General features: G+C 56.7%; 114 protein-coding genes, 3 tRNA genes and 1 other RNA gene (1 of these 118 cut by a window edge). 50 read left to right on the top strand and 68 right to left on the bottom strand.

What is annotated here, in order from left to right:
* On the top strand, positions 1 to 646 hold the 3' portion of the coding sequence (mnmA, locus tag AC2FJC_RS13990) for a tRNA 2-thiouridine(34) synthase MnmA (RefSeq protein ID WP_496739960.1). Its footprint begins 500 nt before the window's first position; the window shows 646 of its 1,146 coding nt (coding positions 501-1,146); its start codon lies off the left edge, out of view; it ends in the stop codon at positions 644 to 646.
* Between the two features lie 10 nt (positions 647 to 656).
* Here mnmA and AC2FJC_RS13985 read toward each other — a convergent pair whose 3' ends face one another.
* The 18 genes from AC2FJC_RS13985 to AC2FJC_RS13900 form a co-directional block, all read right to left on the bottom strand.
* On the bottom strand, positions 657 to 1,232 hold the full coding sequence (locus AC2FJC_RS13985; RefSeq protein ID WP_496739959.1) for a hypothetical protein: 576 nt from the start codon (positions 1,230 to 1,232) through the stop codon (positions 657 to 659).
* On the bottom strand, positions 1,225 to 2,391 hold the full coding sequence (gene lpxB / locus AC2FJC_RS13980) for a lipid-A-disaccharide synthase (RefSeq protein WP_496739958.1): 1,167 nt from the start codon (positions 2,389 to 2,391) through the stop codon (positions 1,225 to 1,227). The genes AC2FJC_RS13985 and lpxB overlap by 8 nt, the downstream gene beginning before the upstream one ends.
* On the bottom strand, positions 2,391 to 3,185 hold the full coding sequence (locus tag AC2FJC_RS13975) for an LpxI family protein (RefSeq protein WP_496739957.1): 795 nt from the start codon (positions 3,183 to 3,185) through the stop codon (positions 2,391 to 2,393). Before AC2FJC_RS13975 ends, lpxB begins: the two co-directional genes overlap by 1 nt.
* A gap of 3 nt (positions 3,186 to 3,188) precedes the next feature.
* Complete coding sequence (gene lpxA, locus AC2FJC_RS13970; RefSeq protein ID WP_496739956.1) at positions 3,189 to 3,974, bottom strand: acyl-ACP--UDP-N-acetylglucosamine O-acyltransferase; 786 nt, start codon at positions 3,972 to 3,974, stop codon at positions 3,189 to 3,191.
* Positions 3,971 to 4,444: a 3-hydroxyacyl-ACP dehydratase FabZ gene (fabZ, locus tag AC2FJC_RS13965; protein WP_472723733.1), complete on the bottom strand. Its 474-nt coding sequence runs from the start codon at positions 4,442 to 4,444 to the stop codon at positions 3,971 to 3,973. The genes lpxA and fabZ overlap by 4 nt, the downstream gene beginning before the upstream one ends.
* 72 nt (positions 4,445 to 4,516) lie before the next feature.
* On the bottom strand, positions 4,517 to 5,101 hold the full coding sequence (locus AC2FJC_RS13960; RefSeq protein ID WP_496739955.1) for an OmpH/Skp family outer membrane protein: 585 nt from the start codon (positions 5,099 to 5,101) through the stop codon (positions 4,517 to 4,519).
* Between the two features lie 7 nt (positions 5,102 to 5,108).
* On the bottom strand, positions 5,109 to 7,469 hold the full coding sequence (gene bamA / locus AC2FJC_RS13955; protein WP_496739954.1) for an outer membrane protein assembly factor BamA: 2,361 nt from the start codon (positions 7,467 to 7,469) through the stop codon (positions 5,109 to 5,111).
* Between the two features lie 123 nt (positions 7,470 to 7,592).
* Positions 7,593 to 7,721 carry a hypothetical protein gene (locus tag AC2FJC_RS13950; RefSeq protein ID WP_282151161.1) on the bottom strand — a complete coding sequence of 43 codons (129 nt, stop codon included), beginning with the start codon at positions 7,719 to 7,721 and terminating at the stop codon, positions 7,593 to 7,595.
* Positions 7,722 to 7,811: 90 nt separating this feature from the next.
* Positions 7,812 to 9,164: an RIP metalloprotease RseP gene (gene rseP / locus AC2FJC_RS13945; protein WP_496739953.1), complete on the bottom strand. Its 1,353-nt coding sequence runs from the start codon at positions 9,162 to 9,164 to the stop codon at positions 7,812 to 7,814.
* Positions 9,165 to 9,168: 4 nt separating this feature from the next.
* Complete coding sequence (gene dxr, locus AC2FJC_RS13940; RefSeq protein ID WP_496739952.1) at positions 9,169 to 10,341, bottom strand: 1-deoxy-D-xylulose-5-phosphate reductoisomerase; 1,173 nt, start codon at positions 10,339 to 10,341, stop codon at positions 9,169 to 9,171.
* On the bottom strand, positions 10,341 to 11,123 hold the full coding sequence (locus tag AC2FJC_RS13935) for a phosphatidate cytidylyltransferase (RefSeq protein ID WP_496722747.1): 783 nt from the start codon (positions 11,121 to 11,123) through the stop codon (positions 10,341 to 10,343). The genes dxr and AC2FJC_RS13935 overlap by 1 nt, the downstream gene beginning before the upstream one ends.
* Entirely contained in the window at positions 11,120 to 11,851 is a 732-nt protein-coding gene (gene uppS / locus AC2FJC_RS13930; RefSeq protein WP_496722744.1) for a polyprenyl diphosphate synthase, read from the bottom strand. The genes AC2FJC_RS13935 and uppS overlap by 4 nt, the downstream gene beginning before the upstream one ends.
* 8 nt (positions 11,852 to 11,859) lie before the next feature.
* Complete coding sequence (gene frr / locus AC2FJC_RS13925) at positions 11,860 to 12,423, bottom strand: ribosome recycling factor (protein WP_496722742.1); 564 nt, start codon at positions 12,421 to 12,423, stop codon at positions 11,860 to 11,862.
* Positions 12,424 to 12,608: 185 nt separating this feature from the next.
* Positions 12,609 to 13,604, bottom strand: a complete 996-nt coding sequence (acuI, locus tag AC2FJC_RS13920; RefSeq protein ID WP_496739951.1) for an acryloyl-CoA reductase — start codon at positions 13,602 to 13,604, stop codon at positions 12,609 to 12,611.
* Positions 13,605 to 13,661: 57 nt separating this feature from the next.
* Positions 13,662 to 14,765 (bottom strand): dimethylsulfoniopropionate demethylase, encoded by a 1,104-nt coding sequence (locus AC2FJC_RS13915; protein WP_496739950.1) that lies wholly within the window; start codon positions 14,763 to 14,765, stop codon positions 13,662 to 13,664.
* Positions 14,766 to 15,272 carry a DinB family protein gene (locus AC2FJC_RS13910; protein ID WP_282118484.1) on the bottom strand — a complete coding sequence of 169 codons (507 nt, stop codon included), beginning with the start codon at positions 15,270 to 15,272 and terminating at the stop codon, positions 14,766 to 14,768.
* Complete coding sequence (locus AC2FJC_RS13905) at positions 15,272 to 15,976, bottom strand: DUF1326 domain-containing protein (protein WP_058271563.1); 705 nt, start codon at positions 15,974 to 15,976, stop codon at positions 15,272 to 15,274. Before AC2FJC_RS13905 ends, AC2FJC_RS13910 begins: the two co-directional genes overlap by 1 nt.
* A gap of 4 nt (positions 15,977 to 15,980) precedes the next feature.
* Positions 15,981 to 16,772, bottom strand: a complete 792-nt coding sequence (locus tag AC2FJC_RS13900) for a DUF2182 domain-containing protein (protein WP_496739949.1) — start codon at positions 16,770 to 16,772, stop codon at positions 15,981 to 15,983.
* Between the two features lie 86 nt (positions 16,773 to 16,858).
* Here AC2FJC_RS13900 and AC2FJC_RS13895 point away from each other — a divergent pair, with 86 nt between their 5' ends.
* The 7 genes from AC2FJC_RS13895 (at position 16,859) to AC2FJC_RS13865 (ending at position 21,606) form a co-directional block, all read left to right on the top strand.
* Complete coding sequence (locus AC2FJC_RS13895; protein WP_496739948.1) at positions 16,859 to 17,590, top strand: FadR/GntR family transcriptional regulator; 732 nt, start codon at positions 16,859 to 16,861, stop codon at positions 17,588 to 17,590.
* A gap of 10 nt (positions 17,591 to 17,600) precedes the next feature.
* Positions 17,601 to 17,963: a DUF4345 family protein gene (locus tag AC2FJC_RS13890; protein ID WP_496739947.1), complete on the top strand. Its 363-nt coding sequence runs from the start codon at positions 17,601 to 17,603 to the stop codon at positions 17,961 to 17,963.
* 36 nt (positions 17,964 to 17,999) lie between these two features.
* Positions 18,000 to 18,345: a transfer-messenger RNA gene (ssrA, locus tag AC2FJC_RS13885) on the top strand.
* A 99-nt stretch (positions 18,346 to 18,444) separates the two neighbouring features.
* Positions 18,445 to 18,876: an ester cyclase gene (locus tag AC2FJC_RS13880; protein WP_496739946.1), complete on the top strand. Its 432-nt coding sequence runs from the start codon at positions 18,445 to 18,447 to the stop codon at positions 18,874 to 18,876.
* 126 nt (positions 18,877 to 19,002) lie between these two features.
* The gene (locus AC2FJC_RS13875) at positions 19,003 to 19,818 is read left to right on the top strand and encodes a chromate resistance protein ChrB domain-containing protein (protein ID WP_496739945.1); all 816 of its coding nucleotides are present in this window, start codon (positions 19,003 to 19,005) and stop codon (positions 19,816 to 19,818) included.
* Positions 19,815 to 21,068 (top strand): chromate efflux transporter, encoded by a 1,254-nt coding sequence (gene chrA / locus AC2FJC_RS13870; RefSeq protein WP_496739944.1) that lies wholly within the window; start codon positions 19,815 to 19,817, stop codon positions 21,066 to 21,068. Before AC2FJC_RS13875 ends, chrA begins: the two co-directional genes overlap by 4 nt.
* A 76-nt stretch (positions 21,069 to 21,144) precedes the next feature.
* Positions 21,145 to 21,606, top strand: coding sequence for an SspB family protein (locus tag AC2FJC_RS13865; RefSeq protein ID WP_496739943.1), 462 nt, complete (start codon positions 21,145 to 21,147; stop codon positions 21,604 to 21,606).
* Positions 21,607 to 21,639: 33 nt separating this feature from the next.
* Here AC2FJC_RS13865 and AC2FJC_RS13860 read toward each other — a convergent pair whose 3' ends face one another.
* Positions 21,640 to 22,203: a hypothetical protein gene (locus tag AC2FJC_RS13860; RefSeq protein WP_496739942.1), complete on the bottom strand. Its 564-nt coding sequence runs from the start codon at positions 22,201 to 22,203 to the stop codon at positions 21,640 to 21,642.
* Positions 22,204 to 22,410: 207 nt separating this feature from the next.
* On the opposite strand from AC2FJC_RS13860, the gene fumC reads away from it, so the two are divergent.
* The 5 genes from fumC to AC2FJC_RS13835 all read left to right on the top strand — a co-directional run bounded on the left by fumC (position 22,411) and on the right by AC2FJC_RS13835 (position 25,378).
* Positions 22,411 to 23,802, top strand: coding sequence for a class II fumarate hydratase (gene fumC / locus AC2FJC_RS13855; protein WP_109311562.1), 1,392 nt, complete (start codon positions 22,411 to 22,413; stop codon positions 23,800 to 23,802).
* A complete protein-coding gene (gene aroQ / locus AC2FJC_RS13850; RefSeq protein ID WP_496739941.1) occupies positions 23,799 to 24,323 on the top strand; it encodes a gamma subclass chorismate mutase AroQ in 525 nt (174 codons plus the stop codon). Before fumC ends, aroQ begins: the two co-directional genes overlap by 4 nt.
* The gene (locus AC2FJC_RS13845; RefSeq protein ID WP_496739940.1) at positions 24,320 to 24,496 is read left to right on the top strand and encodes a DUF4169 family protein; all 177 of its coding nucleotides are present in this window, start codon (positions 24,320 to 24,322) and stop codon (positions 24,494 to 24,496) included. Before aroQ ends, AC2FJC_RS13845 begins: the two co-directional genes overlap by 4 nt.
* Positions 24,493 to 24,711 carry a ribbon-helix-helix domain-containing protein gene (locus AC2FJC_RS13840; protein WP_496739939.1) on the top strand — a complete coding sequence of 73 codons (219 nt, stop codon included), beginning with the start codon at positions 24,493 to 24,495 and terminating at the stop codon, positions 24,709 to 24,711. Before AC2FJC_RS13845 ends, AC2FJC_RS13840 begins: the two co-directional genes overlap by 4 nt.
* 64 nt (positions 24,712 to 24,775) lie before the next feature.
* A complete protein-coding gene (locus AC2FJC_RS13835; protein ID WP_496739938.1) occupies positions 24,776 to 25,378 on the top strand; it encodes a DNA-3-methyladenine glycosylase I in 603 nt (200 codons plus the stop codon).
* A 3-nt stretch (positions 25,379 to 25,381) separates the two neighbouring features.
* Here the strand turns inward: AC2FJC_RS13835 and AC2FJC_RS13830 are convergent, their stop codons facing one another.
* From AC2FJC_RS13830 to AC2FJC_RS13815, 4 genes are all read right to left on the bottom strand, one after another.
* Entirely contained in the window at positions 25,382 to 26,263 is an 882-nt protein-coding gene (locus tag AC2FJC_RS13830) for a fructose bisphosphate aldolase (protein ID WP_496739937.1), read from the bottom strand.
* Positions 26,264 to 26,335: 72 nt separating this feature from the next.
* The gene (locus tag AC2FJC_RS13825; RefSeq protein WP_496739936.1) at positions 26,336 to 27,685 is read right to left on the bottom strand and encodes a cytochrome P450; all 1,350 of its coding nucleotides are present in this window, start codon (positions 27,683 to 27,685) and stop codon (positions 26,336 to 26,338) included.
* Positions 27,682 to 28,896, bottom strand: a complete 1,215-nt coding sequence (locus tag AC2FJC_RS13820; protein WP_496739935.1) for a hypothetical protein — start codon at positions 28,894 to 28,896, stop codon at positions 27,682 to 27,684. The genes AC2FJC_RS13825 and AC2FJC_RS13820 overlap by 4 nt, the downstream gene beginning before the upstream one ends.
* A 63-nt stretch (positions 28,897 to 28,959) precedes the next feature.
* Positions 28,960 to 29,712, bottom strand: coding sequence for a cytochrome c biogenesis CcdA family protein (locus AC2FJC_RS13815; protein WP_058271899.1), 753 nt, complete (start codon positions 29,710 to 29,712; stop codon positions 28,960 to 28,962).
* Between the two features lie 105 nt (positions 29,713 to 29,817).
* Between AC2FJC_RS13815 and AC2FJC_RS13810 the strand changes: the two genes are divergently transcribed.
* The gene (locus AC2FJC_RS13810) at positions 29,818 to 30,051 is read left to right on the top strand and encodes a sulfurtransferase TusA family protein (RefSeq protein WP_282151143.1); all 234 of its coding nucleotides are present in this window, start codon (positions 29,818 to 29,820) and stop codon (positions 30,049 to 30,051) included.
* A gap of 47 nt (positions 30,052 to 30,098) precedes the next feature.
* Here AC2FJC_RS13810 and AC2FJC_RS13805 read toward each other — a convergent pair whose 3' ends face one another.
* The 7 genes from AC2FJC_RS13805 to purC form a co-directional block, all read right to left on the bottom strand.
* Positions 30,099 to 32,987, bottom strand: coding sequence for an Rne/Rng family ribonuclease (locus tag AC2FJC_RS13805; RefSeq protein ID WP_496740005.1), 2,889 nt, complete (start codon positions 32,985 to 32,987; stop codon positions 30,099 to 30,101).
* 510 nt (positions 32,988 to 33,497) lie between these two features.
* Positions 33,498 to 34,832: a sigma-54-dependent transcriptional regulator gene (locus AC2FJC_RS13800; protein WP_108858689.1), complete on the bottom strand. Its 1,335-nt coding sequence runs from the start codon at positions 34,830 to 34,832 to the stop codon at positions 33,498 to 33,500.
* Between the two features lie 12 nt (positions 34,833 to 34,844).
* Positions 34,845 to 36,623 carry a sensor histidine kinase gene (locus tag AC2FJC_RS13795; RefSeq protein WP_496739934.1) on the bottom strand — a complete coding sequence of 593 codons (1,779 nt, stop codon included), beginning with the start codon at positions 36,621 to 36,623 and terminating at the stop codon, positions 34,845 to 34,847.
* A 36-nt stretch (positions 36,624 to 36,659) separates the two neighbouring features.
* A complete protein-coding gene (purQ, locus tag AC2FJC_RS13790; protein ID WP_496739933.1) occupies positions 36,660 to 37,328 on the bottom strand; it encodes a phosphoribosylformylglycinamidine synthase subunit PurQ in 669 nt (222 codons plus the stop codon).
* A 23-nt stretch (positions 37,329 to 37,351) separates the two neighbouring features.
* Positions 37,352 to 37,582 (bottom strand): phosphoribosylformylglycinamidine synthase subunit PurS, encoded by a 231-nt coding sequence (gene purS, locus AC2FJC_RS13785; protein ID WP_109311572.1) that lies wholly within the window; start codon positions 37,580 to 37,582, stop codon positions 37,352 to 37,354.
* Between the two features lie 117 nt (positions 37,583 to 37,699).
* Complete coding sequence (locus tag AC2FJC_RS13780; RefSeq protein ID WP_496722693.1) at positions 37,700 to 38,368, bottom strand: MarC family protein; 669 nt, start codon at positions 38,366 to 38,368, stop codon at positions 37,700 to 37,702.
* A gap of 138 nt (positions 38,369 to 38,506) precedes the next feature.
* Positions 38,507 to 39,262, bottom strand: coding sequence for a phosphoribosylaminoimidazolesuccinocarboxamide synthase (gene purC / locus AC2FJC_RS13775; protein WP_108858692.1), 756 nt, complete (start codon positions 39,260 to 39,262; stop codon positions 38,507 to 38,509).
* Between the two features lie 187 nt (positions 39,263 to 39,449).
* Between purC and AC2FJC_RS13770 the strand changes: the two genes are divergently transcribed.
* Both AC2FJC_RS13770 and bmt read left to right on the top strand, forming a co-directional pair.
* Positions 39,450 to 39,767, top strand: a complete 318-nt coding sequence (locus tag AC2FJC_RS13770; RefSeq protein ID WP_496739932.1) for a DUF1476 domain-containing protein — start codon at positions 39,450 to 39,452, stop codon at positions 39,765 to 39,767.
* Positions 39,768 to 39,883: 116 nt separating this feature from the next.
* Positions 39,884 to 40,900 carry a betaine--homocysteine S-methyltransferase gene (gene bmt / locus AC2FJC_RS13765; protein WP_496739931.1) on the top strand — a complete coding sequence of 339 codons (1,017 nt, stop codon included), beginning with the start codon at positions 39,884 to 39,886 and terminating at the stop codon, positions 40,898 to 40,900.
* 5 nt (positions 40,901 to 40,905) lie between these two features.
* On the opposite strand, the gene AC2FJC_RS13760 is transcribed toward bmt, so the two are convergent.
* From AC2FJC_RS13760 to AC2FJC_RS13715, 10 genes are all read right to left on the bottom strand, one after another.
* Positions 40,906 to 41,682 carry an enoyl-CoA hydratase-related protein gene (locus AC2FJC_RS13760; protein WP_282151136.1) on the bottom strand — a complete coding sequence of 259 codons (777 nt, stop codon included), beginning with the start codon at positions 41,680 to 41,682 and terminating at the stop codon, positions 40,906 to 40,908.
* 75 nt (positions 41,683 to 41,757) lie between these two features.
* Positions 41,758 to 42,213, bottom strand: a complete 456-nt coding sequence (locus AC2FJC_RS13755; protein ID WP_496739930.1) for a cytochrome c-type biogenesis protein — start codon at positions 42,211 to 42,213, stop codon at positions 41,758 to 41,760.
* Positions 42,210 to 44,174, bottom strand: a complete 1,965-nt coding sequence (locus tag AC2FJC_RS13750) for a heme lyase CcmF/NrfE family subunit (protein WP_496740004.1) — start codon at positions 44,172 to 44,174, stop codon at positions 42,210 to 42,212. The genes AC2FJC_RS13755 and AC2FJC_RS13750 overlap by 4 nt, the downstream gene beginning before the upstream one ends.
* A gap of 74 nt (positions 44,175 to 44,248) precedes the next feature.
* Entirely contained in the window at positions 44,249 to 44,827 is a 579-nt protein-coding gene (locus AC2FJC_RS13745) for a holin family protein (RefSeq protein ID WP_496739929.1), read from the bottom strand.
* Positions 44,818 to 45,429 carry a holin-associated N-acetylmuramidase gene (locus tag AC2FJC_RS13740; RefSeq protein WP_496739928.1) on the bottom strand — a complete coding sequence of 204 codons (612 nt, stop codon included), beginning with the start codon at positions 45,427 to 45,429 and terminating at the stop codon, positions 44,818 to 44,820. Before AC2FJC_RS13740 ends, AC2FJC_RS13745 begins: the two co-directional genes overlap by 10 nt.
* A 124-nt stretch (positions 45,430 to 45,553) precedes the next feature.
* The gene (gene ccmE, locus AC2FJC_RS13735; RefSeq protein ID WP_496739927.1) at positions 45,554 to 46,000 is read right to left on the bottom strand and encodes a cytochrome c maturation protein CcmE; all 447 of its coding nucleotides are present in this window, start codon (positions 45,998 to 46,000) and stop codon (positions 45,554 to 45,556) included.
* 7 nt (positions 46,001 to 46,007) lie between these two features.
* A complete protein-coding gene (gene argC, locus AC2FJC_RS13730; RefSeq protein WP_496739926.1) occupies positions 46,008 to 47,036 on the bottom strand; it encodes an N-acetyl-gamma-glutamyl-phosphate reductase in 1,029 nt (342 codons plus the stop codon).
* Between the two features lie 94 nt (positions 47,037 to 47,130).
* Complete coding sequence (murI, locus tag AC2FJC_RS13725; RefSeq protein WP_496739925.1) at positions 47,131 to 47,940, bottom strand: glutamate racemase; 810 nt, start codon at positions 47,938 to 47,940, stop codon at positions 47,131 to 47,133.
* Positions 47,941 to 47,948: 8 nt separating this feature from the next.
* Entirely contained in the window at positions 47,949 to 48,827 is an 879-nt protein-coding gene (locus AC2FJC_RS13720) for a lysophospholipid acyltransferase family protein (protein WP_496739924.1), read from the bottom strand.
* An 80-nt stretch (positions 48,828 to 48,907) separates the two neighbouring features.
* Complete coding sequence (locus AC2FJC_RS13715; RefSeq protein WP_496739923.1) at positions 48,908 to 52,327, bottom strand: indolepyruvate ferredoxin oxidoreductase family protein; 3,420 nt, start codon at positions 52,325 to 52,327, stop codon at positions 48,908 to 48,910.
* Positions 52,328 to 52,498: 171 nt separating this feature from the next.
* On the opposite strand from AC2FJC_RS13715, the gene AC2FJC_RS13710 reads away from it, so the two are divergent.
* The 6 genes from AC2FJC_RS13710 (at position 52,499) to grxD (ending at position 59,476) form a co-directional block, all read left to right on the top strand.
* Complete coding sequence (locus tag AC2FJC_RS13710) at positions 52,499 to 53,404, top strand: LysR family transcriptional regulator (protein ID WP_058271530.1); 906 nt, start codon at positions 52,499 to 52,501, stop codon at positions 53,402 to 53,404.
* 277 nt (positions 53,405 to 53,681) lie between these two features.
* Entirely contained in the window at positions 53,682 to 55,931 is a 2,250-nt protein-coding gene (locus AC2FJC_RS13705; protein ID WP_496739922.1) for a mechanosensitive ion channel family protein, read from the top strand.
* A gap of 189 nt (positions 55,932 to 56,120) precedes the next feature.
* Positions 56,121 to 58,280: a phosphoribosylformylglycinamidine synthase subunit PurL gene (gene purL / locus AC2FJC_RS13700; RefSeq protein ID WP_496739921.1), complete on the top strand. Its 2,160-nt coding sequence runs from the start codon at positions 56,121 to 56,123 to the stop codon at positions 58,278 to 58,280.
* A gap of 136 nt (positions 58,281 to 58,416) precedes the next feature.
* Positions 58,417 to 58,653 (top strand): BolA family protein, encoded by a 237-nt coding sequence (locus AC2FJC_RS13695; RefSeq protein ID WP_058277851.1) that lies wholly within the window; start codon positions 58,417 to 58,419, stop codon positions 58,651 to 58,653.
* A 183-nt stretch (positions 58,654 to 58,836) separates the two neighbouring features.
* Positions 58,837 to 59,127 carry a hypothetical protein gene (locus tag AC2FJC_RS13690; RefSeq protein ID WP_058271526.1) on the top strand — a complete coding sequence of 97 codons (291 nt, stop codon included), beginning with the start codon at positions 58,837 to 58,839 and terminating at the stop codon, positions 59,125 to 59,127.
* Positions 59,114 to 59,476, top strand: coding sequence for a Grx4 family monothiol glutaredoxin (gene grxD, locus AC2FJC_RS13685; protein WP_058271525.1), 363 nt, complete (start codon positions 59,114 to 59,116; stop codon positions 59,474 to 59,476). Before AC2FJC_RS13690 ends, grxD begins: the two co-directional genes overlap by 14 nt.
* Here the strand turns inward: grxD and AC2FJC_RS13680 are convergent, their stop codons facing one another.
* Genes AC2FJC_RS13680 through AC2FJC_RS13670 form a run of 3 tightly spaced genes read right to left on the bottom strand, consistent with a single transcriptional unit; the run spans position 59,477 to position 61,016 of the window.
* Positions 59,477 to 59,827: an MliC family protein gene (locus tag AC2FJC_RS13680; RefSeq protein ID WP_496739920.1), complete on the bottom strand. Its 351-nt coding sequence runs from the start codon at positions 59,825 to 59,827 to the stop codon at positions 59,477 to 59,479. It abuts the gene before it with no gap.
* A complete protein-coding gene (locus AC2FJC_RS13675) occupies positions 59,824 to 60,219 on the bottom strand; it encodes a cell division protein ZapA (RefSeq protein WP_496739919.1) in 396 nt (131 codons plus the stop codon). Before AC2FJC_RS13675 ends, AC2FJC_RS13680 begins: the two co-directional genes overlap by 4 nt.
* On the bottom strand, positions 60,219 to 61,016 hold the full coding sequence (locus AC2FJC_RS13670; protein WP_496739918.1) for a hypothetical protein: 798 nt from the start codon (positions 61,014 to 61,016) through the stop codon (positions 60,219 to 60,221). Before AC2FJC_RS13670 ends, AC2FJC_RS13675 begins: the two co-directional genes overlap by 1 nt.
* 234 nt (positions 61,017 to 61,250) lie before the next feature.
* On the opposite strand from AC2FJC_RS13670, the gene tkt reads away from it, so the two are divergent.
* Positions 61,251 to 63,275 carry a transketolase gene (gene tkt, locus AC2FJC_RS13665; RefSeq protein WP_496739917.1) on the top strand — a complete coding sequence of 675 codons (2,025 nt, stop codon included), beginning with the start codon at positions 61,251 to 61,253 and terminating at the stop codon, positions 63,273 to 63,275.
* Positions 63,276 to 63,326: 51 nt separating this feature from the next.
* Here tkt and AC2FJC_RS13660 read toward each other — a convergent pair whose 3' ends face one another.
* Both AC2FJC_RS13660 and AC2FJC_RS13655 read right to left on the bottom strand, forming a co-directional pair.
* Entirely contained in the window at positions 63,327 to 63,680 is a 354-nt protein-coding gene (locus AC2FJC_RS13660) for a hypothetical protein (protein WP_496739916.1), read from the bottom strand.
* A gap of 75 nt (positions 63,681 to 63,755) precedes the next feature.
* A complete protein-coding gene (locus AC2FJC_RS13655; RefSeq protein ID WP_496739915.1) occupies positions 63,756 to 64,727 on the bottom strand; it encodes a DUF808 domain-containing protein in 972 nt (323 codons plus the stop codon).
* A 181-nt stretch (positions 64,728 to 64,908) separates the two neighbouring features.
* On the opposite strand from AC2FJC_RS13655, the gene gap (AC2FJC_RS13650) reads away from it, so the two are divergent.
* The 3 genes from gap (AC2FJC_RS13650) to gap (AC2FJC_RS13640) all read left to right on the top strand — a co-directional run bounded on the left by gap (AC2FJC_RS13650) (position 64,909) and on the right by gap (AC2FJC_RS13640) (position 67,212).
* Entirely contained in the window at positions 64,909 to 65,910 is a 1,002-nt protein-coding gene (gene gap / locus AC2FJC_RS13650) for a type I glyceraldehyde-3-phosphate dehydrogenase (RefSeq protein WP_496739914.1), read from the top strand.
* A 71-nt stretch (positions 65,911 to 65,981) separates the two neighbouring features.
* Complete coding sequence (locus AC2FJC_RS13645) at positions 65,982 to 66,125, top strand: hypothetical protein (protein ID WP_282151119.1); 144 nt, start codon at positions 65,982 to 65,984, stop codon at positions 66,123 to 66,125.
* Between the two features lie 82 nt (positions 66,126 to 66,207).
* Complete coding sequence (gene gap / locus AC2FJC_RS13640; protein WP_496739913.1) at positions 66,208 to 67,212, top strand: type I glyceraldehyde-3-phosphate dehydrogenase; 1,005 nt, start codon at positions 66,208 to 66,210, stop codon at positions 67,210 to 67,212.
* Here gap (AC2FJC_RS13640) and coaD read toward each other — a convergent pair.
* From coaD to AC2FJC_RS13625, 3 genes are all read right to left on the bottom strand, one after another.
* Positions 67,204 to 67,695, bottom strand: coding sequence for a pantetheine-phosphate adenylyltransferase (gene coaD / locus AC2FJC_RS13635; protein ID WP_496739912.1), 492 nt, complete (start codon positions 67,693 to 67,695; stop codon positions 67,204 to 67,206). The genes gap (AC2FJC_RS13640) and coaD overlap by 9 nt on opposite strands.
* An 85-nt stretch (positions 67,696 to 67,780) precedes the next feature.
* Positions 67,781 to 68,218: a CBS domain-containing protein gene (locus AC2FJC_RS13630; protein WP_058271514.1), complete on the bottom strand. Its 438-nt coding sequence runs from the start codon at positions 68,216 to 68,218 to the stop codon at positions 67,781 to 67,783.
* Between the two features lie 60 nt (positions 68,219 to 68,278).
* Positions 68,279 to 69,181 (bottom strand): LysR family transcriptional regulator, encoded by a 903-nt coding sequence (locus AC2FJC_RS13625; protein WP_496739910.1) that lies wholly within the window; start codon positions 69,179 to 69,181, stop codon positions 68,279 to 68,281.
* A gap of 104 nt (positions 69,182 to 69,285) precedes the next feature.
* Between AC2FJC_RS13625 and AC2FJC_RS13620 the strand changes: the two genes are divergently transcribed.
* A complete protein-coding gene (locus AC2FJC_RS13620; RefSeq protein WP_496739909.1) occupies positions 69,286 to 70,785 on the top strand; it encodes a CoA-acylating methylmalonate-semialdehyde dehydrogenase in 1,500 nt (499 codons plus the stop codon).
* A gap of 405 nt (positions 70,786 to 71,190) precedes the next feature.
* Complete coding sequence (locus tag AC2FJC_RS13615) at positions 71,191 to 71,790, top strand: L,D-transpeptidase (RefSeq protein ID WP_496722651.1); 600 nt, start codon at positions 71,191 to 71,193, stop codon at positions 71,788 to 71,790.
* Positions 71,791 to 71,843: 53 nt separating this feature from the next.
* Here the strand turns inward: AC2FJC_RS13615 and AC2FJC_RS13610 are convergent, their stop codons facing one another.
* Together AC2FJC_RS13610 and AC2FJC_RS13605 are read right to left on the bottom strand one after the other, a co-directional pair.
* Entirely contained in the window at positions 71,844 to 72,320 is a 477-nt protein-coding gene (locus AC2FJC_RS13610; RefSeq protein WP_496722649.1) for a fasciclin domain-containing protein, read from the bottom strand.
* A gap of 71 nt (positions 72,321 to 72,391) precedes the next feature.
* Positions 72,392 to 73,243, bottom strand: a complete 852-nt coding sequence (locus AC2FJC_RS13605) for a class I SAM-dependent methyltransferase (protein ID WP_496739908.1) — start codon at positions 73,241 to 73,243, stop codon at positions 72,392 to 72,394.
* A gap of 139 nt (positions 73,244 to 73,382) precedes the next feature.
* Here AC2FJC_RS13605 and AC2FJC_RS13600 point away from each other — a divergent pair, with 139 nt between their 5' ends.
* The 5 genes from AC2FJC_RS13600 to AC2FJC_RS13580 all read left to right on the top strand — a co-directional run bounded on the left by AC2FJC_RS13600 (position 73,383) and on the right by AC2FJC_RS13580 (position 78,112).
* Positions 73,383 to 74,498 (top strand): carboxylate-amine ligase, encoded by a 1,116-nt coding sequence (locus tag AC2FJC_RS13600; protein WP_496739907.1) that lies wholly within the window; start codon positions 73,383 to 73,385, stop codon positions 74,496 to 74,498.
* Between the two features lie 117 nt (positions 74,499 to 74,615).
* Entirely contained in the window at positions 74,616 to 75,758 is a 1,143-nt protein-coding gene (locus AC2FJC_RS13595; protein WP_496739906.1) for an acyl-CoA dehydrogenase family protein, read from the top strand.
* A gap of 7 nt (positions 75,759 to 75,765) precedes the next feature.
* Positions 75,766 to 76,806: an enoyl-CoA hydratase/isomerase family protein gene (locus AC2FJC_RS13590; RefSeq protein ID WP_496739905.1), complete on the top strand. Its 1,041-nt coding sequence runs from the start codon at positions 75,766 to 75,768 to the stop codon at positions 76,804 to 76,806.
* Between the two features lie 3 nt (positions 76,807 to 76,809).
* A complete protein-coding gene (gene mmsB / locus AC2FJC_RS13585; RefSeq protein WP_496739904.1) occupies positions 76,810 to 77,682 on the top strand; it encodes a 3-hydroxyisobutyrate dehydrogenase in 873 nt (290 codons plus the stop codon).
* A gap of 97 nt (positions 77,683 to 77,779) precedes the next feature.
* Complete coding sequence (locus AC2FJC_RS13580; protein WP_282118530.1) at positions 77,780 to 78,112, top strand: hypothetical protein; 333 nt, start codon at positions 77,780 to 77,782, stop codon at positions 78,110 to 78,112.
* A gap of 9 nt (positions 78,113 to 78,121) precedes the next feature.
* Here AC2FJC_RS13580 and uvrA read toward each other — a convergent pair whose 3' ends face one another.
* From uvrA to AC2FJC_RS13565, 3 genes are all read right to left on the bottom strand, one after another.
* Entirely contained in the window at positions 78,122 to 80,980 is a 2,859-nt protein-coding gene (gene uvrA, locus AC2FJC_RS13575; protein ID WP_496739903.1) for an excinuclease ABC subunit UvrA, read from the bottom strand.
* 176 nt (positions 80,981 to 81,156) lie between these two features.
* Positions 81,157 to 81,233: transfer RNA gene (locus AC2FJC_RS13570), tRNA-Asp, on the bottom strand.
* Positions 81,234 to 81,279: 46 nt separating this feature from the next.
* Positions 81,280 to 81,356, bottom strand: a tRNA-Asp gene (locus AC2FJC_RS13565).
* Positions 81,357 to 81,567: 211 nt separating this feature from the next.
* Between AC2FJC_RS13565 and AC2FJC_RS13560 the strand changes: the two genes are divergently transcribed.
* Both AC2FJC_RS13560 and AC2FJC_RS13555 read left to right on the top strand, forming a co-directional pair.
* Positions 81,568 to 81,642: transfer RNA gene (locus AC2FJC_RS13560), tRNA-Val, on the top strand.
* A 127-nt stretch (positions 81,643 to 81,769) separates the two neighbouring features.
* Positions 81,770 to 83,356, top strand: coding sequence for an APC family permease (locus AC2FJC_RS13555; RefSeq protein ID WP_496739902.1), 1,587 nt, complete (start codon positions 81,770 to 81,772; stop codon positions 83,354 to 83,356).
* Positions 83,357 to 83,408: 52 nt separating this feature from the next.
* Here AC2FJC_RS13555 and lon read toward each other — a convergent pair whose 3' ends face one another.
* Positions 83,409 to 85,817 (bottom strand): endopeptidase La, encoded by a 2,409-nt coding sequence (lon, locus tag AC2FJC_RS13550; RefSeq protein WP_058277828.1) that lies wholly within the window; start codon positions 85,815 to 85,817, stop codon positions 83,409 to 83,411.
* Positions 85,818 to 86,329: 512 nt separating this feature from the next.
* On the opposite strand from lon, the gene AC2FJC_RS13545 reads away from it, so the two are divergent.
* A complete protein-coding gene (locus AC2FJC_RS13545; protein WP_496739901.1) occupies positions 86,330 to 87,328 on the top strand; it encodes a sugar-transfer associated ATP-grasp domain-containing protein in 999 nt (332 codons plus the stop codon).
* Between the two features lie 46 nt (positions 87,329 to 87,374).
* Here the strand turns inward: AC2FJC_RS13545 and tgt are convergent, their stop codons facing one another.
* Complete coding sequence (tgt, locus tag AC2FJC_RS13540; protein WP_496739900.1) at positions 87,375 to 88,505, bottom strand: tRNA guanosine(34) transglycosylase Tgt; 1,131 nt, start codon at positions 88,503 to 88,505, stop codon at positions 87,375 to 87,377.
* A gap of 64 nt (positions 88,506 to 88,569) precedes the next feature.
* Positions 88,570 to 89,481, bottom strand: a complete 912-nt coding sequence (locus tag AC2FJC_RS13535) for a nucleoside hydrolase (protein WP_496739899.1) — start codon at positions 89,479 to 89,481, stop codon at positions 88,570 to 88,572.
* Positions 89,482 to 89,658: 177 nt separating this feature from the next.
* Between AC2FJC_RS13535 and AC2FJC_RS13530 the strand changes: the two genes are divergently transcribed.
* From AC2FJC_RS13530 to AC2FJC_RS13520, 3 genes are all read left to right on the top strand, one after another.
* Complete coding sequence (locus tag AC2FJC_RS13530) at positions 89,659 to 90,549, top strand: SPFH domain-containing protein (RefSeq protein WP_282151106.1); 891 nt, start codon at positions 89,659 to 89,661, stop codon at positions 90,547 to 90,549.
* Positions 90,549 to 90,827, top strand: a complete 279-nt coding sequence (locus AC2FJC_RS13525; protein ID WP_113788870.1) for an NfeD family protein — start codon at positions 90,549 to 90,551, stop codon at positions 90,825 to 90,827. The genes AC2FJC_RS13530 and AC2FJC_RS13525 overlap by 1 nt, the downstream gene beginning before the upstream one ends.
* Positions 90,828 to 90,925: 98 nt before the next feature.
* A complete protein-coding gene (locus tag AC2FJC_RS13520; RefSeq protein ID WP_058271500.1) occupies positions 90,926 to 91,288 on the top strand; it encodes an SUF system Fe-S cluster assembly protein in 363 nt (120 codons plus the stop codon).
* 98 nt (positions 91,289 to 91,386) lie between these two features.
* On the opposite strand, the gene AC2FJC_RS13515 is transcribed toward AC2FJC_RS13520, so the two are convergent.
* The gene (locus AC2FJC_RS13515; protein ID WP_496739898.1) at positions 91,387 to 91,683 is read right to left on the bottom strand and encodes a hypothetical protein; all 297 of its coding nucleotides are present in this window, start codon (positions 91,681 to 91,683) and stop codon (positions 91,387 to 91,389) included.
* Positions 91,684 to 91,921: 238 nt separating this feature from the next.
* Between AC2FJC_RS13515 and AC2FJC_RS13510 the strand changes: the two genes are divergently transcribed.
* Positions 91,922 to 92,287 (top strand): HesB/IscA family protein, encoded by a 366-nt coding sequence (locus tag AC2FJC_RS13510; RefSeq protein ID WP_058271498.1) that lies wholly within the window; start codon positions 91,922 to 91,924, stop codon positions 92,285 to 92,287.
* On the opposite strand, the gene AC2FJC_RS13505 is transcribed toward AC2FJC_RS13510, so the two are convergent.
* The gene (locus AC2FJC_RS13505; RefSeq protein ID WP_496739896.1) at positions 92,284 to 93,195 is read right to left on the bottom strand and encodes an isopenicillin N synthase family dioxygenase; all 912 of its coding nucleotides are present in this window, start codon (positions 93,193 to 93,195) and stop codon (positions 92,284 to 92,286) included. The genes AC2FJC_RS13510 and AC2FJC_RS13505 overlap by 4 nt on opposite strands.
* Before the next feature lie 121 nt (positions 93,196 to 93,316).
* Between AC2FJC_RS13505 and tpiA the strand changes: the two genes are divergently transcribed.
* On the top strand, positions 93,317 to 94,066 hold the full coding sequence (gene tpiA / locus AC2FJC_RS13500) for a triose-phosphate isomerase (RefSeq protein WP_496739895.1): 750 nt from the start codon (positions 93,317 to 93,319) through the stop codon (positions 94,064 to 94,066).
* A gap of 2 nt (positions 94,067 to 94,068) precedes the next feature.
* Here tpiA and AC2FJC_RS13495 read toward each other — a convergent pair whose 3' ends face one another.
* The 6 genes from AC2FJC_RS13495 to AC2FJC_RS13470 all read right to left on the bottom strand — a co-directional run bounded on the left by AC2FJC_RS13495 (position 94,069) and on the right by AC2FJC_RS13470 (position 101,212).
* Complete coding sequence (locus AC2FJC_RS13495; RefSeq protein WP_496739894.1) at positions 94,069 to 94,380, bottom strand: DMT family transporter; 312 nt, start codon at positions 94,378 to 94,380, stop codon at positions 94,069 to 94,071.
* 330 nt (positions 94,381 to 94,710) lie between these two features.
* Positions 94,711 to 96,087, bottom strand: a complete 1,377-nt coding sequence (locus AC2FJC_RS13490) for a TRAP transporter large permease (protein WP_496739892.1) — start codon at positions 96,085 to 96,087, stop codon at positions 94,711 to 94,713.
* Positions 96,087 to 96,764, bottom strand: coding sequence for a TRAP transporter small permease (locus AC2FJC_RS13485; protein ID WP_496739891.1), 678 nt, complete (start codon positions 96,762 to 96,764; stop codon positions 96,087 to 96,089). The genes AC2FJC_RS13490 and AC2FJC_RS13485 overlap by 1 nt, the downstream gene beginning before the upstream one ends.
* Before the next feature lie 115 nt (positions 96,765 to 96,879).
* Positions 96,880 to 97,881 (bottom strand): DctP family TRAP transporter solute-binding subunit, encoded by a 1,002-nt coding sequence (locus AC2FJC_RS13480; RefSeq protein ID WP_109311602.1) that lies wholly within the window; start codon positions 97,879 to 97,881, stop codon positions 96,880 to 96,882.
* 371 nt (positions 97,882 to 98,252) lie between these two features.
* Positions 98,253 to 99,482 (bottom strand): sigma-54-dependent transcriptional regulator, encoded by a 1,230-nt coding sequence (locus AC2FJC_RS13475; protein ID WP_496739890.1) that lies wholly within the window; start codon positions 99,480 to 99,482, stop codon positions 98,253 to 98,255.
* Positions 99,479 to 101,212, bottom strand: a complete 1,734-nt coding sequence (locus tag AC2FJC_RS13470) for a sensor histidine kinase (protein ID WP_496739889.1) — start codon at positions 101,210 to 101,212, stop codon at positions 99,479 to 99,481. The genes AC2FJC_RS13475 and AC2FJC_RS13470 overlap by 4 nt, the downstream gene beginning before the upstream one ends.
* Before the next feature lie 47 nt (positions 101,213 to 101,259).
* On the opposite strand from AC2FJC_RS13470, the gene AC2FJC_RS13465 reads away from it, so the two are divergent.
* The gene (locus AC2FJC_RS13465) at positions 101,260 to 102,441 is read left to right on the top strand and encodes a cytochrome P450 (RefSeq protein ID WP_496740003.1); all 1,182 of its coding nucleotides are present in this window, start codon (positions 101,260 to 101,262) and stop codon (positions 102,439 to 102,441) included.
* Here AC2FJC_RS13465 and AC2FJC_RS13460 read toward each other — a convergent pair.
* Complete coding sequence (locus tag AC2FJC_RS13460; protein WP_058271489.1) at positions 102,438 to 102,917, bottom strand: Lrp/AsnC family transcriptional regulator; 480 nt, start codon at positions 102,915 to 102,917, stop codon at positions 102,438 to 102,440. The two genes, AC2FJC_RS13465 and AC2FJC_RS13460, sit on opposite strands and share 4 nt — an antisense overlap.
* Positions 102,918 to 103,060: 143 nt before the next feature.
* Here AC2FJC_RS13460 and cobA point away from each other — a divergent pair, with 143 nt between their 5' ends.
* From cobA to infC, 7 genes are all read left to right on the top strand, one after another.
* A complete protein-coding gene (gene cobA, locus AC2FJC_RS13455; protein ID WP_496739888.1) occupies positions 103,061 to 103,837 on the top strand; it encodes a uroporphyrinogen-III C-methyltransferase in 777 nt (258 codons plus the stop codon).
* Entirely contained in the window at positions 103,837 to 104,151 is a 315-nt protein-coding gene (locus AC2FJC_RS13450; protein ID WP_170557547.1) for a DUF2849 domain-containing protein, read from the top strand. The genes cobA and AC2FJC_RS13450 overlap by 1 nt, the downstream gene beginning before the upstream one ends.
* A gap of 68 nt (positions 104,152 to 104,219) precedes the next feature.
* Positions 104,220 to 105,884, top strand: coding sequence for a nitrite/sulfite reductase (locus tag AC2FJC_RS13445; RefSeq protein WP_496739887.1), 1,665 nt, complete (start codon positions 104,220 to 104,222; stop codon positions 105,882 to 105,884).
* Positions 105,874 to 106,635: a phosphoadenylyl-sulfate reductase gene (locus AC2FJC_RS13440; protein ID WP_496739886.1), complete on the top strand. Its 762-nt coding sequence runs from the start codon at positions 105,874 to 105,876 to the stop codon at positions 106,633 to 106,635. Before AC2FJC_RS13445 ends, AC2FJC_RS13440 begins: the two co-directional genes overlap by 11 nt.
* The gene (locus AC2FJC_RS13435; protein ID WP_496739885.1) at positions 106,632 to 107,039 is read left to right on the top strand and encodes a DUF934 domain-containing protein; all 408 of its coding nucleotides are present in this window, start codon (positions 106,632 to 106,634) and stop codon (positions 107,037 to 107,039) included. The genes AC2FJC_RS13440 and AC2FJC_RS13435 overlap by 4 nt, the downstream gene beginning before the upstream one ends.
* Before the next feature lie 107 nt (positions 107,040 to 107,146).
* Positions 107,147 to 107,980 carry a ferredoxin--NADP reductase gene (locus AC2FJC_RS13430; protein WP_496740002.1) on the top strand — a complete coding sequence of 278 codons (834 nt, stop codon included), beginning with the start codon at positions 107,147 to 107,149 and terminating at the stop codon, positions 107,978 to 107,980.
* Positions 107,981 to 108,107: 127 nt separating this feature from the next.
* The gene (gene infC, locus AC2FJC_RS13425; protein WP_496722603.1) at positions 108,108 to 108,689 is read left to right on the top strand and encodes a translation initiation factor IF-3; all 582 of its coding nucleotides are present in this window, start codon (positions 108,108 to 108,110) and stop codon (positions 108,687 to 108,689) included.
* 88 nt (positions 108,690 to 108,777) lie between these two features.
* Here the strand turns inward: infC and AC2FJC_RS13420 are convergent, their stop codons facing one another.
* Both AC2FJC_RS13420 and AC2FJC_RS13415 read right to left on the bottom strand, forming a co-directional pair.
* Positions 108,778 to 110,100, bottom strand: coding sequence for an aspartate aminotransferase family protein (locus tag AC2FJC_RS13420; RefSeq protein ID WP_496739884.1), 1,323 nt, complete (start codon positions 110,098 to 110,100; stop codon positions 108,778 to 108,780).
* Entirely contained in the window at positions 110,097 to 110,867 is a 771-nt protein-coding gene (locus tag AC2FJC_RS13415; protein ID WP_496739883.1) for a beta-keto acid cleavage family enzyme, read from the bottom strand. Before AC2FJC_RS13415 ends, AC2FJC_RS13420 begins: the two co-directional genes overlap by 4 nt.
* Positions 110,868 to 110,968: 101 nt before the next feature.
* Here AC2FJC_RS13415 and AC2FJC_RS13410 point away from each other — a divergent pair, with 101 nt between their 5' ends.
* Entirely contained in the window at positions 110,969 to 111,856 is an 888-nt protein-coding gene (locus tag AC2FJC_RS13410) for a MurR/RpiR family transcriptional regulator (protein WP_496739882.1), read from the top strand.
* 47 nt (positions 111,857 to 111,903) lie between these two features.
* Here AC2FJC_RS13410 and AC2FJC_RS13405 read toward each other — a convergent pair whose 3' ends face one another.
* Entirely contained in the window at positions 111,904 to 112,695 is a 792-nt protein-coding gene (locus tag AC2FJC_RS13405) for an FAD binding domain-containing protein (protein WP_496740001.1), read from the bottom strand.
* Positions 112,696 to 112,756 lie beyond the last annotated feature (61 nt).

The following is a 112,756-nucleotide window of genomic DNA, read 5'->3' as shown; positions in this document are numbered from 1 at the left end:
TCAATCCTATTTCCTGTTTTCCACCACGCCCGAGCAGTTGGATTTTCTGCGATTTCCTCTGGGCCACTTGCCCTCGAAGGACGCAACCCGAGAGATGGCCGCGCAATATGGTCTATCGGTGGCGGACAAGCCCGACAGTCAGGACATCTGCTTTGTGCCCGATGGCAACTATGCCAGCGTGATCGAAAAGCTGCGCCCCGGTGCGGCGGAACCAGGTGAGATCGTACATTCCGACGGTCGGGTGCTGGCGCAGCATAATGGCGTCATCCACTACACCATCGGTCAGCGCCGCGGTCTGGGTATCGGGGGGCTGAGCGAGCCTTTGTATGTGGTGAAGCTGGACGTAGACAAAAAGCAGGTTGTGGTTGGCCCGAAAGAGCTGCTGGCGACCCGGACCGTTCCGGTGCGCGAGATCAACTGGCTGGGGGATGAACCTTTTACGTCGCGCGACGAATGGCATTTGTCGGTCAAGGTGCGGTCGACCCGCCCGCCGCGTGAGGCGATTGTCCGACCTCTTTCTGAAACGACTGCCGAAGTCGAATTGCTGACACCTGAGGAAGGCATTTCGCCCGGTCAGGCCTGCGTGTTCTATTCCAATGAAAGCAGCCGCATATACGGCGGCGGCTGGATCTGGCGCGGCTACTGAGGAACCCCGATCACAAGACGTCGGTCGGGCTGTTCACCAGAATATACAGTCCGACTGCCACCATGATGTAAGGTGCAATCCTGTCAAGGCGGGCAAAACGCGGACCTAAAACCTGAGCGCGTGGTGCGCCCCAACTTGCAATCCCGATTAACGTCGCCAGTGCGCACCCGGCCCCGATCAAGGCCGTCAACCGAAACGCTGGCGTCGAATCCGCGAACAGCGGAGTCATAGCCGCAAGCGTATCAATCGATAGCGTCAAAAACAGCGCGACGACCGAGGTGATGGCCCCAGTATCGGGCAGTTGACGCCCGCCCGCCCCTTTCCGTTGTTGCCAAATGCCATAAAGGCCCAGAGACAACGGGATAATCCCAAGATAACCGACCCAATTCAGAAACCGGCTGTGATCCAGCCCGCTGGCAATCACAAGCGACAGGCTCATAATTATCATTTGCGCCGCGGCAAAGCCAAAGACGGCTCGGCGTGTCTCCATGACCATGATCAGGCCAAACAGGATGACCAGATTGTCCAGGTTAGTTGATATGGTCACGATCGCAGCGGAAAATGCGAACAGGATGTGTTCAATCATGGCGATTGGGCAGCCTGTTCAAAACCGCTCGGGCGGCCCGCAGACCCGGTGCCTCACCACCGCGCCCCAGACGGTCCATGGTCACATCCATCGCGCTGCGCTGCGCATCCGGACTGGTGGCAACGTCCGACAATGCCGTGGCAATCTTATTCGGTTCGCAATCATCCAGCAGGCATTCGGGAACCGCGCGTGTTTCAGACACCAGATTGACAAGGGTCGCCGTGTCCAGATTAACCATGCGCTTTGCGATCAGAGTAGTCAGCCAGTTCAGATTGTAGGCTATGACCATTGGCGTAGCCTGTGCCGCCAGTTCCAATGAAACTGTCCCAGACGCCGCCAACGCAAGGTCGGCCGCAGCAAAAGCGGCCCTTTTCTGCGCCTGCGCCTGGTCCGAGGGCAAGTCTCGGGGGTCAACCACGACGGGCGACCCTGGCCAGTCCTGAACATGTTCGGTGACCGCATCAACCATATGGGCCACAGCTGGCACGACAACGCGCGTGTCAGGGCGCTGTTTCACAAACTCGATTAACGCCTGACCAAAGACCGGAGCCAGTCGATCCACCTCACCCCGCCGCGAACCGGGCAAGGCCAGAACAATGGGCGCTTGGCCTAGACCGTAGGCCTCGCGAAAAGCCTGAATGTCTTGTTCGGTCGCCGCTGGTTCGCTGACCACCGGGTGCCCGACAAAGTCACATTCCATCCCCGCGCGCTGCATATAAGGCGGCTCGAACGGCAACAGCGCCAGCACATGATCGATGACCTTGGCCATCTTGTCCGCACGCCCGGGACGCCAGGCCCAGACGCTGGGGGCGACATAGTGAACCGTGCGAATAGTACCTTGCGCTTTGACCAGCTTGGCAACCCGCAATGAGAAATCGGGACTGTCGATGGTGATCAGAACATCTGGATTGTTATCCAGAACAGCCTGCGCTGTCTCAGAAATCCGACGTTTGAGGTGAAAAAACTTGGGGAGAACCTCAACCAGTCCCATAACCGACAATTCGGACATGGGAAAAAGGCTGTCCAACCCTTGTGCTTGCATCAGCGGGCCGCCAACACCCTGAAATTCAACTCCGGGTACCAGCGTGCGCAGGCCTTCCATCAAAGCCCCGCCAAGCCGGTCCCCCGAAGGTTCACCGGCGACGACGAAAACCCGCATCAGTTCGTCCGCTCGCGGACATACAAAAACAGGCCCAGTCGGTCACATTCCGCAATCACGCGGTCTTTCTCAAGCACAAGGACGCCGCCCTTTTCGATCACAATTCCCGACAGCCCCGCCGCAACCGCGCCAGACACGGTATCGGGCCCGATCGCAGGCAGATCTGCGCGAACGTCCTGATCTGGTTTCGGGGCTTTGAACAGAATGCCGCCGCCCGCATCCGGGCGCTGAGTCAGAGACTGCAACATCCATGCAGTGCCCAAAATACCCTCGATGGCCAGCGCCTGCCGTTCTGAAACCACGCAGGCCTGCCCCACATCCGCAGCACCCATCGCCCGCACGATGCCCGCGGCGCGGTCGGCATCAGCCAGATCAGCCTCGGACGGTTGCGCCTGCGTCAGACACCCGAGTTTTGGAAGAAGGTTCGGCGCGATTTCGTGGGCTGCCTTAACCTCCAGACCTGCATCCTCAAAAATGCCGATGACCGCGCGCAGCGCCGCATCATCGCCGGACATGATGGCTTGTTGCAGGATTGGGACCAAAGGCATTGTTGCAGCATCGATCCTTGCAGGATCAATGGGCGGGCGGCCTACGGCACCTGCCATGCAGATCTGGGTCACACCCCGCGCCTTGATGTCGGCGATAAAGGTTCCAACCTTCTCCAATGGAAACTCGACATCCGGGGATAAAGTATCCGGGCGGAAGCCTTCCATCGCGCAGACCACCGGGCGGTCGGACAGTTGCGCGACAACTTCACCCGGCAAAACGCCTGTTCCCGCAATCAGCGCCAGCATTGTTTATTTCCCCGGTGTAAGGAAAGACCGATCCGAATGTCCGGTCACGAAATCGACGATCCGCTGAACGTATTCACTTTCGTTATCCGTGCCGACCCGGTGCGCGCGCTCCATGAACGTACCATCGCCAGTCGACAATTCGCGGAAGGCCGCCCGCAAAGCGGCAATATCCTCACGTGAGACACCGCGCCGTTTGAGGCCGACGAGATTTAGACCATCAAGTTCGCCACGCGGCGCCTGAACCAGGCCATATGGGATCACGTCATTCGGAACCATGGTCAACGCGCCGATGATCGCGCCGCGCCCAACGCGGACCCACTGGTGCAATCCAGAGATACCACCGACAATCACGTCATCCTCAATGATGCAATGACCCGCAGCGCCGGCATGGTTCACCATGATCACCCGATTGCCGATCTGGACATCGTGGGCCACATGCACGCCCGCCATCAGCAGACAATCATCCCCAATCCGCGTGACACCGCCGCCACCATCGGTCCCGGTATTCACCGTGACATGTTCGCGAATCCGGTTGCGTTTACCGATCTCAAGGCTCGTGTTTTCACCGCCGAACTTCAGATCCTGCGGGATCTCTCCGATGACCGAAAAGTTGAAGATCACGGTCTCTTCACCAACCGAAGTATCGCCGGTCACGACAACATGAGACTTCAGCTCAACCCGATTGGCCAACTTGACTTGGTGACCCACATAGCAAAACGGACCTACGACGCAGCCTTCACCAATCTGCGCGCCGTCTTCAATGATTGCGCTTGGGTGGATGCCGCTCATGTGGTTTTTTCCATATCCCAGTCGACATAGGCCGAAAACTCGGCCTCGGCCGCGACCTCACCTTCGACTGTGGCACGACCAGCGAATTTGAAGATCTTGCCGCCTTTTTTGCCGCGAACCGTTTCGACGTGCATTTCAAGCACGTCGCCCGGGATCACTTTGCGACGGAATTTGCATTTGTCGATGTTCATAAAATAGATCAACAGCTCACTGTCGATCACATCCATGCCCACGCCCAGCATGACGCCTGCGGTTTGTGCCATCGCCTCGACAATGGTTACGCCCGGCATGATCGGGGTTCCCGGAAAATGCCCTTGGAAATGGGGCTCGTTCATGGTGACGTTTTTGATGCCAACCGCCGATTGAAAGCCCGAGATATCGACGACCTTGTCGACCAGCAGAAACGGATAGCGGTGGGGCAATATCCGCTGGATCAGCTGAATGTCTGCGCTTTTGGTTTCCGTGGTCATAGTGCAGTCGTCCCGTTGTGGATTTCTCTTTGACGCGTGGTTAGCAACACCGCGCCTCAAGGGCAAGCAAACCTATTCTTTGCTTTCGTCTTCAAGTTGGCTGCCATCGCCAATCTGTTCATTGATCCGCGCAATCGCCGTGTCCGTCACATCGGTTCGGTCCGAGCTGAGAAAGACATTGGAACGTTCGATAACGACCGACGCCCCGGATTCGCGCAACAGCTCGATCAGGATCGGTTGCACCAGAACCAGAAAGGTCTGCCTGGCTTCCTCGCTTCGGCGTGCAAGGGCGTCCAGTTTGGCGCGCTGGCCTTCACGGTGCGACTGAACCTTGTTGTCAAACGCCTCGGCCAGCGGGCGAAATTGTTCGGTTGGCAGTTCTGCGCGCTTTTCGGTCAGGTCTTTTTCTTCCTTACTCAGCTCAGCGACAATTCGTTCATTCTCGTCTGCCAGCAATGCGCCTTCGGTTTCGATCTCGCGCATGACGCGTCGACCGAATTGCGACTCGGAAAACATCCGGTCGCTGGACAGGGTCAGAACATTCGCCTGAGGAACGCCCAATTGCTGCGCCTGAGCGGTCGACACGCAGGCCAGCGCCAGAAAAACGCACAGGGCCCGAATTGGGCCCTGTGCAGTTAATTTTATCAAGTTCAGCATCTGGCGATCAGAACCGCGCCTGAACGGTCAGGTCAAAGTTCTGTTCCTTGTCGAAGTCCTCTTTCTTCAAAGCTTTCGAGAAGTTGAACCGCAGGGGGCCAAAAGGCGTTTCCCACAGAACCGACACACCGATCACGTGCCGGACGGACCCGTCCGCGCCCACGATGTCGGCACCAGCAGTGTTCACGTTGTTGATGTTGTAGACGTTACCAACATCGTAGAACACACCGCCGCGCAGACCCAGTTCTTCGGGCAGGCCAAGCGGGAAGTCTGATTCAAAGCGGGCAACCCAGTAATAGTTACCACCGATCGCATCGTCCTGACCATTCGACAAGTCACGCGGACCCAGACCCGCAGGTTCAAAGCCACGGAACGTGTTCGGACCAATCAAGAAGCGGTCGATCACGCGGCTGAAGTCGTCGCCCTGCCAATGCAGTGCACCTACTTCCATCGATGCCCGCAGAACAACTTCCTCGTTCAGGACACGTGTCTGCGCGATGCCGCGCGCTGTTGTTTTGTAGAACTCGTTGTCGCCGCCAAGACCGGCCGCATCAACGCCTACCTCAAACAAAACGCCCGCATTCGGGTTCAAACCACCGCGACGGCTATCATAGAGGTAGGATACGCCCAGCGTGCTGGATGTCCGCTTACCCTGCTCGATTTCCGAAGCGATAACGGCACCGTTCACTTCATCATCCTGCTGCGTCATCTCGCTACGGTTCCATCCATAGCGGAGACGGAGCGAAGACAATTCGCTGATTGCGTAGCTCAGCTGCGGCTCGAAGAAGACGCGCTTGGTATCGTAGCTTGCAAAGCTTGAATTCGTCGATGCCAAGCCAAGACCGAGATCGAACTGCAACCGGCGACCCAACAAATATGGTTCAGTGAAGTTAATGATGTATTGCTCGGAATCCTGCGCCGTCGAAAGGGTCAACCCAAGGTTTTGACCGCGACCCAGGAAGTTGGATTCGTTCAGGCCAATTGCAATCCCGAAACCGTCTGAAATCGAGTAGCTACCACCAAGGCTCAACGAGCCGGTGGGCTGTTCTTCGACGTCCACGTCCACAATCACCTGACTGGGCGTGGACCCTTCGCGCGGCTCAACATCTGCCACGGCAAAGAATCCGAGGGCACGGATACGTTCGGCACTCTGGCGGATTTCGCGCGGGTTGAACGGATCACCTTCGACCGTATCGAACTGGCGGCGGATCACGCGGTCAAGTGTCGTTGTGTTGCCTTCGATGTCGATACGTTCAACAAAGATCCGCGGACCTCTGGTCAGAACAAACTGAACGTCCAGCGTCAGATCACGTGGATTGCGCGTGACCCGCGGTTCGACCCGCAGGAAATCTACACCCTGTTTCAAACCCAACCGTTCCTGGCGGGCGATCGAGCTTTCGATCAGCGACGGGGAATAGGTCACACCTGGACGGATTTTTAACGCTGCTTGATATGCGGCAGGGTCCACCCCGGGAATTTCACTGACGGTCGAAATCTTACCGAACGAAAATTTTTGCCCTTCGGTGATGTTCATCACCAGAAAGAAGGCGTCACGTTCGCGGGTAAATTCGACGTTTGCGCTGTTCACACGGAAATCGACGTATCCGCGCGACAGATAAAAGTCGCGGATGACCTGTTTATCAAATTCGATTCGGTCAGCGATAAACGTGTCGCCGCGCAGGAACGTGCGCAGAATGTTGGCTTGCTTAGTCTCAAGAACTCGGCGCAAGCGGCGATCCGAATATGCCCGGTTGCCGACAAAGCTAACACGCTCGACCTCGATCGTTGTGCCCTCGGCAATTTCAAAGACAAGATCGACGCGGTTGTCGCTGCGGCGTATGATACGCGGGATGACGGTTGCGGAAACGCGGCCCTGCGCGGAATAGATTTCGGCGATCTGATCTGCATCGGCTTCAGCAAGCTGAGGCGTGAAAACCCGACGAGGCTGAGAATTGATCGCCTCAAGCAGTACGTCGTCCTTTACGCGGCGGTTGCCCTCGATGCTGATCTGGTTGATCGTCGGATATTCTTCGACCTCGATCACCAGAGTGCTTCCACGCGGCGTCAGTTCAACTGTCTCAAAAACACCACTGTCAAGCAAACGCTGAAACGCATCGTTCAACTGTCCGGCGGTCACTGTCTGACCTGGCTGAATTCCAGTCCGGGCAATGATTGTCGAACTTTCGATCCGCCTGTTACCCTCAACATCGAACGAATTGATCGTGTAGTTTTGCGCGCGCGCAACCTCCGGCAGGAAGGTAAAGCTTGCTACAAAAACAAAAGAAAAAATACGTAGCGTCTGCCACAAAATATTGTTTGCTGGCTTCTGCCCCCCGCAGGATGTGCCTGCGCCTCGCCTATCAGTCATTTTTTTCTACCCGAATTTTAGGACTTTATTGTTGAGTAGCGAGATTAAGTTTCCTTGTCAAAAGACGAAAACACAAAGCGGCCCAATGGGCCGCTGCTAATCGTGTTCAATTATTGGTAAGAATCACATGTTGGCCAAGAAGGTCCAACCGCCAATCGCCAGCGCAGTCGCACCGAAAAACAGCAAAAAGTCCCAGTTCAACATGAACAGGAAGCTAAAGCTTTGATACGATTTTCGAAGTGCCTTGGTCATTTGAGCATCTGCCACATAAATTTGAGACGAGATAAAATTATCTGCGGATTGAGGCGAAATTGCGGCTTTTGTTGGCGCGTAAGGCCATAATCAGCAAAACAGATCGTTGGTCAGGGCGAAGATCATCAAGCCGAGGATCAAGGATACCCCTACCCCCATCAAAATCTTCAGCGCTCCATCGCTTGGCGGTTTGCCAGTTACAGCTTCATAGGCATAAAACACCAGATGACCGCCGTCCAAGGCCGGGATCGGAAACAGATTCAGCAAACCGACTGCTGTAGACAGCACAGCAATAAAGAAGATGAAGCTTTGCGCACCCTGGCTGGCCATCGCCCCCGAAGTTTCGGCAATACCAATCGGGCCGGTCATGTTGCAGGTGCTGATGGCACCGGTAATCATGTGCCAGATACCTGACAGTGAGCCGTCTATAACACGCAGAGTTTGACGTGCGCCGCCCGAAATGGATTCGAGAACACCAGCCGATTCAGTCGCAGGTTCCAGCATCATGCCGCCAACGATACCAATGCGCCAATGCGTGACAAAGCCGCCTTCTGCCTGTGGTTCATCGGTGCGGCGCGGGGCAAGGGCGAATTCAAGATCGGCCCCGTCGCGCCAGACATTCAAGAGCAGAACTTTCCCGTCGGACCCTTCGACATGCTCTTTCAACTGATCGAAAGCAAAGATTGGGTCTCCGTTGACCGAAGTGATGACATCACCGCGCTGAAGGTCGATATCCATGGCCGCACTGCGCGGGCTAACCTGCTGGATCAGTGGCGGAAACAGCCAGGGGCCGGTCACATCCATGGTCTGATCATCGCGGATGACCGTATAATCCAGAACAGGTTCCACCGGCAGCGCGTCAACAAAGTCTGTCCATGCGCCCTCCTCGTCGAAATCGGGCACCGCGACGCCGCCAATGGCGACGATCTCGTCACCGTCCTGCAATTGCTGAACAGTGCCGGGCAAAGGGTGCAAGGTCCCAACTGTCAGTGGATCTTTGGTCACGCCCTGGTTCAGGAAAATCAGGCCAAACACCAGGATCGACATGATGAAATTGAAAACCGGACCTGCGGCAACCGTGGCCGACCGGGCCCAAAGAGGTGCCCCATGCATGGTGCGACGCAGATCTTCAGGGCTTTGCTCGGAAATTTCCTCCATCGCCGTTTCGTCTTTGCCGGACGCCGCGTTCGCGTCGCCCAGGAATTTGACATACCCACCAAAGGGCAGCGCGGCGATCTGCCACCGCGTGCCGCGCTTGTCGATGCGGCTCCAAAGAACCGGGCCAAACCCGACCGAGAACACCTCGGCATGAATACCGGACCAGCGTCCAACAATGTAGTGGCCGTACTCGTGCACCGCCACGATCACCGAAAGTGCGATGACAAAGGCAATGATCGTATACAGCAAATTGCCGAACTGAGGGATCAGAGAAAGTACGTCCAAAATTCTATCCTGCTCGTTGGATGACGATGTCATCGACCCACGTACGTGCCAAATGGTCCGTTTGCAGCACGTTATCAAGGGTTAAAGGGGCATCAATAAGGTCGCCTGCGGCCTCAAACCTGTCCAGAACGGTCTCGACTATGTCGGCCATCTGAAGGAAACCGATTTCACGCGCAATGAACCGATCCAACGCCCGTTCTTTGGCGGCGTTGAATACAGCACCTGACAGGCCACCGCGTTCCATCACAGCGCGTGCCAAGCGCAGCGCGGGATACCGCGCCTCATCAGGTTCACTGAACCTGAGCTGCCTCAGTTTTCCAAGATCCAGCCGTTCGACTGGCAAGTCCTTCCGATCGGGCCAGTGCAAAGCGTACCCGATGGCGTGGCGCATATCCGGGGCGCCCATATGGGCCATGACAGCGCCGTCCTGGAACCCGACCAGAGCGTGAACGATGGATTCCGGGTGCACCAGCACTTCGATCTGATCCGGAGACACGCCGAAGAATTCTTTGGTTTCAATCAACTCCAACGCTTTGTTGAACATAGACGCGCTGTCGATTGTGATCCGCTGCCCCATATCCCAGTTCGGATGGCTCGAGGCTTGCTCGACTGTTGCATGTGCCAGTTTGCTCAGTGGCCAGTCACGGAACGCGCCGCCACTTGCTGTGATGATGATACGCTCGACCGCGGCCATATCCTCGCAGACAAGCGCCTGAAAAACGGCCGAGTGTTCGCTGTCGACCGGCAAAAGCCGCGCATTGTTCGCCTTGGCAGTCTCAAGAACCAACGCACCGGCGCAGACAAGCGTTTCCTTATTGGCCAACGCCAGCGTGCCGCCCTGCCTGAGCACTTCAAGACCCGGCTCTAAACCGGCGGCGCCGACAATGGCCGACATAACCCAATCAGCAGGCCGTGCCGCAGCTTCCGTCAGCGCATTTTGACCAGCGGCCACTTCGACGCCCGAACCCGCAAGGGCCGCGCGCAGATCATCCAGCCGGTTTTCATAGGCCGTAACTGCCAAATCTGCGTTCAAACGCCGGGCATCTTCTGCCAGTTTCTTGATATTCGCCCCACCCGTCAGAGCGACGACGTCATAGGACGCGGGGTCGCGATCAATTAGATCAATCGTGTTTTGTCCAATTGATCCGGTCGCGCCGAAGATTGAGATTTTGCGCATCACATCGCTCCGGGGGAATAGAGAATCCCGGCTATCAAAACAAAAAGGGCCGCGCCCATCATGCCGTCAAAGCGATCCAGAAACCCGCCATGCCCTGGGATCAAGTTCGAGCTATCTTTGACCCCGAACTTGCGCTTTGTTGCGCTTTCGACAATGTCCCCAGCTTGACTGGCCATCGACGCAAGCACCGAAATCACCACAAACATGACGCCAAAACCAGCATTCACGGCAAAGATCGTGCCAACCACAGCTGCTGCAGCCCACCCGCCTGCAGTGCCCGACCATGTTTTCTTTGGGCTGACCTTTGGCCAGAACTTAGGGCCGCCAAAGGTTTTGCCAACAAAGTATCCCGCAACATCCGTTGCCACGACCACCGAGATCAGCCAGACCATCCAGCCGAACCCCATGTTCTCGCGGATTGAGATGAAGCCCAGACCCGACGCAGCGATCCAGAGAGCAAAGAGTGCGTAGATACCCTTGGATCGACTGATTTGCCCTGCCCCGACCAAGGCCGGTGCAAGCAGGAATGGCAACGTATAAAGCGGCGGAAGATGATAGCTGAGCACGACCGCAACACCGGTGAGAATGCCCAACTGGATCGCGATACCATTGCGGTCCGGATCAATCATCCGCACCAATTCCCAGGTCATCAAGCCGCAGGCTAATGCGATAAAGGCTTCGAACCACAGCCCGCCCAGCCACACTTCGACTGAACCGATGCACACAAGCACCGCGGCAGACAGAACACGGGCGGTTAGGTCAGACCATCGGCCCTCACTCATGCCGGAACCGCTCCGAACCGCCGGTCACGGCTTCCAAAGTTTCGACACAGCCGTTCCAACTCGGCCGAGGTGAAGTCGGGCCATAGCGTGTCGATGAATTCGTATTCCGAATAGGCTGATTGCCACAAAAGAAAGTTGGATATACGGGCTTCGCCACTGGTTCGGATCACCAAATCCGGGTCGGGAAGAACATGCGTATCCAAATACTTGGGCAGAGTTTCCTCATCCACGTCATCGGGTCGCAGGCGGCCTTCGGCCACGTCACGCGCCAGCCGTTTGGTCGCCCGGGCAACCTCATCCCGCCCGCCGTAATTCAACGCAATGGTCAAGTGCACCAGATCGTTGTGCTGGGTTGCTACCTCCAAAGTGTCCATCAGTTCGGTCAGCTTGGAATCCAGACGAACCCGATCGCCGATAAAGCGCACGCGCACACCGGCTTTGGTCAGGTTGCGAGCTTCCTTGATGATGTACCGTCGAAACAGGCTCATCAACCCGGCGACTTCAACCTGGGTCCGTTTCCAGTTTTCAGTCGAAAAAGCAAATACTGTCAGATACTTGATACCCAACCCCGGACAGGCCTCGACTACTTCCCTTACCCGCCGGGCACCGGCCTGATGCCCAAACAGCCTGGGCCGGTTGCGCGCCTGAGCCCAACGACCGTTGCCATCCATGATGATGGCGACGTGGCGTGGTCCGGTAGCGGGTGAGGGTTGCGATGTGTCAGGCATTTCGTGGATCAGACCTGCATGATCTCTGCCTGCTTGGTTTCAAGCGCGGCATCTACGTTCTTGATCATCTGGTCGGTCAGGTCCTGGACTTCGCTTTCCCAGAACTTCTGATCGTCTTCTGACATGCCGTCAGCTTTGGCTTTCTTGATCTGATCCATGCCATCGCGACGGACGTTACGGATCGAAACACGGGCGTGCTCGGCATATTGCCCGGCAACCTTACCCAGCTCGCGGCGGCGTTCTTCGTTCAATTCGGGGATTGGCAGCATGATGATTGTGCCGTTCAGCTGGGGGTTGATACCCAGACCGCTTTCGCGGATGGCTTTCTCGACCTTGCCGACAAGGCCTTTGTCCCAAACATTCACCGTCACCATGCGTGGCTCGGGGACGTTTACGGTGCCGACCTGATTGATCGGGGTCATCGACCCATAAGCGTCAACCATGACCGGTTCCAACATCGAGGCCGACGCGCGGCCCGTTCGCAACGAGGCGAACTCGGTTCTCAGGTTGCCCATCGCGCCTTCCATGCGGCGCTTCAGATCGTCGGTGTCCAGTTCAAAATCGTCAGACATGCTGCTCACTCCCCGTCTTCAGGTGCTGTTTGCATGGCTCATAGTCCATCGCAATTGGGATGTATAGCAATGATGATCTGGAATTGAGCCAATGACCAGAGGTGTTTCTGGCATTTTCGGGTTCTTTCAATGGCAACTGAACCGGCCAACATTGATGTCAGCCGGTTCGACCATGTGCATAGGAATCAGGCGTTTACATCGACAACAACTCGGCCTTTGATCTGCCCTTTTAGGATATCCACACCCAATTGAGGCAGATCACCCAGCGTCGCGGGATGAACCATTGCCTCAAGCTTGTCCATCGGCAGGTCGGTTGCGACGCGTTGCCATGCGCGAACCCGGTTGTCATAGGGCTGCATCACACTATCGATGCCCAGCAGGTTGACACCGCGCAACAGGAACGGAATGACGCTTGCGGGCAGCCCTGCCCCTCCGGCCAGACCAACGGCTGCGACTGAGGCGCCATATTTCATCTGACCCAGTACACGGGCCAACATCTCGCCCCCCACTGCGTCAATGCACCCGGCCCAGGACTCGCTTTCCAACGGGCGTTTCACGGTTTCATTGAGATCCTCGCGTGGGACAATCGTGGTGGCGCCGAGTGATTTCAGATATTCACCCGCCTCTGGTCGACCTGTCACGGCAGCCACCTCATAACCTAAATTGGCCAGAATGGCGGTCGCAACCGAACCAACACCGCCAGCGGCCCCGGTGACTAGCACTGGACCATGTCCCGGCTGCATGCCTTGATCCTCAAGTGCCATAACCGCCAACATCGCTGTGAAACCGGCCGTGCCCACTGCCATGGCCTGACGCGTGTCCAGACCTTCGGGCAAGGGAACCAGCCAGTCGGCCAGGGCGTTGGCTTTTTGGGAATATCCGCCCCAATGCGCTTCACCCACGCGCCAGCCGGTCAGAACGACCTTGTCGCCCGGCTTATAGCGATCGTCCGAGGACGCCTCGACCGTGCCGCTGTAATCAACGCCGGGCACGTGCGGATAGCTGCGCACCAGCCCGCCGCCCTTCGGCGACATACAAAGGCCGTCCTTGTAGTTCACGGTTGAATACTCAACAGCGATTGTCACTTCGCCATGAGGCAGATCCCCAACGGAAAGCTGTTTGACCGAAGCGCTTGCCAGTCCGCTGTCTTCGTCCTTATCCATTACCAACGCATTGAACATTTAACTTTCCTTTCTTTTCAATCAGTCACCAGCCAGTGCTGATCCGAGATATGTCGTTCAAATCCAGAATTTATCCCGCACGGTTGCGCCACGCATTCCGTCCGGTGTTTCAATTTCGATCCGTGTGCCGGGTTCCCAATGGCTCAGTTTGACCATTCCAATTGAAACATTGGTGTTGAAATCCGGGGACCATGCGGCCGACGTAATCTGGCCAATCCGCTTGCCTGCAGCCACTACCGGCCAAGGGCGGTCGCATGGTGGTACAGCGTCGCCGTCGATTGCAATCGGACGGATTTGTTGCACCGGGCCCTCCTTGGCCACGCGCAGCAGAGCGTCTCGGCCAATACAACCGATTGCCGTATGGGTGTTACAGAACTTGCCCAAACCGCATTCGTGAGGGGTGTTGTCGTCGGTCATGTCGTTGCCGTATGACAGTAACCCACCCTCAATCCGTTCGATTAGATTGGGACAGCCCGCGCGGACGTGCAGGTCTTCACCCGCCGCGAAAAGGGCGCTCCACAAGGGCATACCGATGTCCGAACCCTCGACATAGATTTCGAAACCACCTTGTTTGGAATAACCAGACCGTGCGATTGCGAGTTCACGTCCCTCGAACTCGAACTTGTCGAATTTAAAGAAACGAATGTCACGCACCCGGTCGCCAAAAACACGGGCCAGCAGGTCATCCGCCTTCGGCCCCTGTATCGCCAGCGGAGACACATCGGGTTCGTCGACCAGCACATCCAGACGGTATCCGTTGGCAATGCCCTTGACCCAAAGCAGCAAGTCACTGTCGGCAATCGAAATCCACCACCGATCTTCCGAGAGCTTCACCGCCACAGGATCATTCAGCATTCCGCCTGTTTCATCGACAATGGGAACGTAAAAGCACTGACCGGGCAACATCCTCCGCAGGTCCCGTGGCGTCAGCATTTGCATCAGCCGCGCGGCATCCGGCCCACGCAGTTCGACCTGCCGTTCGCAGGATACATCCCACACCTGTACATGGGTTTTCAGATGCCGGTAGTCCGCTTCGACGGATTCAAAAACAGTGGGCAATAACATACGGTTATAAACCGTATATCCTTTAACCCCAGCAGCTTCGACACCATCAGAAAAAGGTGTTCGGCGCAGGCGACGCGAGAGTGAGATCTGAGCCACTTAAGCCTCCTCAGGCAAAAAAACCAGATCGCTCACCGGTGCAGCAGAACCTGTTTCGGTCAGCATTTGATGCAGCTGGCCCCGGTGATGTGTTTGGTGGTTGAAGAAATGAATGACGCATTGCGCATACGGTTTCGTGACATCGGCTTCTTTGGCGGCCGAGAACCATGTGAACGGGCCGCGCAGGTCCTCGTCATTCAAGGACGCGGCCCATTGGGTTGTCCGCTGGTCAATCTGATCGCGCAGGGGCAACCATTCTGCCAGATCGATACACAGTGACGGGCTTTCCGGGATACCGCCGCCGGGACCTTGCCCCTTGTCAAACCGCGACATCCATATCCAGTCCCCCCAAAGCAAATGATTTGCCGTGCCCAGGATCGAACCAAAAAACGCTCCGCGCTCGCGGGTCAGTTCCTCATTCGAAAGTGCGGTAAGAAACCCCTTCAACTGGCTGTTTTGCCAGTGATTATATCGGGCCATCTCTTGCGCATAGGCGGCGGTGATCATCACTTTGGCCCATGCCAGTCAATTGGGCAGATTTCGGCAGATTTTCCGCCAAAATCCCAGACACGGCCGTAGTCGCGCACTTTGGACTTCGTACCACGCGCAACGATGATGTCTGGCCCCATCCAATACTTCGAGTTCGACACCATGACCGGATGTTCCGGGTCTTTGCCGCCCAGCATCTCAATCTCACCCTGAATTTTGCGGCCAATCGCGATGCGGCGCTTGGTGCCGTCGCGCTCAATCTGGACTGGCGCGCGCTCGGCCCCGATAATCTCGCTGACCAGCATGGTAAACAAACCGGTGGTCCCGCCTGCCTGACCGCTGAAGATTTGCAACAGGCCGTTGTAGGCCTTGCCGCTGGCACGCTCATCGACATAAGCGGCCACTTTCCACTGCCCTTCGCCCATTCGGCCCGGAATATCGACCAGCAGCCCGACATTCAAACCGGACAGGTCTTCGCCTTCATAGTGGCCCTCATCAACGATAATACCCATCCACGCGTGGCAATGCCCCTCAGTCGGAGGATGCGCGCCCAATGAAACCACGCAAGGGCAGAACACATCGCACGAGCAGTTCAGGATCAATTCGCCTTTGATTGCCCAATCTGTCGGGCTCATCTCGCGCCGCTTGGGGTTGGGCATACGGCTATCAATGCGCTGACTAATCGGCAGCTTGTCGGCCTCGGGTTTTCTGTTCTTAGCCATAGGCTTATCCTCCGTAGCTTATTGGATAGACGAGCAGAACAAGGCCGCCCGCAATCAATGCAAATCCCATCGGTCGGGTCACTGCGTGCCCGATCTGGGGTAGTTTCTCCAAAACCATGAACAGGGTCGCGAGACCCATCCACAACAGGCTCATGACACCGCCAACAAAACCAAGCGCCATGAAGCCCCAGCAGCAGCCAACACAGAATGCGCCCAGTCCCAGCCCCATGCGCAATCCGCCGGTGAACCCGGTTTTCCAGTGCCCCAGGAAATAGGTCATGGGGGCATGGCAGACGCCGTGGCAGACCTCTTTCGCGCGGGTGAACTGAAATGCGCCGACGGCGATCATCAAGCCGCCCGCGAAATATCCGGATTTGCCAATGCCCAGCATGTCAACGACCCCACCAAACAACAGCGCCAACTGAACACCGGTGATCAAAGCTGCAAAGCCAACCCAGACGACCAGATACCCGGACAGAACACCCAACCAACCTGCGCGCGAGCCATTGGCGCTGCGGATCAGATCGTCATAGCTGCGCAACGTCGGCACGAGCGTCGGCAGCATCATCGCCGCCATCATGATAGCCCACATCCAGAACAGCGGGCCAAACTCGGCCATGGGCATATACATGTCCATGCGCGGGTCCATGGCCGCCATGGCCTGACCCATTGGGCCAGGGCGACCGATCCAATCCAGATCCATGTCTCGGCTCATGGTGAACATGACCCACCACGCGGACAGGATCAGGGTATAAAACCCTAGCCAAAATGCGTTGCGTAGAACTGTACGACTCACGCGCTCCTCCCGACTCAGTCCTTGCTTTTTAAATGTCAGACTTTTAAATGTCAGACAAATAAAAATTCACCAACGGTCCCCAGAATATGAAAATTGACCCCAAGAAGCCTGCTGATCTGTCTGCCCAGATCGCTCAGGCCATTCGCGATGCTATCATCTCGGGCGAATTGATCGTGGATGAACGCTTGCCGTCCGAGGCGGAATTGTCCGAACAGTTTAAAGTGTCACGCCCGACAGTACGCGAAGCTTTGAAACGTTTGGCAGCACAATCACTTATTCGCACACAGCGCGGTGCAAGTGGCGGTGCATTCGTGAACCGGTTGAGTTTTGAGGGCGCGTATTCGCAGCAGATCACGACCTCTACCCTGCTTTTGTCGATGAATGCCGTAAGCTTCGACACGGCCTGCGAAGCCCGCTTTGCTCTAGAGCGCGCCTGCGCCCCGTTGTCCGCTCAGCGACGGACAGCCGATCAGTTGGCTACAATGCGGGCCGAGATACACCGGCAGTCACAACCGGGCCTCACAGATGAGGCTTTCTGCGCATCTGACGTAGCGCTTCACCGCGCCCTTGTTGATGGTGCCGGAAATCCCGTGCTGTCCTATCAATTGGCCGGAGCGGTTGAAGCCATGCAGCCTTTGATGAATATGATCACCTTCACGGCACGATCCCGCGAGGCAATCATTGCTCTGCACAACCAGATCGCTGACGCTCTGGAAGACCGAGACTCGACCAAAGTGGACGCGACGCTAGTTGAACTTGAGAACTACACAAGGCAGTTGGCGCAGGACGTAGCACAGCAGCGAAGCAAGCCTGCGTAAGGAGAATGGGATGACAACCGGTTTGAACGTGATTGCCGCGCTCCTGACTATTGGGTTTGGCCTTTTCGGGTTTCTGGCGCCTAGCTTTACCTTGGGAGCCTTGGATCTGACCCCAACTGACAGCAATATGGGGCTGAGTGAAATGCGCGCATCTGTCGGCGGGCTATTCGTCGTCACTGGCGTGGCTGTTCTATATCTCAACAACCCCATGGCCTATGCCATGCTGGGTGTTGTCTACGCAGGCGCGGCATTGGGTCGGTTCGTTTCGGTCTTTCTGGACAACCCACCACTGGTCAAGGCAGTCACATTTGGCGGAATCGAGCTGGCTCTTGCGCTTTGGCTGATATTGGCAAACATCAACAGGGCTGCCTAAGCCACTGTTATTGCAGTGCGCGCCTGGCTAAAATCACGGTTTGCATCCGCCCGCACCCTCACCTATATAGAGTGTGTCCTTCGGGACTATGGACATAAACGCGCTCGTAATAAGCGGATCGGACCCGGGGGCGGTACCCGGCGGCTCCACCAACATCCTTCATTTGGGGATCATGGGGCCGAAATAGGATCGACGAACGTCTAAAGGGGTTAGCTTTGTCTCGGCGGGGTGCCACCGTATCGGCCCGAAAAGTACAATTGCAAATGACAATCGTGCTCCGGTTGCAGTTGCTGCGTAAGCAGTAGCAAGACCGAAACTTAAGCCCTTGCGCCTAGCCGCGTAAGGCGGGGTTCGCAGGTACCTGGCAACAGAAACCTGCACTTTCCACTTAAAGTCTGAGTTTTTCGCTGAGCATGTTCATGTTCAGAGTTTTTTCACTATTTGGTCTCATGCTGACCCCAGCAGAATAAGGAGAGCTGGGATGTCGCACGCAGATCTACTCAGAGAGTGGTATTCCGAAGTTTGGGAAAACGGCAATACGGACGCGATTGACCAGTACTTTGCCCCCGAAGCCATGGCCGAAGGGCTTATTCCGGAAATGCAAGTCGGTGCGGATGATTTCCGGGAACTGGTCATGGCCTTTCGCCATATCCTTGGGGACATTCAGGTCGATATGCCCAAAATCATCGAGAACGGCGATTGGGTATCCGCCATCATTCACCTGCGCACAACGCGCGCCGACAATGGTGCCCCGCTTCAGGCGACTGGCAGCGTCATGGGGCGGATCAAAAATGGTCGGATGGTTGAAGCGTATAATCAGTTCGATTTCATCTCACTCTTCGAACAGCTCGGCCAATTTCCGCAGGACACATTGCCAGTGTGTATGACCGGTCAAAGGCTGGATTGGGCTTGACCATATAAGCAATCTTGACCCCCTAAGCGCTAACGCGGTAGCAAGTGCCATGGGGTAAGATTGCGAACACCCCGTGAGGCGTCAGCCCAAGTTTCGCATGTATCCGACAAAACCAGGAGACATGCTATGCCCGCACCAAACTCGATCACCCCAAAGCAATTGTTAAGACTTATCGGCACGCCGCAATCCCCCATACTGATCGACATCTGTATGGATGCGGATTTTGAGGCTGACCCCTATCTTATCCCCGGCTCAATACGCCTTCCTGCGAAGGATATCGAAGGGCTGGTCAACCTGATCGGTGACCGACCTGCAGTCGTGATTTGCCAGAAAGGCAAGAAGCTCAGCCAGGCCGTCGTCTCGTGGTTGCGAGGCGAAGGTGTAAAAGCCGAGTATCTGGAAGGCGGTATGTTTGCATGGCGAGACATGCCAGACGCGCCGCGTGTACCTGCGAAGGCGTTTTCGATACTGCAGCCCGAAGGATCCCTTTGGGTGACCCGACACCGCCCAAAGATCGATCGCATCGCCTGTCCCTGGCTGATCCGGCGGTTTGTGGACCCAAATGCCCGGTTCCTGTTTGTTGCCCCGTCGGAAGTCGAAGCCACCGCTGCAATATTTGACGCGACCCCTTTTGACATCGAAGGAGCTCATTGGAGCCACCGGCAAGACAAATGCACCTTTGACGCTATGCTGGACGAATTCGCACTGCACACGCCCGCGCTGGATCGGCTTGCAACTGTCATTCGGGCCGCAGACACCAATCGCCATGACCTTGCACCAGAAGCCGCCGGGTTGCTTGCGGTCTCTGTCGGATTGTCCCGGCAATACCGTGACGATCACGAAAACCTTGCTGCAGGAATGCACCTGTATGATGCGCTGTATCGCTGGGCGCGCGACGGGTTTGAAGAACAACACGACTGGCCGACGGATCGCAAGTCATGACCCCGACATTATCGGAGCTGGTCCGTATCTTTGGGCGCATTGGGCTTTTGTCTTTTGGGGGACCGGCGGCGCAAATCTCACTGATGCATCAGGAACTGGTGGAAAAACGCCCGTGGCTGGACGAGCAATCGTATCTGCGGGCGCTATCGCTTTGCATGCTGTTGCCCGGACCCGAGGCCATGCAACTTGCCACATATGCCGGCTGGCGGCTGCGCGGCGTGACTGGAGGGTTGATCGCTGGCGGCCTGTTCGTCATTCCCGGCGCGCTGATCATCGCCGTTTTGGTCGGGCTTTATGCAGCTTTCGGGGACCTGCCACTGGTTCAGGCCGCTTTCCTTGGGGTGAAGGCAACGGTAATCATCATTGTCCTTCAAGCGCTTAGAAACCTGTCGCGCAAAGCCCTGACCGATGTGGAGCACCGGGCAATAGCCGGATTGGGCTTTGTCGCAATCTTTGCCTTTAACCTGCCTTTTCCCTTGATCATTCTGGCCGCAGCTCTTTGGGGGTATCTGAGTTTCAAGGGTGAGGCCAACACCGCCCAAACACCCCCTGCCCCAAGTGCGACGCGCCCGCGGCGCACCTGTGCCATCTGGCTGACCCTATGGCTTGGCCCATTGGTGTTGCTGAGCGTGACTGGTCAGAAATTGCTGAGCGATCTCGGGTGGTTCTTTGCCCGCCTGGCCGTTGTTACGTTCGGCGGCGCTTATGCGGTTCTGGCGTATATGACCCAAACCGTCGTGGACAAATATCAGTGGATCAGCACAGATCAGATGATTGATGCGCTGGGGCTGGCCGAAACAACGCCGGGACCTCTGATACTGGTGACACAATTTGTGGCCATGCTGACGGGACAGATTTCGGGCGGCATCCCTTTGGCACTTGCCGCCGGCGCGGTGGCACTTTGGGCCACCTTTGTCCCGTGTTTCCTGTGGATCTTCCTAGCCGCACCATATCTGGACCAGTTGGCCGCCCGTCCACGGCTGTCCGCAGCCCTGCACGGGATAACGGCAGCGGTAGTCGGTGTGATTCTCAACCTTTCCGTGTGGTTTGCTCTTAATGTTCTTTTCGGAACAATCCCGGAATTGGCATGGGGACCCTTAACCATCCCGTGGCCCGAACTTGCGACACTGAACACAAAAGCGCTGGTTTTGACGTTCATGGCCGGGGTGTTGATATTCAAGCTAAAATTCGGCATGGGAATGACTTTGGCCCTGATGGCCGTGGCCGGAGTCGGTTTTCATTTTCTTTGAACAATCCACCCCCTCCCGGTCTTTCGTTTCCGAACGAATCCCCTATGCTTGGGATAACCACTTTTGAGGATGACACATGTCGCAGGACATTGACTATGGAACCCTGATGCACACCGCCATGCGCGGCCTCATTCAGAAAGTTCTGACCAACGTTTCTGAAAACGGTCTGCCTGGGGCGCATCATTTCTTTATCACGTTCGACACACGGCAGGACGGAGTTGAAATAGCTGACTGGTTGCGCGAACGCTATCCCGAAGAAATGACTGTCGTTATGCAGCACTGGTTCGAAAACCTTGAGGTTGGCGACAACGGCTTTGCGATTACGCTGAATTTCGGCGACGCGCCCGAACCTCTTTATATTCCGTACGATGCGATCAAAACCTTCGTGGACCCGTCGGTTGAATTCGGGTTGCGTTTCGAGAGCCCCGAAGACGAAGAAGAGGTTGCGACCCATATCGTTGATGAAACGATTGAGGTTGAGGAAGCTCCGGTCCAGCAAGACGCGGATGTCGTTTCACTGGACAGTTTCAGAAAGTAAGCTCGGACTTACAAACCCCGCCTCTCGCGGGGTTTACTGTTTTTCGAGGAACGTATCGACCGAGCGGGATTTAATCCCGTTACGGAACCGCGAAAAGGACAGGTTAAGCCCACCGTCGGCCAGCGTGCGATCGAACTGCTGCAGTTCATAGCCACCGTTTTCATCAATGAACAACGAGAAAACCGTCAGAGTCTCGCCCTCGATCCGGCCCCAGACGAACGGTTCACCTTGCATCGGGTCCAGGGGCACCTCGTGACCAAATACATTGCGCTTCATCGCCGCTGAATACACGTCGGACCTGTCAGATTGCTTGAAATCGATCGAGAAGGATTGATCTTTGACCCGGCCGTCCGGCTTATAGGTCGTGGTTTTCCAACTGACGTTGAACCCTTCTTTCGTTTCATGGATCGAAACGCTCATATCGCGTGGGGTTTCTGTACCATCATCGTCAACTAAATTGGCTGAACCGACGTAATCCCCGATAAAGGGCGTGATGTCCCCGGCCTGGGCCTGAAGATTGGAAAAGATAAGCCAGAATACGGCACCCACCGCGAATGCGATAAGCCGCAGCGGATTAACCCCGTTAAATTGCAGCACCTGACCCTCCAGCGTTTTGATCTTGCTATTCTACCCCAGTCACAGGCGCACACAATGGTCCTAGTACCTGTGTATCAAAGAAAAATGCGCCGCCCCAACGCCTATACCTTTGGTCGGCTTACGCTTATGGTGCGCGCAACTGGCCGATTGCGCGATGACGCCGTCACGGGTAAACGGCATACGACTGCATACTAGACGGAGTGACCGATGTCCCAGACCCGCACCGAATCCGACAGCTTTGGCCCGTTGGAAGTTCCCGCCGACAAATATTGGGGTGCACAAACTCAACGCTCGATCATGAACTTTCCGATCGGCTGGGAAAAGCAACCCGTCGCCATCGTGCGTGCGCTGGGCGTCATCAAAAAGGCCTGTGCGATGGAGAACAAAGCCATCGGCAAGCTGGATGCCAAGATCGCCGACGCTGTTATTCAGGCCGCGGGCGAAGTGATTGAGGGTAAGTTTGACGACAACTTCCCGCTGGTCGTGTGGCAAACCGGTTCGGGTACTCAGTCGAACATGAACTCGAACGAAGTAATCGCCAATCGCGCGATTGAGATCATGGGCGGTGTGATCGGTTCCAAAGAGCCTGTGCACCCGAACGATCACTGCAATATGGGGCAATCGTCGAACGACACGTTCCCGACCGCAATGCACATCGCCACTGCGATGAGCGTGCGCGACGTATTGCTGCCCGGGCTTGAGAAATTTGCATCCGCGCTGGAAGCGAAAGCCAAAGAGTTTGCCGGTATCATCAAAATCGGCCGCACACACACTCAGGATGCGACCCCTTTGACCCTGGAACAGGAATTCGGCGGCTATGCGCACCAGATCCGTCAGGGTATCGCCCGGGTCGAAGCCGCAATGCCTGGCATCTATGAACTGGCGCAAGGCGGCACCGCCGTCGGCACCGGTCTGAACACGCATGATGGCTGGGATGAGGCCGTCGCCAAGAACATGGCTGACATCACCGGCCTGCCCTTCGTTACCGCGCCCAACAAGTTCGAAGCGCTCGCGGCCCATGATGCCATGGTCTTCCTATCAGGCGCGCTGGCGACCATTGCTGGCTCTTGCTACAAAATCGCCAACGACATCCGGTTCCTGGGCTCTGGCCCGCGATCGGGCTTGGGTGAGCTGATCCTGCCAGAGAATGAGCCGGGTTCGTCGATCATGCCCGGAAAGGTGAACCCGACACAGGCCGAAGCGCTGACACAGGTGGCCGCACATGTAATAGGCAACGATGCAGCGATGAAGTTTGCGGGTTCGCAGGGCCATTTCCAGCTGAACGTCTACAACCCGATGATGTCGTACAACTTGCTGCAATCCATTCAGCTGCTGGGTGATGCCACCGACAGCTTTACCGAGCGTATGCTGCTGGGCATCAAGGCCAATGAACCACGCATCGATAAGCTGATGAAGGAATCCCTGATGCTGGTCACGGCGTTGGCTCCGACCATCGGTTACGACAACGCCACTACTGTCGCCAAAACGGCGCATAAGAACGGCACGACCCTCAAGGAAGAGGCCATTGCGCTGGGCTTTGTCGATGAGGAGACATTCGATGCGGTCGTACGCCCCGAACACATGATCGGCCCCAAATGATCGCGTGGCGTAAGTTTGCCAACCTGTGCCTGCTAATCGCAGGCACAGCGACCTCAGCTCAGGCTGACCTGTTCAACCTGATCGACTCTCGGCTGGAATGGATGCAGGACGTTGCTGCGTTCAAACACGCCAATGACCGCCCGGTGGAAGACCTCGAGCGTGAAAAAGTCGTAATTGACAAGACCTTGGAACAAGCAGCGCTTTCGGGTATTGACCCGGACAGCGCGCAGCTGTTTTTCGAAGTGCAGATCGAAGCCGCGAAAGAGATTCAATCCTGTTGGATTGAACGGTGGACCGAAGACCAAACCTCTGTTCCCGAAAGCTATGCGGATCTGATGACCGAGGTGCGCCCCGCTCTGTTAGATCTGGGCGGACAAATCCTTGAGACAATGTCGGATCAACCACCGGTTTCAACTGCGTTGCAGGCCGATTTTCTAGACACCGTGAATGTCGAATGCCTTTCAGATGACAGCCGTGCGGAATTGTTCGATAGTCTGACCAAAGTGAGACATGCGCAATGACGGAACCGGTCAATCTGAACAAGTTTCGAAAAGAAAAAGCGCGGACCGAAAACAAGGCCCGTGCTGACCAAAATGCCGTCGCTTTTGGCCGCACCAAGGCCGAAAAGGATCTGGCAAAAAAGCAGCAACACAAGCTGCGCCAGGACCATGAAGGCCATAAGTTGGACAAATGAGCGGACGCCCGGTCAAACGATCCCTGACGCTGAAAGGCCATCGGACATCCGTATCGCTGGAAGATGAATTCTGGCAGGCGTTCCGGACCATTGCCAAGGAAAAAAACTTACCGATCAACGCTCTGGCGGCCGAAATTGATGTCGAGCGTGACCCGGACATCGGACTTGCATCGGCCATACGGGTTTTCATTCTGAACTGGTATCAATCCAAGTAAATCAGTCTTGCTCTGACATCCAGAAACCGCTTACAGTAAGGGGGAACAAAAGGAGTACGAAGCGGTGGTTGATACAGTTCTAGGTCCAGACGGAAAACCACGCTGCGCGTGGTGTCAGGCCGCGCCCGAATTCTTTGACTACCACGATCAGGAATGGGGGTATCCGGTTGGCAATGACCAGCGTCTGTTCGAAAAGCTATGCCTCGAAAGCTTTCAATCCGGTCTAAGCTGGCGCACGATTTTGTCCAAGCGCGAGAACTTTCGGAAAGCTTTCAAAGCTTTTGATATCAACGCAGTAGCCGCGTTTGATAATGCAGATACAAAGCGCTTGTTACAAGATGCAGGAATTGTGCGACATCGTGGAAAGATCGAGGCCGTGATTAACAACGCACGCCGCGCGCAAGAGTTAATCGCTGCCGAAGGGTCTCTGGCCGCATATGTGTGGCGGTACGAGGCGGATACACCGCCTGCCCCGCAAACCGCTTCAACGTCGCCGGAATCTGTGGCGATGTCAAAAGACCTGAAGAAACGGGGCTGGAAGTTTGTCGGGCCGACGACCGTGTTTGCCTTTATGCAGGCAATGGGGCTGGTGAATGATCACGCCGAAGGTTGCGTCATGCGTGAAAAAGCGGCGCAGTTGCGCCGCGAATTCACCAAACCCCAATAGTGTTTAGATTGACGCACGGAAAATCTTGTCGATGTTTCCGCCCAAGGCCGCGTTGAACTCGGCATCTGATTGCTTTTTTGACAATCCTTCGGTCAACGCGCGCGAGAAGGACGCGATCATCTTACCATTCTGGCCTAGCAGATCGCAGGCCTGTTCCGTCGAATAACCGCCCGACAGCGCAACCACGCGTAGAACACGCGGATGATCGGCCAATTCGTCATAGAGGTTAGCTTGGTTAGGGATCGTCAGCTTGAGCATGATGTCCTGTCCGTCAGCCAATTGATCAAGGTTTTTCAGGATTTCAGCCTTCAGGATGTCCTCGGCGTCGGCTTTGGTGGCGGAGTTGATGTTCACCTCGGGCTCAACAATCGGAACCATTCCGGAAGCCATGACTTCACGCGCAACGTCGAACTGCTGTGCAACAACTGCTGCGATGCCTTCGGCGTTTGCCTCATGAATGACCGAGCGCTCCTTGGTTCCGAAAACACCATCGGCTTTGGCCAATGTTGCGGCCAGACCCGGGATGGGTTTCATCATCTGAACGCCATTCGCTTCGTCTTCCAAACCTTTGTCAATCTTGAGGAAAGGTACAATGCCTTTCACTGACCACAAATAGTCGGCGACCTTCTGACCATCAATTTGCTCGCCCAGAGTGCGTTCGAACAGGATCGCGCCGATCACTTTGTCCTTGGTGAAATCATCCGCCAGAATGATCCGCGCACGCATTTTTTGGATTTCACCGAACATCTCTTCGTCCGAGCTGTATTCAGATGCGTCCACGCCATAAAGCGCCAGCGCCTTGGGGGTCGAGCCACCGCTTTGATCCAATGCTGCGATGAATCCTGCGCCGTTGGACATTTGTGTGCGCTGTTCTACTGATGACATAAGACTTTCCCGTTCAATATGATTCCGCGATTTCAAACCGCATACAACAAGGCGTGATAGGATGGTAGTTTGTTAGCGCTCAACCAAGCGCAACCAAATTCCATCTTTCGACCGAACGGTCAAATGTGCGACCGGTATGGGCGTTTGTCCCTCGACCAGCTCGAACCGGAAGTGTCGCAACAGCATGGATAACAGAAGCGGCCCCTCGATCATGGCGAACCCGGCACCGGGACATACACGGGACCCTGTCGAGAATGGAATGTACGCGTTGCGCTGACAGGTCTTTCCATTCTCAGTTCCCCACCGGGTCGGATCGAACTCGTCGGGACAGTCCCAGAGCCTTTCCTGCCGATGCAGATGCCACGGACTTATCACGATTTGCGACCCTTCGGGGACATCCCTGTCCCGGAAACGTTCGGGGCATTTCGCTTCACGCACCATCATCGGCACGGGCGGATAAAGCCGCAGCGCTTCGCGGAACACATCCCTGCTGAGCTTTAGCCGCGCCATTACAGAAAAATCAGGCGAGTCGAGCGCCACAGCTTCCTCAGCCAGACTGTCCTGCCATTCGGGATACATGGCCATCAGGTACAACGTCCAGGCCAGTGCGGACGCGCTGGTTTCGTGCCCGGCAAGAAAGAAGATCGCCACCTGATCAACCATTTCCTGCGTGTCAAACCTACGCCCGGTTTCGGGATCACGCGTGGTCATGATCTTGGTTGCCAGATCATTCGGCGCGCTACCACGAGCGATCAGTTCAGCCCGGTCCGCCGTAAGTCGCTGGATTAGCGCCCTGATATCCTTTACATTCTTCTTGGTGCGCCACGAATGCGGCCGTGGAAACCACTTTGGCAGGGGGACAAAGGCCGCAATGTTCAGAATGGGTTGTTCACGCTGATAATTACGAAACTTGTTAAATACCTGAGCTGCGATTTCGTGTTCAATGGGCACCGAAAACAAAGTGCGAAAGATGACATCCGCCGCGATATGGCTGGTGACCTCTTCAAACTCAACGAAACCACCTGCCTGCAGGCGCAACCGATCCACCGCTGCTTGACCAGCCGCATGCATTGCCGGAAACGTCTCTCTCAAACGGCCGCCTTCGAACGCGGGATCAATGATCCTGCGCTGCCTCTTCCACGTGTCCCCATTGGTCAAGAAGACAGAGTCCCCCAGCAACGGGCGCAGCCCCTCACTTATGCGGTTAGATTTGGGGAAGTCATCAGGGCGTTTTTTCAGAACTGTGTCGATCAATTCTGGCTGATTCACCAGGTATGATCGAAAGAACGGCGTCCGAAATTCAGCCATCCAGGCGCGGTATAGCCTTTGGGGTTGGGCTGACAGAACGTCCTTGCGAAACAACCTCAGATACCGCCAAAGCGATACTTTATCAGGGCGTGAAGGTGGCTTGGGCGGCGTCATGCCTTCACCGAGATGTACTTTGAGACCGGCTTATCCACCCGCGATTTCGACGGTGCCCGCCCCTCAAACCTCTGACCTAAGGTTTGAGGCCCGGCAGTGATGCGAAAATAGTCATACCGATCGGGCTTGTCGAAGGCGCAGAGATACTGGAAATGCAGGCGGAAGAATTTCCAACGCAATGCTTGCCATCGCTCAGGGGACAGGGTCTGCGTGAAGGCCGCGGACAGAACCAGTGGCCATATTTTTTCTTCCGCGGCCACGCCACTGACTGAGACCGGGTCACACAGCGCAAAGGAACACCCATCACCGGGGGCCGAGACATCGACCCATGTCAGGTTCTCTTGCTCCGACAGGAATTGCAGATCGGCCCGCAATTCATGCGCTTGGGGCAGAAAAGATACCATCGGCACCACCTGTCCCAACGTTAGGAACGAAAATACAGGGCCGTCATCACGTTGACTGTTGTCGCGGATAACATCGGCCATAACGCTGACACCCAGATGGGCCCCTGAACTGTGGCCAACAACCAGCACCTCGTCTGCGTCTGAATTCAGCGCCTCTTGGATCAACGCACCGAATGCACGCAGGCGATTGCGTAATTCAACTGGCGTCGCCCCTTTGAGTTTTGCGGAATAGGCATAATCATGCATCAGGTAATAGGCAAAAAGCTGACCGTCTTGCCGGCGAAACCAGCGCATCAGAGCGTAAGCGGCCCCAACCGCAAGGATTACGCCCATCCAGCCGATAAACGGCATCAAAACCCATGTCATGGCCCCGGCTAGCAAGATCGCCAACAGCAGTTGAGCCAGCAACATTCCAACCGGATATAGTGCGGCAACCACCGGCCCCTTGCGCAACCGCATCAGGCGCCACAGTGTTCCTGACGACATATAGATCCACGCGGTCCGCACCAATTGCAGATAGGTCGCCGGGATCGAGTTCGACATGCTGTCACGAACTAGGTCCGACCAGACAAGAACATCAACATCAACCTGAACTTCGGTCCCGTCCTGACGTGAAGTGACATGCCACCCATAGGGGCCATCGCCAGACTTGGCGGACGTCGAAATTTCATAACCGGAAATCTCGGCCTGCAGCTTGCCTTCGGTACGGTAAAGCTCCCGATATCGCCGCGGCGGAATCGGGTCGTAGCCGGGTATATAGAATACCCGGCGTCTACACACCCGAGGTTGATTTTTCTGACTGCTCATGGCCTTACCTTCTGCGGCGCAGGTTAACCCAGCATTGGGGCCAAGGTAAGTCAGATCAGCAGATCATCCAAAATTCGCCAGCGCCGGGAATGTCTCTAACAGCCACCAGCTGAATTCCGTGAACAGACCGGTGATCAGCATGATGCCCACGAACAGCAACAAGCCACCCATCACCTTTTCGATCGTACCCATGTAAGGCTTGATCCGGTTCATCACCGACATAGACCGGTTCAGAAACATTGCAGCCAGCAGAAATGGAATACCCAGGCCCGCCGCATAGACGCCCAACAACAGGGTTCCCCGCGCGACCGAGGCCTCGGACGCGGCCAGTGACAAGATCGCCCCCAGCTGCGGCCCAATGCACGGTGTCCATCCAAATGCAAAGGCCAGACCAAGGATATAAGCGCCAAACACTGATCCACCAGAATCACCGGTCTCAATCCGCGCTTCGCGGTCCAGAAACGGGATACGGAAGACGTTCAGAAAATGCAGGCCAAAGACGATGACCACTGCGCCAGAGATCTTTGCGAACAACACCTGGTTCTGCAGGACAAACACCCCGAAGGCAGAAGCGGTGAAACCCAGCAACAAAAACACCGTAGACAGGCCCAGAACAAAGAACAGGGCGGCCAAGGTTGCCTTGCGGCGTGCTTTCGCCTCATCCTGCATCTCGTTGATCGTCACACCGCTCATGTAAGCCAGGTACGGCGGAACGATAGGCAGAACGCAGGGCGACAGAAAGCTGATCAGCCCGCCCAGCATCGCGATGAACATGGCAGGCAGCAGGCCCGCGTCTATGATATCTATTCCGAACATGTTCAAGCACATATGGTATGAGGCGGCCAAGGTCACGGGGCCAATCGGTCACATCCTCGTGGTTGCACGCTGGACACCCCGCCAAAGTGGAAATATCTGAACCTTATGTCAAATTCGTCAGAAACACTCGATGCGCTGGGTCTGTTGTGCCCTCTGCCCGTCCTGAAAGCGCGCAAGCGTTTGAAATCCATGCCTGCCGGGGCCGTTTTGCGCGTGCTGGCAGATGATCCTGCCGCCATAATTGATGTCCCGCATTTCTGTTCTGAGAGCGGGCACCAATTGCTGTCGCAGGAAGACGCAGACGGCCATCAGATCTATTTGATCCAGAAATCTCACTAAGACCGGCCAAAAAGAAAAAGGCGGGCACCTGGCCCGCCTTTTTCTTGTTACTGACCCAGTGACCACCAGCCACGCCGTTTGGGTTTGGCGGGCTGCTCCGGTTCTTCGGCCACGACCTCCAGAACCGGCTCAGGGGCTTTTTCAACCAAGATGTCCTCTGGTTCCTGCGGGTCTTCTGCAACCACCTCAGCAACAGGTTCGGGTTGTTCAGCCGCTGCAGGTTCAACCTGTTCTTCAACGACGCTTTCCGCCTCGGGCGCGAGCTGCTCTGCCGCGGTTTCAGTTTGTTCAACTTTTTCGGCAGTTTCGACAGGGGCTTCAACAGGTGCGTCTGTCGCGCCAGTTTCCTCGGCCGGTGCTTCAGGGCTTGCGGCCTGAGCATCCTTGCTCACAACAGCTTCAGCGGCGACTTCTTCCGTAGCTTCAACAGGTTCCGCGTCCTTCTTCTTGCGGCGCGGTGCACGGCGACGCTTGGGCTTGGCCGCTTTTTCTTCTTCGGCAGGCTCAGGTGCTTCACCCTCAGGCTTTACGTCATCCGCCGCTTCGGTTTTGGCTTCATCCGATTCCTCGGACGCCGCCGCGTTACCCTCTTCAGCGTTCACCTCAGGGGTTTCGTCAGAACCATTGCTCTTCTTCCTACGGCGGCGACGACGCTTGCGCTTGGGCTTAGCCTCCTCTTCGGCCTGAACGGTGGTTTCCTCTTCGACCGGCTCTTCCTCGCTGGCGTCGACAAGATCCATCAGGGACGCATCCACGGAAACAACGGGCGCGCTGGCTTCGGGAACGATCCGGCTTGCCGTCTTGAATTTCTCCATCGAGAAATCCGGGCTGACTAGATGTACGTCGCCTTCAACACGTACAGACAGGCCATAACGGGCCTCAATCTGTGCGATATGCTCGCGTTTCTGGTTCATCAGAAAGTTGGCGATGCTGACTGGGCAACGAACAAGCACCTCGCGTGAGCGGCGGCGGGTGCCCTCCTCTTCGATTTGACGCAAGATGGTCAGCGCCATGTTGTCGTCCGAGCGGATCAGGCCAGTGCCATGACAGGCCGGGCATGGCTGTGTGGTCGCCTCCAACATCCCAGGACGAAGACGCTGGCGGCTCATCTCCATCAGGCCAAAGCCCGAGATGCGGCCGACCTGAATGCGCGCACGGTCTGTTTTCAGCCGTTCCTTCATACGCTTTTCGACGGCCAGATTGTTCTTTCGCTCGTCCATGTCGATAAAGTCGATGACGATCAGACCGGCCAGGTCGCGCAGACGCAGCTGGCGGGCCACCTCTTCCGCGGCCTCAAGGTTGGTCTTGAGCGCGGTTTCCTCGATCGAGCCTTCCTTGGTCGCCCGGCCGGAGTTCACGTCAATCGCGACCAGCGCCTCGGTCACGCCGATCACGATATAGCCACCGGATTTCAGCTGAACGGTCGGGTTGAACATCCCCGCCAGATAGCTTTCGACCTGATAGCGCGCGAACAAAGGCAGCGCGTCTTCATACCGTTTCACATTCTTTGCGTGTGACGGCATGATCATCTTCATGAAGTCTTTGGCGATGCGATAACCGCCTTCACCCTCGACCAGAACCTCATCAATTTCGCGGTTATAAAGATCGCGGATCGACCGTTTGATCAGATCGCCTTCTTCATAGATTTTCGCGGGCGCAATCGATTTCAGCGTCAGTTCACGGATTTGCTCCCACATGCGCTGCAGGTATTCATAATCGCGCTTGATCTCGGATTTCGTCCGCTTGGCACCCGCAGTCCGGATAATCAGGCCCGCACCGGTTGGCACGTCAATTTCCGCGGCAATTTCCTTGAGTTTTTTACGGTCCGGCGCATTGGTGATTTTGCGGCTGATCCCGCCCCCACGCGCCGTGTTAGGCATCAGAACGCAATACCGACCTGCCAGAGACAAGTAGGTGGTCAGAGCAGCACCCTTGTTGCCACGCTCTTCCTTTACGACCTGCACCAGCAAGACTTGGCGGACCTTGATAACCTCTTGAATCTTATAGCGACGTGGCCGCGGCTTACGCACCGGACGAATGTCCTCGCTGTCATCTTCGTCGGCGACGGATTCGATTGAATCGTCCTTCGAGGTCGCATCAGCCCGCGCTTCGACATCGGACTTTTCGTCATCTTCAGACGTGGTGTCCTCAGAGGCTTCCGACTCTTCCACGGCTGCCTCCGGTTCGTCACCGGCAACCTCGGAATCTTCAACGGATTCCTCTGCGGCAGCTTCGACAGAGTCATGCTGAGTACCATCGGCGGCTGCTTCCTCATCTTCTGCAGGGGCTTCGGCCACTTCCTCGACCTCAGCAGCACCTTCTGCTTCTGCCACAACTTCAGCATCAACTGGCTGTTCCGAAGATTCAGCTTCAATAGGTTGCTCTTTGGTTACTTCGTCATCGACCGGCTCCTCCACCGGAGTTTCAGCCACACGATCAGCCGGAGAGGTGCCTTCCGGAACCGACATGTCGGCCCCTTCTTCACCTTCGTCCAAATCGATGGTTTCCATGCCGGTGGGTTCGGATGAAACCTCAATCGACTCTACGGCATCATCGGATTTTACATCCGCAGCCTTCGTGCGCGAACGCGAGCGACGCTTTTTAGGCTTCGACTCTTCGGCTTCATCCCGCGCCTTCATTGCCTCGGCATAGGCGCGCTCTTCTTCCATCAGCGCTTCGCGATCTGCGACCGGAATCTGATAGTAATCCGGATGGATTTCCGAAAACGCCAGGAAACCGTGCCGGTTCCCGCCGTAATCCACAAAAGCCGCCTGTAGGGACGGTTCGACCCGGGTTACTTTTGCAAGATAGATGTTGCCAGCAAGCTGGCGTTTGTTTTCGGATTCAAAGTCGAACTCCTCAACCTTGTTTCCGTCAACCACCACGACCCGGGTTTCCTCCGCGTGGGTGGCATCGATAAGCATTTTCTTAGCCATGTTTCCTTGGTGCACCGCGCCAAACGCGTTGTCCTTACCCGTCCGGGGGGACGGGCGCTTTTGGGGTGGTGTCTTGTCAGGGCGATTTCGGACGGCGCGCGGCAGGGTCTGGCGCTGTGGCCCCCTGCCCGTATACTCAATCGTTGCGCGCGCGTCATCGCGGTTCTTCTCCGACAGGCGCAGATCTAACCGCTGCCTGCCCATTTATTCCTTTCGCCCGCTTTTGCGAGCTCAGGCGTTCAACTGCCCCCTTGGGGGCATAATCGGTCTGCTTTGCCTTGCGGGATTGATCACCATCAACGACAGAGCAGCGAAACTCAAAGATTCGGGACTTTTGGGCGCAAATGAGCCCTGCCCGTCCAGATACAATAAAAGCAGTCCTGTGGAAAACACAATGGGCAAACTGCGAGAAGAACAACACAAAGCCCCGGGATCACTTCATCTGGCCAAAAAATATCCCGGGGGTGATTTGAGCCGTAGGATCAAAAGGGGGCTGGCCCCCTCTCTTTCTTACAAATAGTCCGAGCGCTGCAGCCCGTATTTCGCCATCTTCTCGTTCAAGGTCCGACGTGGCAAACAAAGTTCGTCCATCACAGATGCAATCGAGCCCTTATGGCGCCGCATCGTGTTGTCGATCAGCATCCGCTCGAACGCCTCGACATATTCCTTAAGCGGCTTGCCTTCGGTCGTCATGACGGGCTGCATCTCTTCGTGATCAGACATCAACAACGACGCAATCGTCCCCGACCCACGCCGCGATTGAAGAACAGCCCGTTCCGCGATGTTGATCAACTGCCGCACATTTCCAGGCCATGGCGCCTGTAACAGCTGCGCCGCTTCTTGGGCACTCACCTGCGGCGCTTCGCAGCCGTACTCTTCAGAAAACTGCTCGCTCAGACGGGTGAACAGCGTCAGGATGTCCTCGCCACGCTGACGCAATGGCGGCATCGTGATCCGCAGCGCCGCCAGGCGATAGAACAGGTCTGGCCGCAGAACGTCTTCGCTGGTCTTTCCTGCTTCCTGAAGGTTGGAAATCGCTATGATCCGCGTTTCAGCCGGGGTGCCCTGATCATTCATCACGCTCAACAGGCGGGCCTGCAGCGTATCGCTCAGTGCTTCTACGTCTTCCAGTACAAGTGTACCGCCCCGCGCCTCTTCGATCGCAGGCAACTGCGCATCTTCCGGCATCATTGGGCCAAACAGGCGTTTCGACAGCGCCTCTTCCTCAAGCGCGGCACAGGACACCAGTACAAATTTCTTACCAGCACGGCTGCCGACTGCGTGCAGCGCATGGGCCACAAGTGTCTTACCGGTGCCGGTCTCACCATCGATCAGTACATGGCCATCGGCCTGGCCCAGATCGAGGATATCTTCGCGCAGACGCTCCATGACCGGGCTGGCCCCGATCAGTTTGTTCATGATCTGGGTTCCACCTGACAGTTCGCGCCGCAGGGCACGGTTGTCCAAGGTCAGTCGGCGCGCATTGCTGGCGCGTTTGGCCAGTTCCGACATGCGATCAGGGTTAAAGGGCTTTTCTAGGAAATCAAACGCCCCAACGCGCATCGCTTCTACCGCCATCGGCACATCGCCATGACCGGTGATCATGATGACCGGCAACGTACTGTCGGCGCCCATAAGCTTTTTCAGGAGCTGAATGCCGTCCATGCCGGGCATTTTGATATCCGAGATCACGATACCCGGATATTCCGGTCCCAACACTTTCAGCGCGTCCTCGGCGCTGGCGAAGGTTTCCGTGTCATATCCCGACAGTGCCAGCCATTGGCTGATCGACTGGCGCATGTCCTGTTCGTCATCCACAATGGCGATCTTCATGGCCTGTGCCATAGTCATTCCTCGTTATTCCGCGGCCTCTAAGCCGTCGCTTCCCAGTATCGGCAACTGCATCTCGAACACGGCCCCGCCCTGTGGACTGTTTCGTGCAGTCAGCCTTCCGCCATGGTCGTTCACGATCCCGGAAGAGATGGCAAGCCCCAGACCGACCCCGTCGCCGGGCTGTTTCGTAGTATAGAACGGTTCGAACAGATTTTCGATGTTCTCGATTCCATAGCCGTTATCACGCACTGTCAGCACCGCCGTATCGCCCGCTGCCAGTATGATTTCGATATCCGGTTCGGATACTGATTTGGTGGCGTCCAACGCATTGCGCAAGAGGTTCACCATCACCTGCTCGATCCGCATCCGATCGCCCATAACTGACACCGGTTCGTCGGGCAGTATCTGGGTGATCTTGACGTGACGCTGGCGCAGTTGCGGCTCCATCATGGACAGCGACGATGCCAGCGCTTCACTAAGATTTACTGGGGAAAACGTATCCGCACCCTTACGCGCATAGGATTTGAGCTGGCGGGTAATCGCCCCCATCCTTTCGATCAGACCATCGATCCGACCAAAGCTTGCCAACGCCTCCTCAGGCCGGTTCCGACGCAGCAAAAGACGTGCGCCAGCCAGGTAGGTCTTCATTGCAGCCAGGGGTTGATTTAGCTCGTGACTCACGGCCGCCGACATCTCACCCAAAGCGGCCAGTTTCGAGCTTTGCGCCAGCGTCTGTTCGGCAACTTCCAGTGTTTTTTCAACCCTTTCCCGCTCAGCAATTTCCCGCTTTAGCCTTGAGTTCAATGCGCGAAGCTCTGCCGACTCGCGCTGGAACAACGCCATGCGGAACGTGGCTCGACGGCTAAGCGCATAGAAGGCCAGTGCCAGAAGAATCGCAAAACCCATGATCTCGAGCGCGATAACGCTGTTAACCTTTTCCCGAATCGACTCGTAAGTGGTGAACGAGGTCATTTTCCATCCCCGGAACGGGATGCGCGTTTCCATCCGCATCACCGCCTCACCCTGCAGGTAGGCGTCTGGCGGCAACGCGGTCCAGTCGGTTGTGGCGCGTATTGCCCGCTGAATGGCACCTTGCGCCGGCTGGCGAAGCAACGCGGCGTTTTCTTCAAGCCCCCGCCATTGCGGTTCAGTCGACAGAATGATCGTTCCGGTACTGTCAGTCACCATTACAGCGTCGGAAATACCTGCCCAGGCGCGTTCGAATTTCTGCAGATCGACCTCGACCACGATGACGCCCAGAACATCGGCATTGGCTTCCATTCGTCTTGAATAGACAAAGCTGTAGCCGCCCGATTCCTTTTCAATCACGGTGAAGATCGTCGAATTCGCCCGCACTGCATCAATGAAATACGGCGAACTCCGGTGTGGTTCTCCCAAGCGAGCACGATCAGTGGCCGCAACAGTTCGCCCGTCCCCGTCAAGCAACATCAGCGAGGCCGCGCCAATCTCTTCGACAAACGAAATCAAACGCTGGGTGGAAAGGGAATAGTCACTGGACTGCAGCGCGGAAATCAACGTCGGGTCGCGTGCTAAAAGCTGCGGAACAATTGCGTTTCGGCGCAGTTCGCTCAGCAAGTTGCCGGAATACAACGCCAGCCGCACTTCGGCCCGGTTTCGTGTTGATTCAGTAAACCGGTCCGTCAGAAGACGGTTTGTTACATAAACCGTGGTGACCGTTGCGATCAAAAGAATGATAATCGCCAAGCGCAGCCGCCAACCCAATGGCGCACCACGAAACGGTTTTGTCAGAAAGGACCAGCCAGAGCGAACTTCGGAACTCATCCCAGAAAGTTACGCGGGCTGGATCATAACCTCAAGTCACGCTGGGGCAAGAACACCAGACAATGCGCGGAACAATGCCGTTCCGTCCGTTCCACCATGGCCGTCATCCGCCGCACGTTCAGGGTGTGGCATCATTCCCAGCACCCGGCGATTTTCAGACAGAATACCGGCGATATCCCCGACCGAGCCGTTCGGATTCTCGGTATAGGTGAACGCGACCCGATCCTGATCCTGCAGTTTGGCCAGTGTGGCGTCATCCGCAAAATAGTTACCGTCATGGTGCGCGATCGGAATACCGATCACATCGCCCGCATTGTAACCTTCGGTGAACGCGCTGTCGCTGGTTTCCACCTTCAGACCGACCGTGCGGCAAATGTATTTCAAACCGGCATTGCGCAGCAAAGCGCCCGGCAGGATGCCGGTTTCAGTCAGTATCTGAAACCCGTTGCAGACACCAACGGCATAACCGCCACGTTTGGTATGTTCGACCACGGCTTTGCAGATCGGTGACTGCGCAGCGATGGCGCCGCAGCGCAGGTAATCGCCGTAGGAAAAGCCACCCGGAACGCCGACGATATCCACACCTTCAGGCAGCGCGGCGTCCTTATGCCAGACCATATCGACCTCAAAACCTGCCTGTTCGAAAGCGACGGCAAGATCCCGGTCACAGTTTGAGCCTGGGAATACGATGACAGCTGCGCGCATGGCGGGGCCTCCGGGGATAAGGTTCAGACCAGTTCGATTTCGTAGCGCTCGATGACCGTGTTGGCCAACAGCTTTTCGCACATCTCGGTGATGTCCGCCTCGGTCGCGCCTTCGGCCAGCTCAAGGTCGATCACTTTGCCCTGCCGCACGCCTTCGACCTGATCAAAGCCCATGGCACCCAATGCGTGACGCACCGCCTCACCCTGCGGGTCGAGGACCCCGTTTTTGAGCATCACATGCACACGTGCTTTCATTCTCGCAACTCCAGCTGAGGGCCGATGTTGTCGGCCCGTTCCGTTGCGCGGGGATAACGTGCTGAAAGGCGTTCGACAACCCTTCTTGAAGTGGGCAGATGACCGCACTTATGCCCGCTACCCGCCACCCCCGGAAATCAGACCAGGATAGTGCGCGTCAATTGCATTGAACGTGCCTGTCAAAACCATCTCGATTGCGACCGCCACAAGTATGAGAGCCATGACACGCGTGATGACATTAATCATCGTCATCCCCAATAAGCGCGAGATCGGATCGGCGAACAACAAGCCTAAGCCAACGATCAAACAAGCGATTACGATTGCCGTGCCAAGCGTCACCACTTCGGCACCATCGCTAAGCGTATGAGAGTAGACGATTGTTATCGCAATAGTGCCGGGCCCAATAGTCAACGGAATTGCAAGCGGTACAACGGCGATGTTTTCTTTTTTCTTATGCCCCTCCTCCACAGCTTGCTGATCCCCTTGTGGCCTGTCCGACGCGTTCAGCATCGACATACCAATACCGAAGATGATCAGACCCCCGGCAATACGGAACGAGGGTATGTCGATCCCGAACACAGCCAGGATCTCTTCTCCGATCACAACCGCTATCAGACCGATTATAATCACCGTACCCGTCACGATAAACGCTACCCGCCGGCGTTCGGGGGCCGAATACCCTTTCGTCATGCTAAGAAAAATCGGGATGCCGTAGAGCGGGTTGAAAATCGCCAGAAGGGCTGCAAGGAACTTTAGAAAAACTGCCTGATCAAACAATTCGGCCATGTATAGCGCCACCCTCGTTTTCCTATTTGCCCGACAATGCCGGACAACCAGTAACCCTGTCAAACCGCTAGATACAAAGAAAAAAGCACCGCTTTGGGTAAAGCAGTGCTTTTAACAAAATGCTGTTCGCCCCTGTGATCAGTTGATCAGCGTAGGCTTAGCGACGTTGCTTTTCGGCAATACGCCCAGCCGGCGTGCAACTTCGGAATAGGCGTCCGTCAGGCTACCCAGATCGCGGCGGAATACGTCTTTGTCCAGCTTTTGACCGGTTTCGATATCCCACAGGCGGCAACTGTCGGGGCTGATTTCATCGGCCACGATCAAACGCTGGAAATCCCCGTCGTAAACGCGACCGATCTCGATCTTGAAATCGACGAGACGAATGCCGACGGCCAACATCATGCCGCTCATAAAGTCATTGACGCGCAGCGCGAGGCTCAGGATATCGTCCATGTCCTGTTGGCTGGCCCAGCCAAAAGCGGCGATATGTTCCTCGGTGACCAGCGGATCACCCAACGCGTCGTCTTTGTAGCAATACTCGACAATCGGGCGCGGCAGTTGCGTCCCTTCGGCAATGCCCAAACGTTTCGACATTGTTCCCGCGGCATAGTTGCGAACGATGATTTCAAGCGGAACAATCTCGCAATTGCGCACCAATTGCTCACGCATGTTCAAGCGACGGATGAAGTGGGTCGGAACACCAATCTGGTTGAGACCGTTCATGAAGAACTCGCTCAGACGGTTGTTCAGCACGCCTTTGCCGTCGATGACATCTTTCTTTTCCGCATTGAACGCGGTGGCATCATCCTTGAAGTACTGCACAATGGTGCCAGGTTCTGGGCCTTCATACAGAATTTTGGCCTTACCTTCGTAGATCTTTTTGCGACGCGCCATGAGCGACCTTTCCAGTCCGGGGCGAGGGAATGAGTCCCTTCGCGTTGGCGCCCTCATAGTCCAAGCCCCCCTTTCCCGCAAGTTCAGCGGACCGAGAGGCTTTGACGCAGCGCAATTCCCTTGCACAGGCGCTCAGCTATAGTCATATCATCAATTTAGAAGATGTAAGCTATGAGGTCCGCAAACAATGACCACTTTTGACGAACGCGAAAACGCTTTTGAAGCCAAATTCGCTCATGACGAAGAAATGCAGTTCAAAGCACAGGCGCGCTGCAACAGATTGTTGGGCCTCTGGGCCGCAGAAAAGATGGGCAAGTCCGGCGAGGACGCCGAATCCTATGCCAAAACCGTAGTTATCGCCGATTTCGAAGAGGCCGGGCACGAAGATGTTGTGCGCAAGGTTTCCGGTGATTTGGGCGCGCTGTCGTCCGATGAGGAAATCCGCGCAAAAATGGCCGAGCTATTGCCTGAAGCCAAAGCGCAGGTCCTGAGCGAAACCGAATAAAAAACACTCGGCTCATGATCTTCATGAGTTTTATGAATTTGATTTGATGCCCCGGTCATGAGACACGGGGCGTCTCTATTTTTAACGGCCCTATTCGGCTATTTGGGAATACCCCCATGACAAATGCGCTCAATAAACTTCTGGAAACAAATGATGCTTTGCTGGCCGATGGTGCCACGGGCACGAACTTGTTCAATATGGGCCTGCAATCAGGTGACGCGCCCGAGCTGTGGAATGTCGAAGCACCGGATAAAATCCGCGCTTTGTACCAAGGTTCGGTTGATGCAGGCAGCGACTTGTTTCTAACCAACACTTTCGGCGGCACATCCGCGCGCCTGAAACTGCACGACGCCCATAACCGGGTTGGTGAGTTGAACCGGATCGGTGCCGAACTGGGCCGTGAAGTGGCGGACAAATCCGGGCGCACCGTTGTTGTCGCAGGCTCGGTTGGTCCGACCGGTGAGATCATGGAACCTATTGGCAGCCTGTCCCATGCCGGCGCTGTTGAGATGTTTCACGAGCAAGCCGAAGCGCTGAAAGAAGGTGGCGCGGACGTTCTATGGGTCGAAACCATCAGCGCACCCGAAGAATTCAGAGCGGCGGCAGAAGCTTTTGCGCTGGCCGACATGCCCTGGTGTGGCACCATGAGCTTTGACACTGCCGGACGTACCATGATGGGTGTGACCTCGGCCGATCTGGCCCAACTGGTCGAAACCCTGCCTAATCCGCCGATCGCTTTTGGGGCCAACTGCGGCACCGGTGCGTCAGACATCCTGCGTACTGTGCTTGGATTTGCGGCGCAGGGAACAGAACGTCCGGTGATTTCCAAAGGCAACGCGGGCATTCCAAAATATGTCGATGGCCACATCCACTATGACGGCACACCTGAATTGATGGGGCAGTACGCCGCGATGGCACGGGATGCGGGTGCCACGATCATCGGCGGGTGCTGTGGCACCATGCCGGATCACCTGCGCAAAATGCGCGAGGCACTCGATACAACCAGCCGCGGCACGCGCCCGACACTGGATCAGATTACGGATGCTTTGGGCCCGTTCTCATCAGCTTCGGACGGTACCGGAGACGATGCGGCAGTGCCTGAACGGCGCAATCGCCGCCGCCGCCGCGCTTAAATCGTTCAACGCCCCTCGAATTTCGGGGGGCGTTTTTCCATGAAGGCCACGACGCCTTCGGCAAAGTCGCGTGAACGACCGCAATCACCCTGCAAATGCGCCTCCATCTCCAGTTGCTGCGGCAGAGTGTTGTCATAGGTTCCGCGGATCGCCTGTTTGATCGCGCCAAACGCGGTAGTCGGACCGTTGGCCAGATAAGCGGCCCGCTTGCGCCAATGCGCGTCGAAATCGTCGTCAGCCACCGCTTCCCAGATCATGCCCCATTCATCCGCTTGTCTGGCGCTGATCTTGTCGGCGAACAAAGCCGCCCCCATGGCTTTGGCGAACCCCATCTGTCGTGGCAGAAACCATGTGCCGCCTGCATCCGGCATCAGACCGATACGGGAAAAAGCCTGCAGGAAATACGCGCTTTCAGTCGCAATCACCACATCGGCGCTGAGAGCAATGTTTGCCCCGGCCCCGGCTGCTGGTCCGTTGACCGCGGCGATGGTTGGCACCGGACAGTTGTAGATGGATTCCAGCATCGGATCGTATTCGTCGCGTAGCGTACGTTCCAGATCAATCCGGCCCGTGCTGGAAGAATCGCCCAGATCCTGACCCGAGCAGAAGGCACCCCCTGCCCCCGTCAGCACGATGGCCCGCGTATGCCGGGCCGCATGTGTCATCGCATGGGTGACCTCGGCCCGCATCTGTGCGGTCAGCGCGTTCATCTTGTCTGGTCGGTTCAGGGTTACCACTGCCAGATTGTCAGTGATTTCCAGCAGTATAGCCTCATAATCCATGTAGTCCTCTCCCCATGCTCACGGCATTAGGGAACCCTGACTCAATTCAAGACGAAGGGAAAGAAATACGGTGGGTCAGTCGTCAAGAATTTGGCGCAGGCGTTCTTTCTCAGATTCGCTGAGGCCGTCCTTGACTTCAGTGCCCACCGCCTGAGATCGGTTGCGTAAAAAACTCCAGCCTATCACGGCGGCGATCAACAGCATGATCGGACCGGCCAGCCATAGCATCAGGTTCGCCCCCGTAACCGTAGGCTTTAACAGAACGTATTCACCGTAACGATCCACGATAAAATCGACCGCTTCCTCATCGGTATCGCCCGCGACCAGCCGTTCGCGCAGCAACAAACGTAGATCGCGGGCAAGTTCGGCATTGCTTTCGTCGATGCTTTCGTTGCGGCAGACAAGGCAGCGCAGGCCGGTGCTCAGGTCACGCGCGCGTTGCTCCAGGACCGGGTCCTCCAGTACCTCGTCTGGCTGCACCGCAAACAAGGGCGATGCGATCAGGGCGAAAATCAGGATCAGACGCTTCATTCCGCCGGTACTCCACCCGAGGGTGCTTTGCGCGCACCCGCTGCCACCCGGAACCTGCGGTCAGTCAAGCTCAGAAGCCCGCCTAATGCCATCAGGATACATCCGCCCCAGATCCAGTTGGCCAGAGGTTTGATGTAAGTCCGCATGACCCAACCACCATCGGCTTGCTGGTCCCCTATCACGACATAGAGGTCGCCCCAAAAGCGATAGTCGATCGCCGCCTCGGTAGTAGGCATCCGGGCAACGGGGTAATTGCGTTTTTCGGGATGCAGCGTGCCCATAGATCGACCGCTCTTTTCAACCTGAACATCCGCTGTGGTTGAAAAATAGTTCGGCCCTTGCACGTTGCGGACATTTTCAAGCGTCAGTGTGAACTGCCCAACTTCAAACGGCTGACCGGGCTGCGCAACGCGGATATCTTCAACCTCCCACGCGGTCAGACCGGCAATGGCAAAGATGGTTACTCCAAGCCCGGTATGAGCCACCGCTTTACCCCAGTCCGCGCCCGGCAAGCGGAACAGACGTTGGATGCTGCCCTTGCGACCGGTGCGGCTCCATAAATCAACGGCCGCACCTAAAGTGATCCAGGCCCCAAGAAACAGTCCGATCGGCCCAAGGGCGCTGCGTCCGGTCTGCATAACCCAGACCAACAGGGCCAACGCGACCGACAAGATGAACACATAGCGCAGGGAATAGGCCGTCTTGCCCAATTTGCCTCGCTTCCATGGCAACATGGACCCTATCGGCAACGCGATACCTAGGGCGACCATAAAGGGCGTGAAGGCCGCATTGAAGAATGGCGCGCCGACCGAGAGCTTACGGTCGAACGCCATCTCTGCCACCATCGGCCACATCGTTCCGAAGAATACCACGAAACAGCTGACTGCCAGCAGGATGTTATTTAGAATCAACGCGCTTTCGCGGCTAACCACGCTGAACACACCCTTTGCCTCCATCGCTTGCGCGCGGGCCGCGAACAGGGTCAGTGCGCCACCGATGAAGAGCACCAGAATGATCAGGATAAAGACGCCGCGTTCCGGGTCATTTGCAAATGCATGCACAGAAGTCAGCAAGCCCGACCGCACGATGAATGTCCCGATCAGCGAGAAGCCGAATGCGATGATCGCCAAAAGGATGGTCCAGCTTTTCAACGCTTCGCGTTTTTCCACCACGATGGCCGAATGCAACAGGGCAGCGGCCAAAAGCCATGGCATGAACGACGCGTTTTCCACCGGGTCCCAGAACCAGAAACCGCCCCAACCCAGCTCGTAATAGGCCCACCATGATCCCAGAGCGATGCCAATGGTTAGGAATATCCACGCAGCCAGTGTCCACGGACGCACCCAGCGGCCCCATGCGGCATCAACGCGCCCTTCGATCAGGGCGGCAACGGCAAAGCTGAAGGCCATGCTAAGCCCCACATAACCCAGATACAGGAACGGCGGATGGAAGGCCAAGCCGGGGTCCTGCAGTAACGGATTCAGGTCTCGACCATCAAACGGGGCGACGATCAGCCGATCAAAGGGGTTCGAGGTGAACAGGATGAACGCAAAAAACGCCACCGCAATCATCGATTGAACCGACAGAACCCGCGCTTTCAATGTCGGTGGCAAGCCACCCCCAAAAAAAGCAGCCATTGCTCCGAACAATGACACGATAAGAACCCACAACAGCATCGAGCCCTTGTGGTTTCCCCATGTCCCGCTGATCTTGTACAGCATCGGCTTGGCCGAATGGCTGTTCTCGACGACCACACGCAGGGAAAAGTCCGAAGTCACGAACGCCCAGACCAAGGCTCCGAACGAGAAAGAAACCAGCAAGAACTGGACGATTGCGGCGGGTTCCGCGACCCCCATCCAGCCGACCCAGCGTTTGGCTGCGCCGATCAAGGGAACGATCGACTGCACGATTGCGACGAGGAAGGCGAGGATCAGGGCGAAATGGCCAAGTTCTGTAATCATGCCCCAGATATAATCCTGTTGCGTGACCAGCACCAATCACTTTCGCCCCCTTGCCGCGAACATAGTGTCGCGGGTCAGCCGGTCCTTTTGCGCCGCCATGTCTCTAACGCAAGGTTTTCGTCAGGTTTTATTACGGCTGCTGTCAGTGCCGCGTCGGGGCCGGATTTGGCCACGCCCACGCCGTCGCTACGCATCTCAGCCAGCGCCTTTAGGCTCTCAAGCACCTGCGGAGTGCGCATCATTGTGGCCGAAATTTCGCGTTGCAATTCTTGCACCTTGGCCTGATGCCGCGCGCCGAAATAGAAGGACACGATCACCCCCAGCAACCACCACAACGGCTCGGGTACCAGGGCGATCCCCTGCATACGCGCCGAAAACCAGATCGGATCGACCATCGCCGCCACAAAAAGACCAAGCGTTCCCAGTGCCATCGCGGGCCTGGGCAGGCGGTTAAGACCGTCGATAAACCGATCAAACGGAGCTTTTCCAGAGCCCTGAAATTCTGCCCCGAACTGACTGACAGCCTGCTGTCGAATCTGCAAACCCCTCTCGGCGCCGCTTTCTGCATTTTCCCGAAAGACCTCGGCGGTTTCTCGTATGATGTTGCGCTCGTTTCCAAACAGAAAAGCCAAAATACCCGAGATCAATCCCATCTTGAAACCCTCTTTTGAAACTCTGTGTCCGTCAGGTGATAGGAGGGTGAAACAAACTCTTCCGCCCGCCGGATCCAGCCTCCTTTTCCGCCCGCCCTACTGCGCGCGAATTTCCGGGACGCGGGCCTTCGATCCGCAAGACGGAAGTAATAGTTGCGGCGTGCAACCCCATAGGCATCTGCAAAGGTAACCGGGTCAGACTTGGCCGCGCTTCGGCATGCCCGAGCTGTCTGTGGCCCAACAACCCCGTCCACCACCACGTCGAAACCCATTTCGCGCAACAATCGCTGCAGAATCCGAACTGCCTGCGCACCGGCATTGACGTACATGTCAAAAACCGAGGGTTGGACCACCTGGGGCAACAGTCTCAGGAGCGGAAGCTCAAAATAATGCCGGACGAAAATGTCGATGGCTTGTGCTTTGCTGAGCCTTCGCACATCCGTTCGGTCCACCACTCCATCACCGGACAAATCCAGACCCAGACGCCGCATGGTATGAACGGTCACACCATAGTTCGTTGCGCCGCCCGGATCATCCGGGTCATCTACGAACCCGCCCTCTCGCCCCACGATCTCAGTCGCAATTTGCCGAACCGTCTGCATCGCACCCTCCGCCTGTGATTGCGCAAAGGCTCGGGTAAATTCGTTAACACGTGGCAATAAAAAAGGGCGCTAAGTGTCATGTGCACGCAACGCCCTTGTTTTCAAACTAGAATTCGGTCCTGGATCAGCCTCCGTCGACCTCTTTATAGACACCCTGTTCCTTCAAGGCATCGACGACCTCTTTCGGCATATAGGTTTCATCGTGTTTGGCAAGAATTTCAGTGGCTTCGAAAACGCCGTTTACGTAAGATCCGGTGCCGATCATCCCCTGATTCTCCGAGAACAGGTCCGGCAGAACTCCAGTGAATGCCACTGGAACGCTTTCGCCGCCATCGGTTACAACAAATCGCACTGTCTCTCCCTGCCCACGCACAATCGAGCCCTCTTCGACCAGTCCGCCAATCCGAAACACTTCGGTCGGCTTCGGGGGCTCGGCGATCACCTCGCTGGGCGAACGGAAGAAATTGATGCCATCCCGCATGGCATACCCAATCAACGCCGTCGACAGCGCCAATGCGACAGCGGCCAAAACAATGACCTGAATACGACGACGTTTCTTGAGCGTTTTCATACCGTCCTCACGGGAACAAGGGGGCCATCATCAGGCCCCGGGTTTCATCCTCACCTAACATCAGGTTGGCGTTCTGCAAGGCTTGCCCGCTGCTACCTTTTGTCAGGTTATCCAATGCTCCGATCACTATGGCCCGGCGTTCGATCCGGTCGGCGACCACGCCGATATGGCAGAAGTTCGATCCCCGCACATGGTGGGTCGAAGGCGCCTCACCAAAAGGCAGCATCTGGATAAAGGGTTCGTCTTCATAAGCCTTGGCCAATGTCTCGTACACGCTGGCCGGATCGCCCTTGACGTATGTTGTCGCCAGAATACCGCGGTTGGCCGGGATCAGATGTGGCGTAAACTGAACGTGCACTGTGCGCCCGGCGAGCGCCGAGAATTCCTGATCGAACTCACCCAAATGGCGGTGCGTGCCGCCAATCGCGTAGGCGTTGTATCCTTCGCTCAACTCTGCATGCAGCAAGTTTTCCTTAAGCGACCGCCCTGCCCCTGACACCGCACATTTCAGGTCCAAAACAATGTCATCCAGATCAATGACGCCGGTCGAAATCAGCGGGCGCAGCACGTACTGACCAGTCGCCGCATTGCAGCCGGTTCCGGCTACAAGGCGCGCATTGCGGATCTCATCCCGATAGAACTCAGTCAGGCCATAGACGGCCTCTTCCTGTTGCTCTAAGGCCGTATGAGGGTTCCCGTACCACTTTTCGTATTCGTCCGGATCACGCAGCCGGAAATCAGCTGACAGGTCCACGATTTTAAGTGTCTTGGGCAGGTCGCGAATGACCTCCTGGCTGGTTTTGTGCGGCAAGGCACAGAAACAAAGGTCGACTTTCGAGAAATCGATTTCGGAGATTTTGCACAAATCCGGCAAGTCCATGTGCCGCAGATGCGGAAAGACCTGCGCCATCGACTGACCAGCCTTACGCTCGGCTGCCAGCGCGACGATGTCCATATTCGGGTGCTCGGCGTTCAGCCGCACCAGTTCAGCGCCGGTATAACCAGATGCGCCCAAAATTGCGATTCTATGGGTCATGTGAGACCTCTTGTTTCAGTGTGTCACAGGATACGATCGCCGGTGTGACGGTCGTTGAACTACGGGATCAAACAGGCTGCGTCCTTGACCTAAGTCAGGCGGCCTGAAAGGTGATTTGTCGTCGGAGGAATTGCGTCGCCCTGTCGCTGACAAACGCGGGCTTGCCGGTGGTCAGAAAGCCACCATCGCCGTCACCCTGCATTCTCGGATGCCGTTGCAAGTAATCCGCCAGGCTTTCGGCGACCAAATCACCCTGACTGTACACCTGAACATCCGGCCCAAGAGCCCGCTGGAAGGTTTCGGCCATCAGCGGGTAATGGGTGCAACCCAGAATCGCCGCCTGCGGTTCGGGCATCTTGCGTTTCAGCGCATCCACATGCGACCGAACCAACGCTTCAGCGAGGATCATGTCACCGTCTTCGATGGCATCCACGACACCTCCACAGGCCTGCGCCTCGACATCGACACCGATGGCTCGAAACGCCAGTTCCCGCTGAAAGGCCCGACTGGACACTGTGGCAGGCGTCGCAAACAGGGCCACGTGCTTGACCGCAACCTCACGAGGCGGACTGTTATCGCCCCACTGCCGTTCCGTCAGCGCCTCAATAAGCGGAACAAACACGCCAAGCACGCGCTTGCCTTCGGGCACACCCTCTTCCTGCATCCGGCGCAATGCGGCCGCGCTGGCGGTATTGCAAGCCAGAATCACAAGATCACAACCACGGTTCCACAGATCGTTCACGGCTCTGCGTGTCAGGTCATAGATATTTTCAGCGTCCCGCACGCCATAGGGCGCGTGTGCGCTGTCCGCGAAATATAGAAAATCTACGTCGGGCAGACGTTTCTGCGCGGCGTTCAGGACGGTCAGACCGCCCAATCCGGAATCAAAGATGCCTACTGCCATTTGCCCCTTTAGGCGCGATGCCGTTCCTCAAATTCATAGCCGTAGTCATAAGACTTCAGCGGCTTTGGGGACAGCTCATACGTGGCTTTGCGCAAGAAATCCATCATCTTGCGTTTGTCGGTGGCTAACGGGTCCAAAACGTCGCGGGAAATCGGCTCACCGATGACCACTTTTACCGGCGTATCGACGCGCTTTTTGAACTCTTTGATCAGCAACCCCATGCGCAAAGTGTTGTGCAGATGGCTGGCAATCTGGAACAGGCGCGAGGTGTGACCGTCAAAGAAAACGGGCACTACGGTAGCCTCAGATTTGGCCACCATCCTTGCAGTAAACCCACGCCACCCCGGATCCATCGGATGTGAGAACGGCTTTACGCCCGTGCTCACCGTGCCACCCGGAAATATCCCAATGGCACCGCCATCACCCAGATAGTTCAGCGCGGTTTTCCGGGTTTCAATATTCTGCTTCATCGCCTCTTTCGTTTCTTCAAACGATATAGGCAAGACAATGTTGTCCAAGTCTTCGGCCTTGCGAAACACGTGGTTCGCCAGAATGCGAAAATCTCCGCGCGTTTCGGACAAGATATGCCCCATCATCATCCCGTCCAGAATACCATATGGATGGTTGGCAATCAGGATCAGTGGCCCGGTTTTGGGAATGTTGGACAAAGACCCGCTGACCACGTCCAGCGAAAGCCCGTACCTCTCAACCATGACCGACCAGAAATCACGCCCGTCGGCCACTTCTTTTTCATACCCGTCTGCACGCTTAATCAGGCGCATGCGACCCGTTGTGTTCTCCATCAACTTAATAACCATACGCCCGCCTTTGGTTTCGGCGGAATAGGCATAAGAGATGTCACGAGCAACGTGGCGGCGCGAGGGCATTTCGAACTCCGATACTTGGCACCTGCTAGATAGTACCAAGTAACATTTTTGCCTAGCTATCGTGACAGGCTTGTGACGGATTATTCGGCCGCCGCTTGCATTTCTGGACCGCCATTTCGAATGGTCGCCAACAGTTCTTCGCGCCTTTTTGCGGCCTTAGCCTCGTTTTCAAGTAGAACCGGGCCAAAACCCTTGATCTCTAGTGGCAACTTGGCCAAAGCAACAACCGCATCCTTGGTTTGTGGTGTAACCAAGGGCGTTATCTCTTTGAGATCATGTTCATATTGCCGGATCAAGGCGCGCTCCATCCGTCTCTCGGTGCTGTAGCCAAAGATATCCCATGGAGTACCACGCAGGCCTTTCAACCTGGAAAGCAACTTCAACGGACCCAACATCCACTCTCCGAATGCCCGCTTGCGTGGCCGGCCTTCTGCATCCTTCCCACCCAATATCGGTGGCGCAAGGTGCAGGGTCATCTTGAAGTCGCCGTCAAACTCGGCCTCTGCCTGTTCGCGACTGCGAAGCAACAGACGCGCGACTTCGTATTCATCCTTGTAAGACAATAGCTTATGATACCCTCTTGCGACGGCCTCTTTGACGGTTTCATCCTCGAAGCTATCGACAAGCTTACGATAACGCTTTGCCAGACGGGCGCCTTGGTAGTCGGTCAGGTGCTGCGCCCGGAATTCAATCAGCTGTGCCAGAGTTTTTGGCAGCTCGGTCACCTGAGGGTTCAAAATCGCGGTGACATCTTCCGGATGCAGAACGGCCCAACGGCCAATATCAAAGGCGCGTTTGTTGCGCTCAACCGCGGTCCCGTTCAACTCGATCGCCTTTAACATCGCTTCATGGCTGATCGGTAACAAACCACGCTGCCAGGCCGCTCCCAAGACCATCATGTTGGAGTAAATCGAGTCGCCCATCACTGCGCGTGCCAGATCGGTGGCGTCGAACAGCGACAGACCCTCTTTCAACCGCGCCTGCAGCGCAAGCTCTAGTCGATCGCCGGGGATTTGGAAGTTGGTGTCGCGGGTAAAGTCGCCCGTGACGGTTTCATGGCTGTTTACTACGGCTCCAGTTTGTCCGGTGCGAGTCAGTCCAAGCGTTTTGGCCCCAGCGGACACAACAAGGTCACCCCCGATCAGCGCATGTGCCTCGCCCGTGGCCACACGAATGGCACTGATGTCCTCGGGCCGGTTGGCCAGACGGCAATGTATGTGCACCGCGCCGCCTTTTTGGGCAAGACCCGCCATCTCCATCATCCCGGCGCCCTTGCCGTCGATCTGAGCTGCTTGCGCCATCACAGCGCCCAGAGTGACCACGCCAGTCCCGCCAATGCCAGTAATGACAACGTTATGTGTACCGTTGATCGTCGGCAGAACGGGCATCGGCAAGTCCGGTAAATCGATCTCGGTCGTGGCCTCTTTGCGGATCTTGGCGCCTTCCAATGTCACGAAAGACGGGCAAAACCCTTTCAGGCAAGAGAAATCTTTGTTGCAGCTGGACTGGTCGATAGCGCGCTTGCGCCCCAACTCGGTCTCTTTCGGAACGATCGAGACGCAGTTCGACTGAACCCCGCAATCGCCGCATCCTTCGCAAATGTCCGAGTTGATGAACACGCGCTTGTCTGGATCCGGGAACGTACCCCGCTTGCGACGCCGACGTTTTTCTGCAGCACAAGTCTGAATGTAAACGATGACCGATACACCCTCGATCTCGCGGAATTTCTTCTGCACGTTCATCAGTTCGGCGCGTTCAAAGGTTTCCACGCCAGACGGCATCGCCTTGAAGTTCACGTCTTCTTTTTCATCGTAAACCACCGCCACGTGCTGCACGCCCATGGCCTTAACCTCGGCCACGATCCGCTCTGCGCTCAGATCACCTTCGTTATCCTGCCCGCCCGTCATGGCGACGGCATCATTGAACAGGATTTTGAAGGTGATGTTGGTTCCTGCCGACAGCGCCGCTCGGATCGATTGAACGCCCGAGTGGTTGTATGTCCCGTCACCTAGGTTCTGAAACACGTGATCGGTCGTCGAGAACGGCGCTTCGCCGATCCAGTTCGCACCCTCTCCGCCCATCTGGGTGAACCCGGTGGTTTCCCGATCCATCCACTGCACCATGTAGTGACAGCCGATCCCCGCATAGGCCCGGCTGCCGTCGGGCAGTTTGGTCGAACTGTTATGTGGGCAGCCCGAGCAGAAATACGGCAAACGCGTTGCAATCTCTTCTGCATTATCCGCCCGGCGCGCCTCGGATAGCTTGGCCATTCCAGCGCGCACCCCGTCAGTATCGCGCCCTTCCTCGATCAGAATATCGCCCAGTTTTTCGGCGATCATGATCGGGTCCAATGCGCCACGTGTCGGGAACAGCTCTTCACGATGCAAGGTCCCGGCACCGCCCTTATACCAACCGTAGACGCGACGACCGCGGCGATCATCAAAGATGGCCTCTTTGACTTGAACTTCGATCAGCTTGCGCTTTTCTTCAACGATTACGATCAGATCCAACCCTTCGGCCCAGTCATGGAACCCTGCCATATCCAACGGGAAGGTTTGGCCGATTTTGTAGGTCGTGATGCCCAGGCGCTCGGCCTCAGCCTCATCAATGTTTAGAAGCGACATGGCATGCGTCAGGTCCAGCCAGTTTTTGCCTGCGGCCACAAACCCAATCTTTGCGCCAGGCTTGCCCCAGATGCGCTTGTCCATCTTGTTGGCGCGCGAAAACGTCTCGGCTGCGAAACGTTTATAGTCGATAACCCGCGCCTCTTGCAGGTGTGGCGTATCACCCAACCGAATGTTCAAACCACCTTCAGGCATGTCGAATTCGGGAACCACCACATTCATGCGATCCGGGCTGCCATCCACGACCGAGGTGACCTCGATCGTGTCTTTCATCGTCTTCAGGCCTACCCAGACGCCTGCAAACCGGCTGAGTGCGAACCCGTAGATGCCATAGTCCAAGATTTCCTGCACACCAGCGGGACTGACCACGGGCATATACATGTCGACCAACGACCACTCGGATTGATGCAACACGGTCGAGCTTTCGCCGGTATGGTCGTCACCCATGGCCATCAGAACGCCGCCATGTTTGGCGGTTCCGGCCATGTTCGCGTGACGCATCACGTCGCCGGAACGGTCCACTCCCGGACCCTTGCCGTACCAAAGTCCAAAGACGCCGTCGAACTTTCCGTCACCGCGCAACCCAGCCTGTTGGCTACCCCATAATGCTGTGGCGGCCAGATCTTCGTTCAAACCGAACTGAAAGGTCACATCGCTTTCAGCCAGATGTTTCTGGGCTCGCATCATCTGTTGATCTACAGCCCCAAGGGGCGAGCCGCGGTATCCGGTCACAAGACCCGCAGTATTCAGGCCCGCCTCATTGTCCCGTGCCTTCTGCATCAGCATAAGACGCACCAGCGCCTGTGTGCCGTTCAAAAGAACGGGGTTTTTCTCAAGATCGAACCGGTCGTTTAGCGATATTTGTGGCTGACTCATCAGACGCCTCCCCTCGTCAGATCAGTGTGCTTCATTCATACGCATTTTAGGTCAAAAAAGCTGACCTGTATAGGACCTATCAGTCTGTTATTGTAACGTTTCAACAGTTTGAATGTAGAACTTGTTACCTATTTCATATAGGGCTTCGGAAGGATAACGAAAGTTGCGGCGATGGATTGGGACAAGTTAAGGATATTTCACGCGGTTGCGGATGCGGGCAGCCTGACTCATGCGGGGGACAAGCTGAATCTGTCCCAATCCGCGGTCAGCCGGCAGATCCGCGCGCTTGAAGAGTCGCTTGATTCGACGCTTTTTCATCGCCACGCCCGCGGCCTGATTCTAACCGAACAGGGTGAGTTGTTGTTCGACGCAACTTCGGCCATGTCGAAACGTCTGGACGCAGCCGCTGCCCGCATTCGCGACAGCGAAGAAGAAGTGTTCGGAGTTCTACGCGTCACCACCACGTTTGGCTTCGGTACACTGTGGCTGGCGCCGCGCCTGCCAAAACTGTACGAGCAATACCCCGACCTGAACATCGACCTGATGCTGGAGGAGCGTGTTCTCGACCTGCCGATGCGCGAGGCTGATGTTGCCATCCGCATGAAAGAGCCCAGCCAGGCCGATCTGGTGCGAAAACGCCTGATGACCGTACAGATGCAGCTTTATGCTACGCCGGAATACCTGGAAGAACGCGGCAGCCCGGAAAGTCCCGAAGACATCTCGAAACACAGGTTGATCTGCCAGACACCCTCGGCCCCGCAGGTCGGCGCAAGCGCGATGATGGTTCGGCACCTGATGACCTACAATCCGACCTCGCTGTTGACGGTGAACAACTATTTCGGTGTTTTGCAGGGGGTATTGCACAACCTCGGCATCGGTGTGTTGCCGGATTACGTGACCCATGACTTTCCGCATCTGCAGTCGATCCTGTCGGATATCGAAACCGCCGATGTCCCGGTTTATCTCGCCTACCCCGAGGAACTGCGCCATTCCAAACGCGTCGCGGCGTTCCGCGACTTTGTTCAGGATGAGATCATTGCGCAGCGCAAGCAGTTGAAGCAGATGGGAAAACTGTAGCTATGCACCAGTAGCATAGCGGCAATGATCTGCGATCAGTCTATAAAACCTTGATAGTACACAAACCGCCCCCTAAATGAGCAATCGAAGGCGGTGATGCTGTAACGCTCATCATCTTCACCTCCCTGTTGGACTACGGCCGAGCTTAGTGCTCGGCCTTTTTTTTGCCCGCAACACTAAATTCATATCTGAAATGGGTGAAACATCTGGGAAAATCCTGCACTTAAGCCTATGATCACGAAAAAATCATCAAGACTTATGGTCGAGGACAGATTCGATGTTTCACCTCACTCGCCTGTTAATGGCGTTCTTCTCTATTGCGCTATTATCTGGGCCAGCACTTGCCCAGGTCACTAGTACCTCTAGTGCACCGACTACCGTCACAATTCCCGAGGATCTGACGCCCGAACAAGTCGATGACATGGTCGCACGTATGTCCGACGACCAGGTCCGCGCGATCTTGCTGGAGCGTTTGGACGCGGTTGCGGAAAAAAACGCCGCCGAAGCGGAAGAGCGCGAAGACCCAATTACGGAAATCAATGAGATCTGGGCCGAAATGGTGGCGTCGTGGACTCAGGTTATCGTCACGGTCCCGAACATCTTCAGTGCGCAAGCCGACGCTTTCAAAAACTTTTCGGCAACCTTTGGTACGACCGGCGCGTTTACCCTGCTGGGCCTGATCCTCAGTGTACTTGTCGTCGGCTTCCTCGCGGAAAAGCTGTTCGAATTCCTTACTCGCCGGTGGCACGAACATGCTGAAGTTGGGGATGAAAATGACCTTTGGGGCGCCGTCAGGTACCTGTTTCGCCGTTTTTGCCGCGAGATCGCAGGATTGGTCGTGTTCTATGTCGTCATCCGCGCGGTCGGGCGTGGGCTTCTGACTCCGGAACAAATCACCTACGCGGCACCCTTCGTTTTTTACCTGATCTGGATTCCGCGCTTGGGCGCAGCGGCCTCGCGGTTCGTACTTGCACCGAGCAAACCACACTACCGGCTGGTAAACATTGATGATCACTGGGCGAAATACCTACACCGCAACCTGATCGGTCTGCTTATTTTGGTCGGTTTCACGCTGTTCCTGCTTCATTTCAACAGGCTGAACGGCATTACCGGCGGCGAAACACGCATTGGTTTCTGGCTGAACGCAGCGATCCATATCTATATCGGCGTCATCGCCTGGACCGCGCGCGAAGGCCTGTCTCAGATGATGTTGGGTACCGACCCTGATCATTCCAAATTTGATGAGGAAGTCGCCCACTACTACCCCTACTTCGCAATCGGCGTGTCGGCGGTAATCTGGCTGCTGGTCGAGTTTATCGTAGCGCAACGCAATCCCTCGTCTTTGGCGCTGCTGGTCAAGGGGGCACATTTCACCACCATGGCTTGGCTGCTGATCGCACCTGCCTTGGATACGCTGATACGTGGGCTGGTTCGCCATCTGCAACCGCCTATGCTTGGCGAAGGCCCCGTGGCCGAGCGCGCATACAAGTCCACTAAACGCAGCTATATCCGGATTGGTCGAGTGTTAGCCGGTATTCTTGTCATCCTGATGATCGCCCGGGCGTGGGACCTTGATCTCAGCGAAATCGCGGGCGGTGGAGATGAGTCCGGCAGCAAACTAATCCAGTTCTTCATCATCATTGCTGTTGGCTACATCCTGAACGAAGTCGTTTCGCTGTGGATCAACCGTCGCCTTGCGAAAGAGCAAACTGCGGTTGAACAAAGTGCTGATCAAGAAGCGGGCGAAGGCGGCGGTTCTGGCGGATCACGTCTGGCGACGGTTCTGCCCCTGCTGCGCGTGACCGCTCAGGTCGCGATTGCGGTGATCTTTGTTCTGCTCGCGCTTGGCGCGCTGGGGCTGGATATCACGCCGCTGCTTGCTGGTGCCGGTATTCTTGGCCTGGCCATCGGCTTTGGTGCGCAAAAGCTTGTTTCGGACATTGTCGGCGGAATCTTCTTCCTGATCGACGATGCGTTCCGGGTTGGTGAATATGTTGATATCGGCGGCACCATGGGAACGGTCGAAAAGATCTCGATCCGCTCCATGCAATTGCGCCACCACCGCGGTCTGGTTCACACCATCCCCTATGGTGAGATTCAGAAGATCACCAACTTCAGCCGTGACTGGGTCATCATGAAGCTGAAATTCACCGTGCCCTTCGATACAGACCCGAACAAGGTGAAGAAGATCTTCAAGAAGATCGGTGCAGAGATGATGGAGGATGAAGTTCACAAGGACGGCTTCCTGCAGCCCTTCAAATCTCAGGGCGTGTTCGACTTTGACGATGTCGGCATGATCATCCGCGGCAAGTTCATGGCCAAACCGGGTAAGCAGTTCACCCTGCGCAAGGAGATCTTCAACCGGGTCAAGGCCGCCTTTAAGGAAAATGGCATCGACTTTGCCCGTCGCGAAGTTCGTGTCGCCATCCCGGGACTGGATGAAGCTGAAAACCTGACCGAAGAACAAAAAGCAGCAGTTGGCGCTGCGGCTGCAGATGCGTCCAGAAAGGCGCAGAACCCAGCTTAACGATAACGGATCATCCGCTGATACGTCAGCGGGTGACACCCGCGAGGTCCAAACAACAGACGGAACCGGCCCAATCGCCGGTTCCGTTTTTTACTTTCACAATCGGCCTGCGCTGACTTGACCCTTTCCACAAGCGGCACCTTGCCCTAAAAGGCCCGCAATCCCGGCCAACCTGGACAAGGACAAACGATGCAAGAGCCCGCCATCACCCCGGATCTGATTGCCGCACACGGGCTTAAGCCCGACGAATACGATATGATCCTCGAGATCATCGGGCGCGAGCCGACATTTACCGAACTCGGCATCTTTTCGGCCATGTGGAACGAACACTGTTCCTACAAATCGTCCAAGAAATGGCTGCGCACCCTGCCGACCTCGGGACCTCAGGTAATCTGCGGACCGGGTGAAAATGCTGGCGTGGTGGATATCGGCGACGGTCAGGCGGTGGTGTTCAAGATGGAAAGCCACAACCACCCTTCATACATCGAACCCTATCAGGGCGCGGCCACAGGCGTTGGCGGCATCTTGCGTGATGTCTTCACCATGGGCGCGCGCCCTATCGCATCCATGAACGCGCTATCCTTTGGCGAGCCCGGCCACCACAAAACCCGTCAGCTGGTCAACGGTGTGGTCGAAGGCATCGGCGGCTACGGCAACTGTTTCGGAGTACCATGTGTTGGCGGTGAAGTCCGTTTCCACCCTGCCTATAACGGCAACTGCCTTGTAAACGCCTTTGCTGCAGGTTTGGCCGACAGCGACAAGATTTTCTACTCGGCAGCCTCCGGCGTCGGCATGCCCGTCGTCTATCTGGGTGCAAAAACTGGCCGCGATGGCGTTGGCGGTGCAACCATGGCCTCGGCCGAGTTCGATGACACCATCGAAGAAAAGCGCCCCACTGTTCAAGTTGGCGACCCGTTCACTGAAAAGCGCCTGATGGAGGCGACGCTGGAGCTGATGCAGACGGGTGCCGTGATCTCGATCCAGGATATGGGGGCGGCTGGTCTGACCTGTTCTGCCGTTGAGATGGGCGACAAGGGCGGTCTGGGTGTGCGTCTGGATCTGGAAAACGTTCCCCAGCGCGAAGAGGATATGACAGCCTATGAGATGATGCTGTCTGAATCTCAGGAACGCATGCTGATGGTCCTCAAGCCCGAGCTTGAAGCCGAAGCCCGCGCCGTGTTCGAAAAATGGGACCTGGACTTCGCCATCGTCGGCGAAACCATCGCCGAAGACCGCTTCCTGATCCTTCACAACGGCGAAGTCAAAGCCGATCTGGTCCTGTCCAAGCTGTCCTCGACGGCGCCGGAATACGACCGCCCGTGGGAGGCTACGCCGGAAGCCGAAGAACTGGCTGAAGTCCCGCAAATCGACCCGATCGACGGTCTGCGCGCCTTGCTCGCTTCTCCAAACTATGCAGGCAAGCAGTGGGTTTATGAGCAGTACGACACAATGGTCATGGCCGACACCGCCCGAACCCCAGGTCTGGGCGCAGGCATGGTCCGCGTGCACGGCACTGACAAGGCACTTGCCTTCACCAGCGACGTAACCCCACGCTATGTCCGCGCCAACCCTGTTGAGGGCGGCAAGCAGGCTGTGGCCGAGGCCTACCGCAACCTGACCGCCGTTGGAGCCAACCCATTGGCGACCACCGATAACCTGAACTTCGGCAACCCCGAAAAGCCCGAGATCATGGGCCAGTTCGTCGGCGCGATCCAGGGCATCGGCGAAGCCGTAGCCGCGCTGGATATGCCGATCGTGTCGGGCAACGTCTCACTGTACAACGAAACCGATGGTCAGGCGATCCTGCCGACCCCGACCATTGGCGCAGTAGGTTTGCTGAACCACACGGACGAGATCATCGGCAACGAGGTTCGCGAGGGCCATGTCGCGCTAGTCATCGGAGAGACAAACGGCCATCTTGGCCAATCTGCCCTGCTGGCCGAAGTGTTCAACCGCGAAGACGGCGACGCGCCGCATGTCGATCTGGATGCCGAAAAACGTAACGGCGAATTCATCCGTGCCAACCGCGAGATGATCAAGGCCTGCACCGATCTGGGTGACGGTGGCCTGGCGCTGGCAGCCTTTGAGCTGGCGGAATCCGCAGGCGTCGGCGTTCACCTCGATGAAGCCACGACCGAGTTCCTGTTCGGCGAAGACCAGGCCCGCTATCTGGTCGCGTGCAACTTTGATCAGGCCGAGGCACTGATGATCGCTGCTGGTCAGGCAGGCGTACCTCTGGTGTCCGTGGGACGGTTCACTGGCGACAGCATTCGGGTTGGCAACTCTGAGGCCGCGTTAGAGGATTTGGCTACCACGTTCCGCACCAGCTTTGCTGAGGCCGTCGCCTAACACCGAAACAATCTTCGCAACATGAAACCTGCGCCTGCCCCGGCGCAGGTTTTGTCGTTTCAGGGTCCCTATCCTCCTCTTGCACGCCCCGTCCGGGCGCTCTACATCTTGAGAAAGACCTTCAGGAGAAACCTACATGCCGATGAGCGCCCACGAAATCGAAGCCCTACTGCGTGAAACCTTTCCGGATGCGGAGATTCAGGTTGGCGGCAGCGATGGCGTGCATATGTCCGCAATGGTCGTGGACGAAAGCTTTCGCGGGAAAAACCGGGTGCAACAGCAGCGCGCAGTCTATGCGGCCCTGAAGGGCAAGATGGACGGCGCGGACGGGGAGCTGCACGCGCTGGCGTTGACCACAAAAGTGCCTGAATAGTGGATGAGCCGATTGGATGGGTTCTGCTAAGGCTGACCTTTCTGATCTTTGATATTGTCAACTTCGTAGCGATCTTGTTTTGTGATCTGCCAAAGCTACTGAAATACGGACCCAGATATTGGCGTGTTACCAGGAAAATGAGACGTCGCGACTACAATCTTCGCCAAAGCTGGATGGCAAAAAATGAGTAGCTGGCTGTTCTGGATATCAGTAATCGCAACGTTGATTGTTGCCGCCGCTCTGATCGAAGCCTATGTGAAGCGCAACAGAAAGCGTAAGCTGGCCGACATGCGCCCGGACCCGGACAAGATCAGCAAGGTCGGCGGCATTGAAAGATACGGGCTGGATCCGCTGGCCCTGGCACAGGCCGAGCATCGGCGACTAGAGGAAGAAGGATGGGTCCCGGACCCGTCAAAGGATGAAACGACCGCCCCCGACGCGGGTGAAAAGGACAAGCAAGATGACCGACGTTAAGACTCAGATCGACGAAACCGTCAAAGCCAACGATGTGGTGCTCTACATGAAAGGCACCAAAGAGATGCCCCAATGTGGGTTCTCGTCCCGCGTGGCCGGCGTTCTGAACTACATGGGCGTCGAATATGCCGATGTTAATGTTCTGGCCGACGAAGAGGTTCGTCAGGGCATCAAGGACTATTCTGACTGGCCGACCGTGCCACAGCTGTACGTCAAAGGTGAATTCGTCGGCGGTTGCGACATCATCACCGAGATGACCCTGTCGGGCGAATTGGACACTTTGTTTGACGAAAACGGTGTCGAATTCAACAAGGAAGCTGCTGACAAAATTCGCGAAGCAAACGCCTGATCAGCGACTGCTGCAATTCTCCAGAACAACCTGCTCACTGGCGGCCCCTTCGGTCGCCAAAAAGCTGACGGTTGCATCCCACCCTTTTGATCGCAGGATGTACGACCCGGTCTCTCCCACGGATTCATAGCGAATACCTGATCCACTGGGCACTTGCTGCAGGGCAACCAACTGGTTGTCCACCATCATCGCCGCCGCACCAGACCCATCAGCCGCATTGAAATACGCAACCTGCAACTCAACGCCATTCTGGCAGGTGAAGGTAACCGGCAGGATATCTATGTCTGCCCAGGCCAAGCCCCCCGGTAGAACGATCAGACCGGCCAACGCTACCGTTTTCAACACATTCATTTCGCCGTTTTCTCCTCAACCACCGAGGCAAGGGCTTCGGCGCGTGCGGCCAGTTCGGCCAGTGTGTCCGTGACCGAAGGCGGGACGACGGCCACTTCAATCCTTTCAGGCTCGGGCTCAGGCCGGTTGCGCAGGCTTTGCAATTCGGCTTCAACTTCGGCCAGCTTGGACTCTGCCCGTTTGAGCTTGTCATCTGTAGCGGCGGTCTTGTCGGCCAGCATCAGCCCGGCCATCAACAGCATGCGCGCCTCAGGCATCCGACCAATCTGATCAGACAAAACCTGCGCCTCGTCATCCAACATTTTCGCGGCAGATTGCAGAAATGGCTCTTCACCGTCCTGGCACGAAACGTCAAAACCACGGCCACCGATATGAATGGTCAATTCGGGCATTACTCTACCTCTCCCTCAGCCAGCTTTGCCTGCGACAGCAACGGCTCCAGCCGGGCCAGTACAGCCTGAGCTTCGGCAGCGTCTGTTGCCTGTGCAGCCTTTGTCGCCTCAAGCTCGGCCACAGTCGCGCGGTTCAACAGCTCGGCATCGGCCAGGCCGTCCTTGCTGGCCGCCCGCAACTCATCCACCGAGTTGCGCAGTTGTTCGTTCGCCTTGCGCATACGTTGAAGATCATCATCCAAACGCGACATGGCCGCGCCGTGGCTGGCACGTTCCGCACGCAGCATCTCAAGCTCTGCGCTTAACTCCGCAACACGCTCGCTGTCGGCCAATTCGGACCGTAGCTTTTTGTTCTCATCTTCAAGCGACTGCGTTTTGCTCACAACCGCTTTAAGTTCATCGTTTTCTGTCTTGAGAACAAACAGTTCGTCCTGGTTTTCCAATGCAGCTTTAGCCTCTGCCAACTCGGCCCTGGCCGCTTCGACCGCCGCCAATTTGGCAGTGGCCTCTGACAGCTGCTGACGCAACGCGCCGTTTTCAGGATCTTCGGCTGGCGTTGCTTTCAGCGCATCCATGTCGGCGCGCATCGCGTCGACTTCTTTCTCGTGCCGTTCCTTGAGGGATTTCAGCCGCTCTTCCAGCTGCGCATTGGCGACGCGCTCGTCTTCCAATGCCGTGTGCAAAGCGCTGTCATCACCGCCACTTGCGGGCGTCGCGTCACGCAGGGCGTCTACCCCGGTTCCGATCCTCTCCATCGCGGCAACGATACGGCGCTGTAATTCTTCGATCTGGCTCATGCCCCTGCCACCTCTTTACCAAGGTTCACTTTTTCGCGGCCCATCCGAATCAATACAGGCCGGGTATTGGCCTAGTCTAACCGAATGAAACGGAAAATACCCACTGTTTGCTTTCAATCACTTGGACAGCATTCTTGAACCACGAACGCGACGCAAGCCCCGGTTCCACTTGCACTTTGGGGGGTGGATGGTATTGAGCGCCCCATCTGCCTGTAATCCAAAGGAACAACGCCCGTGGACCTGACTGCGCTGCGCAATGCCAATCCTGAACACTGGAACAAGGCTGCGGCCATCCGCACCCTGACCCTTGACGCCGTCGCCGCCGCCAATTCCGGCCATTCCGGTATGCCGATGGGCATGGCCGATGTTGCGACCGTGCTGTTTGAAAAGCACCTGAAATTCGACGCCTCGGCCCCGAACTGGCCTGATCGCGACCGGTTCATCCTGTCAGCTGGTCACGGTTCGATGTTGGTCTATTCTCTTTTGTATCTCACTGGTCATGCGGACGTGACACTGGAAGAGATCAAGAACTTCCGCCAGTTGGGTGCGAAAACTGCGGGTCACCCGGAAAACTTCTTGGTGAACGGTATCGAAACCACCACCGGACCACTGGGTCAGGGCATTTCCAACGCAGTTGGTTTCGCCATGGCCGAAGAAATCCAGCGTGCGCATTACGGCAAAAAGGTCGTCGATCACTATACTTATGTGATTGCGGGCGACGGTTGCCTGATGGAAGGCGTCAGCCAGGAGGCCATCACTCTGGCTGGCCGTCATGAGCTGAGCAAGCTGATCGTTTTCTGGGACAACAACAACATCACCATCGACGGCACCGTGGATATTGCCGATCGCACCGATCAGGTGCGCCGCTTCAAGGCCTCGGGCTGGAACGTGATTGAAATCGATGGCCATGATCCGATCGCGATTGATGCGGCCATTGTGCAAGCCAAATCGTCGAACAAACCATCCATGATCGCCTGCGAAAGCCATATTGCGCTGGGTCACGCCGCACAGGATACTTCCAAAGGTCACGGAGCATTGACCGATCAGGATCAGCTAAAAGCCGCCAAAGACGGCTATGGTTGGCCCCATGATGCTTTTGTGGTCCCTACTGACGTCAAATCAGCTTGGGAGGCCATCGGTGCCCGTGGCGCGACTGAGCGCGCCGAATGGGAAGAGCGTTTCGCGCAGATTTCCGAGCGCAAACAGGCCGAATTCAACCGCGCCTATGCGTTTGATGCACCCAAGAAACTCGCCGGTGCCATCCGTTCGTTCAAAAAGCAGATGTCGGAAGATCAGCCGAAACTCGCCACCCGCGCGTCTTCGGAAAAGGTTCTGAACGTGGTGAACCCGATCATGACCGAGACCGTTGGCGGTTCCGCCGACCTGACCGGGTCGAACAACACCAAATCTGCGGATATGGGCGTGTTCCTGCCGGAAAACCGCAAGGGTCGCTATATCCACTATGGAATCCGCGAACACGGCATGGCCGCCGCGATGAACGGTATGGCGTTGCACGGCGGTATCCGCCCCTATGGCGGAACGTTCATGGCGTTCACCGACTATGCCCGCCCTTCGATGCGTTTGGCCGCCTTGATGAAGGTGCCTACGGTCTTCGTGATGACCCACGACTCAATCGGTCTGGGCGAAGACGGCCCGACCCACCAGCCGGTTGAGCATCTGGCCATCTCGCGCGCGACGCCGAACACCTATGTGTTCCGACCCGCCGATGTGGTTGAGACGGCTGAGGCATGGGAACTGGCGCTGACGTTCAAGGACAGCCCTTCGGTTCTGTCGCTGACCCGTCAGGGCGTGCCGACGGTGCGTAAAGAACACAAGGCCAAGAACCTGACCGCGCAAGGCGCATATGTTCTGGCCGATGCCGAGGGCAAGCGTCAGGCCATTCTGATCGCCACCGGGTCCGAAGTGTCGCTGGCGATGGAAGCCAAAGCGATGCTCGAGGCTGAAGGCATCGGTACCCGTGTCGTCTCCATGCCGTCGATGGAGCTGTTTGCGCAGCAAGATGAGGCCTATCGCAAGCGCGTCCTGCCGGGCGGACCCGTCCGCGTCGGTATCGAGGCCGCAGTGCGCGCCGGTGGCTGGGATCGCTGGTTGCTGGGTGAACGTGGTCGCGAAGCCAAAGCCGGTTTCATCGGCATGTCCAGCTTCGGTGCGTCGGCCCCCGCCGGTGAACTGTACAAGCATTTCGGCATCACCGCCGAGGCGACAGTGGCCAAGGTCAAGGAACTGCTGGGTCAATAAACGCTCGGCTCATCAGCCAGATACAAAAAGGGCGGCTTTGGCCGCCCTTTCCTATTTTGGCTGCTTTAGCTCGGCCTTCAACGCCGTATAGGCCCGTTTCGCATAACCCAACCGCAACTCATACCGTTCTGCTGGCACAATCCTATCGGGCACGTTCAGCCCTGCAGCAGACAAAACCTGCCTAACATGCGTTCCATATAGCGGAATGAATTGCGCCGACTGGCCGCTGAGCAGGTTAAACAATCGCCCCCCTGCCCACTTGGCGCGTCGGGCCGCAGTCTCCGCCGTGTCGATCCGGAAATACAGTACCTGGTAAAGCCTGAGCGGTTCAAACGGTATTTGTTCCGCACCAAGGTTCATGGCCGACAAGGCCGCCGCTTTGCGTTTGGCTGGCCGTCCCTTCAATTGTATGCGAACCCAACTCTGGACCGGTCTAAAAGTCGGTAAATGGCTCAGGTCTCTCATTTCAGGATTATGAATTTAATGCGCATCAGTCTTCTTTGAAAACATCCCGATCATCGGCCCGACCACCTTTGTCGCCACCGGGATCAGAACAAATCCCCATGCCAGACCGAACACACCGTCCATCGTTGCCTTGGATACCCATTCAACAACGCCGGTCCACTGCTCAGACACGGAATGACCAATGGCATAGGCCCAGTCGTGGATGTGGTGTCCCAGCCACCCAAAGCCCAGAACCTCCATCCCGTGAATGATGATGGAACCGCCGACCCACAACATCGCGGCGGTGCCGACTATGGACAGGATTTTCATGACAACCGGCATGGCTTTGACCAACCCGCGCCCAAGCCCTCGCCCAATCGGTGTCGGTGCGTTTTGCGCGAGGTACAGCCCGACATCGTCCATCTTCACGATCAGGGCAACTGACCCGTAGACCGCCACGGTGACACCGATCCCCACAACCGCCAAGGTCGCGGCCTGCATCCACAGGTTTGGGGCCTCAATCGCGGCCAGCGCAATCGTCATGATTTCAGCCGAAAGGATAAAATCCGTCTTGATCGCGCCTTTGACCTTCTGCTCTTCCAGGTGGCCGGGGTCGCGAATGGCCATGTCTTCGTCGATAACGTGACTGCCATGAGGGAATAGGACATGAAATATCTTCTCGGCCCCCTCGAAACACAGGTAAGAGCCGCCGATCATCAGCAAAGGCGTGATCAACCAAGGAGCAAAATTCGCCAGTAGCAAAGCAACCGGCAGCAGCAGGATAATCTTGTTGAATATGGAACCACGCGCGATGCGCCAAATGATGGGCAACTCGCGCGCCGGGGCGAATCCTTGAACGTATTTCGGCGTCACGGCCGCATCGTCGATGATCACACCAGCGGTCTTTGCACCCGCCTTTCCGGCCGCCGCGACCACATCGTCCACGGACGAGGCCGCAACTTTTGCAATACCTGCAACGTCATCCAACAGGGCCAACAGACCGCTCATGGTGTTTCCTTTCAATTCACCTGCCGCACCCGGAGCCTACCCGATCCGACGGCTAGCGCAAGCGTTAGCGCAACCGGCGCAGGTTTGCGCTAACACGTTAAAAATATGTCACTTTTGGTCTTTTGAGAAAGCGCTTTGACCGCTATATGGCGTCCAACGCAAGCGCATTTGGAGACAGCACATGACCATCAAGGTCGGTATCAATGGTTTTGGCCGCATTGGCCGCTGCACGTTGTCGCATATCGCGGCATCTGCCCGCAACGACATCGAAGTGATCAAGGTCAACGCAACCGGCCCGCTGGAAACCACAGCGCACCTGCTAAAGTATGACAGTATCCACGGACGTTTCCCTCGCGATGTCGCAATCGACGGCAAAACCATGGATCTGGGCCGAGGCCCGATGGAGATGTTCTCGACCTATGACATGAATGAACTGGACTGGGATGGCTGCGATGTCGTTCTGGAATGCACCGGTAAATTCAATGACGGTCTGAAAGCCAAAACGCACCTAGATCGTGGTGCGCAAAAGGTCCTTCTGTCAGCCCCCGGCAAGAACGTCGATAAGACCATCGTTTATGGTGTAAACCACAACAGCCTTGTGACGGATGATAAAATGGTCTCGAACGGCTCGTGCACCACGAACTGCCTTGCTCCGCTTGCCAAGGTATTGGACGAGGGCATCGGCATCGAGAACGGCATCATGACCACGATCCACGCCTATACCGGCGACCAGCCGACACTGGACCGCCGTCACAGTGATCTTTACCGCGCCCGTGCTGCGGCGATGTCGATGATCCCGACCTCAACAGGTGCCGCGAAAGCACTGGGCGAGGTTCTGCCCAACCTGAAAGGTCGCCTGGATGGTTCGGCCATCCGTGTTCCGACCCCGAATGTTTCTGCGGTTGACCTGACCTTCCGCGCCGCACGTGATGTAACGGTAGAAGAAGTGAACGCCATCGTACGCGAAGCCTCGCAGGGGTCGATGCAGCGCGTTCTGGGCTATGAGCCCGCTCCGCTGGTTTCGACCGATTTCAACAACACCGAAGAAAGCTCGATCTTCGCACCCGATCAGACCCGCGTGGTCGGCGACCGCATGGTCCGCGTTCTGGCATGGTACGACAACGAATGGGCGTTCTCGGTCCGCATGGCAGACGTCGCAGTTGCCATGGGTCGCCTTAACTAAGGTTGCTTTGAAATCTTGAACCTTTTCGCCCGCTCAGGTTAACTGGGCGGGCGTTTTCGTCCGGGGCTAGCATGACAAATCAAATCGCCATCTGGCTTGCCCTGCTCATTCTGGGCTTGTTCGTTATCAGCTATGCCCTCTTTGGAACCGAACAATTCGTGTTCCTTGGCAAGAAACTCTACTTCTTTCTGGACTGGCTCGCCTTCTGGCGTTGACTGAGGTTTTGCTTGACTTTTTCTTTGATCTGGCTTTGTTAGCGCTAACTTCATATTGGCCGCATATCGGACGGAGCAGGACATGACACTCAAGCTGGCAATCAACGGATTTGGACGGATCGGACGCGGCGTGCTGCGGGCGGTCATGGAATCCGGGCGCACGGATGTTGAAATCGTTGCGATAAACGACCTGGCAAAGCCGGAAATGAACGCGCATCTGTTCGAATTCGACAGCGTCCATGGCCGGTACGGCAAACCGGTCACTTTGACCGAGGCAGGCCTGGACGTTGGAAACGGTCCGATCCGCCTGAGCAGCGAGCGTGAGCCGGAAAAACTGGATTGGTCCGATGTGGACGTCGTTCTGGAATGTACTGGCGTATTCCGCACACGCGAAGCTGCATCCCGCCATTTCACGAACGGATCGAAGAAGGTTTTGATCTCGGCCCCAGCCCGCGGCGATGGCGCGGTAAAAACGATTGTGTTCGGCGTCAACGATCACGAGCTGACGGCTGAAGATAACGTGGTGTCCAACGCGTCTTGCACGACCAATTGCTTGTCACCGGTTGCCGCAGCACTGGATGCAGGGCTTGGCATTGTGCATGGCAACATGACCACGGTTCACGCCTACACAGCCAGCCAACCCGTCCACGACACCGCCGGTAAAGACCCTTACCTTTCACGTGCGGCGGCACTGTCTATGATCCCAACCACGACAGGCGCGGCCTCTGCCGTTGGCCTCGTCCTGCCGCAACTGGCCGGTAAACTGACGGGTCAGGCCATTCGCGTCCCCACACCGAACGTGTCCGTAGTTGATCTGGTCGCCGAAGTCTCGCGCCCGACAACGGAAGAAGAAGTCAACGCGCTGTTTACCGAAGCCGCAGCAAGAATCTCCGGAGTTCTGGCGGCAGAGAACCGCCCGCTGATCTCGGTGGATTTTAACCACGACCCACACAGTTCGACCGTTTCATTGCCGGAAACCAAGGTGACCGACGGCACACTGGTGCGTGTGCTGGCGTGGTATGACAACGAATGGGGTTTCTCGAACCGGATGCTAGACACCGCCGCGGCGATGGGAGCCCTATCCTAAACGGTCACACAGCGCAGCATTGACGCGGGGCGTGACGAATTTCGACACGTCCCCGTCCAACCGGGCAATTTCCTTAACCAACTTGGAGGCAATAGCCTGATGCCGCGCCTCGGCCATCAGGAAGACCGTCTCGATCGAGTCGTCCAATGCTCGGTTCATCCCGACCATCTGGAATTCATACTCAAAATCCGCAACCGCCCGCAGCCCGCGGACAATGATCTGCGCCCCAACATCGCGGGCGCAATCGATCAGCAGGTTTTCAAAGGGATGCGCAACGATCTCAGTTCCCGTTTGCTCAGTCAGATGGGCGCATTCCGCCTCGATCATCGCAACGCGTTCCTCGAGTGAGAACAAAGGACCCTTGTCGCGGTTGATCGCGACGCCAATGACGAGCTTGTCCACCAAAGCAGCCGCACGGCGAATGATATCGATATGACCCAGGGTGATTGGATCGAATGTTCCGGGATATAATCCAACCCTCATCGTGGCCTCCTGCGCAATAAACTTTCTGCGCTAGCAAACATAACTTCGCCGCAGGTGCAAGAGGCAGCTATGGGGATCAAGGGCGTCAATGCCCCATGATCATGCCTTGCAGCGCGTCTTTTTCCATAGCCAGTTCCGCCAGCTGCGCCTTAACCACGTCGCCCAGCGTCACGATCCCCACCAGCTTGCCGTCTTCAACAACGGGCATGTGGCGAAAGCGCCCTTCGGTCATGCGCGTCATGATATCCTGAACCGTGTCCTGCTGAGTGGCTGTCACAAGGTTACGGGTCATATAGGCGCTGACTGGCTGCGCCAGGCAACCACTGCCGCTTGCGGCCAGCTCCCTTACGATGTCCCGCTCGGAAAGGATGCCAGATGCCGTTTCGCCGCCATCTTCTGATACAACAACCGTCCCGATCCGTTTTTCGGCCAGGATTTTCGAGGCGTCAGCCACAGTGATTGTCGGGCTGACTGTCTCGACACCTCCGGTGGCCTTGGATTTCAGAATGGCCTGAACGAGCATAAGCGTAACCTCCGAAATAATGTCCTGTTTTCCAAAGCGTTGCCGGAATGCTTAAACCTGTCAAGGTGACACTTGAGCCTCAAGCCGCTCAACCTCTTCCCGAATACCCTGGGACAAGGCCTGCGCAAATCGGTTCAACCTTTCATTCCGCTGATCGCCCTGATGTCGCACCAGGTGAAAACTCCGGGTCAAACTCACCTGATCCGTCAGGATTTTCTGCAGGTTCGGATGGAACGGCAGGGTAAAATCATGGGCCACACAAACCCCTGTTCCAAGCGTGGCCTGCCGCAGCTGAACCGACACCGAATTTGATGCAAGCGCGACACGGTCAACACCGATATCAACAAGATAGTCCAACTCGCGATCAAAGATCATATCGGGAATGTACCCAATCATACGATGGCCATTCAGGTCCTGGATCGAACGGATTGCCGGGTAAGAGGTCAGATAGTCGCGCGTCGCAACAAGGTGCAGTTTGTAATCGGTGATTTTCTGGACCAGAAGGCTCCCCGCCGTTGGTGCACTGACGGTCACCGCCATATCAGCCTCGCGCCGGGACAGGTTGATCACGCGCGGTAGGGCCAGGATCTGAATATCCAGATCGGGGTTTGCATCGCTGATTTTCGCGCAGACCTGCGGCAAAAGATAGTTGGCCGACCCGTCCGGCGCGCCAATCCGTATTTGTCCGCTGAGCGTTTTTGACGTTCCCGCCATCGCGCCAGCCGCCGCGCGCATCGCCTCTTCGGCTTTTAGCCCGTGTTCCATCAGGCGCTCACCTGCAGCGGCCAAAAGGTAGCCTTGTTGCGACTTGGTAAACAGGGGGGCTTCCAATGAGGCTTCTAACCGAGCGATCCGCCGCCCGACGGTGGCTGGGTCAATCTTCAGCTGACGCCCGGCAGCCGAAAGGCTTTCTTCTCGCGCGACGGCCAGAAAGACCCGCATATCATCCCAGTTTGGTGTCACCGCCTGCCCTTTGCATTTTTGCAAAACATCTTTGGGACATTGCCTCTGTTCAAGTAAATTATGCAAGCCTATTGTGCGCACAAACGCATCGGAGGAGATCTGCAATGACCGAGCTGTCCCATTTCATCAACGGCGAGAATGTCGCCGGAACCTCAGGACGATTTGCCGACGTCTTTAACCCCGCCACTGGCGAGGTGCAGTACAAGTGCCCTATGGCCAGTGCCGCAGAAACCACAGCCGCAATCGAAAGCGCAGCCGCCGCGCAGCTGGCCTGGGGGGCAACCAATCCACAGAAACGCGCACGTGTCATGATGGCTATGGTTCACCTGATGAACCGTGACATGGACAAACTGGCCGAAGCGCTGAGCCGTGAGCACGGTAAAACCATCCCCGACGCCAAGGGCGACCTGCAGCGTGGTCTTGAGGTGATCGAATACTGCATCGCCGCGCCTCAGATGCTGAAAGGTGAATTCACCGACAGCGCAGGTCCGGGCATTGACATGTATTCGATGCGTCAGCCGCTGGGTGTTGTTGCTTCGATCATGCCGTTCAATTTCCCGGCCATGATGCCGCTGTGGCACGTGGGTCCTGCACTGGCCTGCGGCAACGCCGTGGTTCTGAAACCGTCTGAGCGTGACCCCTCGGTACCGCTGATGCTGGCTGAACTGTTCGTCGAAGCCGGCCTGCCCAAGGGCGTCTTCCAGGTCGTCAACGGCGACAAAGAGGCCGTGGACACTCTGCTGGACAGCGATACCATTCAGGGCGTGTCCTTTGTTGGCTCGACCCCGATCGCGCAATACATCTATTCCCGCGCAACCGCGAACGGTAAGCGCGCGCAGTGTTTCGGCGGCGCCAAGAACCACATGATCGTCATGCCTGACGCGGATTTGGATCAGGCTGCCGACGCTCTGGTCGGTGCCGGGTTTGGCGCGGCGGGCGAACGCTGCATGGCCATCTCGGTTGCTGTGCCTGTTGGCGAAGAAACCGCTGACGCTCTGATCGAAAAACTGATCCCGCGTGTCGAAAAGCTGAAGGTCGGCCCCTACACTGCCGGCGATGACGTCGACATGGGCCCAGTTGTAACCGGTGCTGCCAAAGAGCGTATTCTTGGTCTGATCAACTCGGGCGTAGAACAAGGCGCGAAGCTGGTTGTTGATAACCGCGACTTCAGCTTGCAGGGCTATGAGGACGGCTTCTTTGTCGGCCCGCACCTTTTCGACAACGTGACGCCTGAGATGGACATCTACAAGCAAGAGATCTTTGGCCCGGTTCTGTCGACCGTGCGCGCAGGCTCTTATGAAGAAGCGCTGAAACTGGCGATGGATCACGAATACGGCAATGGCACTGCAATCTTCACGCGCGATGGCGACACCGCGCGCGACTTTGCCAGCCGTGTGAATATCGGCATGGTCGGTATCAACGTTCCGATCCCGGTTCCGCTGGCCTACCACACCTTTGGCGGCTGGAAGAAATCCATGTTTGGTGACCTGAACCAGCACGGTCCGGACAGCTTCAAGTTCTACACCCGCACGAAAACCGTTACGGCCCGTTGGCCGTCGGGCATCAAAGAAGGTGGCGAGTTCAACTTCAAAGCGATGGACTGATTTTTAGCGTCAAATTGACCAAAGGCCGCCTCAATGGGCGGCCTTTTTCGTTCCTCGTCAAGGTATCAGTTGTTTAGGAGCTCGCTCAGATCTGCCAATTTGGTTTTCAGCTCATAAGATACGGGAATTTCCAGGGTTTCTGATTTCTTGGTCATATCGTGCGGTCTCCGAACATCTGTGGGCCTGTCCCTTGGAAATGGAGGGGCCAAGTTAGAAAAATACCCCAAGCCTTATCCGGCAAACAGCAAAACCCTGTCCGGACACCGGTCAATTCCTCGTCCGAGCAGGCAAAAAACCGCGTGAAACATGTAAATCTCACGGAAAATTTAAGCCAAGCATCTGGCCCTGAAGCAACGCAGTCACTAAATTGCTGAAAACTCTCGAGCAGTCCTTCAGGAGGCATCCGTGTCCAGTTCCCGTATTAATCGTCGTACCGCCTTGCTGGGTGCTGCGTCCGTCCTTGCGACACCGACGCTGTTGCGCGCCCAAAGTTCAGATGCTTTCCCAACAACAGAAGAGGCGATCAGCACGCAATTGCCGGTGCGCCGCAATGTCTCGTCCTTCTCGCAACAGAACTGGCAGGACCATTTTGACCAGCTGGGCGCTGGCGCTTTGCTGGCCGATATCACAAGCCGCGCGGTGCACTATTGGGGACCCGATGGCACCTACAAGCTGTACCCCAGTTCGGTACCGATGAGCGAAGAGCTGACCAAGCGCGGCTATACCAAAGTTGTGCGCAAAGCGGAAAACCCAAGCTGGACGCCGACCGCCTCGATGCGCGAACGCGACCCGCTTTTGCCGGTTCGTATGGAAGGCGGGGAGCCCGGCAACCCGCTGGGTACACGCGCTATGTATCTAGGTTGGCCAGCTTATCTTGTGCACGGAACTCATGATACGCGAAAGATCGGACGCCAAAGCTCGTCAGGGTGCATTGGCCTGTATAACCAACATGTCGAGGAGCTTTATCCTCTGGTAAAAGTCGGAACCCAAGTCAGACTAGTCTAACGAAAAAGCCCCGGTCATCAGAACCGGGGCTTTCTTCTTCTCAGACGGGGGTCTTATTCCGGCAGTATGACCGCATCGACGACGTGGATCACTCCATTGCTGGTTTCGATGTCGGCCTGAACGACCTTCGCATCGTTCACTTTTACGCCATTCTTGGCGTTCACGCTCAGACGGTCGCCTTGTACGGTAAGCACCTTCGCACGTTTGCCAGCGATATCACCCGACATCACCTTGGCCGGGACCACGTGATAGGTGAGGATTTCGACCAGCTGATCTTTGTTTTCCGGCAACAAAAGCGTTTCTACCGTTCCTTCGGGCAATGCAGCAAAAGCTTCATCAGTCGGTGCGAACACTGTGAACGGTCCGTCACTTTTCAATGTGTCGACAAGACCCGCAGCTTGAACAGCGGCGACCAATGTGTTGAAGGACCCGGCCGATACTGCGGTATCTACGATATCTGCAGCCTGTGCTTTTACAGGCAGTGTCAGTGCAATTGCGGCGGCGGCGCCCATAAACGTACGACGAAACATGGCTGTCATCTCCTCTCCAGCTTGTTATGGAAAGGGGTACGGGCGCTTAGTCGCGCCGGATCACTAACTGATCAATTTTCTTTGACCTGAACCCATATGCTTTGGGCACGACCGTCCTTCAAAAACGGCAAGGCCGCGACCGCATCGGGACGATCCTGCTGAAGGTAATAGCCGGGCCAAAGCATTGAATATGCACCAGATTGCAGGAGTGCATGAAGCATGTACTGCTCACCCCAGCCCGGGCAATCATAGAAGAACCGGTTGGGATATTCGTAGGGCAGAAAAACATCGTGCACATGAATGACCACACCGGGTTTGAGCGTCGGAATGATGCGGCAGAACAGGTGCGCGACGTCATTGCTCATGCGAACAACGTGGCTGGAATCGATAAACAACACGTCACCGGATTCGAGATGCTCGAACAGTGCCGGATCGACTTCTTCCAGACGTTTTTGTTCGAACTCATCCACCACATGCGCGATATCTGCCCGTGGATACGGATCGATTGCGGTAACCATGGTCTGCAACCCGCCGTCAATTACCGCCTGTCGCGTCACACGGGTCGAGTTGCCGCAACCCACCTCGATCACACGCTTAGGTTTGAACCGGCGGATCATCAGATACAGCGCGTCCGCATCCGGACTGTCGTAGTAGCCGTTGTTGATACGGTATCCGGTCTTGTTGCGCGCCGGGTCTTTCAGAGCTTCCAGAGAAGCAGAGTGTTCTTGGTATTCCGACACCAATTGAGTGATGTCGAACCCATCCATCCCTGGTGACAGAGCATAGGCCGGGTGGGTCAGCCCCCCTGCCCGTTCAAACGCCTCAAGGCGCGCGCGCTCGTCCCGTTCGGTTACTCTGTCGATCAGTTTCACACCAAACCGGTCTAGCACGGCGTTCAGCCGGGGGAATTTCCTTGGTTTCACGGGGGACTCCGAGTTTGGTGACAGTCTAGACGCCTCCTTACCTGTGCGTATGGGGGCTTCGCAAGAACCCAGCTGGCAAACACTTGGCAAAAAGACAATTTCCGTATTCACTGGTCAGAACATAGTTGCGAGGGCCGGAATGCAGCAGGAATTTACGCTGGGCATCGAAGAAGAGTATCTGCTCGTTGATCGAGACAGTCTGGAACTCGCCGAAGCGCCTGCCGCCTTGATGGAAGCCTGCCAGGCCGATTTTGAAGGACAGGTCAGCCCCGAATTCCTGCAATGTCAGATCGAGGTTGGTACGCGGCCGCATGTGACCATCAGTTCTGCGCGCGAGGATTTGAAACGCTTGCGGTCCTGTGTTTCGAAACGCGCCGCCGAGCACAACCTTGCCCCAATCGCTGTATCCTGCCACCCCTTTGCCGACTGGAAAAAGCAGCAACATACGCGCAAAGACCGATATGACGCCCTCCAACACGCGTTGGGCGGAGTGGCGCGGCGTATGCTGATCTGTGGCATGCATGTCCATATCGGGGTGGCCGATTCAGCCTTGCGCGCCGACCTGATTCCGCAGCTGTCCTACTTTCTGCCGCATCTCTTGGCCTTGTCGACGTCATCGCCCTATTGGAACGGTGAGGACACAGGTCTGTCTTCGTACAGGTTAACGGTTTTTGACAACTTGCCCCGCACCGGACTCCCGCCGATCTTTTCCGGCTGGTCCGAATATGAGCGTACTACTGGCGTTCTGGTCGAACTGGGCGTGATCGAAGACACCACGAAAATCTGGTGGGATTTGCGACCGTCGCACCAATATCCAACGCTGGAAACCCGGATCATGGACGTGCAGCCCCGCATGGAACATGCACTTTCTCTGGCCGCGATGGTGCAGGCGTTAACGCGCATGCTATGCCGTCTGAAAGACCGAAACCTCAGGTGGCGGCAATATGATCGGTTCCTGATTGGCGAAAATCGCTGGCGCGCGCAACGCTATGGCGTGGGCGAAGGCATGATCGACTTCGGAGATCGCTCGATCAAACCTATGCCGGAACTCATGGGCGAACTGATGGGCTTACTCGCCGAAGATGCAGAAGCCTTGGGCACCATGACCGAGTTGGCGAAGCTGCAGCAAATTGCCCAGAACGGCACCTCGGCCACCCGCCAGCGCCGGATACATGCCGAAGCTGCTGCAAAAGGCGATGATCCGGGAAAAGCCGTGGTTCAGCACCTGATCGACGAGTTTCATCAGGATCTCTGAACGCCCCTGACATTTCCTGCAGATGATTGTGCCGGTGATTGCTGGCCGTGCAAAATTTCTGTAAGGATTGGGAAATAAACACTCGTTCAATTCACCGGGCAGCGTGGGAGGCAAGCCATGGATTTCGCAACAACCGAAGAGCAGAATGCGATCTTCGACATGGCCCATGATTTCGGGCAGGAAAACATCGCTCCATATGCCCGCCAGTGGGAGGCCGAAGGCACCATCCCCAAAGACCTGTGGCCGCGCATTGGTGAGTTGGGCTTCGGCGGTCTTTATGTTTCTGAAGACAGCGGCGGCTCTGGCTTGACGCGTCTGGACGCCACGCTTGTATTCGAGGCTTTGTCGATGGCCTGCCCCTCTGTCGCGGCCTTTCTGTCGATCCACAACATGTGCGCCAAGATGCTGGACAACTTTGCCAGTGACGAGCTGAAATCCCGCATCATGCCCGATGTTCTTAGCTTGAACACCGTGCTCAGCTATTGTCTGACCGAGCCCGGATCGGGTTCTGACGCGGCCGCTTTGAAAACCCGCGCTGAACGCACAAACGAAGGCTATACCCTGAACGGTACCAAGGCGTTTATCTCGGGCAGCGGATACTCGGATGCCTATGTCTGCATGGTGCGCACCGGTCAGGATGGCCCCAAGGGCATTTCGACGGTTTATGTCGAGGATGGCACCCCAGGCCTGAGCTTTGGCGCGCTTGAACAAAAGATGGGGTGGAAAAGCCAGCCTACTGCTCAGGTACAGTTCGACGATTGCAAGATCCCCTCCGACAACCTTGTCGGTGTCGAAGGCGACGGTTTTAAATACGCAATGATGGGTCTGGATGGCGGACGTCTGAACATCGCCTCGTGTTCATTGGGTGCCGCGCAATCCGGGTTGAACATGACCCTGCAGTATATGTCCGAGCGGAAGGCTTTCGGACAATCTATCGACCAGTTTCAGGCCCTGCAGTTCCGTCTGGCAGATATGGAGATCGAGCTGCAAGCCGCCCGGACCTTCCTACGTCAGGCGGCGTGGAAACTGGATCAAGGCGCACCCGATGCAACAAAATTCTGCGCCATGGCCAAGAAATTCGTAACCGAGACAGGATCGAAAGTGGTGGATCAGTGCCTGCAGTTACATGGCGGCTATGGTTATTTGGCCGATTACGGTATCGAAAAGCTTGTGCGCGATCTGCGCGTGCATCAGATTTTGGAAGGCACGAACGAGATCATGAGGGTCATCGTTGCCCGCCAGATGCTCTCTCAGCGCTGAGGACTTTATGTCGGACATCTATATTCGCACTACAGGCCGCGCCGGTCGTATCACCCTGACCCGGACCAAGGCGCTGAATGCGCTCAGCTATGATATGTGCCTGGCCATCGACACCGCCTTGCGCAACTGGCGTGAAGATGATGCGATCGATCTGGTTGTTCTTGATGCCGAAGGCGACAAGGCCTTTTGCGCGGGCGGTGACATTGCCGAGCTTTATGAGACCGGAACCAAGGGCGACTTTGAGTACGGCCGAAAGTTCTGGCGCGATGAGTACCGCTTGAATGCTCTGATCTTCGAATACCCAAAGCCGGTTGTCAGCTTTCTGCAGGGTTTCACCATGGGTGGAGGCGTCGGCATCGGGTGCCATGGCAGCCATCGCATCGTGGGTGAAACGTCGCAAATCGCCCTGCCCGAATGCTCGATCGGTTTGGTTCCGGATGTCGGCAGCACGCTGATGCTGGCGCTTGCGCCCGGAAGGTTGGGCGAATACCTCGGCACAACAGGGCATCGCATGGGGCCAGCCGATGCCATTCTGGCCGGTTTCGCAGATCATTACATTCCGATCCAGCAATGGTCGGATCTGATCGACATGCTTGAAGCATCCGGCGACGCCAGCATTCTTGAAAGCCATTCCGAAACGCCGCCCCAAGGCTCGTTGGTCGCAATGCAAGATGCAATTGAGACGGATTTCGGGGGCGAAACGCTTGGAGATATCCAGAACAGCCTGCGCAACTCGAACAATGACGCCGCCGCTGACGCGCTGAAGTTGATCGGGCGTAATTCACCACTCTCCATGGCCTGCACGATCGAGATGCTGCACCGTCTCCGCACTCCAAACCTGACCATACGCAAGGCGTTGGAACTGGAGTATCGCTTCACCTATCGCGCAATGGAACACGGGGATTTTCTGGAAGGTATTCGGGCGCAGATCATCGACAAGGATCGCAACCCGAGCTGGCGCCATCAGAACCAAGACGTACCGGCTGTCGCTGTTTCAAAGATGCTACAACCTTTGGGCGCGGACACGCTGACTTTTGAGGAGGATTAAGAAATGAAAATCGGGTTTATCGGTCTGGGCAACATGGGCAATCCGATGGCGGCCAACCTTGCCAAAGCAGGGCATGATGTCAGCGGCTTTGATATGGCGGATGTCACCGTGCCGGGTGTCACTATGGCCAGCTCCGGTCCTGAGGCCGCGACCGATGCCGATATCGTCGTGACCATGCTGCCAAACGGGCAAATCCTGCGGGCGGTGGCAAATGAGATCATTCCCGCCATGAGACCCGGCGCGGTCTGGATCGACTGTTCAACGGTCGATGTCGACAGCGCCCGTGCCGTCGCTGAGCAGGCCAAGGAAGCGGACGTTCTTGCAGTCGACGCCCCTGTGTCAGGTGGTATCGGCGGTGCGGCAGCGGGTACCCTGACTTTCATGGCAGGCGGTAGCGACGCGGCGTTTGAAAAGGCATCGCCGCTGTTCGACATCATGGGTCAGAAGGCTGTGCATTGCGGCGAATCCGGTGCTGGTCAAGCGGCCAAGATTTGCAACAACATGATCCTGGGCGTAACCATGATCGCCACCTGCGAAGCCTTTGCGCTGGCCGACAAGCTTGGGTTGGATCGGCAAAAGATGTTCGATGTGGTCAGCACGTCTTCGGGCTATAGCTGGACGATGAACGCCTATTGCCCTGCCCCAGGTGTCGGCCCTGCAAGCCCCGCGGACAACGGCTATCAGCCCGGTTTCGCGGCTGAACTGATGCTGAAAGATCTTCGCCTCAGCCAGCAAGCTGCTGAAAGTTCGAACGCAGACACGCCCATGGGACAGGTTGCAACGGCGCTATATGAGAAATTCGTCGAATCCGAAGACGGGCTGGGCAAGGATTTTTCCGCCATGCTGCCACGTTTTGAAAACCGTACCAGGAGCTAGGCGCCGCAGGGTGGCAACTTCCTGCCCATCGGGTTGACCGGCGGACAAACAGCGGCCATCTGTTTCCTAACCGCGCTTTAACGCGAAAGGAAACATGATGTCGCGAATTCTGTCTGTTACTTTGACCATTGTCGCGCTTTCATTGAGTCCGGCTACAGCAATTGCAGGGAACGGAAAGAGTAAGGCGGGTCATTGCCCGCCTGGCTTGGCAAAAAAAGCAGTGCCCTGTGTTCCGCCGGGTCAGGTAAAAAACCAGTACAAAAAGGGCGACTATATCACGCGCGACTATCGCTGGATCAATGATCCCTACCGTTATGGTCTGAATCGCGGCGGATCCTACATTCGCGCGGGCGATTACGTTTATCGTGTCGACCCCGAAACGCAAAAGGTGCTGAACCTGATCGGCGCAGTGGCTGATATTCTTTACTAAAGAACTGCACTATTCCGCAGCAACGCGCGCACCGTCCAACATCGGTTTGAGATACCTGCCGGTATGGCTGCGGTCGACCTCGGCCACATTCTCGGGCGTCCCGGTTGCCACGATTTCACCACCGCCATCGCCGCCTTCCGGGCCAATATCAATGATGTGGTCGGCGGTTTTGACGACATCCAGATTGTGTTCAATCACAACGACAGTATTGCCCTGATCGACCAGTTCATGCAGCACTTCCAATAACTTGCGCACGTCTTCGAAATGTAGGCCAGTGGTTGGTTCATCCAGAATATACAAAGTCCGCCCGGTCGAGCGTTTGGACAATTCTTTTGAAAGCTTCACGCGCTGCGCTTCACCTCCCGAAAGTGTGGTCGCCTGCTGCCCAACCTTAATATAACCAAGCCCGACCCGCGCCAGTGCGTCCATTTTATCGCGGATCGACGGCACGGCCTTAAAGAACTCCTGCGCGTCTTCGACGGTCATATCAAGGACATCGGCGATAGACTTGCCTTTGAACTTGATCTCCAGCGTTTCGCGGTTGTACCGCGCGCCCTTACAGGTTTCGCAGGTGACGTAAACATCGGGCAGGAAATGCATCTCAATCTTGATGACGCCGTCACCCTGACAGGCCTCGCAACGACCACCCTTGACGTTAAAGCTGAACCGTCCGGGCTTATAGCCGCGCGCCTTTGCCTCGGGCAGACCGGCAAACCAATCGCGGATCGGCGTGAAGGCCCCGGTGTAAGTCGCTGGATTTGAACGCGGAGTTCGCCCGATAGGGCGCTGGTCAATGTCGATGACCTTGTCCAGATGCTCCAACCCTTTGATGGTTTCGCAGGGCGCCGGCGTTTGCCGTGCGCCGTTCAAACGCATCGAAGCGGTTTTGAACAGTGTTTCAATCGTAAGCGTCGATTTCCCGCCTCCGGAAACGCCGGTGACGCAGACAAACTTGCCGAGCGGAAACTCCGCCGTCACGTTCTTCAGATTGTTCCCGGTCGCTTTGACAACCGTAACCTTCTTTTTGTTCCCTTTGCGTCGCTCGGCCGGGACCGAAATCTCGCGGGTTCCCGACAAGTATTGCCCGGTCACAGAGGCCGCATCAGCCGCGATCTGGTCAGGCGTTCCCTTACTGACAACTTGACCGCCATGCACGCCAGCCCCTGGCCCGATGTCAAAAACAAAATCCGCCTCGCGGATTGCTTCCTCGTCATGCTCGACGACAATCACGGTGTTACCCTGATCACGCAGATTCTTGAGCGTTCCAAGCAAGCGGTCGTTGTCACGCTGGTGCAGACCGATGGACGGTTCATCCAGAACGTACAAAACCCCTGTCAAACCCGATCCGATCTGACTGGCCAGACGAATGCGCTGGCTTTCACCACCAGACAAGGTACCACTTGAGCGGGACAGCGTAAGGTATTCCAAACCAACGTTATTCAGAAATCCAAGCCGTTCGCGGATTTCCTTGAGAATGGCACGCGCGATTTCGTTTTTCTGCGCACTCATGTGATTTGGGGCGTCTTCGATCCAGGCCAAGGCCTCGCGGATCGACATCTGAACAACCTGCCCGACATGCGCGCTTGCGATCTTAACCGCCAGCGCCTCGGGACGGAGGCGATAGCCTTCACAGGCACCACAGGGACGGTTGTTCTGATACCGCTCAAACTCTTCCCGAATCCAGGCGCTGTCAGTCTCGCGATAGCGGCGCTGCATATTCGGGATCACGCCCTCAAAGCTGCGGGTGACCTGATAGACCCGCCCGCCTTCATCATAGCGGAATTGGATTTCTTCGTCGCCGGAACCGCGTAGAAACACTTGCTGCACCTTTGGTGGCAGGTCCTTCCAAGGCGTGTTCTTGTCGAACTCATAGTGTCGGGCAATCGCTTCGATGGTCTGCAGAAAGTACGGCGACTTTCCCTTGCGCCAGGGCGCCAACGCCCCATCGTATAGTTTCAGGGTCTGGTCCGGCACCACAAGGCGTTCGTCAAAGAACAGCTCGACACCCAGACCATCACAATCCGGGCACGCCCCGAACGGAGCATTGAACGAAAACAAACGGGGTTCGATTTCAGGAATGGTGAAGCCGCTGACCGGGCAAGCAAAATTCTCGCTGAAGGTGATCCGTTCCGGATCGCCCTCACGCGGCGCGGTTTCCAGAACGGCGATACCGTCGGCCAAGTCCAACGCGGTACGCAAACTGTCGGCCAGCCGGGTCTCCATCCCTTCTCGCACGACCAACCGGTCAACGACGACATCAATGTCATGGCGATATTTCTTGTCCAACGTGGGCGGTTCATCCAGTTCGTAGAATTCTCCGTCGACCTTAACGCGCTGAAAACCCTGCTTGCGCAGTTCGAGGAATTCCTTTTTGTATTCGCCTTTGCGGTCGCGCACGATGGGGGCGAGCAAGTATCCGCGCGTCCCCTCTTCCATCGTCATGATGCGGTCGACCATGTCCTGAACCTGCTGCGCCTCAATCGGCTGCCCAGTAGCGGGGCTGTACGGCGTTCCGGACCGGGCGAATAACAAGCGCATATAGTCATAGATCTCGGTGACCGTTCCGACGGTCGAACGCGGGTTCTTGGACGTTGTCTTCTGTTCGATCGAGATGGCTGGTGACAGGCCGCTGATGTGATCCACATCCGGCTTTTCCATCATGTCCAGAAACTGGCGGGCATAGGCTGACAAGCTTTCAACGTAGCGCCGCTGGCCCTCGGCATAGATCGTGTCAAAAGCCAAAGACGACTTACCAGACCCCGACAGCCCGGTGATCACCACGAGCTGATCACGTGGGATGTCCACGTCGATACCCTTGAGGTTATGTTCGCGCGCTCCACGCACTTCGATATTCTTCAGCTCAGCCATTTTTGGCCCCCAACACACAAGTGTCTTAGAAATAGGTGAACGACGCTGGAACTCCAACAGAAAAATCAGAACAAAGCAAGAACTGTCATTTATTCGCCTATCCAACAAAGCAGCATCGCAACTGACACGCCGAAGCGTGCAACAAGTTACGATTTCAACGCTGACTTTTGGGAAAATGGCGCGGTTGACGGGGCTCGAACCCGCGACCCCCGGCGTGACAGGCCGGTACTCTAACCAACTGAGCTACAACCGCGCATCTATTTTCGTGATCCCTTAACCCGGATCCAGGCTGACAGCAGTGGCGCGGTTGACGGGGCTCGAACCCGCGACCCCCGGCGTGACAGGCCGGTACTCTAACCATCTGAGCTACAACCGCCCGCTGTCTGTTCATCGCTGAACGTTTGGGTGTATTATGGCTACGCCCCGACATCGTCAAGCGGCGTTTTGAAGTTTTTTCGAAGAACCTGATTTTTTCCGAATGAGCCATCCGCCACCGAGGCCGCAAAACCAGCTTTTCATGAGCTGCATCGAATTCAATACCGGCCATCTTGCCAACTAATCCGAGTCGCTGTAACAGCAGCGCCTATGGGTGATTAGCTCAGTGGTAGAGCGCTTCGTTCACATCGAAGATGTCAGGAGTTCAAATCTCTTATCACCCACCATTCCACTTCCTCAGAATCAACGCCTTCTAAGGCCTTGAAATTACATTGCTTGCCAGCTTGTGTTTCAGCTGCGTATCGTTCCTGCATCTGCCGTGTGATCAACCGGCGCTGAGGCATGGGGTTTCGCATGGCCAAATTGAAACGGGATATTGGCCTTGTCGGCCTGACCTTCATTTCGGTCGGTGGAATTATCGGTTCCGGCTGGTTGTTCGGCCCCCTCCTCGCAGTTCAACACGCAGGTCCTGCCGCTATCCTTTCGTGGATCATTGGCGCGGTGGCCATGTTCGTTCTTGCGATAACCTTCGCCGAGATTTCGGCCATGCTGCCCATTCCCGGAGGGATCGCCCGCGTCCCCCAGTTTTCGCACGGGAACATCGTTTCGATGGCAATGGGGTGGACCGCCTGGATTGGCTACAACACCACCGCCCCGATTGAGGTCGAGGCGATGCTGAAATACCTCGGGCCTTACGCTCCCTGGCTGCACACAGCCGATACGGGCGATTTGACCGGCGCGGGTATCGCCGTGGCGTTGTTTTTCATGTTGTTGTTCGTTGTCATTAATGCGTTGGGGGTAAAATTCTTCACGCAAGTCAACGCGACACTGACATGGGCCAAAATTGCCATTCCTATCGTTCTGTCGGTTCTGCTGATCGCAAGTCGATTTGACACAGGGAACTTCACCCAACCGGGTGGTTTTGCGCCGTACGGCTTGCAGGGCATCATGGCGGCTGTTTCAACCGGAGGCGTCATCTTTTCCTTCATCGGTTTCCGTCATGTGGTCGATATGGCTGGTGAGGTTCGAAACCCCAAAGTGGCCATTCCTGCGGCGCTGGTGCTGTCTATTATTCTGTGTGCGGCCATCTATGTCGGATTGCAGATCGCGTTTATCGGCGCACTTGACCCGGAGATGCTAAAGAACGGCTGGGCAAGCCTGAATTTTAGCGGTCAGGGGCCATTGGACGGGGTCATCCTATCGGTTGGGATCGTCTGGTTCCTGAGCGTTTTGAACATAGGCTCGGTCATTGGCCCCTTCGGCAACGGTTTGGTATCGACAGGCTCGAACGCGCGCATTGCACTGGCCTTGTCACAGAACGGGTTCCTGCCAAAGCGTTTGCAACTACTGTCTTCATTTGGGGTGCCCTTGTGGGCCTTGGCTCTGAACTTTCTGATCGGAATCCTGTTCCTTCTTACGGTCCCGTTCACCACCGTTATTGCTCTGAATGGTGCGGCCATCGTTGTGTCTTTCGCCGTTGGGCCAATCGCCGTTGTGTGCCTGCGCCGCCTGATGCCGGACCGCCCGCGTTCCATTCGCATCCCCATCGTCAAAGTGGTGGCCATCACGGCCTTCGCTATCGCCACACTCATCGTCTATTGGAGCGGTTGGGACACCGTTTGGCGGCTTGGCATAGCGTTAATCGTCGGGTTTGTTCTTCTTCTCGCACGGTTCCACAATCGGCTGGAGGAAATGGACGTGACCGAGGCCCTTTGGCTGGTTCCCTATTTCGGAGGGATCGGCCTGATCTCGTTCTTGGGACAGTTCGGGGAAGGTGCGCTTAAGCAAATCCCCTTTGGCTGGGATATTTTGCTGTGCATCCTGTTTTCAATCGTCATTTTCGGTCTGGCGGTCCGATCCTCCCTGTCCGCCAAAAAGTTTCAGACTTACATCGCCGAGGAAGAAGTTCTGGACCCGAAGAAACCCGTTATCGGCTTCTGAAAAAGAAAAAGGCGGGGAATACCCCGCCTTTTCTTTGTCTATCGCCTATCGCTTAGTGCGTCGTAGCTGACGGGCTCGCGCTTTCAGTGGCCTTCGCGGCGGCTGCGGCAGCCTCTTCCGCGGCCTCATCCCACTCAATCGCTTCCGGCTCACGCACCAGCGCCAGTTTGAGAACTTCGGACACGTGCTCGACCGGAATGATCTTCAGACCTTCTTTCACGTTGTCCGGGATCTCGGCCAGGTCCTTTTCGTTCTCTTCCGGGATCAGAACAGTCTTGATGCCACCGCGAAGGGCCGCCAGCAGTTTCTCTTTCAAACCACCAATCGGCATCGCATTTCCGCGCAACGAAACCTCACCCGTCATCGCGATGTCCTTGCGAACCGGAATACCGGTCAGCACGGATACGATCGAGGTCACCATGGCCAGACCAGCCGAAGGCCCGTCTTTCGGAGTCGCACCATCCGGCACGTGCACGTGGATGTCTATCTTGTCGAACTTGGGTGGCTTCACCCCAATCTGAGGCGAAATTGACCGCACATAAGACGACGCCGCATCGATGGATTCCTTCATCACATCGCCCAGCTTGCCGGTGGTCTTCATCCGGCCCTTGCCCGGCAGCTTCAGCGCCTCAATATGCAGCAGATCACCACCGACCGATGTCCACGCCAGACCGGTGACAACACCAACCTGATCGTCCTGTTCGGCCAAACCATAGCGGAACTTGGGAACGCCCAGGAACTCATCCAGATTGTCTGGCGTCACCGTCACCGATTCAGCCTCTTTCTTGATGATCTTGGTCAGCGACTTCCGCGCCACCTTGGCGATTTCACGTTCTAGGTTCCGAACGCCAGCTTCCCGCGTGTAAGTGCGGATGATCGAATGCAGCGCGTCATCGGTAAGTTCGAACTCTTTGGCCTTCAGGCCGTGGTTCTTCACCTGCTTGCTGATCAGATGCTGCTTGGCGATCTCACTTTTTTCGTCCTCGGTATAGCCGGCCAGCGGAATGATCTCCATCCGGTCCAGCAGGGGCCCTGGCATGTTGTAGCTGTTGGATGTGGTCAGGAACATCACGTTGGACAGGTCGTATTCGACCTCAAGATAGTGATCCATGAACGTGCTGTTCTGTTCCGGGTCCAACACCTCGAGCATCGCCGAAGCCGGGTCACCACGGAAGTCCTGCCCCATCTTGTCGATCTCGTCGAGCAGGATGAGCGGGTTTGTGGTCTTCGCCTTTTTCAGCGCCTGGATGATCTTACCAGGCATCGAACCGATATAGGTCCGACGGTGGCCACGGATCTCGGACTCGTCACGCACACCGCCCAGCGAGATGCGGATGAACTCACGCCCCGTCGCACGTGCAACCGACTTACCAAGCGAGGTTTTACCCACACCCGGAGGGCCAACAAGGCACATGATCGGGCCCTTCAGCTTTTTCGAACGTTGCTGAACAGCCAGATATTCGACGATCCGTTCCTTGACCTTCTCAAGGCCATAGTGGTCGGCATCCAGAATGTCCTGCGCGCGGCCCAGATCCTTTTTGACGCGGGATTTGGTACCCCACGGCAAGGCCAGAATCCAATCCAGATAGTTGCGTACGACGGTGGCCTCAGCCGACATCGGGCTCATGTTGCGCAGCTTTTTCAGCTCGCCTTCGGCCTTTTCGCGCGCCTCTTTCGAAAGCTTGGTCTCTTCGATCTTGGCTTCCAGTTCAGCAACTTCATTGCTGCCGTCTTCGCCATCACCAAGTTCCTTCTGAATGGCCTTCATCTGCTCATTCAGATAGTACTCGCGCTGCGTCTTCTCCATCTGGGTTTTGACGCGGGTCTTGATCTTTTTCTCGACCTGCAGAACCGACATTTCGCCCTGCATCAGGCCATAGACCTTCTCAAGTCGCTCGCTGACGCTGAGGGTTTCCAGCAGGTCTTGCTTTTGTTCAACTTCAATCCCCAAATGACCCGACACAAGGTCAGCCAGCTTTGCCGGTTCGGTGGATTCTCCAACTGCGGTCAACGCTTCTTCGGGGATGTTTTTGCGCACTTTCGCGTAACGCTCGAATTCATCCGCAACCGTGCGCTGCAGTGCTTCGGTTGTCGTTACGTCGCCCGGAATTTCGGTCAAATACTCGGCGCGCGCCTCAAAAAATTCTTCGTTTTCAAGGAATTCCGTGATCATCACACGGGCTTGCCCCTCGACCAGCACCTTCACGGTGCCGTCCGGCAATTTCAGCAATTGCAGTACATTGGCCAGCACACCGGACCGGTAGATGCCGTCCTCAGTTGGGTCATCGTCGCTCGGGTCGATCTGGCTGGACAACAGAATCTGCTTGTCGTCCTGCATCACTTCTTCCAGCGCTCGGACGGATTTTTCCCGACCGACGAACAGCGGCACGATCATATGCGGGAAAACCACGATATCGCGCAGCGGCAGCACTGGGTATGAGGAGTTCAGGGGCTCTTGCATGCTCTATCCTTATCATTGGCAAGACGGCTCTGGTCCCTCATCGAGGCAACGCCTGTCCGTCTCCTGTACTTTAGAGTGAAGAAATGGTGCACATGGGCACACAATTCAACCTTCCCTTTTGACCATCACCATGACGCGAACCAGAAAGATCGGCAAGCCGATAACAGGACCACAGAAGCTAATTTCTGGGGCCGAGCTGGATAGAAGAGAATACCTTGTCCGGCAATCTCTGTAGGAACCCAACTAAATATTCCGGCAACAAGTCATAAAACTGCCATTTTTCCGCTCAAAACAGTTTCCAAAATGGAACCAATAAATCGAACGTGGAGATCTCTGCCATGACAGCGTCAAACCCCACAAGCGCCGCGGATATTGACTATGAAAAGTAATTGTCTGCCCGAGACTCTGATCATACCGCGTTGCTAACACACGCGGCAAAATCGTCCGGCCGGTCCCCAGTTCAGATTCAGCGCGAGTTTAACAAAATAGCCAAGTCGCACAGCAGATTGAACATGGCCGAATATGTGCGTAACGGGCTGCATCATTCTGATCGGTTCTCAGACGCTCAAAGATCCGAGTACATTTCAAACGATCTTCACTGTCCAATCACGCATATTTGCAACCACACTGGCTGGCAAAGCGCAGCTGAAGACAAAGTATTAGCGACAACTCTGCTCAATGAGGTGGATGTGCCGGTCCTGGACATTGTGGGCGTAATCGACCAAACCTCACGTGTATTTCCAGGCATAAAAAAGATCTGCACTGCGGATGAACTACGCGAAACGGCACTGGACAATCTACAAACGGGCCTGTTTGGGAAAATTACTGAAGGGATGGTCAGCTTTGGCGCATTCCGAATCCAGAACGCTGATAATGATACTTTAACATGCGCGGGGATGAACCCTGTACCATACGAAGAATTCTTGTCAGAAACCGTTGGGCAGAACTCGTATGTCTTGCAACCTTTGCTTCACAATCATTCAGCCCTCAGGCCGTATGCTTCTGCTCTGGCCACGATTAGAATGGTGAACCTGCTTCGCGAGGACGACGTTTTTTGTCCGATCGCAGTGATCAAGCTGCCCCAAAACGACAATATCGCTGATGCCTTTTGGCGCCCCGGTAATCTAGCTTGTGCGATTGACCCCGAGACTGGAAAAATCACTACCGTCACTCGGCGTGATGGCATGGAGGTTACCTTTCTGGAAGATCACCCCGAAACAGCCGGTTTGATGGGAATGCAATTGCCCTACTGGCAAGAATTGCGCGAGATAAACAGCCGTGCTGCCCGAACCTTTGCGCCGATACGTTATCAATCCACCGACATCGCAATTACTGAGTTAGGCCCCGTTGTTGTTGAATTGAATTACGGCGGCGGTTTCGACTTACCTCAATACGCGACTGGTCGCGGAATGCTTACAAAAGAAGTCCGGGATTTTTTTGAGAGCTTTGGTTATGACTTCGGTCAAGCGCCGAACAAAAAACGGCGTTCACTGCTTGGTTTTAGGCGTTAACAGTCTGTTTTGGGAAGGTGAGGAACCTTCCCAAACCTCGCCATGCCTAGACTGGTTCAATATCCCCCTGCGCACGCTGTGCGTGGAACTCGACCTGCCAGGCATCGAATGTTCCGGCGGCGATGGCGTCGCGCATGCCCTGCATGATCTCTTGGAAATAGTGCAGATTATGCCAGGTCAGCAGCATACCCGAGATCATCTCGTTCGAGCGGAACACGTGGTGCAGATAGGCGCGGGAGTAGTTTGAACAGGCAGGACACGTACAGAGTTCATCCAACGGGCGCGGATCGTCGGAATGCCGGGCATTCTTGATGTTCACCACGCCGTAGCGCGTGAATACCTGCCCTGTGCGCCCCGAGCGGGACGGCAGCACACAATCCATCATGTCAATGCCACGCGCAACGGCGCCGACGATATCATCCGGTTTTCCAACGCCCATCAGATAACGTGGTTTGTCGACCGGCAGCATGTCCGGCGCAAAGTCCAGCACGTCGAACATCGCCTCTTGGCCTTCACCCACGGCAAGTCCACCGACGGCGTAACCTTCGAAACCGATCTCTTTCAGCGCCTCGGCCGATTCCTCGCGGAAATCCTGCTCAAGCCCGCCCTGCTGAATGCCGAACAAAGCGTGACCGGGACGATCCCCGAAAGCGTCACGCGACCGCTCGGCCCACCGCATCGACAGGCGCATCGACTCGGCAATGCGATCCCGGTCAGCGGGCAACGCTGGGCATTCGTCGAAACACATGACGATGTCGGACCCCAACAGGCGCTGAATCTCCATCGATCGCTCAGGCGTCAATTCGTGGCGCGAGCCGTCGATATGAGATTTGAAGGTCACACCCTTTTCAGTCAGCTTGCGCAACCCGGCCAGCGACATAACCTGAAACCCACCTGAATCCGTCAGTATCGGCCGTTCCCAATTCATGAACTTGTGCAACCCGCCCAAACGGTCGATCCGCTCGGCTGTCGGGCGCAGCATCAAGTGATAGGTGTTGCCCAACAGGATGTCCGCCCCTGTGGCGCGTACGCTTTCCGGCATCATCGCTTTGACCGTTGCCGCCGTGCCAACCGGCATAAAGGCCGGCGTGCGCACCTCACCGCGTGGAGTATGGATTACCCCGGTGCGTGCTTTGCCATCCGTGGCTTTCAGGTCAAATGAGAAACGGTCTGTCATGTGAATGCCTCAGGGTCGCTAAACCGGGCAGCAATTGCCCGATCTTCGCTGGTATTGCAAGCCGTCAGGGCAATGACGCAACGCGGTCAGTGAACAGGCTGACAACCCCTGCCCCATCCACATCCCGGCATACGCGCACTGTTGGTCTGTTGGCATCCGGTCGGGTTGCCCCGATTTGCGGACCATCTACCTCAACCTGAAGCCCGGTTTCGACTATCTCGAACATGGGTTCGTGGGTACAGGCAATCACAGCCGTCGAGTCGTGCAGGCCGCACCCTTCTAATCCGCCGATATCCTTGTAGAACTTCAGATAAAATTTCGAGATGTCGCGCAGGAAACTGCCCATGTCAGCGGAACGCGCCGCCAATGCATCAAAATCCGCAGTCTCGTACAGAGTTTTCAGCGTGACATCCAAGCCGACCAGAACAGTATCTGGCGGAGACGCGAACACTGCATCCGCGGCCTGTGCATCGTGATAGATGTTGGCCTCGGCATGCTCCGTGATGTTCCCGGGGCAAAACACGGCACCGCCCATGATCACCAGTCGCTTGATGTTGCCTGCAAACTCTGGGTCCAACCGCATTGCATCGGCGACATTGGTCAACGGACCAATGGCGCAGACGACCAGCTCACCTTTGTGTTCCCGCGCCTGCTCGACAAGGAATTCAGCCGCTGTCAGGGGGTGATTTTCCCCAATCTGCGGGATGTCAGTCAAATCACCGAATCCTTCGGGGCCGTGCACGTGCTCGGCCGGGTCGTATGTGGTCGCACCAACTGGGAGCGGCGCCCCCTCAGCCACTGGCGCGTCCAGTCCCAGTTTATGGAGCAAGAACCGCGCGTTGCGGCTGGATTGGTGCACATGCGTGTTGCCGAAAACCGTGGTCAGGCCGATCAGGTCTATTTCTGGTGCAGCGGCGGCATAGGCAATGGCCATCGCATCGTCGATGCCCGGATCTGTATCAATTATCAGTTTCATCCCCGCCCGATAGCGCAATCACAACCGGATGCAAAGCAGCCACATTCAAAATATTCCACGCTACATTGTGGTTTTCAGAGATTTGCATCTATCTCCATTCCCGCCATACCAGAGTTGAAAATGGGCGAGTCAATCCCCAAGTGTATACCATAGTACACAAAAATACAGAGGACAGATATGACCGAAGAACAGATCATTGGATTGCTAACATCGAACATCATTTACCTGCTTGCGGCAGTTCTGATTGTCGTCGTTATTTTCAAAGGCATCAAAATTGTGCCTCAGTCCGAAAAATACGTGGTTGAACGCTTTGGCCGCCTGCACTCGGTGCTTGGCCCCGGAATCAACTTTATCGTTCCTTTTCTTGATGTTGCGCGTCACAAGATATCCATTCTTGAACGCCAGCTACCGAATGCGACGCAGGACGCGATCACCAAGGACAACGTTCTGGTTCAGATCGATACCTCGGTGTTCTACCGCATTCTTGAACCGGAAAAGACCGTGTACCGTATCCGTGACGTCGACGGAGCGATTGCAACAACCGTTGCAGGTATCGTCCGTGCCGAAATCGGTAAAATGGATCTGGATGAGGTGCAGTCCAATCGCGCGCAACTGATTGAACGCATTCAGGAAAGCGTCGAAACTGCCGTTGACGACTGGGGGATCGAAGTCACCCGCGCCGAGATTCTGGACGTAAACCTGGATCAGGCCACACGCGATGCGATGTTGCAGCAGTTGAACGCCGAACGCGCCCGCCGCGCGCAGGTGACCGAGGCTGAAGGTCAGAAACGTTCGGTCGAATTGAATGCCGACGCGGAACTCTACGCGGCCGAGCAGACCGCAAAAGCCCGCCGCATCCAGGCCGAGGCCGAAGCTTATGCAACCGGCGTGGTCGCCAAGGCCATTCAGGACAATGGTATCGAGGCCGCCCAATATCAGGTCGCATTGAAGCAAGTCGAAGCCCTGAACGCGCTGGGTAACGGCACCGGGTCGCAGACCATCGTGGTTCCCGCCAATGCGCTGGAGGCGTTTGGCGATGCCTTCAAGATGTTGAAAGGAGGAAAGTAATGGCTGACCCCATCTGGCTGACATGGTGGCTCTGGCTGGCCGGAGCGTTGGCTCTGGGCATACTTGAGATCGTCTTGCCGGGGTTCATCTTTCTTGGCTTTGCGATTGGCGCGGCGGTCACAGGGCTTTTGCTTGTGATCCCCAGTTTTGCTCCAAGCCTGGCAGTTCTGTTGTTGATCTTTGCGGCCCTTTCGCTGGTGGCTTGGCTGATCCTGCGGCGCATGTTCGCCCTGCCCCATGGCCAGGTGAAAACCTTCCGCCACGATATCAACGATTGATCCAAATCGACGCAGCGTCCCGGGGGCCACACGGCACCACTGGACGCTGCCCCAGCCTTTCCCTATATAATTTCTCAGGTAACAGCCCCGAGGCACGAATGACCCATCCAAGTGAACAGTTCGAAGGTACGCCGCTGATCGCGCCTTCGACCATCGATCATCCACTCTACGATTCCGTGGTCGAGGCTTGCAGATCCGTCTTCGATCCCGAGATTCCGGTGAATATCTACGATCTGGGTCTGATCTATACGATCGATATTACCAAGGAAAACGCGGTGAAGGTCATCATGACACTGACCGCACCCGGATGCCCGGTCGCCGGTGAAATGCCGGGCTGGATTGTCGAGGCCATCGAACCGGTCGCTGGCGTCAAAGAAGTTGACGTCGAGCTGACATGGGAGCCCCCCTGGGGCATGGAGATGATGTCAGACGAAGCACGTCTTGAACTGGGATTCATGTAGAATTTCGCTTAGCTTTACCGAGTAAAGCATTGAAGGATAACAAAAAGGGCTGTCCATGAACCGGGGCAGCCCTTTTTGCATCAAAGGGCCCGAGCGGCCTATTCCACGCCGCAGGTCGATTTTATCTCGGCCGCGCGCTGATCCAGCTCTTTGACGTAATCGCCATTCAACATGCTGAGCCTTTTTTGCTCGGTTCCCGTGACCAGTCCCAGCAATGCACCGGCAGGAGTGATCGCAATGATACTTTCTGCCTGCTGGTCTTCTGCGTGCTTCTTTTCTGCGGCGATGGCCCGAAGATCCCCCTCAGCGGTTGCGCAATTCACCGGATGCCGCGCGCCATCCGTTGCTGCATGCCCCAAACCTGCGGTCAGAAAGACTGTGGCTACAACTTGCATCGTTATGATTTTTCTGCGGAAATGCCTGTTCACTACCATCTTTATTCGCCCTTCGCTCAAATATCTTGTTACAACCGTCAGGCTAAGGCGAAGACCGTGAGGGACGCAAGTTTGCTGTGGCAATTGGTCGTTTGGCAGCGTCACTGCCGGTAAAACTTAGGTCAGCAGGTCTGCTATGTCTTGAGCCTGACGCCTCTCGGCCCTAGATTGGGGATAACGTAGCGCAACGGAGACCACCATGTTTGGCATTCCCGGCAAACAAGCCGTGACAATGACGACCAAAGCGGCCGAGCAGATCGCACGCCTGATGGCGACCGGCGGTCACGCCGGTTTGCGCATTGGCGTCAAGAAAGGCGGCTGCGCTGGCATGGAATACACCATGGACTACGTGGATGAAGCCGATACCAACGACGAAGTGGTCGAACAGGACGGTGCCCGCATCATGATCGCACCAATGGCGCAGATGTTTCTGTTCGGAACTGAAATCGACTATGAGGTCTCGCTTCTGGAAGCCGGGTTCAAGTTCCGTAACCCGAATGTTGTGGACGCTTGCGGATGCGGCGAATCCATCAAATTTGACGAGACGCTTTCCACACAAAACTAAGTCGCCTGCAGGTGCAGATAGGTTTCGTTGTAGCGCCGTGTAAGATGGTCACCTGCGCTGATCGTTTTGCCTGAGCTTGGCGGAGCAACGTTGGTGTCGTAGGACGGGTTAAAGAACAGTGGGACCGAAATGCGTTCCTGCGTCCCGCCTATGACGCGGTGCTCGGTGGCTTTGACTTTTTCCGCGGTCCAAAATTCCAGCATCTCTCCAAAGTTGATGATGAATGTACCAGGCTCCGCAGAGACAGGTTGCCAGCTGTTATCCGGCATGCGGACCTCAAGCCCTGAGACCCCGTCTGTGGCCAGCAATGTCAGGCACCCATAGTCAGTATGCGCCCCGATGCCAAAATCCAGATCACCTGCCCACACCGGGCGTTCTGGATAGTAGTTCCCGCGCAATAGAGCCATTGGCGTGTCAAAGGCGCGATCAAAACTGAGTGTATCCCGGCCCAAAGCAACCGCAATGGCCCGAAGAACGCGCATCGCCACATTGCAGGCGTCACTGTAGTAAGCTCTGATTATACCTTGAAATTCTAAAGGATAATTCGGCCACAGGTTCGGAGCATACACACTGAGCCCTTTTCCAGCATAAGAATTTCCCGCAGGCAATTCGAAACCACAGTCGAACACTTCCTTGAAATCCGGATTGGCCTTGGGGTCGACCTGTTCTGATCGCGGCGCGCCCCACCCTCGGTTTGAACCCGTCATCGCCATATCAACGGTTTTTTTCTGGGCGAGCGGCAAATGGAAGAAGTCGCGATACACCTCGATCACGTTTCGGACTTGATCGGCGTTAAACCCAGTGTTCGACACCGTTAAAAACCCAACTTCACCGATGGCATGCAGCAGCTTTGCCATCTCTGAAGCCTCGCGTTCATCCAGTTTTCTCAGATCCAGATCGTCGATCATGCTGCCCTCCACAATAACGCGGAACCTGCCGTTGTGGTCGGACCTTTGCAACCGGAATTGTCAGGCTCGGCTGGTAGTGTTATCCGATGAGCAAACAACGACTTATTTGGGGGTACGCGTTATGCGGCGCAAGCTGGCAGCTGGAAACTGGAAAATGAACGGAACTGCGGCTGATTTGCCCGAGCTTCAGTCGCTGGCTACATCGTTTCCTGATGCATCGGTGGACGTCCTGATTTGCCCACCGGCAACCCTGCTGCATCGCGCGGCAGAGGCCGTGAAAGACACTGGAATTACCGTCGGCGGTCAGGATTGCCATGCAGCCGAATCCGGCGCACATACTGGCGATGTCAGCGCCCTGATGCTGATTGATGCAGGGGCAAGCGCCGCCATTCTTGGGCATTCAGAGCGGCGCGAAGATCACGGCGTGCAGAATGAGGATGTCCGCGCCAAAGCACGTACCGCGATGGACGCGGGCCTGAAAGCCATCATTTGCGTCGGCGAAAGCCTGGAGCAGCGTGAGGCCGCGAACACGCTGGACATAATCGGCGGACAGTTGTCCGGTTCGATCCCAGACCAGTCGACCGGTGAGAACCTGGTTGTTGCCTATGAACCGATCTGGGCCATTGGCACCGGCAAAGTCCCCACACTGGACGAGATCGGAGAAGTGCACGACTTCATCCGCGCTCGGCTTGAACGTCGATTTGGCGAAGGCGTCGGCCGCTCGGTCCGGTTGCTCTATGGCGGTTCGGTCAAACCGGGCAACGCAGCCGAAATCTTTGCAGTCTCCAACGTGGACGGGGCGCTGGTGGGCGGCGCAAGCCTGAAAGCCGAAGACTTTTCTGGCATTATCGACGCCCTGCAAAAGGCCTAAGCTCAAGCCAATTTCATCGTCACCAGCCCGGCCACAATCAGGGCCGCCGCGATCAGGCGGGGCGCGGTCAGCGCCTCACCCAGAAACATCACGCCAACCATGAAGGCACCAACGGCGCCGATGCCGGTCCAGATCGTATAGGCCGTGCCTAAGGGCAACTCCCGCATCGCAAGGGCAAGCAACCCGAACGACCCGATCATTGACGCACCCATCAAAGCCGTAGGCCATAGGCGCGTGAAACCGGCGGATTGCTTCATGGCGACGGCCCAGACAATTTCCAGAAGGCCAGCGAATAACAAAAACATCCAGGGCATAGAGACACCTCACATCTCTTCGGGTCGTCCCGAATGATCAGCCAACAAGGCGAGGTCGTCCTCTTTCCCGTACATAAATTCTCTTGCCCTGTATTCAAGAGGGCGCGGCGTGCAGATCAAAACCTCCAACGCGGCGCGACCCGAAAAACCCAGTATCTGTTGCGCCCATCGGTGATCCCTGCCCTCAGATGACGGCATCCGTTACTGGAGGACACGCCGTCACCTTGCCTATCGCGGGATCGCTCTGGGTGCGGAATACTCAAAAATGGCGGCATATAAAAAAGGCCGGGTCTGGCATAGACCCGGCTTTTCTTGTCGCAGGTATGCCCGCTATTTCGTCACGATTTCCGGACCCATAAAGGTATTGGGCAAGAAGGTCGAAATCCACGGTATGTACGTCACCATGATCAGGAAGACGAACAATACGGCCAGGAACGGCAGCGCCGCCTTCACAACGCTCATCATCGGCATACCAGCCACGCCCGAAGTCACGAAAAGGTTCAGTCCGACCGGAGGCGTAATCATCCCAATCTCCATGTTGACCACCATGATGATGCCCAGATGGATCGGGTCGATGCCCAACTCGATGGCGATCGGGAACACCAGAGGTGCCACGATGACCAACAGTCCCGAAGGTTCCATGAACTGACCACCGATCAGCAGGATCACGTTGACCACAATCAGGAAGGTGACTGGTCCCAAACCCGCCGACAGCATTGCACTAGCGATGTGCTGAGGCACCTGTTCATCGGTCAGCACGTGCTTGAGGATCAGCGCGTTAGCGATGACGAACAGCAACGTCACCGTCAACTTACCGGCCTCAAACAGCGTGTGCTTGGTGTCAGGGTGAAAGAACGCCGTGACCAAAGCATAGGGTTTTTTCAACAGCGGAATGTTCTGCCCATCCCCATTGGTGCTGAGAGGCCCCATGTCCTTGTAGACAAAGCTGGCGATAAAGAAGGCATAGACGGCAGCGACGGCAGCAGCCTCGGTCGGTGTGAAGATCCCGCCATAGATGCCACCCAGGATGATGACGATCAGGAACAGACCCCAACCGGCTTCGCGGGCCGAGGTAAAGATCTCGCCCCAACCTTTCCATTCACCCTTGGGCAGGTTCTTGACTTTGGCCATCACATAGATCGTAACCATCAGCATCAGACCCGCCATCAGGCCCGGAATAACGCCCGCAAGGAACATCCGCCCGACCGAGACCTCAACGGCGGCGGCATACACCACCATGACAATGGACGGCGGGATCAAAATGCCCAGCGTACCCGCGTTACAGATCACTCCCGCAGCGAATTCCTTAGAATAGCCAACCTGCCGCATACCGGCGATGACGATAGAACCGATGGCTACAACAGTCGCCGGAGACGACCCCGACAGCGCGGCAAACAGCATACAGGCAAAGACACCCGCAATCGCCAGACCGCCGGGCAAGTGCCCGACACAGGCGATGGAAAAACGGATGATCCGCCGCGCCACTCCGCCGGTCGTCATGAAGGACGACGCAAGAATGAAGAACGGGATCGCCAACAGAGTGAAGTGGCCTTCAAAGGCTTCGAACAGGGTTCCCGCGACCGAAGCCAACGAACTGTCGGAATAAATCAACAGGAACAGGGTCGAGCTGAGACCCAAGGCCACCGCAATCGGCACACCAATCAGCAGCAGGCCGATGACCATAGAGAAAAGAAGTACGACGTCCATCAGTCATGCTCTCCTTGCTGAGCGCGGACTTCTTCGATCTCGTCCTCGACTTCGTGGCTGGCAACAAGACGGTCAGTCTCACCACGCCAGATTTGTACTGCGACCTGCGCAAAGCGGATCACTAGAAGCAGCATCGACACCGGCAACACCAGATACGGCACCACCTTGGGCAATTTTTCATACCCCTCGCCGTAGTTGATCAGATCCTCGAGGAAGCGCAGTGGCGCGACCATCGGAATATCGTCAACCTCGTAAAAACTCTGGCTGCGCGCGTCGAAATTGAACCCGGTCGGGAACCAGCGGCCCGAGGTGGGCGGCAGGTCCGCAAACACGGCCCAGTAGTCATACGACCCTTTCAGCAGCAAAAGCGAGAACACCAGACAACACGCCACCGATATCAGCGCCAGAATGCGGCGCGGCACCGGGGCCAGCATGTTCAGGATTGCATCAACACCCAGATGCGCGTGTTTCTTGACCGCATAAGAGGCGCCCAGCAACACCAGCCAGCCAAAGGTGAAAACCGTTAGCTCAAGCGCCCATAAGATATTGGAGTTAAACACAAAACGCGCGATCACGTTGGCGAAGGTTACGACCGTCATCACGCCCAACAGAGCGGCAATCATGGTCTCTTCGATATGGTCGACCAGCCCGCCTTGGCCGGGTTTCGAACCAGACATTTTTCTGTCCCCACATTATTGGTGATGAGAGTTAGGTGTGGCGGGCCAAATTACAGCCCGCCCAGCCTGCGTGTCCGCCACTCCCGAGTCTTTGGACACGCGGCCTCAACCGGGATCAGAACCCGGCGTTGATGGCCTGAGCGGCGTCGATCTTATCCTGACCTACGTCGTCGGAAAACTGGTCCCAAACGGGCTTCATCGCATCGACCCAGGCCTGGCGCTGTTCGGGGTTCAGTTCGCGGATGATTCCGCCGGCATCAGTGATCGAGGCCTTGGCTGCTTCGTTCACCGAGAAGGCTTCCTTGTTCCGTGTCTCGGTCACTTCGCCCAGAATGGTCAGGAACTGATCGCGCACCTCGGGATCAAGGCTGTCCAACCAGTCAACCGATGTCACGACCAGATAGTCGATGATGCCATGGTTGGTCTCGGTGATACCGTCCTGCACTTCGAAGAACTTTTTGCCATAGATGTTCGACCAGGTGTTTTCTTGGCCATCCACAACGCCCTGTTGCAGCGCGCCGTAAACTTCCGAGAACGCCATCTTCTGCGGGCTGCCGCCAATGGCTTCCATTTGGGCAACCAGAACGTCTGAGGATTGAACACGGAATTTCAGGCCTTCGGCATCCGACGGAGCCTCAAGCGGTTTATTTGCCGACATCTGTTTCATACCATTGTGCCAGAACGCCAGCCCTTGCAGGCCGCGGCGCTGCATGCTGTCTTTCATCGCCTGACCATCCGCCGAGGCCTGGAACGCATCCACGGCGTCAATGTTCTTGAACATGAACGGCAGGTCGAACAGACGGAACTGTTTGGTAAACTTCTCGAACTTCGACAACGACGGCGCGGCCAGCTGCACGTCGCCTTGAAGCATTGCTTCAAGCACCTTGTCGTCATTATAGAGCGTTGAGTTCGGATAGACCTCAACGCACATCACGCCATTCATCTCATCATTGACGCGCTGCTCCAACAGCGATGCCGCGATGCCCTTGGGGTGTTTGTCCGTGTTCGTCACATGCGCGAACTTGACGACAATCTCGCCGTCATCACACGCGGCCATACCGGCGGTTGCTGTAACACTCAACGCCAGCGCGGTCGCGGCAGTTGTCAGGAATTTCATCTGTCTTTTCCTCCCAGACTTCCATGAAACCTTCAGTCAACGCCAGATCGGCGTCTCATGTGGCGCAGTGAAGCGAATCAAGGGGCACCGCTCAACTTTTTGTTCGAAATTCGGAAAGTTCAAATATTTTTATTTTACTTCATAGTTTTAGAAGGCACTTCCCCGCCATCAAAAGGCAGTGACACTACCCGTTGTGCGAAAATCCGCACATTTATTTCCCCGGCTGTGCGGATTTCCGCACGCACTTCGAATCAGATCGAACGACTCACCCCCTGATTCTCTGGTGACCACCCGCAGCCTGCGAATGCAGGCTGCCCGGCCCAACGCCTTTAAATGCATGATAATGCAGTCAAAGGCGGCGGGTGCCCCCGTTAGCGCCGATAGTCTTCTGGGCGAATCTGATAGCGCGCCAGTTTGTCGTAAAAAGTCTTGCGCGGTAGTTTCAACGCACTTGCCGCATCCGAGGCTTTGCCATTGTGCCGACCCAGCGCCGCAATCAACAACGACCGCTCTACGCGCGCCATTTGCTCGTTCAGCCCCAGATCAGCGGCACGTGCCACCTCTTCCGGCATCCCCAACACGAACCGCATCGCCGCCGACATCAGCGATCTGGCATTGCCCGGCCAATCGCTGGCCATCAACGACGCAAGTTGCTCCGAGGTAATCTCGGGTTCGGCAATGCCCGCCTGTTCCGCCGCTTGCGCGACATAATGGCGAAAGATCACTGGAATATCTTCGGGTCGTTCCGCCAGCGACGGGATCCGCACACGCATGACATCCAGGCGATAAAACAGGTCCGCATTGAATTGGCCCTGTTCTGACAGCACCGCCAGATCTGCGGTTGTTCCCGCGACAATCCGTGAACCGGTGCCCTGCTCTATCATTTCAAGCGCGGCGTATTGCGTGGCGTCTGGCATGGCCGAAACCTCATCCAAGAACAACGACCCACCGGCCGCATCTTCGCACACGCGTACCAACCCCTCGGGCGTCAGCCCTGAGGCCGGGCGCTTGACGAACGGCCCCTGCCCGACCGGCGACATCAGATGAACGACTTCGGCCACTTTCGATATCCCGCTGCCCGGTGGCCCGGTTACCAGAACTTCTGCCCCGGTGGGGGCGACGGATCGGACCCGTTCACGCAGGGCCTCGGCCTGTGCGGACAGGCCGAACAAAAGCCGCGCTGCCGGATCGCCGCGCTCAAGCTCTGATTTGAGGGCACGCTGTTCGATCACCTGCGCGCGCGCGTCAAAGGCACGTTCCAACACGGGCAGTAGGTCCGCCGCCGCACATGGCTTTTCCAGAAAATCAAAAGCTCCCTGTCCCATGGCCTGCACCGCCATCGGGATGTCGCCCTCACCGGTCAACAGAACAACTGGCAAATCTGGATCTACCTCACGCGCGTAGTTCAGCAGATGAAAACCATCCCGGCCCGGCATACGGATGTCCGAAACGATCACACCCAGAAAGTCGGAGCGAATATGGTCTTTTGCTGCCACAAAGGATCCCGCAGTAACCGGATCATAATCTGCCAACTCAAGCGTTTGCGCCAATGCTTCGCGGACGGCAGCGTCATCATCAACCAGTAGAATTTTCCGCGTCATGCGACCTCGTGCTCCGTGAAAGGTTCAAGCTCGACGGTAAACAGCGCCCCGGTGTCCAGATTTGCACCCCGGATGTTACCCCCAAAGCTTTGCACCAGACCATACGAGATCGAAAGCCCAAGCCCCATCCCCTCAGAGGTTCCGACAGCCTTGGTCGTATAGAACGGTTCGAACAGTTTTTCCGAGTTTTCGATGCCCGGGCCGATATCGCGGACAGTCACGGCCAGCTTGTCGCCGCGGTCGATCGCAATGCGGATGAGGCGGTCGTCTTGCCCACTCATCGCGTCGGCGGCATTGTTAATCAAGTTGACGAACACCTGAACCAACCGCACCTCGCCGCCCCATGCGTAAACCGGGTTATTGGGCGGGGCCCAATCCATACGGACATCCTCGGTCCGCAACCGCGCCTCGGTCAACTCGACCGCCGTGTCGATCACCTGAACCAGATTAACCTTGCCCATCGGTTCGCTTTCATTGCGCGAAAAGGCACGCAGGTTCTTGATGATACGCGCCATGCGCGCCGCCATAGCAGAGATACGCGTCAGGTTCTCCGAGGCTTTCTCATCCCGGCCGCGGGAAAGAAAAGCCGCGCCATTATCTGCGAATTGCTGGATCGCCATCAGCGGTTGGTTCAGTTCGTGGCTGATACCCGCCGACATTTGGCCCAACGCGCTGAGTTTGCCCGCTTGGATCAGCTCTTCCTGAGCGTGTTTCAGCGCGGTTTCTGCGTCCTCGCGTTCACGCACCTCGCGGCGCAAAGCGGTGTTCGCAGCCGTCAAAGCATGTGTCCGTTGCGCGACCCGGCTTTCTAATACAGCGTTGGCCTCGGCCAATGTGCGCCTGCGTTCGGTCGCCAGATACAACAGCGCGCCGAAGGCCAGACAGATTGCAGCAACGGTTGCCGCCTGCAACCTCGCCAAACGCTGCGCAGGGGCCACATCGACTAGAACCTCAGCCGTCATGTCGATCACCGGCAAGTCCAGCATCAGGTGTAAAGCGCGGCTAGGCAGATACCGCCCCCAATTCAGTTCCCAGACCTCGTGCGGACCGACCAGAACCGAGGCAAAATCGACCACCCCGCCGTCTGGCGGTGTCAGGCCCAATTGACCCTCATCCCGGTGCCAAAACAACAAATCCGATCGGTTTGAGATAAACACGACGCCGTCCCCGTCGGTGAAGAACACCGCCTCGGTACTGCCGCGCCAGGTCTGTTCCACATCCTGCACATCGGCCACAACGATTAATACACCCTCGACCTGACCAGCATCGCCAAAGGCCGGGGCGGCGTAGGAATAGGTGCGATCTCCGCTGCTTTCCACAACCCCATGCGCGCTGCCCATTGCGCCCTGCAATGCGCGCCGAAACGCGGGGTGGTCCGCCATGTTTGGCCACTCAACCGGCTGCGCCGAGGCCAGAACCTGCCCGCTCTGATCAAGATACATCATGTTGACGGCCGACGTTTTGTCGGCGACGTCCAGCAATATCGCGCGCGCTGCCTGTTGTTGCACCGGTGTCTCTAGGGCGCGCAGGACCGGATGCGTGGCCATCAGCACGGCCAGTTCCTGATAGACCTGCATCTGAGTGCTGAGCCGGTCGGCAGCCAGTTCAAGGTCAGCCTCGGCCTTTTCGCTGAGCTGCGACAGCGCTTGACGGTAGCCATAGGACCAGACCCCTGCGGTCAACAGGCCGACAGCAAACAAAAATCCCAGAATGACCCAAACGCGTTGCATGATATAGGGTCTTGCATTCGGCGCGCCGCATGGCAAGTCTGCGCCGCATGAAGACGGTATTTCAATCTCCGGTCGATCCGGAATTCGTGCAGAACCCCTACCCGTTCTATGATCAGGCCCGCGCGTGCGGTGATCTGGTCTATTGGGAAGACTATGGGAAAATTGCGGCTGTATCACACCGGGCGGTCTCGGCGCTTTTGAAAGACCGCCGCTTTGGTCGGGAAGTACCCGAAGAAATGCGAACCCCAGGTCCGGCGCATCTTGCCCCTTGGCTGGCGGTCGAGGCGCATTCGTTGCTGGAAGCCGAACCGCCAAGACACACACGTTTGCGCGCATTGGTGATGCGGGCATTCACGTCGCGTGCCATATCGGCGCTGGAACCTTCGATTCACGACCTAACCCATTCTTTGATTGACGCATTTCCCGACCAACCGTTCGATTTGCTCTCTACCTTTTGCACCCAAGTTCCGGTCATCACGATCTGCCGCCTTCTGGGCGTGCCCGAGGATATGTCACCCAGTCTACTCCGCTGGTCACATGATATGGTGGCGATGTATCAAGCCAGCCGTACGCCCGAGACTGAGACCACTGCCGCAGCCTCATCCCAAGCATTCACCGACTTTCTGATCGACTACATCGAGCAGCGCCGCAGCGATCCGCAGGACGATCTGATCACACGGTTGATCGTGGCCGAAGAAGATGGCGAAAAGCTCTCACGCGAAGAGCTGGTCGCCACCTGCATCCTGCTTTTGAATGCCGGGCACGAAGCGACCGTGCATTCACTTGGAAACGGCGTGAAGACCGTTTTGCAAAATGGCATCGGACCGCAATACTTTGCGCCGGGCACCATCGACCGCACGGTAGAAGAGGTTTTACGCTATGACCCGCCGCTGCACATGTTCACCCGCTATGCTTATGAAGACATCGACGCATTTGGGCACAGTTTCAAACGTGGCGATGAGGTCGCGTTACTATTGGGCGCTGCGAACCGGGATCCTGCCGTCTGGAGCGACCCGGACAGGTTTGATCTCACCCGCGCCATCGTCACGAACACCAGTTTCGGTGGCGGCCTGCACTTTTGCGTTGGCGCCCCTCTGGCACGGATGGAAATGCGCATCGCACTGTCCACGCTGTTCGACAGTTATCCGAACCTGCGCCTAAGCGCCGAGCCCGAGTTTTCGAACACGTACCATTTCCACGGGCTGACCAAACTGATGGTGCAGACCTAGCTTTCGATCAGCGCTTTCAGAGGCAACATGGTGGTGGACTTGATCTCTTCCATGGACAGCAAGGCGGTCACGTTGTGCACGCGCACTTCTGAAATCAGCGCCTGATAGAATTCGTCATAGGCACGCGCGTTCTTAACCCGCACCTTCAGGATATAGTCGATGTCCCCGGCCAGCCGATGCGCCTCTTGCACTTCGGGCCTGTCCCGGAGGGCTTTCAGGAACTTATGCTGCCAGTCAGCCTCATGTTCCGACGTTCGGATCAGAACAAAAAACGTGGCTTCGAATCCCAGCGCTTCGGCGTCCAGCAAAACGGTCTGTTGACCGATCACTCCGGCCCCTTTCAGCTTGCGTATCCGATTCCAGACCGGGGTCTTGGAACTGCCGACACGAGCGGCTATTTCGTCCAGCGATTGACTGGCGTCCCGCTGCAGCTCGACCAAAATTTTCCGATCCGTATCGTCAATCCGCACCGACATTCCAAATTTCCCTTCGTTTCGAAACCAATGTCCCGTTTTGCCGCTGGCGTGGAACATTTGTCCTTATTTGATCGCCTATATGGCGTATTGGCGGGAATATTTCCTATATTGCAACACAAGTCAAACCACACTCGGGACACGAAATGCAGCTTACGCAATCATATGATGGCACAGGACATGTCGACTTTGTCGGCGCGGGTCCGGGCGATCCGGAATTGCTGACGCTCAAGGCACTGAACGCCTTCGAGCGCGCGGACGTTGTTCTGCATGACCGTCTGATCAGTGATGAGGTCCTGGCCTTGGCCGGAAAGACCGCTGTTCTGGTCGATGTCGGCAAGGCTGGTTTCGGCCCGTCTTGGAAACAAGAAGACATTGACGCCCTGCTAGTTGAACACGCCCTGAAAGGTCAGCGCGTCGTGCGCCTGAAGTCCGGCGACCCGACCGTGTTTGGACGCCTAGATGAAGAGATCGAAGCGGTTGAGGCTGCTGGCATATCGTGGCGGATCGTTCCGGGCATCACGGCTGCGTCGGCAGCGGTTGCCGGAATCGGTCAAAGCCTGACACGGCGTGGCCGCAATTCTTCGGTTCATTTTTTGACCGGCCATGACATGAAAGGGTTTGCGGATCACGACTGGACCGCGTTAGCGCGCACGGGTTCGGTTGCAGCGATTTACATGGGTAAAAAGTCCGCCCGCTTTATTCAAGGCCGCCTGATCATGCACGGCGCAGATCGCCAGACACCGGTGACATTGGTCGAAAACGCTACGCGCCCCGACCAGCGCATTCTGGAAACAACGCTGGACCAGTTGCCCACCGATTTGAACGCCGCCGAAATGGACGGCCCTACCCTGACATTTTATGGCCTCGCCCCGCGCCAGGCGGCCGTGGCCCTGACCGAATTCAAGAAGGAGCACGCCTGATGGCCCGCGCTTTTACCCCCAAAGTGGTGACCGCCAACGACTTGTTGGAAGGTGACGTTATCTATTTGACCGAAGACGATCGCTGGTCACGCGAATTGTCCGAGGCCGAGCTGATCACCGACGAAGCCCACGCGCAGGTCCGCCTGCTGGATGCAACACGTCAGGCCAGCAAGATCGTTGGTGCTTATCTTGCCGATGCCGTCGCCGGCGACAACGGCCCCGAGCCCACCCATTTCCGGGAAGACTTCCGCCGCACTGGTCCGTCCAACTATGCCCACGGCAAACAGGAAACTTCCCCGCAGCCCCGGGCCTAACCTCTGGCCCGTCTCTCTCCCCTACTCAAGGCCCCAAGGTTCGGGGCTGCAACTAAGGACAGCTAATCATGTATCGCTACTCCGAGTTCGACACAGCATTTTTGGCAGAACGTAACGCGCAGTTCCGCGCGCAGGTCGAGCGCCGCATTGACGGCTCGCTCACCGAGGATGAATTCAAACCCCTGCGCCTGATGAACGGCCTGTACCTGCAATTGCATGCCTATATGCTGCGGGTTGCCATTCCATACGGCACGCTCTCCAGCGCGCAGATGCGTCAACTGGCCCTGCTGGCCGAGAAGTGGGACAAGGGCTACGGCCATTTCACCACCCGTCAGAACATTCAGTATAACTGGCCGAAACTGAACGACGTGCCAGACATGCTGGACGCGCTGGCTGAGGTTGGCATGCACGCTATTCAGACCTCGGGCAATACAATCCGCAACGTGACCGCCGACCATTTCGCCGGTGCCGCCGCGGATGAGGTCGCCGACCCGCGCCCTTATGCGGAACTGCTGCGACAGTGGTCGACCGACCACCCGGAATTCCAGTTCATGCCGCGTAAGTTTAAGATCGCCATCACCGGCTCGGAAAACGACCGTGCCGTGATTAAGGCGCATGACATCGGCCTGCAACTGGTCGAGCGTGACGGCGTTCTGGGTGCCCGCGTTATCGTGGGTGGTGGCCTGGGCCGTACGCCGATGATCGGTAAAGAACTGTCCGAATTCGTCGCCTTTGACGACCTGCTGGCTTATCTGGAAGCCACTGTTTCCGTGTGGAATCAGATCGGTCGCCGCGACAACAAGTACAAAGCCCGCATCAAGATCACTGTGCATGAGCATGGCATCGACGCGATCCGCGCCAAGGTTAACGAACGCTTCCTGAAAGTTCGCCCGCAGTTCAAGGGCGCAGACATGAACCTGCTGGAAGAGATCAAGGGCCACTTTGCCCCGCCGACCTTCCGTGAAGCCTCGGTTGCGTCGTTTGAAAGCGCCTACACCAATGATCCTGTCTTCCGGTCGTGGGTCGACACCAACATCGCACCGCACAAGAACGCGGACCACGCGATCGTCACGATCTCGGTCAAGAAGCACGGTCAGACACCGGGTGACGCGACCGCCGAGCAGATGCGCGTGATGGCCGATCTGGCCGAAGAGTTCGCCTATGACGAACTGCGTATCAGCCACGAGCAGAACGTGATCCTGCCGCATGTCCACAAGTCGGACCTGCCTGCGATCCACGCTCGTCTGAAAGAGCATGAGCTGGCAACCGCCAATATCGGCCTGATCAGCGACATCATCGCCTGCCCCGGCATGGATTACTGCGCGCTGGCAACGGCCCGTTCAATCCCGGTTGCACAGGAAATCGCGACCCGTTTCGATGATCTGAAGCTTGAGCATGATATCGGTCACCTGAAGATCAAGATCTCGGGCTGCATCAACGCATGTGGTCACCACCACGTGGGGCACATCGGTATCCTGGGTCTGGATCGCGCAGGCGTCGAGAACTACCAGATCACTCTGGGTGGTGACGCGACCGAAACTGCAGCCGTTGGCGACCGCACCGGCCCGGGCTTTGCCTATGATGAGATCGTGCCTGCCGTCGAACGCATCGTCGAAACCTATCTGGAACAGCGTGACAGCGCCGAAGAGACATTCCTTGAAACCTATCGCCGCGTAGGCATGGCGCCGTTCAAGGCAGCCCTCTACCCCGAGGCGCGAGCGAATGCCGCTTGACCTGATCCAGACGGAACTGGGGGCTGACCGCTCAGAGCTGACCGAAAAGGTCGAAGCGCTGAACACCCAGTTCCGCCACCACAGTGCCCATGACGTCATGCATGGCGCGTTGGAGGCAATCGAAGAGCTTGCTTTGGTCTCCAGCTTCGGGGCGGAATCGGTGGTATTGTTGCACATGGCAGCCGTGGTCGACAAAGCCACGCCGGTCCTGTTCGTGGACACGCAGATGCTGTTCACCGAAACGCTGGAATACCAGCAGGACGTATCAGATCGGCTTGGCCTGAAGAACGTCCACATCATCCGCCCAGATGATGAGGATGTTCAGCGCGAAGACCCATACGGCGCCTTGCGCCTGAGCGACACAGATGCCTGCTGCAACCTGCGCAAAACTTTCCCGCTGCAACGTGCTTTGGCGGGCTATGACGGCTGGATCTCGGGTCGGAAGCGGTTCCAGTCTGGCACACGCGCCGCGCTTGACTTCTTTGAGGTCGAAGACGGCACCGGTCGGATCAAGGTAAACCCGCTGGCCCATTGGGCGCCCGAAGACGTGCGCGCCTATATGGATGAAAACAACCTGCCCCGGCATCCGCTGGTGGCCAAAGGTTACCCCTCGATCGGTTGTGCGCCCTGCACCTCGCCGGTCAAAGAAGGCGAAGACCCCCGCGCCGGACGCTGGCGCGATCAGAACAAAGAAGAATGCGGCATCCATTTTGTCGACGGCAAGATGGTGCGCGCTGGAGAGAAAACATGAACGTAATCGTAACGGATGAGGGGTTCGCCCCTGACGACTGGACAGATGGCTTTGTCACGCTGGAAGACGCGGCCAATGATGTCGTTGCGCTGGACGTGGCCTCGGACGCTGATCCTGATGAACTGGTTGACCGCCTGGGCAGCGCCCGCATGGTCCGCGTGGACTTCCCCTCTTCGGCGGATGGCCGCGGCTTTACCATCGCGCGCGTGCTGCGCCTGAAGGGTTTCACAGGTCGCCTGCGGGCCAGGGGCCACGTTCTGGCCGACCAATACGCCATGGCGCGCCGCAGCGGGTTCGATGAGGTCGAAATCGACGACGCACTGGCCAATCGCCAGCCCGAAGATCAATGGCTAGCCCGCGCCAATTGGAAAGATCATAGCTATCAGGCCCGCCTGCGCGGCTAACCCCGCCAATCGCCAGCTTGTGACTTCAAAGGGGCATTTAGCCCCTTTTCCTGACTTGAATCAAAGATTAAACGGAGATGTCGGTTTACCCAGCCGATAGTGAAACGATGACAGAGATGAAACCCGTGACCGAAGCAACCGCCGTCAAGGCACCCGTCCTTCCGGACGCCCAGACCGTAACAGATGTCAAACATTGGACCGACAGCCTGTTTTCTTTCAAGGTCTCGCGTCCCGCCTCGCTGCGCTTCCGCTCGGGCGAGTTCGTGATGATCGGCCTGCTGGGCGACAACGGCAAGCCTTTGCTGCGCGCGTATTCCATCGCCTCGCCTTCGTGGGATGAAGAGCTGGAGTTCTACTCGATCAAGGTGCAGGACGGTCCGCTGACATCGAAACTGCAGCACATCAAACCGGGTGATCAGATCATCCTGCGGCCCAAGCCCGTTGGCACGCTGGTCCACGACGCCCTGCTGCCTGGAAAACGCCTGTGGTTCTTTGCCACCGGAACAGGTTTTGCGCCCTTCGCCTCGTTGCTGCGCGAGCCGCAGACCTATGAGGATTACGACGAAGTCATCATCACCCATACCTGCCGCGAAGTGGGTGAATTGGAATATGGCCGTCAGTTGATCGAAAGCATTCGTCAGGACGAAACGCTGGCCGAGCTGATGGGCGAAGGCTTTGCCGACAAAATCCGCTATTATCCAACCACCACACGGGAAGAGAGCCCCAAGATGGGCCGCATCACCGAATTGCTGAAAGACGGCACGGTTTTTGCTGATCTGGGCATCGAAGGCGGTATCAAACCGGAAACCGACCGTGCGATGGTCTGCGGGTCTTTGGCCTTCAACCTGGACATCAAAAAGATTCTGGAAGAGTTCGACCTGCGCGAAGGTGCCAATTCCGAACCCAAAGAATTTGTCATCGAAAAAGCCTTTGTTGGTTAACCCGATGCACCGGATCCGGGGCATTTGGCCCCGGACTGGCGAAAAACCTCTGACAAACCCCGATTTTTCGGGCTGGCCTGTACTTATGCCGCTTGAATCGGCGTGCAGGCCAGTCTAAATTCCGGCCTTGAATTTCTGCAATCATCAAAGGAATGAACCCATAGCCCGCAGACCTCACAACGCGCCGCCGCAAAGAGACACCGGCCCCCGCGTCAATGATAAGATCCGTGCCCCCGAAATCCGTCTGATTGGCGCTGAAGGTGAAAATGTCGGGGTGGTTCATCCCGCCAAAGCCATGCAGATGGCAGTTGATGCCGGTCTTGATCTGGTCGAAATTTCGCCCAACGCAAACCCGCCGGTCTGCAAGATCATGGACTTCGGAAAGTTCAAATACGAGACGCAGAAACGCGAAGCCGAAGCCCGCAAAAAACAGAAGATCATTGAGATCAAAGAGGTCAAATTCCGACCGAACACTGACACTCATGACTACGACGTGAAAATGCGGAACGTGTTCAAGTTTCTTGAAAACGGGGACAAGGTCAAAGTGACCCTGCGTTTCCGCGGCCGTGAAATGGCTCACCAAAATCTGGGCCGTGAGCTTTTGGAACGTGTTGCGGCCGACACCAAAGACATCGGCAAGGTTGAAAACATGCCGAAGATGGAAGGCCGTCAGATGATCATGCTGATCGGTCCGCTGCCACAGAAATAAGCCCCTGTGCATATCAAATTCGAAACCCTGTCAGATCCGCTCTGACAGGGTTTTTTTGTTGGTTCTATGGTACAGGCCAAGCGGCGCTTCAGCCGGGGATCGAGGTCGAGATCGCCCGACTAAGTTTGCCCACAAGCTCGTCTATCTGCGCGTCTTCTATGATGAACGGCGGAGCCAGCAGGACGTGATCCCCAACCCGCCCGTCCCGTGTACCGGCCATGGGGTAGCAGATCAGCCCCCCGGCCAAGGCGGCTTTCTTGATTTTGCCCGCAACGCCGTGAGCCGGATCAAACGGCGTTTTTGTTTCGCGATCAGCCACCAGCTCCAGCCCTCGAAACAGCCCCCTGCCGCGGATATCGCCGACATTTGGATGCTGTCCGAATTCGGCCTGCAACGCCGCTTGTAGCTTTTCGCCCATGACACCGGCGCGCGCGGGCAGCGCGCGCGTGGTAAGTTCGGTGACTACAGCCAGGGCCGCTGCCGTCGCAACCGGATGACCGATATAGGTGTGACCATGTTGAAAGAACCCGGACCCGTCGCGGATTGCATCATAGATTTTCCCGGTGCACATCATCGCGCCAATCGGTTGGTAACCAGCGCCCAACCCTTTGGCGATGCACAGAATGTCCGGCGCAATCCCATCATGATCGCAGGCAAACAAATGTCCGGTCCGCCCCATGCCACACATGACTTCATCAAGAATCAATAGAACGCCATATTGGTCACAGATCTGGCGAATACGCTGGAAATACCCCTCAACAGCAGGAACCGCGCCCAGCGTTGCGCCCACAACGGGTTCCGCCATGAAAGCCATAACCGATTCAGGACCCAAGCGCAGGATCTCGGCCTCCAACTCATTCGCGACGCGCTGGCCGTAGTCAAAAATGCTCTCAGTATCCGGCTTTTCAGCGTATTCGAAACAGGGCGCGATATGCGTCATCTCAATCAGCATCGGAGCAAACTGCGCCCGCCGCCATTCATTGCCCCCGGCCGACAACGCACCCAGCGTGTTGCCGTGATAGCTCTGCCGCCGTGCGATCACCCGGCGACGCTCGGGCTGGCCTATTTCAAGAAAATATTGCCGAGCAAGCTTCATAGCCGCTTCTGTCGCCTCGGACCCCCCCGAGACAAAATAAACACGATCCAGGTCGCCCGGCGCATGTTCCACCAACAGATCGGCCAGCGCCTCGGCAGGTTCGGATGTCATGAAACCGGTATGTGCAAAAGCGATCTGTTCGACCTGCCGCTGCACGGCATCGATAACCGCCGGGTTCGAATGCCCGAGGCATGACACCGCAGCGTCACCACAATCCAGATAACGTTGCCCCTGATCGTCGATTAGGTAACACCCGTCGCCACCAACGGCGACTGGCAAGTTCGATTTGGTATGACGAGGAAAAACGTGGCTCATTGCTGAGGTCCTTTCAAAACCGCGACCAGCGCCGAAACCGACGCTGCGTTGTTCGCCCAGGCACTTCCGTCCTGGTCGGTCAAACTGTTTTCAAATCCAACCCGCACATCCCCGCCACGGTCCGCAGCCGTTTTTAGGCAAGCATGTTCCTGCTTTCCGAATGCACAGACCATCCAACTGGAGTGGGTTTGCCGAAAGTGATCAAGGTCTTCCGGTGCAGATTCCTGCCCCGAGGTGTAACGCCCCAGAACCAACAGCCGATCAGTTTGCCCGTCGCGGACGATCCCGCGGGCCTGCCAGTCTGCCAGAAACGCAGCATCTGCATCGTCATAGAGAATATGCTGAACGCGCGTTCCCTGCTCGGCACACAGACCGTAAACATTATCCGCGAGGTCTGGCGCGCGCGCGATTTCCCGGACCGAGATCGAAGCCCATTTTGGCTTTGCGTGCTGCAAACAGTGCAATTGGGCCGGGACATCAAAGATACCCGCCGCCTCGGTAGTAATCTGAATGTCCATTTCAGGCACGGCACGACGCAACTCGGACATCGTCTCAAGATAACGCCCGGCATCCAGAGAATGCTGCCCCTGTTCATCGCGCACATGCAGGTGAATCCCATCTGCACCGGCCCGAAAACAGCTTTGTGCAGTCGATACGATCTCCTGCACCGACACCGGAAGCTGAACGTGATCCGCATGCCGCCTGCGGGCACCGTTCGGCGCCACCAGAACATAGGGCGTATGCGATTGCGGCAGTGTTTTGGACATAAGAGTACCCTTTTAGACTTTTAACCCAGTTAAGGACCTTAGGCGCGTTTTCAATTTACATCTTTCATAACATTTGTTTTCTTTCACGGATGACCAAGTCTTTGAGCCAGCTTACCGAAGCTCTGCGACAGCAGATTGACCAGTTGCCTCCCGGATTGCAGATGGCGGCAAAATACATCCTCGACCATCCCGGAGATTTCGGGCTGGACTCAATTCGGGAAACCGCAGCAAAGATCGGCGTCAGCTCGAACGTTCTGGTCCGACTGGCGGACCGGATGGGATATGACCGCTTCGACAGCCTGCGCGCTCCGTTCCGCGATGCGTTGGTCACAGATGGTGAGGATCATCTGAGTCAAAGTTGGCTTGCCGACATGCAAGACGGTGATTCATTCAGCGCTGCCCAGGCAAAATTCGCCCAGAATGCACAGAACGTCGTTATGCGATCCCTGAGGTTAATGAACCCTGAACGCGTCAAGCGCGCCGTTGAAATTATGACGTCTGCTGACAGGTGCTTTGTCACCGCCACCCGGGCCAGCTACGCCTTGTCTTACTATTTTTCATATGCGGGACGCATGGCACACCCCGGTCTGCAACTTATTCCGCGCCACATGGGGTCCGCGGCAGATGATCTGTTGGACGCAAGCCCCAACGATTGCCTGATTGCAATCACCGTTCACCCTTATTCCGCCGACACCATCCAATCAATGCGATTGGCGCGACGCATGAATGTGCCGCTCATCCTGATTGCCGACAGCGAAGTGATCGCACCCGGGATCGAGCCGGACGTGGTTTTCCCCGTCAGCACGCGATCTCTGCACCACTTCTCGAACTATGCTGGGGCCATGGCGGTTCTGGAATGCCTACTGGGTCACCTATTTCAAGCAGGCGGAGACGTCGCGCGCAATCGCGTGGACAATTACCAAAAGTCCCGAGAAGACACAGGCGCATACTGGCAACCATCCCAGCCGCCCAGAATAAGACGGAAATAAAAAAAGCCCCGGCCATAAGGTCCGGGGCTTTTTTGACAGTTTTGAGCTTACATGCAGGCTTCAATGGCCCTCTTGGTCATCACGCTGACCAGATGCGCGCGATACGCCTTACTGCCGTGCAAATCGGCAATCATATTCGCGGGATTGATGCTCAGCCCGGTCAAGGCATCCTGCCGAAACTCCTTGTTCAGTGCTTCCTCGGCCTCGGACCAGCGGAACACACCATCCTCACTGGCACCTGTTACCGCAACGCGAACACCGTCCGCGAAACGCGCCAGATACACTCCGACTAGTGCAAATCGCGATGCGGGTTGCAGGAATTTCTGGTAGCTGGCCGCTTGTGGCACCGGAAAATTGACCGTGGTGATGATCTCACCTTCCTCCAGGGCTGTACTGAACATGCCCTCGAAGAAATCATCCGCCGCGATTTGGCGCGTATTGGTGATGATCGTCGCACCTGATCCTAAAGCGCCCGCCGGATAGCAAGCGGCCGGATCATTGTTGGCCAGCGAGCCACCGATTGTACCTCGATTACGCACCGCTGGATCGCCGATCTGTCCAGCCAGCGCGGCCAGTGCCGGATAGCTGCCGGCGGCCTCTGACGCCACCGTTGCGTGGGTTGTTGCGCCACCAATGGCCACAGACCCGTCATCCTCGATGCAAACGCCCTGTATGTCGGGTATCCCACCCAGCGACACCAGTGTAGACGGTGCTGCCAATCGTTGTTTCAGCGTTGGGATCAACGTTTGGCCACCCCCCAACGCCTGTGCATCCTCGCCTCCCAATGCCGAAACAGCATCCGCAATTGTCGAGGGCTTTTCAAACTCGAAATTGTACATTTCGCTTTCCTTTCCGAAAGGCGCGGATCCGCCCTTCATCTGGCTATAAATATTCCGGGGG

It is taken from the genome of Ruegeria sp. CDSB117, from assembly GCF_059611005.1.
The sequence above is the reverse complement of the archived record's forward strand: the minus strand, read 5'-3'. Positions and strand labels throughout refer to the sequence as shown.

Bases quoted from the DNA above. Each gene is read 5' to 3' on its own strand.
- AC2FJC_RS13985 (WP_496739959.1), bottom strand. From the start codon at position 1,232: ATGATTGAACACATCCTGTTCGCATTTTCCGCTGCGATCGTGACCATA.
- lpxB (WP_496739958.1), bottom strand. From the start codon at position 2,391: ATGCGGGTTTTCGTCGTCGCCGGTGAACCTTCGGGGGACCGGCTTGGC.
- AC2FJC_RS13975 (WP_496739957.1), bottom strand. From the start codon at position 3,185: ATGCTGGCGCTGATTGCGGGAACAGGCGTTTTGCCGGGTGAAGTTGTC.
- lpxA (WP_496739956.1), bottom strand. From the start codon at position 3,974: ATGAGCGGCATCCACCCAAGCGCAATCATTGAAGACGGCGCGCAGATT.
- fabZ (WP_472723733.1), bottom strand. From the start codon at position 4,444: ATGACCACGGAAACCAAAAGCGCAGACATTCAGCTGATCCAGCGGATA.
- AC2FJC_RS13960 (WP_496739955.1), bottom strand. From the start codon at position 5,101: ATGCTGAACTTGATAAAATTAACTGCACAGGGCCCAATTCGGGCCCTG.
- bamA (WP_496739954.1), bottom strand. From the start codon at position 7,469: ATGACTGATAGGCGAGGCGCAGGCACATCCTGCGGGGGGCAGAAGCCA.
- AC2FJC_RS13950 (WP_282151161.1), bottom strand. From the start codon at position 7,721: ATGACCAAGGCACTTCGAAAATCGTATCAAAGCTTTAGCTTCCTGTTC.
- dxr (WP_496739952.1), bottom strand. From the start codon at position 10,341: ATGCGCAAAATCTCAATCTTCGGCGCGACCGGATCAATTGGACAAAAC.
- AC2FJC_RS13935 (WP_496722747.1), bottom strand. From the start codon at position 11,123: ATGAGTGAGGGCCGATGGTCTGACCTAACCGCCCGTGTTCTGTCTGCC.
- uppS (WP_496722744.1), bottom strand. From the start codon at position 11,851: ATGCCTGACACATCGCAACCCTCACCCGCTACCGGACCACGCCACGTC.
- frr (WP_496722742.1), bottom strand. From the start codon at position 12,423: ATGTCTGACGATTTTGAACTGGACACCGACGATCTGAAGCGCCGCATG.
- acuI (WP_496739951.1), bottom strand. From the start codon at position 13,604: ATGTTCAATGCGTTGGTAATGGATAAGGACGAAGACAGCGGACTGGCA.
- AC2FJC_RS13910 (WP_282118484.1), bottom strand. From the start codon at position 15,272: ATGATCACCGCCGCCTATGCGCAAGAGATGGCCCGATATAATCACTGG.
- AC2FJC_RS13905 (WP_058271563.1), bottom strand. From the start codon at position 15,976: ATGGCTAAGAACAGAAAACCCGAGGCCGACAAGCTGCCGATTAGTCAG.
- AC2FJC_RS13895 (WP_496739948.1), top strand. From the start codon at position 16,859: ATGAAAATTGACCCCAAGAAGCCTGCTGATCTGTCTGCCCAGATCGCT.
- AC2FJC_RS13890 (WP_496739947.1), top strand. From the start codon at position 17,601: ATGACAACCGGTTTGAACGTGATTGCCGCGCTCCTGACTATTGGGTTT.
- AC2FJC_RS13880 (WP_496739946.1), top strand. From the start codon at position 18,445: ATGTCGCACGCAGATCTACTCAGAGAGTGGTATTCCGAAGTTTGGGAA.
- AC2FJC_RS13875 (WP_496739945.1), top strand. From the start codon at position 19,003: ATGCCCGCACCAAACTCGATCACCCCAAAGCAATTGTTAAGACTTATC.
- chrA (WP_496739944.1), top strand. From the start codon at position 19,815: ATGACCCCGACATTATCGGAGCTGGTCCGTATCTTTGGGCGCATTGGG.
- AC2FJC_RS13865 (WP_496739943.1), top strand. From the start codon at position 21,145: ATGTCGCAGGACATTGACTATGGAACCCTGATGCACACCGCCATGCGC.
- fumC (WP_109311562.1), top strand. From the start codon at position 22,411: ATGTCCCAGACCCGCACCGAATCCGACAGCTTTGGCCCGTTGGAAGTT.
- aroQ (WP_496739941.1), top strand. From the start codon at position 23,799: ATGATCGCGTGGCGTAAGTTTGCCAACCTGTGCCTGCTAATCGCAGGC.
- AC2FJC_RS13845 (WP_496739940.1), top strand. From the start codon at position 24,320: ATGACGGAACCGGTCAATCTGAACAAGTTTCGAAAAGAAAAAGCGCGG.
- AC2FJC_RS13840 (WP_496739939.1), top strand. From the start codon at position 24,493: ATGAGCGGACGCCCGGTCAAACGATCCCTGACGCTGAAAGGCCATCGG.
- AC2FJC_RS13830 (WP_496739937.1), bottom strand. From the start codon at position 26,263: ATGTCATCAGTAGAACAGCGCACACAAATGTCCAACGGCGCAGGATTC.
- AC2FJC_RS13825 (WP_496739936.1), bottom strand. From the start codon at position 27,685: ATGACGCCGCCCAAGCCACCTTCACGCCCTGATAAAGTATCGCTTTGG.
- AC2FJC_RS13820 (WP_496739935.1), bottom strand. From the start codon at position 28,896: ATGAGCAGTCAGAAAAATCAACCTCGGGTGTGTAGACGCCGGGTATTC.
- AC2FJC_RS13815 (WP_058271899.1), bottom strand. From the start codon at position 29,712: ATGTTCGGAATAGATATCATAGACGCGGGCCTGCTGCCTGCCATGTTC.
- AC2FJC_RS13810 (WP_282151143.1), top strand. From the start codon at position 29,818: ATGTCAAATTCGTCAGAAACACTCGATGCGCTGGGTCTGTTGTGCCCT.
- AC2FJC_RS13805 (WP_496740005.1), bottom strand. From the start codon at position 32,987: ATGGCTAAGAAAATGCTTATCGATGCCACCCACGCGGAGGAAACCCGG.
- AC2FJC_RS13800 (WP_108858689.1), bottom strand. From the start codon at position 34,832: ATGGCACAGGCCATGAAGATCGCCATTGTGGATGACGAACAGGACATG.
- AC2FJC_RS13795 (WP_496739934.1), bottom strand. From the start codon at position 36,623: ATGAGTTCCGAAGTTCGCTCTGGCTGGTCCTTTCTGACAAAACCGTTT.
- purQ (WP_496739933.1), bottom strand. From the start codon at position 37,328: ATGCGCGCAGCTGTCATCGTATTCCCAGGCTCAAACTGTGACCGGGAT.
- purS (WP_109311572.1), bottom strand. From the start codon at position 37,582: ATGAAAGCACGTGTGCATGTGATGCTCAAAAACGGGGTCCTCGACCCG.
- AC2FJC_RS13780 (WP_496722693.1), bottom strand. From the start codon at position 38,368: ATGGCCGAATTGTTTGATCAGGCAGTTTTTCTAAAGTTCCTTGCAGCC.
- purC (WP_108858692.1), bottom strand. From the start codon at position 39,262: ATGGCGCGTCGCAAAAAGATCTACGAAGGTAAGGCCAAAATTCTGTAT.
- AC2FJC_RS13770 (WP_496739932.1), top strand. From the start codon at position 39,450: ATGACCACTTTTGACGAACGCGAAAACGCTTTTGAAGCCAAATTCGCT.
- bmt (WP_496739931.1), top strand. From the start codon at position 39,884: ATGACAAATGCGCTCAATAAACTTCTGGAAACAAATGATGCTTTGCTG.
- AC2FJC_RS13760 (WP_282151136.1), bottom strand. From the start codon at position 41,682: ATGGATTATGAGGCTATACTGCTGGAAATCACTGACAATCTGGCAGTG.
- AC2FJC_RS13755 (WP_496739930.1), bottom strand. From the start codon at position 42,213: ATGAAGCGTCTGATCCTGATTTTCGCCCTGATCGCATCGCCCTTGTTT.
- AC2FJC_RS13750 (WP_496740004.1), bottom strand. From the start codon at position 44,174: ATGATTACAGAACTTGGCCATTTCGCCCTGATCCTCGCCTTCCTCGTC.
- AC2FJC_RS13745 (WP_496739929.1), bottom strand. From the start codon at position 44,827: ATGGGATTGATCTCGGGTATTTTGGCTTTTCTGTTTGGAAACGAGCGC.
- AC2FJC_RS13740 (WP_496739928.1), bottom strand. From the start codon at position 45,429: ATGCAGACGGTTCGGCAAATTGCGACTGAGATCGTGGGGCGAGAGGGC.
- ccmE (WP_496739927.1), bottom strand. From the start codon at position 46,000: ATGAAAACGCTCAAGAAACGTCGTCGTATTCAGGTCATTGTTTTGGCC.
- argC (WP_496739926.1), bottom strand. From the start codon at position 47,036: ATGACCCATAGAATCGCAATTTTGGGCGCATCTGGTTATACCGGCGCT.
- murI (WP_496739925.1), bottom strand. From the start codon at position 47,940: ATGGCAGTAGGCATCTTTGATTCCGGATTGGGCGGTCTGACCGTCCTG.
- AC2FJC_RS13720 (WP_496739924.1), bottom strand. From the start codon at position 48,827: ATGCCCTCGCGCCGCCACGTTGCTCGTGACATCTCTTATGCCTATTCC.
- AC2FJC_RS13715 (WP_496739923.1), bottom strand. From the start codon at position 52,327: ATGAGTCAGCCACAAATATCGCTAAACGACCGGTTCGATCTTGAGAAA.
- AC2FJC_RS13710 (WP_058271530.1), top strand. From the start codon at position 52,499: ATGGATTGGGACAAGTTAAGGATATTTCACGCGGTTGCGGATGCGGGC.
- AC2FJC_RS13705 (WP_496739922.1), top strand. From the start codon at position 53,682: ATGTTTCACCTCACTCGCCTGTTAATGGCGTTCTTCTCTATTGCGCTA.
- purL (WP_496739921.1), top strand. From the start codon at position 56,121: ATGCAAGAGCCCGCCATCACCCCGGATCTGATTGCCGCACACGGGCTT.
- AC2FJC_RS13695 (WP_058277851.1), top strand. From the start codon at position 58,417: ATGCCGATGAGCGCCCACGAAATCGAAGCCCTACTGCGTGAAACCTTT.
- AC2FJC_RS13690 (WP_058271526.1), top strand. From the start codon at position 58,837: ATGAGTAGCTGGCTGTTCTGGATATCAGTAATCGCAACGTTGATTGTT.
- grxD (WP_058271525.1), top strand. From the start codon at position 59,114: ATGACCGACGTTAAGACTCAGATCGACGAAACCGTCAAAGCCAACGAT.
- AC2FJC_RS13680 (WP_496739920.1), bottom strand. From the start codon at position 59,827: ATGAATGTGTTGAAAACGGTAGCGTTGGCCGGTCTGATCGTTCTACCG.
- AC2FJC_RS13675 (WP_496739919.1), bottom strand. From the start codon at position 60,219: ATGCCCGAATTGACCATTCATATCGGTGGCCGTGGTTTTGACGTTTCG.
- AC2FJC_RS13670 (WP_496739918.1), bottom strand. From the start codon at position 61,016: ATGAGCCAGATCGAAGAATTACAGCGCCGTATCGTTGCCGCGATGGAG.
- AC2FJC_RS13655 (WP_496739915.1), bottom strand. From the start codon at position 64,727: ATGAGCGGTCTGTTGGCCCTGTTGGATGACGTTGCAGGTATTGCAAAA.
- gap (WP_496739914.1), top strand. From the start codon at position 64,909: ATGACCATCAAGGTCGGTATCAATGGTTTTGGCCGCATTGGCCGCTGC.
- AC2FJC_RS13645 (WP_282151119.1), top strand. From the start codon at position 65,982: ATGACAAATCAAATCGCCATCTGGCTTGCCCTGCTCATTCTGGGCTTG.
- gap (WP_496739913.1), top strand. From the start codon at position 66,208: ATGACACTCAAGCTGGCAATCAACGGATTTGGACGGATCGGACGCGGC.
- coaD (WP_496739912.1), bottom strand. From the start codon at position 67,695: ATGAGGGTTGGATTATATCCCGGAACATTCGATCCAATCACCCTGGGT.
- AC2FJC_RS13630 (WP_058271514.1), bottom strand. From the start codon at position 68,218: ATGCTCGTTCAGGCCATTCTGAAATCCAAGGCCACCGGAGGTGTCGAG.
- AC2FJC_RS13620 (WP_496739909.1), top strand. From the start codon at position 69,286: ATGACCGAGCTGTCCCATTTCATCAACGGCGAGAATGTCGCCGGAACC.
- AC2FJC_RS13610 (WP_496722649.1), bottom strand. From the start codon at position 72,320: ATGTTTCGTCGTACGTTTATGGGCGCCGCCGCCGCAATTGCACTGACA.
- AC2FJC_RS13600 (WP_496739907.1), top strand. From the start codon at position 73,383: ATGCAGCAGGAATTTACGCTGGGCATCGAAGAAGAGTATCTGCTCGTT.
- AC2FJC_RS13595 (WP_496739906.1), top strand. From the start codon at position 74,616: ATGGATTTCGCAACAACCGAAGAGCAGAATGCGATCTTCGACATGGCC.
- AC2FJC_RS13590 (WP_496739905.1), top strand. From the start codon at position 75,766: ATGTCGGACATCTATATTCGCACTACAGGCCGCGCCGGTCGTATCACC.
- mmsB (WP_496739904.1), top strand. From the start codon at position 76,810: ATGAAAATCGGGTTTATCGGTCTGGGCAACATGGGCAATCCGATGGCG.
- AC2FJC_RS13580 (WP_282118530.1), top strand. From the start codon at position 77,780: ATGTCGCGAATTCTGTCTGTTACTTTGACCATTGTCGCGCTTTCATTG.
- uvrA (WP_496739903.1), bottom strand. From the start codon at position 80,980: ATGGCTGAGCTGAAGAATATCGAAGTGCGTGGAGCGCGCGAACATAAC.
- AC2FJC_RS13555 (WP_496739902.1), top strand. From the start codon at position 81,770: ATGGCCAAATTGAAACGGGATATTGGCCTTGTCGGCCTGACCTTCATT.
- lon (WP_058277828.1), bottom strand. From the start codon at position 85,817: ATGCAAGAGCCCCTGAACTCCTCATACCCAGTGCTGCCGCTGCGCGAT.
- AC2FJC_RS13545 (WP_496739901.1), top strand. From the start codon at position 86,330: ATGGCCGAATATGTGCGTAACGGGCTGCATCATTCTGATCGGTTCTCA.
- tgt (WP_496739900.1), bottom strand. From the start codon at position 88,505: ATGACAGACCGTTTCTCATTTGACCTGAAAGCCACGGATGGCAAAGCA.
- AC2FJC_RS13535 (WP_496739899.1), bottom strand. From the start codon at position 89,481: ATGAAACTGATAATTGATACAGATCCGGGCATCGACGATGCGATGGCC.
- AC2FJC_RS13530 (WP_282151106.1), top strand. From the start codon at position 89,659: ATGACCGAAGAACAGATCATTGGATTGCTAACATCGAACATCATTTAC.
- AC2FJC_RS13525 (WP_113788870.1), top strand. From the start codon at position 90,549: ATGGCTGACCCCATCTGGCTGACATGGTGGCTCTGGCTGGCCGGAGCG.
- AC2FJC_RS13520 (WP_058271500.1), top strand. From the start codon at position 90,926: ATGACCCATCCAAGTGAACAGTTCGAAGGTACGCCGCTGATCGCGCCT.
- AC2FJC_RS13515 (WP_496739898.1), bottom strand. From the start codon at position 91,683: ATGCAAGTTGTAGCCACAGTCTTTCTGACCGCAGGTTTGGGGCATGCA.
- AC2FJC_RS13510 (WP_058271498.1), top strand. From the start codon at position 91,922: ATGTTTGGCATTCCCGGCAAACAAGCCGTGACAATGACGACCAAAGCG.
- AC2FJC_RS13505 (WP_496739896.1), bottom strand. From the start codon at position 93,195: ATGATCGACGATCTGGATCTGAGAAAACTGGATGAACGCGAGGCTTCA.
- tpiA (WP_496739895.1), top strand. From the start codon at position 93,317: ATGCGGCGCAAGCTGGCAGCTGGAAACTGGAAAATGAACGGAACTGCG.
- AC2FJC_RS13495 (WP_496739894.1), bottom strand. From the start codon at position 94,380: ATGCCCTGGATGTTTTTGTTATTCGCTGGCCTTCTGGAAATTGTCTGG.
- AC2FJC_RS13490 (WP_496739892.1), bottom strand. From the start codon at position 96,087: ATGGACGTCGTACTTCTTTTCTCTATGGTCATCGGCCTGCTGCTGATT.
- AC2FJC_RS13485 (WP_496739891.1), bottom strand. From the start codon at position 96,764: ATGTCTGGTTCGAAACCCGGCCAAGGCGGGCTGGTCGACCATATCGAA.
- AC2FJC_RS13480 (WP_109311602.1), bottom strand. From the start codon at position 97,881: ATGAAATTCCTGACAACTGCCGCGACCGCGCTGGCGTTGAGTGTTACA.
- AC2FJC_RS13475 (WP_496739890.1), bottom strand. From the start codon at position 99,482: ATGACGCGGAAAATTCTACTGGTTGATGATGACGCTGCCGTCCGCGAA.
- AC2FJC_RS13470 (WP_496739889.1), bottom strand. From the start codon at position 101,212: ATGCAACGCGTTTGGGTCATTCTGGGATTTTTGTTTGCTGTCGGCCTG.
- AC2FJC_RS13465 (WP_496740003.1), top strand. From the start codon at position 101,260: ATGAAGACGGTATTTCAATCTCCGGTCGATCCGGAATTCGTGCAGAAC.
- AC2FJC_RS13460 (WP_058271489.1), bottom strand. From the start codon at position 102,917: ATGTCGGTGCGGATTGACGATACGGATCGGAAAATTTTGGTCGAGCTG.
- cobA (WP_496739888.1), top strand. From the start codon at position 103,061: ATGCAGCTTACGCAATCATATGATGGCACAGGACATGTCGACTTTGTC.
- AC2FJC_RS13450 (WP_170557547.1), top strand. From the start codon at position 103,837: ATGGCCCGCGCTTTTACCCCCAAAGTGGTGACCGCCAACGACTTGTTG.
- AC2FJC_RS13445 (WP_496739887.1), top strand. From the start codon at position 104,220: ATGTATCGCTACTCCGAGTTCGACACAGCATTTTTGGCAGAACGTAAC.
- AC2FJC_RS13440 (WP_496739886.1), top strand. From the start codon at position 105,874: ATGCCGCTTGACCTGATCCAGACGGAACTGGGGGCTGACCGCTCAGAG.
- AC2FJC_RS13435 (WP_496739885.1), top strand. From the start codon at position 106,632: ATGAACGTAATCGTAACGGATGAGGGGTTCGCCCCTGACGACTGGACA.
- AC2FJC_RS13430 (WP_496740002.1), top strand. From the start codon at position 107,147: ATGACAGAGATGAAACCCGTGACCGAAGCAACCGCCGTCAAGGCACCC.
- AC2FJC_RS13420 (WP_496739884.1), bottom strand. From the start codon at position 110,100: ATGAGCCACGTTTTTCCTCGTCATACCAAATCGAACTTGCCAGTCGCC.
- AC2FJC_RS13415 (WP_496739883.1), bottom strand. From the start codon at position 110,867: ATGTCCAAAACACTGCCGCAATCGCATACGCCCTATGTTCTGGTGGCG.
- AC2FJC_RS13405 (WP_496740001.1), bottom strand. From the start codon at position 112,695: ATGTACAATTTCGAGTTTGAAAAGCCCTCGACAATTGCGGATGCTGTT.